Origin of the sequence: Rahnella inusitata, from assembly GCF_003263515.1 — a bacterium.
Classification (GTDB): domain Bacteria; phylum Pseudomonadota; class Gammaproteobacteria; order Enterobacterales; family Enterobacteriaceae; genus Rahnella; species Rahnella inusitata.
The window spans coordinates 115,343-230,685 of sequence record NZ_JYDE01000019.1 but is presented as its reverse complement, the minus strand read 5'-3'; the positions used below and the strand labels follow the sequence as shown (position 1 = coordinate 230,685).

Sequence of the window (115,343 nt, the reverse complement as noted above, 5' to 3'; positions counted from 1 at the left end):
AAGCTACCACCCTCTGCATCGCGCCTTCTCATAGAGCCATGGGCGCATTATTCATCATTCCAGGGTCGTTACTGTATCAAAACTACAGAAAAAACGGCCTTGCGAGTTTACGGATCTGTGACGTTATGCCCGACGGACAAAAGCGTCAAGTAATCATCATAGAGTAACCGCAGTAAAAAGAGGGGCTGATGGCGATAAAAGTCACTGGCGAAAAAAAACCGCCGCGTTATGCGACGGTTCTGTACACCTGCTGAACGCGAGCTTAATTAGCTTTTGGCGCGGCTTCAGCTTCGGCAGGTTTTTCAGCTGACTTTGGATCAGCTTTAGGCGCTGCTTTCACATCCAGCAGTTCTACGTCGAACACCAGAGTGGAGTTAGCAGGGATCCCCGGCACGCCGGTTTTGCCGTAGGCCAGTTCTGGTGGAATGACCAGCTTGATTTTGCCGCCTTTCTTAATGTGTTTCAGGCCTTCGGTCCAGCCAGGGATCACACCATCAAGACGGAAAGACAGTGGCTCACCACGGGTATAAGAGTTATCGAACTCCGTACCGTCGGTCAGGGTGCCTTTGTAGTTCACGACAACGGTATCGCTGTCTTTAGGCGCTGCGCCAGTACCTGGTTTTTCTACCTGATACAGCAGGCCAGACTCTGCTTTCTTCACGCCTTTTTCTTTGGCGAAGTCAGCGCGGAATTTATCACCTTTATCGGAGTTCGCTTTAGCGTCCTGTTCCATCTTCGCCTGAGCAGCAGCTTTCACACGGCCTTCGAAGGTTTGCAGGGTTTTCTCGATTTCCTGATCGGACAGTTTGCTTTTATTTGCAAACGCATCCTGAACACCGGCGATCAACTGGTCTTTATCCAGTTTGATGCCCAGTTTTTCTTGTTCTTTCAGGGAGTTTTCCATATAACGGCCCAGTGAAGCGCCCAGTGCGTACGCAGCCTGCTCGTCATCACTTTTAAACTTAGAGGCTTCTGCCGCTGCTGGTGCAGCTGCAGCTGGCGCGGTGGCAGCAGGGGTTGCCGCTGCGGCCGGTGCAGTTTCAGCTGCCATAACCTGCGTCGCGTTCAGAGCGATTGCCATGGTCGTTGCCAGCAGGGTGACTTTAAACAGTGATTTCATCCATTTCTCCAGGACCAGAAGTTTCTGTCTTCTGGTAATCATTACGAAAGTTCGGCGGTTACTATAACTGTCCGTCTCACGACAAAACAATCTCTATACACGCCATTAGCGTCTATTTCAGACCTTTTGTGCATCAATAAGTTTCGCAAAACCGTTGAAAAGCGATGGTTGAGCGCCATAGAGGTCAGGTAATTGGCCGTATTTGCAGGTAGAATCGCTTCCCTAAATACAGGATGAAGTTCCGGTCAGTGCTCAATCTGATCAACTTGAGCCACACGATGAGGTAATGAAGATGAACTCAAATACCGTTGAACAGCGTCTGGAAATGCTGGAAAACAAGCTGGCTTTTCAGGAAGTGACCATTGAAGAGCTGAACATGATCGTCACGCAACACCAGCTTGAAATGAGCCGTTTGCACGATCATCTGCGCCTGCTGACCGACAAGCTCCGCGCCAGCCAGCCGTCGATGATTGCCGATCAGTCAGAAGAGACTCCGCCACCGCATTACTGATAGCGTAGCGGACGCAGGTAAAAAGAAAGGCGCCAATCAGGCGCCTTTCTTATATGCAGCTAAACGCGCAGAACGATTAGTGACAACCGCAACCGCCGTTGCCGCCGCAGCCGCCTTTCTTCGGTTCGTCATGACCGTGATCGTGATCATGGCTGTGACCGTGGCCGCCGCAGCAACCGTCGCCATGTTCGTGATCGTGACCATGGTCGTGGCCGTGTTCGCCATGAACGTGGCCATGAGCCAGTTCTTCTTCCGTCGCTTCACGGATAGCAACCACTTCTACGTGGAAGTTCAGATCCTGACCCGCCAGCATGTGGTTGCCGTCAACAACGACGTGGTCGCCGTCAACTTCAGTGATTTCGACAGGAACCGGGCCCTGATCGGTGTCAGCCAGGAAGCGCATACCGACTTCCAGTTCTTCAACACCCATGAACACGTCTTTAGGCACGCGCTGTACCAGGTTTTCGTCGTAGTTGCCGTAGGCGTCGTTTGCGCCAACATGCACGTCGAACACGTCACCAATCGCATGACCTTCCAGCGCTGTTTCCAGACCGGAGATCAGTGAACCATGGCCATGCAGGTAATCCAACGGTGCGCTCACCGGAGATTCATCAACCAACACACCGTCTTCTGTACGTACCTGATATGCCACGCTGATGACCAGGTCTTTTGATACTTTCATGATAACTCCTACCGTTGGAAACTTAATTTGTTGTCTGCGGACGTCTCAACAACGTACGCAACGTCGGTCAAGACTAATTCAGTGACGGCCACTTTTCGATGAGATCATCCCGAAAAGCGATACCGGATAAATTTGGCGAAGAGTGTAGCGGAAATCCGCGCCGCTGTACCCCACAGCATAAAAAATCGCGGACAATAACGCTACTTCGGATCAAAAATACCGATCACCTGCTCTTCCGGGCGCAGCTTCTTGCTGACCTGCGCATCGGTCTGCCGCTGATGGTGTCCGCACTTCATGCATTCCACCACTTCGACCTGATCTTCCTGCCATAACGCCAGCGTATCCAGCGCCTTACATTTCGGGCAAACCGCACCGGCGATGAAACGTTTACGGGTACTAGCCATGTTACTTCTCCTGAATTTTCCGACATTGCGTCCGGTCAGTTTTCGATCAAATGGCGAAATTATTTTTCGTCTGCCGGCTATTCATCGTCGTCCCAGCCATCAAGCTGGCGACGTTCGTTATGCATTTCGCTCTGAAAGATGTCTTCCAGCTCGCGCCGCGCTTCTTTAACACGGGAGATCTGCGCCACATCGCCGCGGTTTTGCGGCACCAGTTCACGCAGCATCCGCATATCGAGACGGCGAAAATGCTGCTGCGCACGGTAAGCACTGTGAGGATGCATCCCCAGGGTGACCAGCGCTTTCTTGCCCAACTCCAGCGCACTGGAAAACGTCTCGCGAGAGAAGTTCGCTACACCGGCCTGCAACAACTCATGCGCCTCTACACGGCCACGGGCACGCGCCAGAATATTCAAATGCGGGAAGTGCTGCTGACACAAATGGACAATCGTCATGGTGTCTTCCGGTTCATCACAAGTGATGACAATCGACTTCGCCTTCTCCGCGCCGGACGCTCTGAGCAGTTCGAGTTCGGTGGCATCGCCGTAATACACTTTATAACCGTAAGTGCGCATCAGGCCGACGGCGCTGATATCACGCTCCAGCACGGTGATCCGCATCTTGTTGGCCATCAGCAAACGCCCGATCACCTGCCCGAAACGGCCAAAGCCGACGATAATCACCTGCGGCTCATCATCCTGTACAAAATGCTGCTCGTCACTCTCTTCGCCATCGTTGTAACGGCGCACCAGAATGCGATCGACCCACTGCATCAGCAGCGGCGTGGTCATCATCGACAGCGTGACCACAACCAGCAACAGCGAAAGCTGCGAGGAGGAAATGACTTTCTGCGCGCCCGCCGCCGAGAACAATACGAAGGCGAATTCACCGCCCTGACTAAGCACCGCAGAAAACTGCAACCGTACCGAGGTGCGCAAGCCAAATACCCGTGACAGGCCGTATAGCACCGCGCCCTTCACCGTGACCAGAATAATCACGCCGGCCAGCACCAGCAGAATATGGGTATACAACACCCCGAGATTCAGCGCCATACCGACGGAAATAAAGAACAACCCCAGCAGTAAACCTTTAAACGGCTCGATCGCGATTTCCAGTTCGTGCTGATATTCGCTTTCAGCCAGTAAAATCCCGGCGATAAATGTCCCGAGGGCCATCGAGAAGCCCAGCGTATCCATAAACAGCGCCGAGCCCAGCACCACCAAAAGCGCGGCGGCGGTAAACACTTCACGCACGCCAGAGGCCACGATTAGCCTGAAAATCGGCCGCAGCAGATAGCGCCCGCCGATTAGCATCCCGCCGAACGCCAGCACTTTCATGCCGATCATTTCCCAGTTATTACCGCCCTCGCTGCCACCCGCCAGAATCGGGATCAGCGCCAGCGCCGGGATCACAGCGATATCCTGGAACAGCAGCACGGCAAACCCCAGTTGCCCGCCTTCGTTGCGGGTCATGCCTTTGTCGCGCATCAGTTGCAACGCCATCGCCGTCGAAGACATTGCCAGCCCGATACCGCCGATCACTGCCGCCTGCCACGAGAATTTCGTCAGATACAACAATCCGCCGAGTACCAGTGCCGTGAGGATCACCTGTCCGGCACCGACACCAAAAATTTGCCGCCGCAGTGCCCACAATTTTCCGGGATTCAGCTCCAGCCCGATGATAAACATCAGGAAGACCACGCCCAGCTCGGAGAAATGCAGAATTTCATCCACGTCGCGGATAAAACCCAAACCCCACGGGCCGATGGCGATCCCGGCCAGCAAATAGCCCAGCACTGCGCCGATACCTAAACGTTGCGCGAGAGGGACCGCGACCACCGCAGCGAATAAAAACAGCAAGATCGCTGCGGGCAGATTCGAACCATCCATTATGCGATCCCTCCGTGAGGCAGCGGCGATTTAAGCCATTCGCCGTAGGCTTCAGCATGGCTTTGCAACACATCAGGTTTCTGACGTCGCGCCCAGTAAATGATGATGGGTGTCATCCAGTGCATGTGGCACATCGCCGAGGTCAGCTCGAAAGGCCGCATAATGTCGGACATCGGATAGCGGTTATACCCGCCCGCCTTGTATGCACCTTCCGGCTCGCCGGTGGTTATTACCGAACGCCAGTATTTGCCACGCAGCTCGTTGCCGCCTGCCCCGCTGGCGAATCCACGCGCCAGCACGCGATCCATCCACTCCTTGAGCAACGCCGGGCAGCTGTAGGTATAAAGCGGATGCTGGAAGACGATCACCTTATGTTCGCGCAGCAACTGTTGCTCGCGGTGGATATCAATAAAGAAATCGGGATAGTGGGCGTACAAATCGTGCACGGTGACATGGCCGAGTTGCTGTGCTTGCTGCAGTAAAACGCGGTTGGCGACCGAATCGGGTGATTCCGGATGGGCGTACAGCAGCAAAACCTTTGGTGGCTGCGACATCAATACCTCCAAAGCGTCGTCAGGGTGCGGTTTTTCCGTTACCATGCTTCGCAAAGACAAAATAGGACGCGATACGTCTTGTTTAACCTAATATCGTGACAATTTAACATACTCTCAACACGGCGCTTTATGATTGTTTTCTCCTCCTTACAAATCCGACGCGGCACAAACGTGCTGCTGGACAACGCGTCTGCGACCATCAATCCCGGCCAAAAAGTCGGACTGGTGGGCAAAAATGGCTGCGGTAAATCCACCCTTATTTCTCTGTTAAAAGGTGAAATGAGCGCCGATGCAGGCAACCTGACATTTCCGACCAACTGGGCGCTGGCCTGGGTAAATCAGGAAACACCGGCCCTGGACGTGCCAGCGATAGAGTATGTTATCGACGGCGACCGCGAATTTCGTCAGTTAGAAGCCGAATTACAGCTCGCGAACGATCGTGATGATGGCCACGCCATTGCCACGCTGCACGGCAAACTGGATGCCATTAACGCCTGGACCATTCCGGCGCGTGCGTCCAGCCTGCTCAGCGGTTTAGGTTTTAGTCAGAGTCAGCTCCAGCAGCCGGTGAAATCCTTCTCCGGTGGCTGGCGTATGCGCCTCAATCTGGCGCAGGCGCTGATCTGCCGCTCTGATTTACTGTTGCTTGACGAACCGACCAACCACCTTGATTTGGACGCAGTAATCTGGCTGGAAAAGTGGCTGAAAAGCTACACCGGCACGCTGGTGCTGATTTCCCATGACCGCGATTTCCTCGATCCTATTGTCGATAAAATTTTGCACATCGAGCAGCAAACGCTGAACGAATACACCGGCAACTACTCGTCTTTTGAACGTCAGCGTGCGACCAAACTGTCACAGCAGCAGGCATTGTTTGAAAGTCAGCAGGAAAAAGTGGCGCATCTGCAAAGCTATATCGATCGCTTCCGCGCACAGGCGACCAAAGCCAAACAGGCGCAGAGCCGTATCAAGATGCTGGAACGTATGGAGCTGATTGCCCCGGCGCACGTCGACAATCCTTTTCATTTTAGCTTCCGTTCGCCGGAAAGTTTACCCGATCCGCTGCTGCGCATGGAAAAAGTCAGCGCCGGTTACGGCGACACCACCATTCTGGATTCGATCAAACTAAATTTGGTGCCAGGCTCGCGTATCGGCCTGCTGGGTCGCAACGGCGCTGGTAAATCGACGCTGATTAAACTGCTCGCCGGAACCATGGCGCCGCTGCAGGGCGATATCGGCCTGTCGAAAGGGGTCAAACTCGGTTACTTCGCGCAGCATCAGCTTGAGTTTCTGCGTGCGGAAGATTCTCCGCTACAGCATCTGGTGCGGCTGGCGGCGAAAGAAACCGAACAGCAACTGCGTGATTACCTCGGCGGTTTTGGCTTCCACGGCGATAAAGTGACAGATCCGACCGGGCGTTTCTCCGGTGGTGAAAAAGCGCGTCTGGTGCTGGCGCTGATCGTCTGGCAGCGCCCGAACCTGTTGCTGCTCGATGAACCGACCAACCATCTGGATCTCGATATGCGTCAGGCGCTGACCGAAGCGCTGATGGACTTCGAAGGCGCGATGGTCGTGGTCTCGCATGACCGCCACTTACTGCGTTCCACCACCGACGATCTGTATCTGGTTCACGGCGGTAAAGTCGAACAGTTCGATGGTGATCTGGAAGATTATCAGCAATGGCTGGTGGATATTTCGCGTCAGGAAAATCAGCAGGATGCGCCTTCGAAAGACGGCAGCGTTAACAGTGCGCAGTCGCGTAAAGATCAGAAACGTCGCGAAGCCGATTTCCGCAACCAGACTCAGCCGCTGCGCAAACAGATCACGAAGCTCGAAACGCAGATGGAAAAACTGACCGCTGAACTGGCCACGCTCGAAGAACGTCTGGCCGACTCGGCGATTTACGACATCAGTCGTAAAGCCGAACTGACGGAATGCCTGCAACAGCAGACAAAAGTCAAAGGCGCGCTCGATGACACCGAAATGACCTGGCTCGACGCTCAGGAACAGCTGGAATCGCTGGCGAAGGCGTTTGATTTAGAAAGTTGAGCCTTTCTTTTCCCGCACAATCCCCCTTTCCTGGCGTGATTGTGCGGGAGCAAGACGCAGCAACAACGTCGCCGCCAACCCCGTCAGGCTTTGTAAAAAGGCTTATCTCCCAGAATCGTTGCCCTGTGCATAATCCGCCGCTGCGGCAAATAATCCGCGTTGGCGTAATGCTGAGTCACCCGGTTATCCCAGATCGCGATGTCATTTTCCTGCCAGCGCCAGCGCACCTGAAACTCCGGTTTGGTGATGTGGCTGAACAGGAACGTCAGGATCGCCGTACTCTCCTTTTCACTCAGCCCGACAATCCGCGTCGTAAAACCTTCATTGACGAATAACGCCTGTTTACCGCTCACCGGATGCGTGCGGATCACCGGATGCAGCAACGGAGGGTTTTTCTCTTTGGCCTTTAACCACTGCGCGTGTTCTTCCACCGTTTTGCGGTACTTAAACTCCTGGAAGGATTTGGTAAAATCGTGTTCGGCCTGCAAGCCGGTCAGCAACTGGCGAAAAGGCTCAGAAAGCGCGTTAAACGCCGCAATCCCGCTGGCCCACAGCGTGTCGCCACCGGATGAGGGCAGCTTTTTCGCGGCTAAAATCGCACCGGCAGGCGGCGTTTCGATAAAGGTCACGTCGGTGTGCCAGTTATCATTATCGGGCGGATTGTCATCGTGAGTATCCAGCACAATGATCTCTTCCACATCCGGCGCATGCGGATAAACCGGATGAATGTGCAGATCGCCGAAACGGGCGGCCAGCGCGCGTTGTTCAAGCGGTGTCACCGGCTGATTGCGCAGGAATAAGACCTGATGCTTCAACAATGCGTGATAGAGCTGCTCGAACTGCGCATCAGACAGCGGTTTGCTCAGAATGACATTCTCAACCTGCGCGCCGATATACGGGCCTAATGGCGTGATCGCCAGACGTTCGTTCATTGCTGTTCTCCATGCCACGGGGTCAGTTTGCGCTGCAAGGCGCGCAACCCGAGTTCAAGACTAAAAGCGATCAGTGCGATGACGCTGATCCCGGCAATCACCACATCGGTTGCCAGAAACTCACCGGCCGACTGCACCATAAATCCGAGGCCGCGCGTGGCGGCTATCAGCTCAGCCGCAACCAGCGTTGACCAGCCGACGCCCAGCCCGATGCGGATACCCGTCAGGATTTCCGGCAACGCACTTGGCAATATCACATAACGCAAAACCTGTATTTTGCTGGCGCCCAACGCCTGCGCGGCGCGAACCCGCACCTGCGAAACACTGCGCACACCGGCCAGTGCTGAAAGCGCCACCGGGGCAAAAATCGCCAGATAAATCAGTAAAATCTTTGAGGTTTCGCCGATACCAAACCAGATGACCATCAGCGGCAAATACGCCAGCGGAGGCACCGGGCGGTACAGTTCGATAAGCGGATCAAGAATGCCACGCACGGTGTCATTCAATCCCATGGCGATCCCGACCGGTACGCCGAGAATCACCGCGGCCAGCAGCGCAATCACGATCCGCGTCAGGCTGGCGGCCAGATGCTGCCACAGCGTGGCATCCATAAAACCCTGCGGACTGGCGATCACATACAGCTGATGCAAGACCTGCTGCGGCGCGGGTAAAAATAACGGGCTGATGAGATGCAACGCAGTGATTGCCCACCATACCAGCAATAACACCAGCAGCGTGGCAATGCTCAGGCGAACATTGCGCGGCAGGCGAAATCGGCGACCCGAAACGGCAGTCGGTGTGGCGGTTTTCAACGCGGAGTGGAGGCTCATATCAGCACCTCGCGCTGCTGGAAGACCTTACCCAGCACGTATTCGCGTTGAGCAATAAATTCGGGATCAGATTTGATCGCCCGGCAGTTTTCACCACTGGCATAGCGCTGGCCAAAATTGAGCTTCAGCCGTTCTACCACCTGCCCCGGCCCCGGCGACAGCAGTAAGAGCTCGCTGGCCAGAAACACCGCTTCTTCAATATCGTGGGTGATAAGCAAAATCTGTTTGCCGGTATCGCGCCAGATAGTGAGCAGTAATTCCTGCATCTGTTCGCGGGTGAAAGCATCGAGTGCGCCGAAAGGTTCATCGAGCAACAGCAGCTGCGGATCCGCTGCCAGCGCGCGGGCAATCCCCACCCGCTGGCGCATTCCGCCGGAAAGCTGCCAGATGAAATGCTTTTCATATCCCGCCAGACCGACCTTACTTAACATGCGCTGCGCGATATCACGCCGCTGTGTTTTTTTCACGCCAGCCAGTTCCAGCCCAAATTCGACATTGCTTTGCACGTCCCGCCAAGGCAATAAACCTTCATGCTGGAAGACCACACCGCGATCGGCTCCCGGCCCGTTCACCGGCTGTCCGTCCAGCGTAATGCTCCCGGAAGACGCGGGCTGGAAACCGGCGATCAGATTGAGCAGCGTGGTTTTTCCGCAGCCGGAAGGCCCGAGTACCACCACCAGTTCACCGCTGGAAATCTGCAAGGAAATGTCTTTCAGCGCAGGTTTCCCCTGATATTCAGCCGACAAATGCGAGACGTTTAACATAGCCAATTCCTCAGGATTTCGGGCCAGACTGGACCGCTTTCACAAACTCGCTGGTCACATAGTCGCTGTAATCATCGTCCGTCTGCTGAATTTTGCCCTGCTCCTTGAGGAACGCCGCCGTGTCTTTAATCGCTTTATTTACCGGCTCACCGAGCTGGGTTATCTGCTCGCTCACCGGCAGATAACGGTTACCTTTCACCAGACCGGGGATCTGGTCATCCGGCACGCCGCTCAGGCGCGATAATGTGTCGAGATTCTTTTTATCCTGTAACCATTTTTCCGGCTGTTGCAGATAATCGCCCTGTGCTTTCAGGGCGCTACGGGCAAAAGCAGTCACGATTTCAGGATGGGCTTTGGCGAAGTCTTTGCGCACAACCCAGACGTCCAGCGTTGGCGAACCCCATTTACCGACCTGGGCAGAATCGGTCAGCACTTTGCCGGTTTTTTCCAGTTCATTCACCGCCGGTGCCCAGACATACGCGCCGTCGATATCGCCTCGCGCCCATGCTGCTGCGATAGCCGGAGGCTGTAAATTCACGATGGTGACCTGCTTAGGATCAATCCCCCAATGCTTCAGCGCTGCCAACAGGCTGTAATGCGTGGTGGAAATAAAAGGTACCGCGATGCGTTTGCCGATCAGGTCTTTCGGATCATTAATACTTTTCTTCACTACCAGCGCCTCGGAGCTGCCCAGTTCAGACGCCAGTAAAAACACTTCGATCGGCAGCTTCTGACTGGCGGCGACCGCCAGCGGGCTGGAGCCGATATTGCCAATCTGCACGTCGCCGGAGGCCAGCGCGCGCAGTACGCTCGATCCGCTGTCAAACTTGCGCCAGTCGACTTGCGCGCCGGATTCTTTAGCAAAGGTATTTTCCGCCTGCGCGACCTTGGCCGGTTCGGCTGAGGTCTGATAAGCCACGGTGACATCCGCCGCCTGCGCGCAGAATGCCGCTATGCTAAGCGCGAGGGCCAGCCCACTTTTTTTTACAGCAGAGAAAGGAAAGGCATTGAGAGAGGTCATGTTGGTCAGCTCCGCGCAGGGCGTCATATTATGTGTTTCACATTTGTAGCGGAGGCGTAAAAATAGATAAAGTAATTAGAAATTATCTTTAATGCCTTTATGGAATATAAGAAGTCAGTAAAAAGGCCTCACTGCGGAGGCCTCAGAAAATGAAGAAGATAATCAGTGCCAGATCAGCAACACGCAGGCCGCCGTCAGAATACCCATCGCGATATTAAACGTGTACCACGCGCGGCGGCTGCGTAACAGGCGGCCAATCACCGTGCCGAATCCAAGCCAGATAATCCCGGAAACCAGATTCACCATGAACATGCCGAGGCTGATAGCCGCGATCGAATGATTGTAGTACGCGCCTGCCAGACTGAAACTCGCCACTGCGCCTAACCCCATGAGCCAGGCTTTTGGATTCAGGAACTGCAACAACCAACCCTGATACAACCGGATCGGCTTCGGCGGCGGTGCGCCAGTTTCCAATTTTTCATACGCGGAGGTGGCAATCTTCCACGCCAGCCACAGCAGATACAAACTACCGGCGATTTTCAGGAACAAGTGTAACGCCGGATAAACCGTGATCAGTCCGCCGACGCCAAACGCCACCAGCAGCAAAATACTTTGCATGCCGAGCATAATGCCGACCATCAGCCAGAGTGAGCGGAAGAAACCGAAATTAGCGCCGGAGGTGGTTAACAACATATTATTCGGGCCCGGTGTGATGGCTGCGACCCATAAAAAACCGAGCATTGATAAAAATAAACTAAGTTCCATTTAATTGGGTGCTCCTCACCCGGTGACGTGCGATTCAGTTGTGCGATAGCATTGAAGCTAACAGCGTGATATTGATCGCACAAGAGACTCTAAAGAGAAATTTATTCATCTTATGTATGAATCCTTTCGCCCCCTGCGCGGGGCCAGTAATCCGCATATCCAGACGCTGTTACCCCGGCTGGTCCGGCGACATGCCAAACTCAAACCGCACTGGCAAAGGCTGGACACGCCCGACGGAGATTTTCTGGATTTAGCCTGGAGCGAAGATCCGCAACTGGCGCGCCATAAACCGCGCATGGTGCTGTTCCACGGGCTGGAAGGCAGCTTCTACAGCCCGTATGCGCATGGCTTATTGCAGGCGTGGAAGGACCGTGGCTGGCTGGGCGTGGTCATGCATTTTCGCGGATGCAGCGGCGAACCCAACAAACTCCAGCGGATTTATCATTCCGGCGAAACCGAAGACGCCCGATTTTTCATTCGCTGGCTCAATGAGACGCTTGGCGACGTGCCCACCGGCGCGGTAGGCGTTTCTCTCGGCGGTAATATGCTGGCCTGTTATCTCGGTCAGGAAGGCGAAAATTGTACGCTCAGCGCTGCCGTCGTGGTTTCGGCGCCGCTGATGCTTGAACCCTGTGCGTACCGCCTTGAGCAAGGCTCGTCGCGGATTTATCAGCGCTATCTGCTCGATCAGCTCAAACTGAACGCCTCGCGTAAACTGGCGAAATATCCGGGCACGCTGCCGGTGACGCTGGCGCAGTTGAAATCCATGCGTCGCCTGCGCGAATTTGACGACGCGATCACTTCCAAAGCCCACGGTTTTGCCGACGCGCTGGATTATTACCGCCGGTGCAGCGGCCTGCCGCTGCTGTCGCAGGTTCGGACGCCGCTGCTGATTATCCATGCGAAAGACGATCCGTTTATGACGGCGGACGTCATTCCGAAAGCAGAGGATTTACCCGACTGCGTTGAGTATCAGCTGACCGAACACGGCGGACATGTCGGGTTTGTTTCCGGCAGTTTGCGTAATCCGCAGATGTGGCTGGAGCAGCGCATCCCGGCGTGGATCGCCCCGTATTTAGAGCAAGAAGCCCCAACAAAGGAAGCAAAGTTGTGATTATTCCCTGGCAAGAACTGGACGCAGAAATCCTCACCAGCGTGGTGGAATCTTTTGTCCTGCGCGAAGGCACCGATTACGGCGAGCAGGAACGCTCCCTCGAACAGAAAGTGGACGACGTAAAACGTCAGCTAAAAAGCGGCGAAATTGTACTGGTATGGTCGGAACTTCACGAAACCCTGAACATCATGCCGCGCGGCCAGTTTCGCGCCGGACAGGAAGAAGTGCCGCAGGACTGGTAATGACATTTACAGTGCAAAAAAATCCCCGACCATTGGCCGGGGATGACTTTCAACATCTCAATCAAAACGCCTCTACAATTTCACCGGCTTGATGTTCCAAATCTCATCGGCGTACTCCTGAATGGTACGGTCTGACGAGAAATAGCCCATGTTGGCGATGTTATGCAGCGTGCAGCGCGTCCACTCTTCCGGCTTCGTATACAGTTCGTCGACTTTATCTTGCGTATCGACATAGCTGCGGTAATCCGCCAGTACCTGATAATGGTCGCCGAGGTTTACCAGCGTATCGAACACATTGCTGTAACGCTTGGGTTCGCCGGGGCTGAACACGCCGGTGGCGATTTGTGTCAGCACCTGATGCAGCTCAGCGTCCTGCTCATAGTAAATGTGGGAGTTGTAGCCTTTACGGCGCAATTCCTCGACCTGCTCGGTGGTATTGCCGAAGATAAAGATATTTTCCTCGCCAACGTGTTCAAGCATTTCGACGTTCGCGCCGTCCAGTGTGCCAATGGTCAGCGCACCGTTCAGGGCAAACTTCATGTTACTGGTGCCCGACGCCTCCGTCCCCGCCAGCGAGATCTGCTCGGAAAGATCGGCCGCTGGAATAATCACCTGCGCCAGACTGACGCTGTAGTTGGGGATGAAGACGACCTTCAGCTTGTTACCGATGCGCGGATCGCTGTTGACCACCGTCGCAACGTCGTTAATCAGGCGAATAATTTGCTTGGCTGCGTAATAGGCCGAGGCCGCTTTACCGGCGAAAATCACCGTGCGTGGTACCCAGTTCGCATCAGGCTCTTGCAGAATGCGGTTGTAGCGGGTAATGACGTGCAACACGTTCATCAGCTGGCGTTTGTATTCGTGAATGCGTTTGATCTGCACGTCGAACAGGCTTTTAGGATCCACCACGATATTCAGTTTCTGCCCAATATAAATCGCCAGGCGTTTTTTGTTATCCAGCTTGGCATTACGCAGAGACTGGATGAAGCTCGGATAATCCAGTTTCTGCTTCAGTTCGGATAGCTGGCTGAGATCGGAACGCCAGGTATGGCCGATGGCGTCATCAATCACCGCCGACAGCGGCTTGTTAGCCAGCGCCAGCCAGCGGCGCGGCGTCACGCCGTTGGTTTTATTGCAGAAGCGATCCGGATAAATACGCGCGAAATCGGCGAACAGCGACTGCACCATCAGATCAGAATGCAACGCGGAGACACCGTTGACTTTATGACTGGCGATCACCGCCAGCCAGGCCATTCGCACCTTACGGCCATTGCCTTCGTCGATAATCGACACCCGCGACAGCAGGCCGTCGTCGCCAGGGATCTGCACCGCCACTTCTTTCAGGAAGTGATCGTTGATCTGGAAAATAATCTCCAGATGACGCGGCAGGATCTTGCCTATCATGTCCACCGGCCAGGTTTCCAGCGCTTCAGTCATCAGCGTGTGGTTGGTGTAGGAGAACACACGTGTAACGGTTTCCCACGCGGCCAGCCATTCAAATTTATGCTCGTCGATCAGTAACCGCATCAGCTCAGGAATTGACAGCACCGGGTGCGTATCGTTGAGGTGAATAGCGATTTTGTCGGCCAGATTGTCGTACGTGTGGTGTGTGGTGTAGTGGCGGTTGAGAATATCCTGCACCGTCGCCGAGACCAGGAAATATTCCTGACGCAGACGCAGTTCGCGGCCCGAGTAAGTAGAATCGTCCGGGTACAGTACGCGCGACACGTTCTCGGAATGGTTTTTATCTTCCACCGCCGCGAAGTAATCGCCCTGGTTGAATTTACCCAGATTGATTTCGTTACTGGCCTGTGCGCCCCACAGCCGCAGCGTGTTGGTGGCGTCGGTGTCGTAACCAGGAATCACCTGATCGTAGGCGCAGGCGATGACTTCTTCAGTCTCCAGCCAGCGGGTTTTCACGCCCTCATGCTGGACGCGTCCGCCAAAACGTACTTTGTAACGGGTGTTGTACCGCTGAAACTCCCACGGATTGCCGTATTCCAGCCAGTAATCCGGCGATTCTTTCTGCTCACCGTTGACGATGTTCTGCGCGAACATGCCATATTCGTAGCGGATGCCGTAACCGCGCCCCGGCAGCGCCAGCGTCGCTAAAGAATCGAGGAAACATGCCGCCAGACGTCCAAGACCGCCGTTGCCTAAACCGGGGTCATTCTCTTCGCCGATCAGTTCTTCGAGATTGAAACCCATTTCATCGAGCGCGGTGTTCAGATCGTCGTAAATGCCCATCGCCAGCAGCGCATTGGAAAGGGTGCGTCCAATCAGAAACTCCATCGACAGGTAATAAACCTGCCGCACATCCTGAGAGGTTTGCGCGCGGTTGGAGCGCAGCCAGCGTTCGACCATGCGGTCGCGCACTGCAAATAACGTGGCATTCAGCCAGTCATGTTGTGTCGCGATGGACGGGTCTTTGCCGATAATAAACATCAGCTTATAGGCTATAGAATGCTTTAGCGCTTCGACACTGACTGTCGGTGAGTTGTAATTAAACGGTGAAGTCATAACGTTACATTCCCGATCAAATTAGCTGCGTTCAGGGTTCAGGACATAAGACGGTTATACAGCGTGAGATATTCCTGCGCCGCAACCTTCCAGCCAAAATCAATACCCATGGCATGTTGTTGTACATGTCGCCAGTGTTTAGGACGGCTCCACAGAACAAACGCCCGGCGGATCGCACTTGCCAGCGATTGTCCCGTGGGCTCTTCAAAAACAAAACCGCTGGCAGTTCCGTCAGCCAGATTTTCCAGCGCACAATCGACAACCGTATCAGCCAGCCCGCCGGTTCGGCGCACCAGCGGCAGGGTGCCGTATTTCAAACCGTACAACTGCGTCAGGCCGCAAGGCTCAAAGCGGCTCGGCACCATAATGACGTCTGCCCCGCCGATAATACGGTGGGAAAACGCTTCGTGATAACCCAGCTGCACGCCGACCTGCCCCGGATTATCTGCCGCAGCAGCCAGGAATGCCTGTTGCAGCACCGCATCGCCCGCGCCTAACAGCGCCAGCTGTCCGCCGCGCTCGAGCAAATCCGGCAACGCCTCAAGCACCAGATCCAGCCCTTTCTGGCTGGTCAGACGGCTGACAACCGCAAACACCAGCCGCGAATCGTCCACGTCCAGCCCCATCGCCCGTTGCAAATAAGCTTTGTTGATCGCTTTGGATCGCAAATCTTCAGCGTCGTAACGCGCAGAAAGCAGCACGTCATCACGCGGCTGCCAGATAGCGTCATCGACACCGTTGAGGATCCCGGTCAGCCGCCCTTCCCTCTCTCTCAGTTGCAACAAAGATTCCATGCCGTAACCGTATTCGGGGCGGGTAATCTCTTTGGCGTAGGTCGGGCTGACGGTAGTGACGTGATCGGAGTAATACAAACCGGCTTTCAGATAGGAAATCTGGCCGTAGAACTCCAGCCCGTGCATCTGGAAGAACTCGCGCGGGATGTACAACTCATCAATATGGTGCCCGCCAAACAATCCCTGAAACGCCAGGTTGTGCACGGTAAACACCGTTTTCACCGGCGCATGGCGCGCGCGGATATAGGCCGACGCCAGCCCCGCATGCCAGTCGTGGGAATGCACAATGTTCGGTTGCCAGTGGTGATCAAACCCCAGCGCCAGCTCGCATGCCATCCAGCTTAATAGTGCAAAGCGCAGATGATTATCGGCGTAGGCAAAAGATGACTGATCGTGATACGGGCTGCCGGGACGATCGTACAAGCCGGGGACATCAATCAGATAAATACCGACGCCGTCAAAGTAGCCCAGCGAAAGCGTGACATAACCGGCGAACGTGTCCAGCGTACCGATCACCTGCGTTTCTCCGAGGCCTTTTTTGACATCAGGGAAAGCCGGAATGAGTACGCGAACATCCGCGCCCTCGGCGATCTGTGCGGCGGGCAACGCCCCGGCGACGTCGGCCAGGCCACCCGTTTTCAACAGGGGGAACAGCTCGGAACAAACATGTAAAACCTGCATTCGCGCTCCTGATTATCCCGGTCATCCCGGCCTTCACCGGGATGACGAAAAATACTGCATAACTCAATCTGTTCTAAAAAGTCCGTTTAGGCTTTGGCCAACATCACAGCTTCGCCAGCATCGCGCGCGTTACCAGCACCACACCGCCTTCGGAACGGTAAAAGCGGCGGCTGTCTTCATCGGCGTTCTCACCAATCACCATGCCTTCGGGGATCTGACACGCACGGTCGATCACACATTTACGCAAACGGCAGGAACGCCCGACGTTCACATCCGGCAAAATAATCGTTGAATCAATATTGCAGAAAGAATTGATTCTCACACGGGGGAACAGCACTGAATGCACCACCACCGAGCCAGACACGATGCAACCTCCGGCCACCAGCGAGTTCATGGTCATGCCGTGGCTGCCCGAACGATCCTGCACAAATTTGGCCGGCGGCAGCGGTTCCATGTGCGTGCGGATCGGCCAGTTGCGGTCATACATGTCCAGTTCAGGCGTGACCGACGCCAGATCCAGATTGGCGCGCCAGTAAGCGTCCAGCGTGCCGACATCGCGCCAGTACGGCGGTAATTCTTCGTTCTGCGTCACGCACGAGAGGCTGAACGGATGCGCCCGCGCCACGCCCTGCGCCGTCAGTTTCGGGATCAGGTCCTTACCGAAATCGTGGCTGGAGCCTTCGTCCGCCATATCTTCTTCGAGGATCTGAAACAGATAGTCCGCATTAAAAATGTAGATGCCCATACTCGCCAGCGCCATGTCGGGATGACCCGGCATCGGCGGCGGATTTTGCGGTTTCTCGACAAAACTTTTGATGTGATAGTCATCACTGACGTCCATCACGCCAAACTCGCTGCCCTCAGCAATCGGCACCGCAAGGCAGGCGACGGTACATTCACCGCCCTTCTGCACGTGGTCGATCAGCATCCGCGAGTAATCCATTTTGTAGATATGATCACCGGCCAGGATCACCACGAATTCGGCGTCATAGCGGCGGATAATATCCAGATTCTGATACACCGCATCGGCAGTGCCTTTGTACCAGTGCTCGGTGCTGTGGCGCTGCTGCGCCGGAAGCAGATCCACAAACTCGTTCATTTCCTCATTGAGGAAAGACCAGCCGCGCTGAATGTGCTGCACCAGCGTGTGAGACTGATATTGCGTGATAACGCCGATGCGCCGGATGCCCGAGTTCAGGCAATTCGACAGGGCAAAATCAATGATGCGGAATTTCCCGCCAAAGTGAACGGCAGGTTTGGCCCGGGTTGCAGTTAAATCTTTCAATCGTGAACCACGTCCCCCGGCAAGGATCAACGCCACGGATTTCAGCGGCAATTGTCGCGCCAGCATGACCGGATCCCGGTTATCTAATGTCGCCATATCTGACTCCTTCATTTTTATAGTTACCGGCTCTGTGGAGTGACATCTTGTAGGACACAGAGGGTTTTCGCTGCTGCCCGCCATTGCGAGCCTTCCATGACGCGTCGGGGTTCCTCGTCAAAAAGCACGCTGTTGAAGGGCGCAACCGGCTGCCAGTTTCCCGGTGGCAGTTGCAAGTCAACATCGTGCAGAGAAGCATTCACGATAAGCAGCCAGCGCTGTGACAGGCGAATTTGCAGCCATTGCTGCGGCCCATGCTCCCAGTCGCCAATGCTCATCGATTGCCCCTCTTGGTTGAGCCATTGCACGTCGCCGCTGTCGTCCTGCCACCAGCGGTTTTGCGTTAACGCAGGAATTTTCCGGCGCAGCGCAATCAGCGCACAAACGTAGGCCGTCAGGCTTTCATCCGCATTTTCCCAGTTGAGCCAGGTGAGCGGATTGTCCTGACAGTAAGCGTTGTTGTTACCCAGCTGGCTGTTGCCGTGCTCGTCACCGGCCAGCAACATCGGCGTGCCCTGTGACAAAAACAGCGTCGCCAGCAGCGCACGCTGGCTGAGCCGGCGCTGCTGCAAAACATCTGCAGAAGCTTCCAGCCCTTCCTCGCCGTGGTTTTGGCTGAAGTTCTCGTTATGGCCATCACGATTTTCTTCGCCGTTGGCCTGGTTATGTTTATCGTTAAAACTCACGACATCACGCAATGTGAAGCCGTCGTGCGCGGTGAGCATGTTGATGCTGGCGTAAGGCGCGCGCTGTGTTGGGTCGAACTTATCCGCTGACGCCGCAACGCGACCGGCAAACTTTCCGATCGAGATATCGCCGTGCAACCAGAACTGACGCATCTCATCGCGCCATACGTCATTCCATTCGGCAAACGGGGCCGGAAAATTCCCCAGCTGATAACCGCCTGTGCCGATATCCCAGGGTTCTGCAATAAGCTTCACCTGCGAGAGCACCGGGTCCTGCTTAATGGCCTCGAACAGCGGCGACTGGGCGGTGAACTCCGGCGTTCTGCCGAGCAACGTCGCCAAATCGAACCGAAAGCCGTCTACGTGACATTCGCGCACCCAGTAGCGCAGGCAGTCAAGCGTCCAGGCGATCACTTCTTCGTCCACCAGCCGCAGTGAATTGCCGCAGCCGGTCATGTTGTTGTCGGAACCGTCTTCGTTCAGCCAGTACCAGCTGGCGTTGTCGATACCGCGAAACGAGATAAAGGGCCCGTCGATAGCCAGTTCAGCGCTGTGGTTAAACACAACGTCGAGGATCACTTCGATCCCCGCCTGATGCAGCGCTTTCACCGCCGATTTAAATTCGCTCAGCGCCGAAACACCGCCCAGACCGCTGGCATAGCGCGGGTCGACGGCGCAGGGAGCCAGCACGTTATAGCCCCAGTAATTCGTCAGGCCAAGGCGTTGCAGGCGCGGTTCGTCTGCGTGATGTTGCACCGGTAAAAGCTCGATGGCGGTTACGCCCAGATGCTGTAAATACTCGAGCATGACCGGATGCGCCAGTCCGGCGTAAGTGCCGCGCAATGCCGCCGGAATATGCGGATGCTGACGGGTCAGGCCGCGCACGTGCGCTTCGTAAATCACGGTATTGCCCCACGGCGTGGCGGGTGGTTTGTCTTCTTCCCAGTCAAATTTACCGGCAACGACCACTGATTTCGGCGCGACTACCGCGCTGTCGCGGTCATCCGGCGCATCGACGCCGCCGGTGAAGCGCGCGTTGTCGAGCAGTACACCGTCAATCGCCCGCGCGCTGGGGTCGATCAGCACTTTTTTCGGGTTAAAGCGGTGGCCTTTTTTCGGATCGAACGGCCCGTAAACCCGGTACCCGTAACGCTGTCCGGCTTTGGCACCGGGTAAAAAACCGTGCCAGAGATTGCCCGTGCGTGCGTTAAGCGGCAGATGCTGCTCGCTCCCGGTCTCATCAAACAGACATAACTCCACTTTTTCCGCATGTGCGGAATACAGGCAAAAATTAACGCCGTTATCTCTGAGATGCGCACCAAAGGGCGCGGGCTGACCGGGCTCAAGCTGCTTCATTACGGCTCCCTTCGCAAATAGACCGTCGCCAGTGGCGGAATGGTCACGCTTATCGAATGTTCACGCTGATGCTGGCTGATATTTTCACTGTGGACTGCGCCGGCGTTGCCGACGTTGCTGCCGTGGTAGAAATGCGAATCGGTGTTAAGAATTTCGCGATACACCCCCGGTCGGCTGATGCCAATGCGGTAGTCGGAGCGCGGAACCGGCGTGAAATTACTGATGACAATCACCTCACCGGCGTTTTCATCGCGGCGGGCAAAGGCAAAAATCGAGTTGGCGTGATCGTCGACCACCAACCATTCAAAACCGCGCGGATTGAAATCCAGCTCATACAACGGCGCGTTGTCGCGATACGTATGGTTGAGATCGCGCACCAAATGCTGAACACCGGCGTGCCAGCCATTCGGATCGTCAAGCAGATGCCAGTCAAGGCTGGCGTTGAAATTCCACTCGCGCCCCTGCGCAAACTCGCAGCCCATAAACAGAAGTTTTTTACCCGGATGCGCCCACATAAAGCCATAATAAGCACGCAGGTTGGCGAACTTCTGCCAGGCATCGCCGGGCATTTTGTCGATCAGGGATTTTTTACCGTGCACCACTTCATCGTGCGACAGCGGCAGAATGAAGTTTTCGCTGTAGGCGTAAAGTACGCCGAACGTCATGAGATTGTGATGGTATTTGCGGTGAACAGGATCAAGCTGCATGTATTTCAGCGAGTCGTTCATCCAGCCCATATTCCACTTGTAGTGAAAGCCCAGCCCGTTGGCATCCGGCGGCATGGTGACGCCCGGATAATCGGTGGATTCCTCGGCCAGCGTCACAGCGCCACCGAGCTCGCGACCGATGGTCTGGTTGGTGTATTTCAGGAAGGCGATGGCTTCGAGATTTTCGCGGCCGCCGTAATAATTAGGGATCCACTCACCGGCTTTGCGGCTGTAATCGCGGTAAATCATTGAGGCGACGGCATCGACGCGCAGGCCATCAATGCCGAAACGCTCGATCCAGTAAAAACCATTCCCCGCCAGATAGTTGCGTACTTCGTGACGGCCATAGTTATAAATCAGCGTGTTCCAGTCCTGATGGTAACCCTCGCGCGGATCGGCATATTCGTACAGCGCGGTGCCGTCGAATTCGGCCAGACCGTGGGAATCACTGGGGAAATGCCCAGGCACCCAGTCGAGGATCACGTTCAGACCGGCGTTATGCGCGGCATCCACCAGCGCTTTAAAATCTTGCGGCGTGCCGAAGCGGCGGGTCGGCGCATACATCCCGAGCGGCTGATAGCCCCAGCTGCCATCGAACGGGTGCTCATTCACTGGCATCAGTTCGATGTGGGTAAAGCCCATCCACCTGGCGTAGGACACCAGCTGTTCCGCCAGCTCACCGTAGCTCAGCCAGAAGTTGTCGTCGGTATGACGACGCCAGGATCCCAGATGCACTTCGTATACTGACACTGGCTGGTTCAGCGCATTGGCCTCCTTGCGCGTTTGTGAAAACGGCACGATGTCCGGCAGTTTTCGAACGCAGGAGGCGGTTTCCGGGCGCATCTGCGCTTCAAACGCGTAGGGGTCAGCGCGCAGGCTGACATTGCCGTGACAGTCGATAATTTCGAATTTATACAGCTGACCTTCGCTCACCGCCGGGATGAACAATTCCCAGATGCCGTTTTCGCGACGCTGACGCATCGGGTGGCGGCGGCCATCCCAGAAGTTGAATTCACCGACCACCGAAATGCGTTGGGCGTTCGGTGCCCAGACCGCAAAGCTGACGCCCGCGACGTTATCGAGCGTTTGCAGATGCGCGCCCAGTTTTTCGTAAGGCCGTAGGTGCGTACCTTCGGACAGGAGCCAGATATCCAGCTCCTGCAACAGCGTGCCGAAACGGTAGGCATCGTCAATCACATGGACGTTTTCGCCCCAGTGCACTTCCAGCTGATAGCGAAAGAAATTCTTACGGCGCGGTATCAGGCCGACAAAAAAACCGCGATCGTCAATGCGACGCAGTTCGACAACTTTTTTACCTTTCTCTGCATCAATCACCCAGACCTGATCGGCATCCGGCAGCAGTGCGCGCACTTCCAGCCCGGCGGCGACGGCGTGCATCCCCAGCAGAGAAAAAGGATCAGCGTAGTGACCCGATATAATTTGATTAATGACGTGCTGATCGGGAAGTACAGACATGAATTTCGTCCTATGATTAATTAAATCAATAAATCCAATAAAATCATTCAGGTACTCAATGCGAAACGTGATCCCAGTGTGCTCCCCTTTTTATCGTTGCTTTGTGATCTCGTCCGGTTTCAGTTTTGCCAAAAGGTGCGCGATTGCGCCTGTGCTCACACTTTCTAAATAAGTGTCTGTTTCAGCTTCTCAAAGAGGCTTAGCTCTTCTACTAAGCATAGACAAAGGTTGAAGAATTCAGCGGGAAGAAACCGAGGAATTTATCTCAAAATGAAATACAGAGAGATGCGCTGGCAAAATGCGGATAAACGGTGAAGTGATTGATGACTGAAACAAAAACGGGACACCGTGCTGGTGTCCCGTTGAGTTGAAAACGGCGCCGCTGGCCGTAAACGGGCGGCTTACAAAAGAATGCGTAACATACGGCGTAAAGGCTCTGCCGCGCCCCACAGCAGCTGGTCACCGACGGTGAACGCAGACAGATATTGTGGGCCCATATTTAGCTTACGCAGACGGCCGACCGGCGTGTTCATCGTGCCTGTCACCGCGGCCGGAGTCAGTTCGCGCATCGACAGTTCACGGTCGTTCGGGATCACGCGAACCCAGTCGTTGTGCGTCGCCAGCATTTGCTCTATTTCAGGGATCGACACGTCTTTTTTCAGTTTCAGGGTGAACGCCTGGCTATGGCAGCGCAGTGCGCCGATACGGACACACAGACCGTCTACCGGAATGATGCTCGAGGTACCGAGAATTTTGTTGGTTTCCGCCTGACCTTTCCACTCTTCTTTGGTCTGGCCGTTATCGAGCTGCTTGTCGATCCACGGGATCAGACCACCGGCCAGCGGAACGCCGAAGTTATCGGTCGGCAACGTGCCACTGCGGGTCAGCGCGGTGACTTTACGTTCGATATCCAGGATGGCAGATGCCGGGTTTTCCAGCTCCTTCGCCACGCTGTTGTGCAGCATACCCATTTGGGTCAGCAGCTCGCGCATGTGACGCGCGCCGCCGCCGGAAGCCGCCTGATAGGTCGCAACCGACGCCCACTCAATCAGGTCGTTAGCGAACAGGCCGCCAAGGGACATCAGCATCAGGCTGACGGTACAGTTACCGCCAACAAAGGTTTTAATGCCTTTATCGATGCCCTGATGGATCACTGCGCTGTTAACCGGGTCGAGGATGATTATCGCGTCATCCTTCATTCTCAGAGAGGATGCTGCGTCGATCCAGTAGCCTGACCAACCGATTTCACGCAGCTTCGGATAGATTTCATTGGTATAATCGCCGCCCTGACAGGTGATGATAATGTCCAGCGCACTCAGTGCGTCCAGATCATAAGCATCCTGCAAGGTGCCAGTCTGACCCGTAAAGTCCGGAGCGGCCTGACCGTGCTGAGAGGTGGAGAAGAATACCGGACGGATAGCGTCGAAATCGCGTTCTTCAATCATGCGTTGCATGAGTACAGAACCGACCATCCCGCGCCAACCAACGAAACCTACATTTTTCATAATGACTGTCCTGCCCTGAGGGTGATAGCTGTGTAAAACTGCTTGAACACGCGTTTGCACTAAGTTGGCGCTTTTTTGTGATGCGCCATGCTCTGTTTCCGCGCTGGTCTACCACCTTACAAAATGTACTAGAAGTGGCAAGTGAATTTAATCAATAGTGCAGCGTTTAATAGCAGCACAACTTATAACAGGCGTTTTATCATTCTGAGGTAGTCATGACCGAAATGATTTCAGCAACCATCTTGCTGTTTTTAATTATGGATCCGCTGGGCAATTTACCGATTTTCATGTCAGTGTTAAAACATCTCGACCCGAAACGCCGTCGCGTGGTGCTGATCCGCGAAATGCTGATTGCCCTGCTGCTGATGCTGATTTTCCTGTTCGCCGGGGAAAAAATCCTGTCGTTCCTGAATCTGCGCACTGAAACCGTCTCGATTTCCGGCGGCATCATTCTGTTTCTGATCGCCATCAAAATGATTTTCCCGTCCGAAGAGAAGAGCAGTACCGGTCTATCCGCGGGGGAAGAACCTTTCCTCGTGCCGATGGCCATCCCGCTGGTCGCCGGTCCGTCGATTCTCGCCACGCTGATGCTGCTCTCGCACCAATATCCGAACCAGATGAGCCACCTGACGCTGGCATTGTTTATCGCCTGGGGCCTGTCGATGGCAATCTTGCTGCTGTCGAACCTGTTCCTGCGCCTGCTCGGCGACAAGGGCGTCAGCGCTCTCGAACGCCTGATGGGCCTGATTCTGGTTATGCTTTCGACCCAGATGTTCCTCGATGGGATCAGGGCGTATTTGAAGATTTAGCCGATGTCAGAAACGAAAAAGGCGAGCCGGTTGGCTCGCCTTTTTTATTACTGTCGTTTTCCTGTCACACCACCATCGACAGCAACAAACATCCGCCGAGGCCGCACAGGGAAATAATGGTTTCCAGGACGGACCAGGATTTAAAGGTTTCGACGATGCTCAGGTTGAAATATTCCTTGAACAGCCAGAAGCCCGGATCGTTCACGTGTGAGAAAATCACGCTGCCGGAACCGACGGCGATCACCATCAGCTCAGGGCTGACGCCGGTAGTGGCGATAAGTGGCGCAGCAATACCGCCTGCCGTAATCGCTGCTACCGTGGCAGAACCCAGCGCAATACGCAGCACCGCAGCGATCGACCACGCCAGCAGGATTGGCGACAACGTACTGCCGTCCATCATTGCGGCGATATATTTCTCGATACCGCTGTCGACCAGCACCTGTTTGAACGCACCGCCACCGCCAATGATCAACAGCATCATGGCAATAATTTTGATGGAATCACTGACCGTCGCCATCACGTCTTCCATCTTACGGCCACGGTTCAGGCCGAAGGTGAAGATAGCGATGAGCACTGCAATCAGCGTTGCCATCACCGGGTCGCCGAAGAATTCAGCGTACGCCAGCACGGGATGGCCCTTCGGCAGGATCATTTCGCAGACGGCGCGGAACGCCATCAGAATGACCGGCACCAGAGACGTCGCAACGCTGACGCCAAAACTTGGCATCTCTTGTTCCGTAAAGGTTTTTGGATTGAACAGACCTTCTGGCACCGGTTTATCGATCCCTTTCAGGAAGCGCGCATACACCGGCCCGGCCAGAATCACCGTTGGTACCGCCAGCAGTGAACCGTATAACAGCGTTTTGCCCATATCGGCGTGGAAGATAGTGGCAATTGCCGTCGGCCCCGGATGCGGAGGCAGGAAACCGTGGGTGACGGATAACGCCGCCGCCATCGGCACGCCGACATACAGCAGCGGCAGACGCGCAGCTGCGGCGACGGTAAACACCAGCGGCAACATAAGAACGAAGCCCACTTCATAGAACAGCGCAAAACCGACGATAAAACCGGTCAGCACGATCGCCCACTGAATGTGTTCACGACCAAATTTCTCGATAAGCGTGGTGGCAATCCGTTGTGCACCCCCGCAGTCGGCCAGCATTTTACCGAGCATGGCACCAAAGCCCATGATCAGCGCCAGACTGCCCAGCGTACCGCCGACCCCATTTTTAATGGAGGTAATGACTTTATCGACCGGCATGCCTTGCATGATGCCCACCGCCAGCGCGACCAGAATCAGTGCGATGAAGCCGTTGAGCTTGAACCGAATCATCAGTAATAAGAGCAGTGCGACGCCCACCGCTACAATAATTAGTGGCATATTCTTCCCCTCATGCTGTCGCTCTGGTGCAGTAATCCAATGAGCGACGCATTGTTTTTAATTTTCAACATGTTGTAGGAATTAACAGTGCAACGGGTACAGACCGCGACCGCTAAAACAGCAGTGCATTCCTTTGTGATATTAGTCACATCTCCATTTGTTACCGGTATCATGATACCGGTAACATGCTAATATTAGGACTCACTACGCAGTCAAAATTTTCATTTTGGGATAGAGATCATACTTATGGCAGGACAAAGCATCATTCTGATGGGCGTGTCAGGCAGCGGTAAATCCACCGTCGGCGCGGCACTGGCCCGAGAAATCAACGCGAAATTCATCGACGGTGATGATCTTCATCCCCGCGCCAATATTCAAAAGATGGCCAGCGGCACACCACTGAACGACGACGATCGTGCACCCTGGTTGTTACGCTTAAACGATGCGGCCTACAGCCTGCGCCATAAAAACGAAACCGGCGTCATTGTCTGTTCTGCCCTGAAACGCCGCTATCGCGATGCGCTGCGTAAAGACAATGAAGGCATGGTATTCATCTACATGAAAGGCAGTTTTGACGTGATCGCCGATCGCCTGAAAGCGCGCGCCGGGCACTTCATGCCGACCGAACTACTGAGAAGCCAGTTCGATGCGCTCGAAGAGCCAGGCGAAGACGAACCAGATGTCCTGCGCGTCAATATCGATCATAAGTTCGACGGCGTGGTCGATCGCTGCGTGGCCGCGCTGAAGACGGTGAAGAAGTAGTTTTTTGCCTCCCACAACGGTCTTTATGAAAATCCGTAATACGTTGATGCGATTACGGATTTTTTTATGCATTAAAAATCACCTCCCGCCTTGCTCTGCCGATATTTAATTCCTTTCATCAGATTTAGCTTTCCATGATTTTGTTTATCGCATTGATTTTATTTTATTTATGTTAGTCGTCGGTCAACAGACCCAACCCGCAATCCAGGTCGCTGAAATAACCGGCGGTCGCCTGTCACTTCTCGAATAAATATGGTAACAATAGGCGTAATTATGCGCAGCGTGGACGCCAGGTCTTCGACCACAGAAAAGACCGCGACACGCCTGCCAGCATCACCTTTATGGAGAAAAGCGCATTATGTCAGCCAAACATCCTGTTATTGCAGTCACCGGTTCGAGCGGTGCAGGCACCACCACCACCAGCCTGGCTTTTCGTAAGATATTCCAACAGCTTGGCCTGCGCGCGGCCGAGCTGGAAGGCGACAGTTTTCATCATTTCACCCGCCCTGAGATGGATGCGGCGATCCGTAAGGCGCGCGATCTGGGGCGTCATATCAGCTATTTCGGGCCGGAAGCCAATGACTTCGGTCTGCTGGAAAAAAGCTTTATAGAATACGGCCAGACCGGTACCGGGCGTTCGCGCAAATATTTGCATACTTATGACGAAGCCGTTCCTTACAATCAGGTGCCGGGGACCTTTACGCCGTGGCAGGCACTGCCTGAGCCAACCGACATTTTATTCTACGAGGGGCTGCACGGCGGTGTGGTCGCGGACAAAATTGACGTCGCCGCGCAGGTTGATTTACTGGTGGGTGTGGTCCCAATCGTTAACCTTGAGTGGATCCAGAAACTGGTGCGCGATACCGGCGAACGCGGCCATTCCCGCGAGGCGGTGATGGATTCAGTGGTGCGGTCGATGGACGATTATATCAGCTACATCACCCCGCAGTTTTCCCGCACGCACATCAACTTCCAGCGTGTGCCGACCATCGATACCTCAAACCCGTTTGCCGCCAAAGCCATTCCGTCACTGGATGAAAGCTTCGTGGTGATCCACTTTCAGGGTCTCGACGACATTGATTTCCCGTATCTGCTGGCGATGTTGCAGGGCTCATTTATTTCACATATCAAAACGCTGGTAGTACCGGGCGGCAAAATGGGGCTGGCGATGGAGCTGATTATGGCGCCGCTGGTGCAGCGCCTGATGGAAGGGAAGAAAATCGAGTAAGCGGGATCAGGCGTCATTCATCAGCAACTGCTGAATGAAACCGACGTGCAGTTTCACGCCGATTTGCAATGCCTCTTCGTCGAGGCGGAAACGCGGGTTATGCACGCCATAAGTCGCGCCGATTTTCTCGTTACCGCTGCCGATAAACAGGAAGCAGCCCGGCACTTTTTGCTGATAAGACGAGAAATCTTCACCGCCAAACAGCGGTTCTGACACTTCACGCAGCGCCCCCGCACCCAGCGTTTTAACAATCACCTGACGCGCAATCGCACAGGCGTCGGGATGGTTATCGCCATTGACGTAGCCGCGCGTCCAGTGAATCTCATACTGCGCCCCGTGCGCCGCGGTAATCCCCGCAATAATCTGCTCCATCAGCTGCGGTACCTGCTCGCGCACGCCACTGTGATGAGTGCGCAGCGTCCCGGCCAGCTTCACGCGCTCAGGAATGACGTTATAGCTTTCGCCAGTCTGGAAGGTCGCGATAGTCAACACCGGCACCTGAAGCGGATCAATGCGGCGCGCCACCACGTTTTGCAACGCCGTCACCACTTCCGCACCAATCACGACCGGATCGATGCACAGATGCGGCATTGAACCATGGCCGCCTTTGCCGGTAATGGTGATGTCGAAATTATCGGTGGAGGCGCAGAAAACGCCCTCTTTCAGACCGACTTCGCCCGTCGGAGAATTAGGCATTACGTGCAGGCCAAAGATTTTCTCCACGCCGTCGAGCACACCTAACTCCACCAGCTCCTGCGCGCCGCCCGGTGGCAGCTCCTCGGCGTGCTGAAAGATGAATCGCACCGAACCGTGCAGCGCGGACTGACACTGCGTCAGCACTTTCGCCGCGCCCAGCAGCATCGCGGTGTGCGCATCATGGCCGCAGGCGTGCATGACGCCCGGCACTGTCGAACAGAACGGCTCGTCGTTTTCTTCCTGAATCGGTAAGGCGTCGATATCCGCCCGCAGGGCATATCTCGGCCCCGGATGTGCGCCCTGTAAATCCGCCACCACGCTGTTGGGCGTCAGGCGTGTCAGAACCAGACCGCCGAAGCTTTCCAGCTGTTGAGCGATATAATCTGCGGTTTTATGCTCCTGAAATGACAGCTCAGGATGAGCATGAATATGTCTGCGCCAGCGCAACACGTCTGTTTTGACCTCAGCCAGCATCGCATCGAAATTAATAGTCATCACACTTCTCCTCAGTTAAGCCGCATCACGCAGCGTTGCGCGCGGTTTCATCGCCAGCGGCAGGATCGCCAGACCGGCCACCACCATCGCCAGCGCCAGAAAAACAAATGTTGAGAGATATCCGTGACTAACGGTGATCAAATATCCCATCGCAATCGGCGCCACAAATCCGCCGAGCGTACCGCCGGTATTAATTATCCCCATTGCAGCGCCCATGACTTCTGAAGGCAGGCGTTTCATCGGCAGCGTGAAAACAGTGACGAACGCCGCCATCAGGAAAATGTAGCCGAGGAAAAGGAAGAGACCGGCGGTCACCGCAGACGTTGAGGTATACACCAGCCAGATGCACAGGGCGCTGAGCAGCGCGCAGCAGAAAATAACCTTCGGTTCATTGCCTTGCATGTAGCGCCCCACCAGCCAGCCGGTCGCCAGCGACGAAATCCAGATGCCGAGCCCGCCGGTGGCCACCACCATGCCGGAGACGTCGAGCGACATACCGCGCTGCTGCACCAGATATTTCGGCAACCACGCCATCAGGCCGTAGGAAGGAATGTTGATGCAGAAAATGGAGACGAACAGCAGCAGGACGATCGGGTTTTTCAGCAGATCGCGGTAGCCGGTCACCGCGCCGGAGCGGGGTTGTGCTGCAGGTGGATTCGGCACGAAGACAATAATCGCGGCGGCAATCACGAACGCCATCAGCCCGAGAATCGAAAATGAGCCACGCCAGCCGACGCTGTCCAACGCAAAGACCGCAATCAGCGGCCCGGCAGTCATCGCCAGCCCGGCGGAGGAGAGCAAAATGGACTGTGCAAACGTACGTTTTTCCACGGCGAAATTCGACACCACCGCTTTGGCGCACGACGAGGGATAACCCGAATGGCCAATACCCGACAGAAAGCGGAATGTCACCAGCAGGCCGAGGCTGAATCCTAACACGCCGAAACATAACGCAAATCCACCGAGCAGGCACAGCGACAGTGCCAGCACTTTTTTATAACCGAAGCGGTCGTTCAGCCAGCCCGCAGGGATTTGAAACAGCGAATACGCCAGGAAGAAAATCCCGGTGATATATCCCAGTTGCTCTGGTTGCAGATTAAATTCGCGCTCGATTGGCAGCAGCGCGAAGCCCATCACCGTTTTGTCGATATACACCACCACATAGCCGACAAACAGCAGGAAAATCATCAGGGAACGACTTTTCATAGCGGATATCCCTTTTTGTTATCACCGTGTCAGAGGTTCTCACTGTCGGGCGAAAGATAAAATGCGACATGCGTCACGTAATCAACTGAATAACAACGCATTATTTATAACAAGACTGACGCTATCAGCTTTACAGCCACGCCATAAGATGCAATTTTTAGGCAGGTGATGCTTTTTACTGATAGGGCGTTTTGAATGATTAACGAGAGGACGTCATGCGCTATTTACCGAAACTTCAGCAACTAAAGGTTTTCCAGCAGGTTATCCGCAGCGGCAGTATTCGCGGCGCGGCGCGGGCGATGAATCAGTCGCAGCCAGCGGTCAGCAGAACGCTGCGCGAGCTGGAGCAAACGCTCGATACGCAGCTTATCGTGCGCGGCAATCAGGGGATGGCGCTGACCGAAACTGGCCGCGCTTTCGCCCAGCGGATGCAGTTCATCCTCGAAGAACTGGAGCGCGCCGCTGAAGAAATCCAGCAGATTAATCAGTATTCGCAAGGCTCGGTGGCGATCGGGTTTTCGTCGCTGCTGGCGCTGACGGTATTTCCGGCGCTGAACGGGGAATTCAAAACCCAGTTTCCGCAGTCAAAGTTGTTGATCAAAGAAGGTCAGCTGTCGGTGCTGCTGCCCGCGCTGCGCGAAGGAAAACTGGATTTCGCCATCGGTACCGCCGGACCGGGATTTCCGCTGGAGGATCTGGTGCGTGAACCGCTGTTCACCGCCCCGTTCGGAATTATCGCCAGACGCGGGCATCCGCTGGCCAACGCCACACGGCTCGAAGAATTACAGGATGCGCGCTGGGTGTTGCCGGAAACGGATATGGGGTACTACCAGCAGCTACAACTGGCGGACGGGTTTTATCAGGCGGGAAGTGAAACGCCGGTGCGCACCGACTCGGTGGTGTGCGGGCTGAATATGGTGTTGCAGTCGGACTATCTGACCATCGTGGCGCGGGCGATGCGTGCGCCGTTCGGTTTGCAGGAGCAACTGTGTCTGCTCAATATCGACACCCTGCCACAGGCAGAATATTGCGTGCTCTATTCGCAAAAATCGCCGCTGACGTTTGCCGCGCGGCGATTTTTGGATTTACTGCGCAATCAGTGCCAGTCATATGACTGGTCATGACTTATTCCGCTTCGATCACTTCAAAACTATGGGTAATCGTGGCCGCTTTGCCGAGCATCAGAGAAACAGAACAATATTTCTCGGCGGAGAGGCTGACGGCGCGCTCTACAATCTTATCGGTCAATGCTTTGCCGGTGACGATAAAATGCAGATTGATGTGCGTGAACAGACGCGGCGCTTCTTCGCGACGTTCTGACGTCAGCTTTACTTCACAATCGCGAACATCGTTACGGCCTTTTTGCAAAATCGACACCACGTCGATCGCGCTGCAGCCACCCGCTGACATCAGCAGCATTTCCATTGGGCTCGGGGCTTTATCGCCCGCATTGCCGTCCATCAAAACCTGATGCCCTGACGCTGATTCACCTAAAAACGTCAGACCTTCCACCCATTTTACGCGTGCGTGCATTTGCTTATCTCCCGGCGCTCTTAAGAATCAAATTTCCACCCCAGACTACCCTTTCACCTAAAAACTGGCAACGTAACCCGATCGCCATCATGCTGAAGCGAGACAACACAAGACAGCATTGCAAACCTGTGTTACAAACAAAGCCGAAACATACTTTCCAGCAAATTGCGGTGACGGTTTTCGCGGTTTAAGAACAGAACCCAAGGTGATAACGGCAATATACAGCCGGTTTCACTCCGACATCCGCTTGCAGCATTTCTGGAGAGCTATATGCTGAAAGGGCGCATTAATATTCAGACGCCGTACAGGGAACTCTGAGCCCTGTAATTTGGGCAGCGATAATAACAGAGGATAATAGCAAATGGTTCTCGGCAAGCCACAAACAGACCCGACTCTTGAATGGTTCCTGTCTCACTGTCATATACATAAGTATCCTTCTAAAAGTACGCTGATTCACCAAGGTGAAAAAGCCGAAACGCTTTACTACATCGTGAAAGGGTCGGTTGCCGTCCTGATTAAAGATGAAGAAGGCAAAGAGATGATACTTTCCTACCTTAACCAAGGTGACTTCATCGGCGAGCTGGGACTCTTCGAAGAAGGTCAGGAACGCAGTGCCTGGGTACGTGCTAAAACTGCCTGTGAAGTGGCTGAAATTTCTTATAAAAAATTCCGCCAGCTGATTCAGGTTAACCCGGACATTCTGATGCGCCTCTCCGCGCAGATGGCAAACCGTCTGCAAATGACGTCTGAGAAAGTCGGTAACCTTGCTTTCCTCGACGTAACGGGCCGTATCGCTCAGACCTTGCTGAATCTGGCCAAACAGCCAGATGCAATGACCCACCCGGACGGGATGCAGATTAAAATCACCCGCCAGGAAATCGGTCAGATCGTCGGTTGCTCTCGTGAAACCGTCGGCCGCATTCTTAAAATGCTGGAAGATCAGAGCCTGATCTCCGCACACGGTAAAACGATTGTCGTCTACGGCACACGTTAATCCCTCAAAAATTGGCGCGGCAGCTTACTGTCGCGCCTTTTTTATGGGCTAAGCTTCCGCTATGACGCTGTGGAGAAGGCTGTTTTATCACCCCGAAGTGAATTACGCACTGCGCCAGACGCTGGTGTTATGTTTGCCGGTCGGCCTGTGCTGGCTGTTCGGGAATCTGCAAATGGGCTTGCTGTTCTCCCTCTGCCCTGCCTGCTGTAACGTCGCCGGTCTTGATACGCCGCACAAACGCTTCTTCAAACGTCTCTTCATTGGTGGTTCGCTGTTTGCGATCAGCAGTATCTTGCTGCAACTGATGATGGAAAACTGGCACATCCCGCTGCCGCTCATCATGCTCTCGCTGGCTTTGCTGCTCGGCGTCACCGGTGAAATCAGCCCGCTGCATGCGCGACTGTTGCCCGGCGCACTGGTGGCGACCATCTTTACCCTGAGCATGGTCGGCGTCAGGCCGATGTGGCAGGCTCCCGCGCTGTTCGCTGCAGGCACTGCCTGGTATGGCCTGTTCAACTGGGCGTGGTTTCGCATCTCCAAAGAGCAGCCGATGCGCGAAACTCTCAGCCAGCTCTATCTGCAACTGGCTGATTATTTCGAAGCCAAATACAGCCTGCTGACGCAGCATATCGATCCGGAAACCGCCTTACCGCCGCTGCTTAAGCGTCAGCAGCAGGTCATCGATCTTATTGCTCTGCTCTATCAGCAGTTGCACATGCTGCCGCAGCATGGCCATCATCATCACCACAAGCGACTGTTCCAGCGTTTTCAGGTGGCGCTGGATTTGCAGGAGCACATCACGGTCAGCCTGCATCAACCGGAAGAAGTACAAAAACTGGTGGAAGAAAGCCATGCCGAAGCGGTGATCCGCCGCAATGCGCAGGTGATTTCCGCCCGGCTGCGCGTCATTGCCGACGACATTCTTTATCACCGGCTGTCAGCGCGTTTCACGATGGCCAACGAATTGGCGGCGCTGGAAAAAATCGCCGCACGCAATCCGGAAAATCCGGTCGGCCAGTTCTGCTATTACCATTTCAGCCGCATTGCACGCCTGCTGCGCACCCAGCGCCCGCTGTACCGCCGTGATCTGATGAACTCTCAGCCGCGTCTGCCTTTCTGGCTGGCGCTGAAAAGTTATCTGTCTTTCAAATCTATCGCCCTGCGCAACGCAGCGCGGCTTGGCATTATTCTGGCGATCGGCAGCAGTCTTGGTTTGTTCTTCAATCTGCCGAAACCCTACTGGATTTTGCTGACCATCATGCTGGTAAGCCAGAACGGCTACAACGCCACCCGCGTGCGGATCCAGCACCGTGCGCTCGGCACGCTGGCCGGATTACTGATCGCCGCCGGATTGCTGAAACTTGAGCTGCCTGAGGGCATTACCTTGTTCTGCATGCTGGTGGTGACGCTGGTGTCGTACACGGTGCTGCGTAAAAACTACGGGCTGGCGATGGTCGGGATGACGGTCACGGCGGTCTACACGCTGCAACTGCTGGCGATGAACGGCGTACACTTTCTGGTGCCAAGGCTTATCGATACGCTTATCGGCTGCGCACTGGCCTTCGGCGGGACTATCTGGCTATGGCCGCAGTGGCAAAGCGGATTGTTGCGTCAAAATGCCCATCAGGCGCTGGCAACCTACCAGGATGCGATCCGCTTACTCCTGCAAGATAATCCAGACGCTGTAAAACTGGCCTATGCCCGTATGCAGGTCAATCAGGCGCATAACAAGCTGTTCACCTCGCTGAATCAGGCAATGCAGGAACCGGGATTTAACTCGCATTATCTTGCAGATATGCGTCTGTGGGTAACGCACAGTCAGTTTGTGGTCGAGCACATCAACGCCATGACCATTCTGGCCCGCGAGCATTACATGCTGCCGGAGGCTCTGGCGACGGAGTATTTGCAGAGTTGTGAAATCGCACTGCAAAGCTGCCAGCAGCGGCTGATCTACGACGGTCCGAGCAGCGAGAACACCCTCATCAACGCTCCGGAGTTACACCCGGATATGCCGCTGACCGAGATGGAGCGCCATCTGCGGCGCGTGATATCACATCTGAGCGTCATGCATACAATTTCATCACTGGCGTGGAAGCAGAGACCGCATCATGGGATCTGGTTGACGCGCAAGGCGTGAAAGGGGTTGGAGGCAGACCGAGTAGTGCTTTGCTCCTCCCCTGCGAAGGGGGAGGAACACAGCGGAGGGCACCGAGCAGAAAATCATGTGATCACTGCGAGTGAGAAACCGAAATTTTCTCGGTTGCGTATTTAAAATGGGATGTAGGGTTTATCCCCCGACAACTTTATCTACGGCTTTCTCAAACCGCCCCATCCCCTCTTCAATATCCGCGAAGTCGATAACCAGTGAAGGGGCAAACCGCATCACATTTGGTCCCGCGATCAGCATCATCAGCCCGAATTCGGCAGCCGCCGCATGAAACTCTCCGGCGCGGTTTTTGAAGCCGTCTGAGAGTTCAGCACCAATCAGTAACCCCTGACCACGGAATTCTTTAAAGATGTGATATTTCTGGTTAATGCCTTCCAGGGCACTGATGAATTTTTCGCGACGCTCGTCGATGCCGGCCAGTACTTCCGGCGTGTTGATAATGTCCAGTGCTGCTTCGGCGACGGCGCAGGCCAGCGGGTTACCGCCGTAGGTGGTGCCATGTTTACCCGGTTCCATGACGGATGCCACGTCTTCTGTTGCCAGCATGGCGCTAACCGGGAAGCCGCCGCCCAGCGCTTTCGCAGTGGTCAGGATGTCCGGCGTCACGCCGTAGTGCATGTAGCTAAACAGCTTACCGCTGCGGCCCATGCCGCTCTGTACTTCGTCCAGCACCAGCAACGCCTGATGTTTGTCACACAGCTCGCGCAGGCCTTGCAGGAACGCCTGAGTGGCAGGCGTCACGCCGCCCTCGCCCTGCACCGGTTCGACCACAATCGCACAGGTATGATCGTCGATAACCGCTTTGACCGCGTCAAGGTCGTTAAACGGCACGTGGACGATGTCAGCGGGTTTCGGGCCGAAGCCGTCAGAGTATTTCGGCTGGCCGCCGACGGACACGGTGAACAGCGTTCGGCCATGGAAGCCGTTGTGGAAGGCGATGATTTTGCTTTTGTACGGGCTGTGGCGATGCGACGCGTAATAACGCGCCAGCTTGAATGCGGCTTCGTTGGCTTCCGCGCCGGAGTTGGCGAAAAATACGCGGTCAGCAAAAGTGGCGTCGATCAGCTTCTGTGCCAGTCGCAGAGCGGGTTCGTTGGTAAATACGTTGCTCACATGCCACAGGGTTTCACCCTGTTCGTGCAAAGCTTTCACCAGCGCAGGATGACAATGTCCCAGCGCGGTCACCGCGATACCCCCGGCGAAATCAACGTACTCTTTACCCTGCTGATCCCACACGCGGCTGCCTTTGCCTTTCACCGGAATAAACTTCGCTGGTGAATAAACCGGCAAAATAACTTTGTCGAACGTGCTCCGGTCTACCGCTGATTTTTCTGCCATAACCCTGCTCCCTTACCTGTTTGCGTCGGTGAGTGGTAACGCTACTCTGAAAATCACACCCTAGTAGATGTGAAAATATAATCACAAAATATGCATAATAAATCACTCACAGGCAAACAGAAATCGCACCTGTCAGGTAAGTAATTTTCTCGATGAATGTAAGCGGTTAGATCTTAAGGAAATTATCCAGAAGCTGATGCCCCTGTTCGCTGAGAATACTTTCAGGATGGAACTGAACGCCATGCAGCGGCAAAGTCTTGTGCATGATGCCCATAATTTCGTCGCGCGTGCCTTCCCGCTCAGTCCACGCGGTGACGTCAAAACAGTCCGGCAGCGTGTCGGGCGCAATTACCAGAGAATGGTAGCGCGTTACGGTCAGCGGATTGTTTAGCCCGGCGAAAACGCTGCTGCCGGTGTGGCGGATCGGTGACGTTTTGCCGTGAATAGCCTGACGGGCACGGACAATTTTCGCGCCAAATGCCTGCGCCATCGCCTGATGCCCGAGGCATACGCCGAGTACTGGCAAACGGCCAGAAAAATGAGTGATGGCCTGCAAGGAAATCCCGGCCTGATCGGGCGTACAGGGGCCGGGAGAAATCACCAGATGCGAGGGTGAAAGGTTTTCGATATCCGCCAGCGTCAGCCGATCGTTACGCATCACTTTGACCTCTGCGCCCAGCTCGCAAAAATACTGATAGAGGTTGTAGGTGAAGGAGTCGTAGTTGTCGATCAGCAGCAGCATAGTGTTCCCGGTAAAGACGAAAATTTACCGGGCAATTCTACGCATATTGTCGATCAATGTTCATCAGCAATTTCGCTGATGACGTCTTTGAAGATCGCCACCAGTTCAGATTCATCACCAAACACCGCCGTTTTGTTGGCATCCAGCCAGCGTTCGCGATCGACGCTTGCCCACTGAATGTCATAACCGGCATGAATAACCAGCTGCTCGGTGAAAATTCTCAGTGCGCGGCCGTTGCCTTCACGAAACGGATGCAGCAGATTCAGGCCGGTGTAGTAATGCGCCAGCCGTTCTGCGAACGCATCCAGCGGCAAACCGACCAGAAACTCTTCATCCTCCAGCTCCTGCATCAGCGCATTGCCTTCCTTTTCGATGTAACCGAAATGGCAAAACTGCGTGTCGTCTTTATAGATGTCGATTTCGCGGAACTCGCCCGCCCACGGATAGATATCCTGAAACAGCGCCAGATGAATAGCGCACAGATGCGGCAACCCCATCACCGACCGGCCAAGTGGCATTGTCGCTGCACGTAACGCAGTGAAGGCCAGTTCGGCTTCGCGCAGACGATGCGCTTCACGGATTTCCAGCCGGTTTTTCAATACGTTGATGCCACGATAGTAGTAAGGATCGGCACCGGCCACGAGTTTATCGTTCATAGTGCCCCCTCAGTTCAGCCAGCCGCTGTGCGATTTGCTCGTTGTCTAACGTCACTACCTCAACCTGCAAACCATCCAGTGCGCTGCTGGCCTGAAAGTTTTGCCGTTGCCGTTCACGAAAAAGTTTTTCCTGCTGTCTGAGCGTCGTTTTCTTCGCCATCATTTTCTCCCTGGCACAGCCATTAGGGCGCATACCTTGTGGAGTTAAGTATAGACAGAGAAAAAAGGGCGCCACGTCCGGCGCCCTAAACTCAGATTATTCAACGGCGATAGGTTGACTGCTGACCTCAGTTTTGTGCTCGCCCTGCAAGGTTTTCACCCTTTGCTCAAGCTGTTGCACTGCTTTGGCATCCGGCAGCAGCGAGTATTTCAGTTCAAATACCGTGCTCTGGCCCGGCTGCAACTGTTTCACGCGGCCCTGCTTACGTTCGATAGTCACCGGATACGCGTAGTTAGTCCCCGGTTCGATACCGGTCACGTAACCTTGTTTCAGCGTGTCGGTATTTTTCCACAGCGTCAGCAAAGGAAGCTGATGGGTATCAAACTCAATCGACGCGCCCTTGTCCCCCGCTTTGTTCACCACTCCCGCCACCGTTTTACCCTGCGCATCGGCCAGTGGCACCATGTTGAAGACCATTTCGTCGAAGCCTTTGGTTGGTCCGGCGTAGGTCTGCCAGTCAGTCAGGCCTTTTTTAGCGTAATCGTTGAACGGAGAAATGGATTTGAGCGGAGCGATAAAGCGTGCGCCCTGTTCAAGGATTGGCTGACCAAAGTTGCTGTGATAGATAATCTGGTAGTCGTGCGGATAATCAGACGCATTGGTCAGGGTATCGTGAATTGTCCAGGACTGGCTGCCCGGCACGTAGCGCAGTTCCGTCCAGGTCTGGAGTTTCGCTTTCTTGAAGGTGTCTTCTTTCAGCAGGCCGCGCACGGTGATTTCAAACGGGGCTTTGTCGGCAATCTCTATTTCTACTTTGGAAGCTGGGGTGTTGCCCGCGCGGCCATGCAGGGTGTAAATCATCCCGTCAGCGGTGACCGGATGGCCGGTCCATTCGAAGCCGCAGCGCACCATCATTTCGTTGAAACCTTCCAGCCAACCCACGCCGTTGCGGCTTTCCAGATTAATATACGCCGGATTTACCACTTCCTGAACCGGTGAATCCCAACCCAGACGGATGTTATCACCGGTCACGTGCAGTAAATCCATACCGCGTGTCGGGCTGAGCGCGATAGTCAGCCCTTTGCTGGTGATAGTAATCACTTTAGAGCCTTCCTGTTTGCCCCCGTGCAGAACTTTTTGCTCAATGCTGAAATCCGCGCTGGCGAGATTCAGCTTTTTGCTATCAGTCTTCCAGTTTCCCAGTTCGGTACCGGCTTCAGCATCCGTCAGCACGATAGTTTGTGCGGCAGCCTGCCACGAAAAAAGCCCCATCACGATCCCGGTTACGAGTAATTTTTTCACATCCACTCCTTTTTGCTGAATTGATTTAGCCCAAAAGCAATTCAGCCTACAAACCCTGCCGGGTGAAAAACGTGACAGCCTTCACTTAGCGGAGTTTTGTATCAAAAACAGCCGTTGTAACGTGCTTCGGATAGCAATCTCAGATGTAGATGAGGGGTTTTTGCAACAAAGAGTGCGAAGTCATGCAGGAATTTACCGGGAATAGCTGACGCGGTTCAGCCACTCCCGGTGAGCAGAGTGGATTACTTTTTGCGGCCGCCCATAATGGAGCCCAACACGCCGCGCAGGATCTGGCGCCCCAGATCGCGCGCGATACTTTTGGTGACGGACTGCACCATGCCGTCGCGTTTACCGCCGCGCGGACCGGTGCTGCCGAACAGGAGGTCATTCAGCCCGCCCATCAGTCCGCCACCGGCAGAGGCTTCCCCCGCGGGCTTCGCCGCGCCCGCAGACTGCGGCGTGGCAACCGTACCAAATCCCTGCGCGGTGATTTTTTCGTAGGCGGATTCGCGATCAATACTGTCTTCGTAACGGCCATACAGCGGTGACTGATTAATCGCTTTATTACGGTCATCATCGCCCAGCATGCCCATTTTGGATTCCGGCGCAATGACCATTGCCCGCTGAACCACTTCCGGACGCCCCTTTTCATCGAGGAAAGAAACCAGCGCCTCGCCCACGCCCAGTTCGGTTATCGCCGTTTCTGCATCGAACGCCGGATTGGCGCGCAGCGTTTGCGCCGCCGCTTTCACCGCTTTCTGATCACGCGGCGTAAAAGCACGCAGTGCATGCTGGACGCGGTTACCGAGCTGCCCCAACACGCTGTCGGGAATGTCCAGCGGGTTCTGAGTGACAAAGTAAATCCCGACACCTTTCGAGCGGATAAGGCGGACTACCTGCTCGATTTTAGTCAGCAGCGCCTGCGGGGCGTCAGTGAACAGCAGATGCGCTTCGTCGAAGAAGAACACCAGCTTAGGCTGTTGCGGATCGCCGACTTCCGGCAAACGCTCAAACAGCTCCGCCAGCAGCCACAGCAGGAACACGGAGTAGAGTTGCGGTTGATTGATAAGCTTATCCGCCGCCAGCAGATTGATGATGCCGTGACCGTTCTTATCGGTCTTCATCAGGTCATTGATATCAAGCATCGGCTCGCCAAAGAACTGATTCGCACCCTGGCTTTCCAGCGTTAACAGGCCGCGCTGGATAGCGCCGATCGAGGCCGGAGAAATATTGCCGTACTGCATCTGAAACTGTTTGGCGTTATCGCCGGTGAACTGCACCATCGCACGCAAATCTTTCATGTCGAGCAGCAGCAGGCCGTTGTCGTCAGCAATTTTAAATACCAGCTGTAACACACCGCTTTGTACATCGTTGAGACTGAGCAATCGCGCCAGCAGCAGCGGTCCAAGGTCAGAAATCGTCGCACGGATCGGATGGCCTTTCTCGCCGAAAATATCCCAAGGAATAATACTGCACGCCTGTGGTTGCCAGTCGGTCACGCCGATATTATTCAGTCGCGCGCTGAGTTTCTCCGAAGGCACGCCTGCTGCGCCAATCCCTGATAAATCCCCTTTCACGTCCGCCAGAAACACCGGGATCCCGATGCGGGAAAACTGTTCGGCCATACGTTGCAGCGTGACGGTTTTACCGGTACCGGTCGCGCCGGTTATCAGGCCATGCCGGTTCGCCAGCGCGGGAAGGATCACCAGATCCTGTATCGGCTTACCTTCACTCATGGCTTTCGCAATCAGACGGGCTTCACTCATTTCATTTTCCTTGAAAGTAGGACGCGAGGGCGTTTATTAAAACCTATTCGTCAGCGGGATGGGCGTCAAGAAACGAAATTGAAAAAGCCCCCGGGATCGGAGGCTTTGAGAAAGGAACGAACAGGCATTTAAAATTATTAAGGCAGCACTTTCGCAGACAGGATCACAATCGGCGTAGTCGGAACGTTCTGGTATGGCCCGACGTTGTCGGTTTTAACCGCAGACATTTTGTCTACCACATCCATCCCTTTGACGACTTTGCCGAAGACGGCGTAACCGAAATCACGCTGGCCGTGATCAAGGAAGGCGTTGTCTGCAACGTTGATGAAGAACTGGCTGGTCGCGCTGTCTTTATCGGCAGTACGTGCCATGGCCACGGTGCCGCGCAGGTTACGCAGGCCGTTGTCGGCTTCGTTCTTGATTGGCGCTTTGGTGGCTTTCTGCTGCATATCAGCTGAGAAACCGCCGCCCTGCACCATAAAACCTGGGATCACGCGATGGAATACGGTGTTGTTGTAGTAACCGCTCTGGGCGTAATCGATGAAATTTTTCACAGAAACCGGTGCCTTCGCACTGTCGAGCTCCAATTCGATATTCCCTGCTGAAGTGGTCAGCATTACGTGAGTTTCACCGGCAGCAAAAACCGGCGACATTGCAGTCAGGGATAGCAGCGCAGTGAAGGCCACTAAAGTACGTTTAAACATGACGGTTCCTTTCTCGTGAATACAAACAGCAGATCTGACTGATTCTAAAGAGCCTTTACGCTCAGCGCCAGACCTTTACCTATATTTACGCTTTCAAAAGATTTATCCAGATATTTCAAAATATTACATCAGATTTCTCAGGCATTTAGCTGTTGAAATCTACCGGATAATCTTTATCGAGATGAATGACAGTTTGTGCTGGCCGGGTTTGTGCAATCACCACGCCCTGACGAACAGAAAAACGCACCGGCGCCTGACGGCGAACCGCATCGAAACCGCTTTCCGCCGCCAGAATCACCAGACTTGCGGCGTTGCCCGTGTCCAGGCCGTAGCCTTGCAAATTCATGGTACGGGCGCTGTACGACGTGATGAGTTTCAGGCCGTGGTCAATTTGCTGATACCCCATCAGCTGGCAAACGTGCAGCCCCATGTGCAGCACTTGTAACATATTGGCGGTGCCAAGCGGATACCAGGGATCGAAAACGTCATCGTGGCCAAAGCAAACGTTAATCCCGGCGTCGAGCATCTCTTTCACCCGCGTGATGCCGCGACGTTTCGGATAGGTATCGAAGCGCCCCTGCAAATGAATATTCACCAGTGGATTAGCAACGAAGTTAATGCCCGACATTTTCAGCAGACGGAACAGCCGCGAGGTATACGCGCCATTGTAGGAATGCATCGCGGTGGTATGGCTGGCGGTCACACGCTCGCCCATGTTTTCGCGCAGGGCCAGCGCGGCGACGGTTTCGACAAAGCGCGACTGCTCGTCATCAATCTCATCGCAATGCACGTCGATCAGCTTGTTGTATTTCTTCGCCAGCGCGAAAGTTTTATGCAGCGATTCCACACCGTATTCGCGGGTAAATTCAAAATGCGGGATCGCCCCCACCACGTCGGCCCCCAGCTTCAGGGCTTCTTCGAGCAGGGCTTCGCCGTCGGGGTACGACATAATCCCCTCCTGCGGAAACGCCACGATTTGCAGCGTTACCCACGGCGCGACTTCCGCTTTCACTTCCAGCATCGCTTTCAGCGCTGTGAGCGTCGGGTCAGACACATCGACATGCGTGCGCACATGCTGAATACCGTTGGCGATTTGCCATTTCAGCGTCTGCCAGGCGCGCTGCTTAACGTCCTCGTGGGACAGCAGCGCCTTGCGTTCCGCCCATCGCTCGATGCCTTCGAACAACGTACCGGACTGATTCCACGCTGGCTGACCGGCGGTTTGAGTGGTGTCGAGATGGATATGCGGTTCGATAAAGGGCGGGATAGCCAGCCCGCCTTCGCCATCCAGAATGTGATCGCCCTGCTCATCATTGTGCGGTTGGGAAAGGATCTGGCGGACAACGCCGTCTTCGATATCTATTTGCCACAGCCCCTCACGGTCAGGCATCCGGACATTTTTAATGGTACGCAAAAGGGTTTTTGGCACGCGCGACCTCATGGATTCAGAAAGACGGTGGAAAGAATGCAATAACAGAACAATAGCCTGAAACTGTTTATAAATCGAAAGGTTACATAAAAACCCAATAAAATCAGTCGAGTACCACCTAGGGAGTATATTGGGAGCGGCTTGATTTGCATCAATACCCCCTGTTACGCGCGCGTTATGTTTAGCCTCAGAAAATCAAAATTGAGGCAATTATGAGCAAAGTCAGACTCGCGATTATTGGTAACGGCATGGTCGGCCATCGCTTTATCGAAGACTTACTGGATAAAGCCGAGCCGGGTCAGTTCGATATCACGGTACTGTGTGAAGAGCCGCGCGTCGCCTATGACCGCGTCCATCTTTCCTCCTATTTTTCCCACCACACCGCCGAAGAGCTTTCGCTGGTGCGCGAAGGGTTCTACGAGAAGCACAACGTCAACGTGCTGATCGGTGAACGCGCCATCACACTGAACCGCAAAGAGAAAGTGATCCACTCCAGCAGCGGCCGCACGGTGGTGTACGACAAACTGATCATCGCCACCGGTTCCTACCCGTGGGTACCGCCGATCCTCGGTTCCGACGGTCAGGACTGCTTTGTTTACCGCACTATCGAAGATTTGCATGCCATCGAAGCCTGTGCCCGTCGCAGTAAACGCGGTGCGGTAGTCGGCGGTGGCCTGCTTGGTCTGGAAGCCGCTGGCGCGCTGAAAAACCTCGGCGTGGAAACGCACGTCGTGGAATTTGCGCCCGGCCTGATGTCTGAACAGCTCGACGTGATGGGCGGCAGTCAGCTGCGCCAGAAAATCGAAAGCATGGGCGTGCAGGTTCATACGGCAAAAAATACCAAAGAGATCGTTCAGGGCGGCAGTACGGCGCGTAAAACCATGGAATTCGCCGACGGCAGCTCGCTTGAAGTCGATTTCATAGTCTTCTCCACCGGTATCCGTCCGCAGGATAAGCTGGCGCGTCAGTGCGATCTGGACATCGCACCACGCGGCGGCATCGTTATCAACGATCAGTGTCAGACCAGCGATCCGGACGTGTATGCCATCGGCGAATGTGCATCGTGGAATCAGCGCACATTTGGCCTGGTCGCGCCGGGCTACAAAATGGCACAAGTCACCGCCGATCACCTCCTTGGCCGTGATAACAGCTTCACCGGCGCGGATATGAGCGCCAAGCTGAAGCTGCTGGGCGTTGATGTCGCGGGGATCGGCGACGCTCACGCCCGCACACCGGGCGCACGCAGTTACGTGTATCTCGATGAGAATAAAGCGCTCTATAAGCGTCTGGTGGTCAGCGAAGACAACAAAACGCTGCTCGGCGCGGTACTGGTTGGCGATACCAGCGATTACGGCAATCTGCTCCAGTTAGTGCTGAACAGTATTCAACTGCCCGAAAATCCGGACGCGCTGATCCTGCCAGCTCATGCGGGCAGCGGCGGTGCGGTGATTGGTACTGACGCCCTGCCGGAAAGCGCGCAAATATGCTCGTGTTTCGACGTCACCAAAGGCGACATTATCAAAGCGGTGCAAGGCGGCTGCCATACAGTAGCGGCGCTGAAATCCGCCACAAAAGCCGGTACCGGCTGTGGCGGCTGTATTCCGCTGGTCACGCAGGTAATGAATGCTGAGCTGAGTAAGCAAGGCATCGAAGTAAATCATCATCTGTGCGAGCACTTCGCCTATTCCCGTCAGGAGCTGTATCACCTGATCCGCGTTGAAGGTATCCGCTCGTTCGACGATCTGCTGAACAAATACGGCAAAGGCTACGGCTGTGAAGTCTGTAAACCGACCGTCGGCTCACTGCTGGCCTCCTGCTGGAATGACTACGTGCTGAAGGCGCAGCACACGCCGTTGCAGGACACCAACGACGTCTTCCTTGCCAACATGCAAAAAGACGGCACCTATTCGGTGATCCCACGCTCACCGGGCGGCGAAATCACCCCGCAAGGGTTGGTGGCGATTGGCGCGATTGCCGCCGAATATAATCTCTACACCAAGATCACCGGCTCCCAGCGTATCGGCATGTTCGGCGCGCAGAAAGATGATTTACCGGCGATCTGGCAAAAACTGATTAATGCCGGATTCGAAACCGGTCAGGCCTATGCCAAGGCACTGCGTATGGCCAAAACCTGCGTTGGCAGCACCTGGTGTCGCTACGGCGTCGGCGACAGCCTCGGTTTCGGCATCAGTCTGGAAAACCGTTACAAAGGGATCCGCACGCCGCACAAAATGAAATTCGGCGTATCGGGCTGTACCCGCGAGTGCTCCGAAGCGCAGGGTAAAGACGTCGGGATTATCGCGACTGAAAACGGCTGGAACCTGTACGTCTGTGGCAACGGAGGCATGAAACCGCGCCACGGCGATTTGCTGGCAGCCGATCTGGACAATGAAACGCTGCTGCGCTATCTCGACCGCTTTATGATGTTCTACATCCGCACCGCCGATAAGTTGCAACGCACCTCGGTCTGGATGGACAACCTCGAAGGCGGCATCGACTATCTGCGTAAAGTGATCATCGATAACAAACTGGGTCTGAACGATCAGCTGGAAGCCGAGCTGGCGCGCCTGCGTGAATCCGCCGTTTGTGAATGGCAGGAAACGCTGAATGATCCGGCTGCGCAAACCCGCTTCACGCACTTTATCAACAGCGCGCAGCGCGACCCGAACGTACAGTTCGTTTCTGAACGCCAACAGCATCGTCCGGCGCGCCCTGACGAACGCATTCCGGTGACGGTGATCGCCGACGGGGAGGAAGTATGATGAGCCAGTGGTTAACACTTTGTTCTGTTGAAGACATTTTGCCGGGCTGCGGCGTCTGTGCGCTGGCCGGTGAAGAGCAGGTCGCGCTATTCCGCCCGTATGCCGATGAGCAGATTTTTGCCCTTTCCAATATCGATCCTTTTGCGCAGGCCAGCGTGTTATCGCGCGGTCTGATCGGCGAGCATCAGGGCGAGTTATGGGTCGCCAGCCCGCTGAAAAAACAGCATTTCCGCCTGACCGACGGCTTCTGCATGGAAGACGATCAGCATTCGATTCCGGCCTATGACGTCCGCGTGCGCGACGGCCATGTCGAAATTTCTACCGCCAGTCTTCAGGCTGAAATCGGCTAATTTTCGTGCCTTTCACGCCGCCTTCGGGCGGCGTTTTCATCTGCTTATGAGATCATCGCTCATGGATTATTTGCCCCTATTTTGTCAGTTAAAAAACAGAGCCTGTCTGCTGGTCGGTGCCGGTGACGTTGCTGAACGTAAAGCGCGTTTGCTGCTCGACGCAGGCGCAGCACTGACGGTCAACGCCCTCACCTTCACGCCGCAGTTTCAGGTATGGGCAGAGGAAGGCAAAGTCCGCCTGCTGAAAGGCGAATTCTCTCCGCTGCTGGTGGATGAGAAATGGCTGGTGGTCGCCGCGACCGATTCCGATTTAGTCAATCAGGAAGTCAGCGAAGCTGCTGAACATCGCCGCGTATTCTGTAACGTGGTGGATGCGCCGGAAAGCGCCAGCGTGATCATGCCATCGATCATCGACCGTTCACCGCTGATGATCGCCGTCTCCTCCGGCGGCAATGCGCCGGTGCTGGCGCGTCTGCTCCGCGAGCGTCTGGAATCCATTTTGCCGCAGCATCTGGGCAAGCTGGCGCAGGTGGCGGGCGGATTGCGGGCGCGGGTCAAAACGCATTTCAGCGACATGTCCGAACGTCGCCGCTGGTGGGAAAAACTGTTCAATCATCATCGTCTGGCGCAGTCACTGGCAAATAATGACGATGCTCAGAGTGAGCAGTATCTGGAGGAACTGTTCAGCGAGCCGGTGGATAAACACGGCGAAGTGATACTGGTCGGCGCCGGGCCAGGTGATGCCGGTTTGCTGACGCTGAAAGGTTTGCAGCAGATGCAGCTGGCGGACGTAGTGGTGTATGACCGGCTGGTATCCGATGCCGTGCTGAATCTGGTACGTCGCGACGCCGAACGGATTTTCGTCGGCAAACGCGCCGGACACCATTGCGTTGCGCAGGAACGTATTAACGAAATCCTGCTGGAACAGGCGCAGATGGGTAAACGGGTGGTCAGGCTGAAAGGCGGCGATCCATTTATTTTTGGCCGTGGCGGCGAAGAGCTGGAAGCGCTGAAAGCAGCTGGCATCGCGTTTTCCGTCGTGCCGGGTATTACGGCAGCGTCGGGCTGTTCCGCCTACAGCGGCATTCCGCTGACCCATCGCGACCACGCGCAGAGTGTGCGGCTGATCACCGGTCATGCTAAGCAGGACGGCGCACTTGACTGGGCGTGTCTGGCGCAAGGCCAGCAGACACTGGTGTTTTATATGGGGCTGACACAGGCGGGAGAAATCCAGCGCCGCTTGCTGGAAAACGGTCTGCCAGCAGAAACGCCGGTCGCGCTGGTAGAGAACGGCACCAGCCAGCAACAGCGGGTCGTCACCGGCGTGCTGACGGAGCTGAGCCATCTGGCAACACAGGTGCAAAGCCCGAGCCTGATCATCGTCGGCAGCGTGGTCAGTCTGCGGGAAAAACTGAACTGGTTTGCCAGTAAAACGCCGCAGTAATCCCCCGATATTTCTGCAAAACTCAAGTCATTTCTCTAATCAATTCATAGAAGTGAAATCCATTTCACTTCTATGCCTGCCTTTATCAGACAATTCCTATAACAGAATATAATTCCTTATTTTGCAAACACTACATTCTGTTTGCAAAATAATCACCCCACACAAATGGAATATTAAGAATCTTCGTCTTAAGCTTAATTTACGCCAACTGTGGCGTATTCCCCCGTGGAGGGTCAAATCATGCGCCATACCATTCATGTTGGTCATGTTAACAAGGTTGCACTCGCAATCTTGGTCGCCCTGTCTCTGGCTGCCTGTAGTGGCAGCGGTGGCGGCGGTTCTTCTCATACGGCAAAAACATCCACCACCGGCTCTGCGACGTCCGGCGATGGAACCACTTCAGGCAGTGACGGAACGACGACGGCGGGCAACGGAACGACCGGAGCAGGAACAGGAACAACCACAACCGGCGGTGACACTACCGCCGGAAATGGAACCGGCAGTGGCACAGGGACGGGAAATGGAACAGGAACAGGGACGGGCAGCGGAACGGGTGGAACGCCATCCACCACGCTCGCCACTGGCACCATCCTGAGTAACGCGGGCGGCGCGGTCAGCGGCCTTGGCACCCAGGTCAGCAGCATCGCCAGCCAGACGCCGATCGGTAATATTCCGGTCGCGGGCACCGGCGTTGTCACCATTATCGATAGTACCGGCAAAGCTGTCACTGACGTCGGCAGTGGCGTACAAAACGGCATCGGCCAGTTAGGTACCAATCCTAACGCTATCGGCACCACCGTGGCGGGCGTACCGAAAGCCGTGGCTGATTTAGGCACCGGCGTGTCTGGCCTTGGCACGTCACTGGCGACGAATACTGCCGGAACCCCGCTCAGCGGCGTGACCGGCGCAACCGGTGGCCTGGTGAATAATGTCGGTACGCTGGTGACCAACACCGGTAACGGGCTGGCGCAGAACGTGCAAAGTGGTGCGCTTTCGGGCGTAACGACAGGGGCGACGGGGATCGTCACGCCTGTTGTCGCGCAGGTACAGAACACCACCCAAACTGTCGGAGGCGCAACGGGGCTGGGCGCGCCAGTTAACGGCCTGCTGAATCAGGTCGGTGGCACCGTCAGTTCAGCCGGCACACAACTGTCTGCCAGCACGCCGGCGCTCGCCGGATTAGGAACGGCGGTCACCGATACCGGACAGGCCGTGTCTAAAACCGGCACGATTCTGGTTCCGGCCAGCAGCACGACGACAACCACCGCCAGCAATTCCGGCGGTATCGCGGCCGGTGCGGGCGCATCTGTCTCTCAGTCAGGCGGTCTCGTCGCCGGTGTCGGCACCACCGTTGGCGGGCTGACCAGCGGACTGGGGCTGAAGCTGAACAAACCGCAGTAACTATTTATCGTTAAAAGACGCAGTAAAAGCCCGCTTCCGGCGTATTCGGGAGCGGGTCAACGATCGCTGAATTCCCACATTTGCCTGTGCGCTCAAAGGAATATTTATGAGAATAAAATCCTGCATAGTGGCTTTATTGGGTTCTGCCATTGGTTACAGTTCGGCAGACATGTTCCCCACTTTAATCGACCCGAATAATCCGGCCAAACTGGCTACGCCGATTTCCCAGCCCCCGGCCAAATCGCAAAAAATCAATTTACCGGCGCAAAAATCGGTGCCTGACCTGACGCCGCAGACGCTTATCGACGTGAAGCATATTCAGTTTGTCGGCGGTACCGCATATCCGCTGGATTCACTGGCCGCGCCTTTTAGCCAATACGTCGGCAAGAAAGTGCCCTTATCTTCCCTCTTGGCCGCGACCGATTCGATCACCCAGCGCTATCACCGCGACGGGTTTGTGCTCTCTTACGCCTACTTACCGGCGGAAAATTTTCAGGACGGCGTGGTGAAAATCGGGCTGGTAGAAGGGTATATTTCCGCCACCCAGATCCACAGTGACAACCAGCAGGTCGGCCGCTGGCTGAGTAAATTATCGAAGCACATCATGGAAGAAAAGCCGCTGACGCAGGATACCTTCGAGCGCTATACGATTCTCATGAGCCGCACGCCGGACACTAAAGTCACCGCGTCGGCCAACAATCCCAACAATATTTACGGTGCAACAACGCTGAATGTACAGGCGCTGCGGCCGCGTAACTGGAACATCGCCACCGCTGTCGATACCCGTAAAGGCGACAGCTCCGCGGTGGTCAACGCGACACTGAGCGGCCTGAGCACCTACGGCGAACAGCTCGGCATCGCGACGCTCATCCCGCTGGAAAGCGACACCCGCAAAACCTACGCCGGGCTGAACTATCAGCAATATCTCGGCGACGACGGCCTGCTTATGCAGCTCAAAGGCAGCTATTACAAACAGAAAGATAAGGATTACAACACCATACTTTCGTTGCCCGATGGCATTACTGTCGGGTCGCAGAACACCCAGACGCAGTACAACGGCGGCGTGGTGTTCAGCTATCCGCTTAAACTGACGCGCAAACAACAATGGACCGTCAGCGGCGAACTGGATTATCTCGATAAAAAGTATGATTACGATTTAGTGGCGCGCCGTGGCGAGCGCCAGGTGCAACTGCCGGGCATCAGTCAGCGGATACGCTATCCGGCAGCGGAAATCTCACTGACCGGTTACCGCGAATACGATCAGGCTTACTGGAATACCAAATTCAATGTGCGCCAGGGGATGGATGGACTCGGTGCGACCAACAGCACGCCCAATGCCGATCTGACGTTTACCCGCTGGAAATTTAACGGCGATGCGGCCTACCTGTTCGACAAGAAATGGCGACTCAGTACATCCGTGGAAGGTGACTGGTCGGATAATGATTTACCGGAGCCTGAACGGGTGAATTTTGGCGCGCTGCATTATGGCCGGGGGTATCCGGACAGCGATGCCCAGGGCGATTACGGCGTTGGCGGGCAGGTCGAAATGCGCTACATACACAACCTGGATCAGGGCGAATGGCTAAAAACCATTCAGCCTTATACGGTGGTTGATGCGGCACATACCGAATTTAATCAGCAGGGATTGCCTAAGCAAAATCTGTCGTCGTATGCCATTGGCGTGATGTTTGGCGATAACCGTCACTATACGTTGTCGGTAGAGGCGGCGCGGCCAATCGGCGATCTGCCGATCGACAGCAACTCACGCGACTGGCGCTATAACGCCACGTTTACCTATAACTTCAGCGCCGGTTCGTAATCCGGCGCTTGCAGGCCAGAAAGCAAAAAACCACGTCCAAAGACGTGGTTTTCAGATTTACTACAAAATCACAGATTACGGCAGCGTGACAAAACCAATGGCTTCATAGGCTTTTTTCAGCGTGACGCTGGCACGTGCGCGGGCTTTTTCTGCGCCCTCTTGCATGATCTGTTGCAGCAAAGCTTCGTCGCTGCGGAAACGGTTATAACGTTCCTGCACGTCAGTCAGCATGCCGGATACGGCTTCGGCAACCGCCCCTTTCAAATGACCATACATCTGGCCTTCGAACTGCGCTTCCAGTTCGGCGATAGTCTGCCCAGTCACGCCGGACAGGATATCCAGCAGGTTCGACACACCCGGTTTATTTTTCACATCGTAACGAATGACTGGCGGCTCTTCGGAATCGGTCATCGCGCTTTTGATTTTTTTGGTCACCGCTTTCGGATCTTCCAGCAGGCCTATCACGTTTTTGCGGTTGTCATCCGACTTAGACATTTTCTTGGTCGGTTCCTGCAACGACATCACGCGCGCACCGGATTTCGGAATGAACGGTTCAGGCACGGTGAACACATCGCCATACAGCGCATTGAAACGGCTGGCGATATCGCGGCTCAGCTCCAGATGCTGTTTCTGGTCTTCACCGACGGGCACCTGATTAGTTTGGTAAAGCAGGATATCCGCCGCCATCAGCACCGGATAATCAAACAGACCCGCAGTAATGCTTTCGCTGTTTGAGGTTTCGTAGCGCGCTGATTTGTCTTTGAACTGCGTCATGCGACCCAGCTCACCAAAATAGGTGTAGCAGTTTAGCGCCCAGCTTAGCTGTGTATGTTCAGGAACATGAGACTGCACGAAGATAGTACTTTTCTTCGGATCGATGCCGATAGCCAGATACAGCGCCAGCGTGTCGAGCGTTGCTTTGCGCAGCTTCACCGGATCCTGACGCACGGTGATCGCGTGCAAATCGACGATGCAGTAAATGCATTCGTAATCGTCTTGCATTTTGACCCACTGACGCAGCGCACCCATGTAGTTGCCAATGGTCAGTTCGCCGGAGGGCTGTGCGCCACTAAATACGATGGGTTTACTCATTTTATGCTTCCTGATCTTTTAAAGATGACAGCCCCAAAGCGGGCAAAAGGTCGGCAAAATTTTCCAGCACGCGATCGGGTTTGCTCAGCGCGATGGTTTCACCGTAGTTATATCCGTAAGTCATACCAACACAAGGGCAACCCGCCTCCTGTGCCGCCTGAATGTCGTTGCGGGAATCGCCAACAAACACCAGTTCACTGGCGCGTAAGCCCAGCGTGCCCAGCATCAGATACAGTGGTGCCGGGTGCGGTTTCTTCGCCACGACGTCATCCCCGCCCAACACCAGCGTGAAATAGTTGCCGATGCCCAGTGATTCCAACAGAGGCGCGATAAACGGCGTCGGTTTGTTGGTCACCAGACCCAAAGGTAAGCCCTGCGCGGCAAGGGCGGCCAGCGTTTCTTTTACCTGCGGATAGAGACGGCTGCCGGAAGCGGCGGTACCGGCGTAGTAGTGATCGAACTTGTCACGGATTTTTTGCAAAAACGCAGGCGACATATCGCCTTCGGCCCAGCGTACGGCACGTTCGACCATAATGTCTGCGCCGTTGCCAATCCAGGTGCTGATGCGTTCAACGCCCGCAGGAGGTAAATCAAAATCACGCAACGCCATGTCCACGGCTTCCGCCAGACCCGGCGCGCTGTCGACCAGCGTGCCGTCTAAATCAAATGCCACACCACGCGCGGTCAGGGTCTCAGTCATGTGACACCTGCGCCAGTTCGCTGCGCATGTGGTCGATCACGGTACGGTAATCCGGCTGGTTGAAGATGGCAGAACCGGCGACAAACATGTCTGCGCCTGCGGCTGCAATCTCGCGGATGTTTTCAGCTTTCACGCCGCCGTCGACTTCCAGACGAATATCATAGCCGCTGTCGTCGATCAGTTTACGCACCTGACGCAGTTTGTCGTACGTGCCTGGAATAAACGATTGTCCGCCAAAGCCGGGGTTCACCGACATCAACAGGATCACATCCAGCTTATCCATCACATAATCAAGATAGCTCAGCGACGTGGCCGGATTGAAAACCAGACCGGCTTTACAACCGTGGCTTTTAATCAGTTGCAGCGTGCGGTCAACGTGTTCGGAGGCTTCAGGATGGAAAGAAATATAGGTCGCGCCCGCCTCGGCAAAATCAGGTATCAGCCGATCCACCGGTTTGGCCATCAGATGAACGTCGATCGGCGCGGTAATGCCGTAGTCGCGCAGCGCTTTGAGGATGGCAGGCCCCATCGTTAAATTCGGGACGTAGTGGTTATCCATCACATCGTAATGAACCACGTCGCCGCCAGCGGCCAGTGCTTTCGCCGTATCTTCACCCAGACGGGCAAAGTCAGCCGACAGAATGGACGGGGCAATCAAAAACTGTTTCATCCGCTTCTCCAAACGATAAGGTTACCTGTTGACTGCGGCGCAAACCGGCAATCAGCGATAGAGCGCTAAAAGTTCATTCACCTTGCTGCGCAGGGCAATATTGCTGCTGATAGTACGTCGGGCAGATACGCGATGCAGTTCCGCCTCTGCGTACCATTCCAGCGTCAGGGGTGTTTCATGATTGGAGATCAGCACCGGCACCGCATTCTCACTCGAGAGCTGGTGCGCCAGACGCGCCAGTTTGCGCTGATCGTCCATGCTAAAGCTGTTGGTGTGGTACGCCGTAAAATTCGCGGTTGCAGAGAGGGGCGCATAAGGTGGGTCACAATACACCACCGAACCGGCCTTCGCTTTCAGCAACGTTTCCTCATAATGCTCACAAACAAACAGAGCATTTTTGGCTTTTTCAGCAAACCAGTAGAGTTCTTCTTCCGGGAAATACGGTTTTTTATAACGGCCAAAAGGCACGTTAAACGCCCCACTGAGATTATAACGACACAGGCCGTTGTAACAATGGCGGTTCAGATAGAGGAAAAGTACCGAACGACGATAAGGATCGCTGCTGGCATTAAACTCAGCCCTCAGGACGTAAAAACGATCTGCATCATTAAACTCTGGCGTGAAAAGCACACGGGCATCACGCACAAATTCGTCGGTGCGTGTTTTCACGATATCGTAGAGATTAATCAGGTCGTTGTTGATATCCGCCAGAATGTAAGCGTCATACTCAGTATTTAAAAACACTGAGCCCGCGCCAACAAAAGGCTCGATCAAACAATCTCCCGCCGGAAGATGACGTTTAATGTCATCAATCAGCGGGTATTTGCCGCCAGCCCACTTCAAAAACGCGCGGTTCTTCTTCATGCCGTCAGTTAGCTACTTATACAATTCACAGCCGCGGATTGTATCCTGTTTTTAGACAGCAAATCGCGTTGAGATCAGATTCATTTTTTCAGGTCTTGCTGTACCTGATGTACAGGTTTAACCCACGGTTTTTTCGCCTGAACTTCCGCAGGCAGGCTGGCAATAGCACGTTTGGCTTCGGCAGAAGACGCATAGTTACCACTCACCAGCACATACCACGGCTTCCCGTCGCGTGCAGTCTGATAAACCAGATAGTTTTTCAGGCCGGACTGTTTGGCAAATGCGTTCAGTGTGTTGGACTGCGAAGCACCGCTTAATTGCAGGGTGAAGTGTGAGCCAGGCGCAGACTTAATGGCTGACGCGCTACCCGAGGCTACCGGCGCAGAAACGGCGGGTACTGAGGCGGCCTGAGATTTGGTCGCCTGAGGTTTCGCCGTGTGCGAGGCGGTCGCCGCAGGTTTGTGCTCAACCGGTTTCGCCGTATGAGCAGACTGCTGATTACGTGGCGTTTGCGCCGGACGGGTATGCGGGGTTTGCGGCTGGGAAACGCCAGGCGTCTGCGTGCGCGCTGAACCGTTGACGGTCGCCGCAGCGGTCGGTAACGACGTCAGAGATTGTGCAGCACCACTGGTTGCGGCACCCTGATCCATGCTGCCCTGCGCAACGCCATCCACCTGATTCTGTTGGGAAGATAAAGCATCACTCATGTCACCAGGCAGATCCACACGTTCTTTCTGGCCATTGTCCGGCAAAGGTTGCGCTTCGGTTGGGGTTGATGACACGGGCGGTAAACCAATGCTTTGTGGCTGCTGTCCGTTGACGGCCTGTGCGGTATTGGCCTGCGCTTGTGCAGAAGGCTGAGCCGGTGCAGCAGCGTCATTGCCCGCAAGATTAATATCTTTTGGACCGTTGTTTTGCTGAGTGGCCTGATTCGATGTCGGGGACTTCATGGCGGAACCTATGCCGACAATCAGCAGGACCAATACCACAATCCCGATGCCAATCATCACGTACTGACGGTTAACAGGAACCTTGGGTAGGGAAGGAGACGGTTTGCGCGCGCGCGGTGGGCGGCGATCGCTGGTATCTGGCTTGAGATCGTCTTCCGGTGTTAAATCATCCATCTAAAACCTCCAACCCGGCTAAAAGCCCGTAACAGGCCTCACGCGGAGCAACTATCCTGACTAAAAAATATAACGCTTTGCTGGCATGGGTGAAATCGGTCGTTATCTGGCCAAAAAAGTGGCCACAGTTTTAACGGCAATCTTCAATCGAAGCCAGCACCATTTCATGCGATACGCCGGAGCGTACTTCGGACTGTCCAATTGCTTTGGGTAAAACCAGACGCAGTTCGCCAGCCAGTACTTTCTTATCACGCATCATGTGCGGCAAATAGGCTTCGGCTTTCATAACCTGCGGCCCCGTCACCGGTAACCCCGCGCGGGTGAGTAAAGTTTTCACCCGGGCGATATCGCCCAGACTGAACTGACCAAGACGATGAGCGGTATAACACGCCATCATCATCCCGGCGGACACGGCTTCACCGTGCAGCCAGTTGCCATAACCCATTTCTGCTTCAATAGCATGGCCATAAGTATGGCCCAGATTCAGTAAGGCGCGCATGCCGTTTTCACGTTCATCGGCTGCCACAACCTCAGCTTTCAGCTCGCAGCAACGACGGATGCAATAAGCCAGCGCGTTCATATCCAGCGCCAACAGGGCATCCATGTTGTCTTCAAGCCATACAAAGAAGTCGGCATCCAAAATAATGCCGTATTTGATCACTTCTGCCAGTCCCGATGACATTTCACGGGCAGGTAAAGTGCGCAGACAGTCGAGATCAACCACCACCGACGCAGGCTGATAGAACGCGCCGATCATGTTTTTTCCGAGGGGATGGTTCACCGCCGTTTTACCGCCAACGGAGGAATCGACCTGAGAGAGCAACGTGGTAGGCACCTGTACAAAGCGCACACCGCGTTGATAACTGGCCGCAGCGAAGCCGGTTAAATCACCGACGACGCCGCCGCCAAGGGCGACAAGCGTGGTATCACGTCCGTGCGGCTTTTCGAGCAGCGCGGAGAACACGTCATTTAGAACAGTCAGGGATTTGTATTGTTCACCATCAGGCAGAATCACCTGATCAACACGAACGCCTGCCTGCTCCAGCACTGAACGTATAGCGTCCAGATAGAGAGGAGCGAGGGTTTCGTTGGTCACTATCATGACCTGATCGCCTGCCTTTACCGGCATAAAAGAAGCCGGATCGTGGAACAATCCGGCAGCAATCGTAATGGGGTAGCTACGTTCCCCTAACGTTACGGTAATCCTCTCCATGTCGTGCTCTGTGACCTTCTTTAACTGACACCCTCAGGCAATGATAGAAACCAATAATCAGTTACTTTCCAGCATGTTGATAATCTGGTTGGCAACGACTTTGGCACTTTGATCATCGGTACGAATAGTGACGTCGGCAATCTCTTCATACAAAGGATTGCGTTCTCTCGCCAGTGCTTCAAGCACTTCACGCGGCGGAGCACTCACTTGTAATAATGGACGTTTTTTGTCGCGTTGTGTACGCGCCAGTTGTTTTTCGATGGTAGTTTCAAGATAGACGACAACGCCACGCGCTGACAAACGGTTACGGGTTTCACGTGATTTAACGGAACCCCCGCCAGTTGCCAGAACGATGCCTTGTTTTTCGGTCAGTTCGTTGATCACTTTTTCTTCGCGGTCGCGGAATCCGTCTTCGCCTTCTAAATCAAATACCCAGCCCACATCAGCTCCGGTACGTCGCTCAATTTCGTGATCGGAGTCGAAAAACTCCATATTGAGTTGCTGAGCTAACTGTCGACCAATAGTGCTTTTGCCGGCACCCATAGGCCCAACCAGAAAGATATTGCGTTTCTCTGCCATGTTTTTCGGTATTACTAAGACTATTTCGTTGATGATAACCCGCCCCGCCAATCAAATTAGCGGCGGGACCTAAACTGAAACCTCATGAGCGATAGTGCGAGATCAGAAAAAAATTATCTCAACACTCTTGGTAGTTTGGCAACCGAATAAATCGCATTGCACGCCGCAGGAGGGAAAACGTACGTTTTTATCGGCGTGTCTGCAGTAAAAAAAGATCACGGTGCTCAATTCGGTAACCCTTGTAAGCTAAATCGACCGCAGCGTCAAACTCAGAAGCCTCTCACGACACAAAAAGTTGCATGTGCTCAACGTGATTGTGCGATTTAGGTTAGCACTAAATACCCGTTTATTGGGCGCGGATTAAGGTTGGAGTGATGAAAATCACCAACTCGCGTCGCTGTTCATTCATATACTGGTGTTTAAACAAGGAACCGACCACCGGAATATCGCCGATTACCGGGACTTTGGTGTCGGTCTTCTGGTTTTTGCGCTGGAAAATGCCGCCCAGCACGATGGTTTCGCCATCTTTCACCGTGACCTGCGTTTTGATTTCCTGCTTGTCGATTGCCAACGCTTCTCCCTCGGACTGCTTGATACTGCGCCCCGGCATATTCTGGCTTATCTGCAAAGCCATCTGAATGCGCCCGTCACGCTGAATCTTAGGCGTCACTTCCATACCGAGTACCGCTTCTTTAAATTCGATGGACGTACTGCCGCTCGCCCCGCTGGACACCTGATACGGAATCTCCGTGCCCTGCTTGATACTGGCGGTTTGCATGTGCGCCGTTAGCAGGCGCGGGCTGGCGATAATATCGACTTTGTCTTCCTGCTCCAGCGCGGTCAGCTCCAGATCCAAAATCCGTCCGCTGATGTGTGCCAGATTGAACCCGGCGGTAAATATCGGGTTTTCCACCGGCATTCCCATACTGAAATTGTTCATTCGCACGGCTTTAGTGATCGGTTCATCGCCGGTGAAACCCCAGCGAACGCCTAACTCCCGCAGGCTTTCGCTGTTCATTGTCACGATGTGTGCAGCCAGTTGTACCTGTTGCAGCGGCAGATCTAACTCTTTAATCCACGGCGTGACGATATCCAGCGCCTCCTGCGTATCGCGCAATAAAAGAGTATTGGTGCGGCTGTCCGCAGACGCATTGCCCTTAACAGATAACAGCGTGCCTTTTTGTGCATTCAGGCTCAGCGCCGTTTCTTTGGCATCGGCATATTGAAGCGGAAAGGTCAGGCTGACGATCGGCCGCTGGTCAGCCTGCTGTTCTTCAGCCTCTTTGACCTGTTGCTGGCGCGCAAGCGGGTCAATTGCCGGTGAAATCAGCAGAACATTTCCTTCAAGCTGACTGGTGAGATGATTCATGCGCAGGATAATGTCGAGCGCCTGCTGCCACGGTACTTCTTTGAGCTTTACGCTGATCTGCCCTTCCACACCCGGCGCGGTGATCAGATTAAGCTGCCGCGTATCGGAAAGTGCCTGCAAGACCATTTCAATCGGCGCGGTTTGAAATTCCAAAGATACCGACGAAGGCTCGTCCGCCTTGATGACGCTGAAATATAAGAAAAACGGCAGCCACAGAGCGGCCCGATAAACGTGTTTCATTTTTTTCCTTTCCCTGGAAACGTACCCGAGTGACCAAACCGGAGAGTCTGGCGTTGTTCGCCGCAGCGGGCATCGCTGATGCTGAGTTCTACCTGTGAGGCATCCAGCATTTCGACCGTCCACAGCGGCGTGCCGATCTGCGTGCCCGTTTCGACTTTGTTCCAACTGCCATCTGGCGACAGTAACCAGCCAAACTGCTGGCCTTCTGCCTGCGTGATGCCACCCAGACTCCACGTGGGAGCCAGGGTTTCACCGGCGCAGGATTGGGATGGCAGGGGAGCAAAAGGATCATGCTCCGGGACCGTGACTTCATCGCCGTCAGCAGCTTCGTTTGTTTGGGTCAGCAAAAGAGAAACGGCGAGGCCGCTTTCCGTGGCATGAAGATTGAGTTCGCTGAACGCCGGATGCCACGGGCGCTGCTGCAATACCTGAAGAAAATGCATCAGTGCACCAAACGAACCGTGCAGCTGAAGTTCGCCTTGCTGATCAGGTGCGGGCGACCAGCGAACCAGCGCGGCTTGCGAGGCCTTCAACGGCGGCGCAAATTGCTGGTCCAGCGGCAGGATGTCGTTTTCGGCCCCTGCATTTTCTTTCAGCATATTCTGCAAACGCGACAGTGGCGCTCCGCGCAGCAAGGCCACCTGCGCATGAGTCACTACCTGGCGGATCTCATTTATCTGCTGCTCCAGTTCTGTCTGTTGCAGCCAGATACTCCGGAAAAGACATTGATATATCACCAGCGCGATAAGCGTCATCGCACCCGCCAGCATGGTAGCCAACTGCCAGCCCGGTTTTCGCATCAGCGGCTCAAGACGCTGCAAAAGTGGGTTATTCATGGCAACGTTCCCTGCTCAGGTGGCTGACGCAGCTGCATCTTCAGCACAAAGCTCAGCATCACACCGGATTGCTGCCGTACATCGCTCAGAGTGACATCCCGGAGTAAGTCACCTGTCGCCAGCGTGTCGCGAAAAGCCAGAATGTCGTGATAAAACCGCCCTTCGCCGGTGAGCGTCAGCTGGTTCTGAAGTTCAACCAGGTCGTTCAGCCGAACCTCCTCTGGTATTTTTTCTGCCAACAAGATCAGCATTTGCAGGGAGTCCCTGCTCCGCTGCGCCCGCTGCTGGCTAACCAAACGCTGCGCGAGCAGTATTTTTACCTGTGCCGACGCCGTCTCCACACTCCTTTGCTGCAGAGAAAGCGCCTGAGAAGCGTGTTTCAGGGCAGCAAGATGTTGTTGTAAAAGGGTCCGTTGCTGAGCCAAAAAAACAGCACTACCCAGCAAGCTCACCAGCAGCAACGCTGGAAAACACACCGAAACGGTTAGCCAGAAACGCACCCGTTGCTGTCGATGTACCTTCCGCCATGGCAATAAGTTGACCTGTAGCATCAGCAATCCACAGGTCTTAGCGCCAGCCCAACAGCGGGAGCAAAGTCGCCCGGGTTGGCAGGTAAAGGGGCGGATAACTGACTTATCGCGCTGAGCGGCGACCAGCATTGCATTCCGGAAGGAGGATTTTCGCCGCTGTAATAAGCTTCTGTGGCACACAGCGCACCGGCACGATATTGCGACCGGATGAGATCGGAAAGCGCTGCATCCGCCCGTGCTTGCGTGCTGTCGAACAAACCAAACTGGAACGGCAGGCTGTGCGGCGAAGCCCAAAGAAGGGCGTCGTCCAGCGGATGAATCAGCAGCGCATCACCGGGAAGCCGGGCCGCATGAGCAGCAACCTGAAGTGCGCAGGGTGTCAGTTCGATAACCTCAGGGAAAAGCTGCGCCTGCGCAAGACACTCCATCCACTGCATGATCTCCTGTTGCCGTGCGGCGGTGACGACGATCTGATTATCTCCGCACGGGTCAGCACGGTAATCCATCACCAGATGTTCAACGCCCAGAGGAAATTGTTTCGCCGCGTGACTGAAGATGAAGGCGCTGCGGGCGGGATCCTGCATCCGCGCATCAGGTGCCACCATGCGTTGCTGCATGATGCGCTGTGCCGGCAGGCTGATTCTCAGTGACAACCTGGCAGGTAAGGTTTTGCGCCAGAATGATAAAATGGCGATCAGCGGCGCGGTCTCATGTAATATCCCCTCCCGCAACGTGAAGTCAGGCAGCGGATGCTGCCACCAGTGACGTAATTGCCAGCCATGACGCCGCCTTTGTACGGCGATCGCGCGGGCAAAACCGGCTTGAATATCCAGACCTACCTGCCATGCTTGTAGTCGCATTTTCGCCCAATCTCCATATCGTCAAGTAAATAAAAGTACGTATCCATGTTGCAGGCTTGCCTTTATACTACCGCGCGGTTGTTTATAAACTGCCCAATTGACACTAAATGGGAAATCTCAGGTGAAGTTCGTAAAGTATTTATTGATTCTTGCAGTGTGTTGCATTTTGCTGGGAGCGGCCTCGATCTTCGGTTTGTATAAATATATCGAGCCACAGCTACCCGATGTTGCCACGCTCAAAGACGTGCGCTTGCAAACACCCATGCAGGTCTTCAGTGCCGAAGGCGACCTTATCGCCCAGTACGGTGAGAAGCGCCGTATCCCGCTGAAACTCGGCCAGATCCCCCCGGAAATGGTGCATGCGTTTATCGCGACAGAAGACAGCCGTTTTTACGAGCATCACGGTGTGGATCCGATCGGTATCTTCCGTGCGGCATCCGTTGCGCTGATGTCCGGCCACGCCTCACAGGGTGCGAGCACCATCACTCAGCAGCTGGCACGTAACTTCTTCTTAAGCCCTGAGCGCACGCTGACCCGTAAAATCAAGGAAGCGTTTTTGGCCATCCGCATTGAGCAGATGATGACCAAAGATGAAATTCTTGAGCTTTACCTGAACAAAATCTATCTCGGTTATCGTGCCTATGGCGTGGGTGCTGCAGCGCAGGTTTACTTCGGGAAAGACGTGAGTCAGCTGACACTCAGCGAAATGGCGGTCATTGCCGGTCTGCCTAAGGCACCGTCAACGTTCAACCCGCTCTATTCCCACGATCGCTCTGTTGCCCGTCGCAATACCGTGCTGGCCCGTATGCTGGATGAGAAATACATCACGCAGGAGCAGTACGATCAGGCGCGTGCTGAACCGGTCGTCGCGAATTATCACGCCCCACATATTGAGTTTTCCGCGCCGTACCTGACAGAAATGGTGCGTCAGGAAATGGTGAAACGTTATGGCGATAACGCCTATAACGACGGCTATATGGTTCACACTACCATCACGAAGAAAACCCAGCTGGCCGCACAGGAAGCGCTGCGGACCAACGTGCTGAATTACGATATGCGCCACGGTTACCGCGGCCCGTCGAATCAGATGTGGAAAGTGGGCGAACCGGCGTGGGATGAGAATAAAATCGTCCAGTCGCTGAAAACGCTGCCGGTCTACGGGCCACTGTTCCCGGCGGTCATTACCTCGATTGACGACGCGCAGGCCACGGCGACGATGTCTAACCGCGCCGTAATCAGCCTGCCGTTCAGCGGTATGCGTTGGGCACGTCCTTACCGTAATGACAACGCACAAGGCCCGACACCGAAGAAAGTCTCTGACGTGGTTCAGCCAGGTCAGCAGGTGTGGGTGCGTAAAGTGGGCGATGTCTGGTGGTTGGCACAGGTTCCTGATGTGAACTCCGCCATCGTCTCCCTGAATCAAAACGACGGCGCGATTGAAGCGCTGGTCGGTGGTTTTGATTTCAATCAGAGCAAATTTAACCGTGCGAATCAGGCTGTGCGTCAACTCGGTTCGAACATCAAACCGTTCCTGTATACCGCGGCGATGGATAAAGGGCTGACCCTGGCCACTATCCTCAATGACATGCCGATCACCCGCTGGGATCCGGGTGCCGGTCAGGACTGGCGACCGAAAAACTCACCACCGACCTATGCGGGTCCAATCCGCCTGCGTCAGGGGCTGGGTGAGTCGAAGAACGTGGTGATGGTGCGTGCGATGCGTGCGATGGGTGTGGATTACGCGGCAGAATATCTGCAGCGCTTCGGCTTCCCGGCTGCCAACATTGTTCATTCCGAGTCACTGGCGCTGGGTTCGGCATCGTTCACCCCGTTACAGGTAGTGCGGGGTTATGCGACGCTGACCAACGGCGGTTATCTGGTTGACCCGTATTTCATCACCAAAATTGTGGCGGAATCCGGCGAAGTTCTGTTTGAAGCCAAACCGAAAATCGCCTGCCGCACCTGTAATATTCCGGTGATTTATGGCGATACGCAGAAGTCGGCGGTGTTGTCTGATGACAACGTGGAAAACGTTGCCACCTCGGTGAATAACAATAACAACGCCGTACCAACGCCGCAGCTGGAACAGGTTCCGGCCAATTCTCCGCAGGTGGATGCAGAGCAACAGTACGCGCCGCACGTTATCAGCACGCCGCTGTCGTTCCTGATCAGTGACGCGCTGAACTCCAACATCTTCGGCGAGCCTGGCTGGATGGGAACAGGCTGGCGCGCGGGTCGTGATCTGAAGCGCCACGACATCGGCGGCAAAACCGGGACAACCAACAGTTCGAAAGACGCCTGGTTCTCCGGTTATGGCCCGAACGTGGTCACCTCCGTCTGGATTGGTTTTGACGATCACCGCCGTGACCTTGGCCGTTCGACGGCTTCCGGTGTGATCCCAGATCAAATCTCGGGCGCAGAAGGCGGCGCGAAGAGCGCACAACCGGCGTGGGATGACTACATGAAAGCCGTGCTGGAAGGCGTGCCTGAAGAGAAGCAGACGCCGCCTCCGGGCATCGTGACGGTGACTATCGATAAGAGTACCGGGAAGTTATCCGACGGGGGCGGTGGCAGTCGTGCGGAATACTTCATTGACGGAACTCAGCCGACGGAACATGCGGTGCATGAAGTCGGAACGACTATCATGGACAACGGTCAGGAACATGAGTTGTTCTGATGAGAGTGAGTCAGGCGTTTAACGCCTGATTAAATCCGATAGAAAAAAGCCGGTCTGCATGATGTATGACCGGCTTTTTTATTGACGATTTTTCAGGAAAACGGACGGTTCAGCGGGCGTTGCGCGTCAGGAAATCATGAGCCAGGAATAAAGCGCTGACGTTACGGGCTTCGCAAAAATCGGGCTGTTGCAGCAATTCCATCATCCGCGCAATAGGCCAGCGGGTTTGTGGTAAAGGCTCGGGCTCATCGCCTTCCAGGCTCTTTGGGTACAACCCTTTCGCAATCACAATGTTCATGCGGCTGGAGAAGTAGGAAGGCGCCATCGTCAGCTTTGCCAGCACGTCAAAATGCCCTGCGCCGTAGCCGACTTCCTCCATCAACTCGCGGTTAGCGGCTTCCAGCACGCTCTCGCCTGCGTCGATCAGCCCCTTCGGAAAACCCAGCTCATAGCTTTCGATCCCCACCGCGTATTCGTGGATCAGCAGCAGATCTTCACCAATGACTGGCACGATCATCACCGCTTCGCGATCGGACGGACGCATGCGTTCGTAGACGCGTTCCGCGCCGTTGCTGAACGCCAAATCTACAGACTCGATGGTGAACAAACGCGAACGCGCTACGGTTTCCACCTTCAGGATTTTTGGTTTTTGCAGGTGTTGTGTCATTTCATCCCCAACTTTTATTCACCTGACTGCGGGTGTCGTAATGGGTTCATATGGATTATTGAACATTGCTATCAGAAAACATTGTGCGTTAAGGCAAGCCTGAACCGCAATCTTTACTGCGTATAAGTTCCGCTGAAAACGGCATATTCAGCGCGAACCGCCGGATTTTTGTCCCTGACATCGTGCAAAAAGAACGCGTTGCCATGTTCGCGTCACAATTTTGCTGTAACAAAAACCAGACCGATTCAAAATAGGATTATACCGATACCCATTAAAGTACAATTACGGATACTCTCTAGCGTGGTGTTTTTATCATTAAAACACTTGTGCATAAATATCAGTCAAATAATGAAAACCCTGTAGAAAATAGGGTGACGTGCAAATCATGCATGAGGTTTATGTCTTTTCAATTTATGTATAATACTTTCACAGAGTTGACGTAAGTCGCCCACGTCAGAACGGGGATCGGATGAGCACAGTAGTCGTGACACTGGTGTTGTTGTGTATCGCAATCATTGCCACTGGAAGTTTCTTTTGGTTTGCCTTGCGACGCCGCCAACGCGACGAGTCCGTGGTACATTTCCCCACCCCCAGCCAGCGAAAACTGTCGCAACAAGAGCGCGACGCCGTAGAACGGTATCTGCGACAAAGTGAAGGGCTGGGACAAACGCCGATCACTCACCGCAATAATCTGATTATCCTGCGCGATAAACTCATCCTGACCACCAAAAGTGAACACGTTTACAGCCTTAAGCGCGCCATCACTCGCTACGGTGTAGCCAGCGAAGACACCAACAGCGGACGCTATTTTCTTGATGCGACTGAAATCCACCTGCCCCCCTTTTGGGAGCAATACATAGCGCAGGAAAATCAGGTAGAGCTGATTAAAACGCAATCGATGCCTCTGGTCATCTCTCTCAATGGTCATACGCTGGCGGACCACGTTTACGAAGGTCCGGCGCCGGTTTCAACGGTTCTTCCCTCCCAGCCGCAAAATGCCTCGATTCGTCATGAAGAAAGCGAACATATCGAGATGGTGAAGGTGCGCCGTGAAACGCGCGAAGAGCACGCGCTGACCCGCTCGAGCGGTGTAAAAGAGGCGCTGGCGGTTTCCGGTATTTTGCTTTTGCTGTTTATTACGTTGCTCAGCCCTGTCGTATTTTTGCCGTGGCTGCTTACCCTTGCCGCCGTGCTCGCAGGATGGGTCGGCTGGCGGGTGATTTCCGAACGTTTAGGTAAAAACCGCAAAGAAATCCATTGCCTGCGGGGCTTACCTAAACGCTGGGGACTGTTTGGCGAATCTAAGCAGGGGGATATCAGCAATATTTCGCTCGGCACCGTCGACCTGATTTATCCGCCGCACTGGCAACCTTTTATCGGCCGCGACCTCGGCCAGCCAACGGATATCGAGCTGTACATGAACAGCCACGTCGTCCGTCAGGGCAGCTATCTGTCGTTGCACGATGAAGTCAAAAAATTCCCGCTGCAGCTCTGGGGCAAGAATCTGGTGCTGGCGACCAGCGCCTTTCTGTTATTGCTTATGCTGCTGGTGTATGTGCCTCTCGGTTTACCGCTGAAACTCAGCATAGCGTGGCTACAGGGCGCGCAAAGTGCGCAGGTCAACAGTGTGCAGGATCTGGAAAAAACAGCACTGCGCGTCGGCGATACGTTGAAAGTTCAGGGTACAGGCATGTGCTACGTGCCACCTGCGACCAACCGCAGCGCATCGGGTTTCCTGCCGTTCGACTGTTCGGGGATTTACTGGAACAACGCCGCACCGCTGCCGGTGCCGCAGTCTGAAATTATTGATGCCGCCACCGCGCTGCAAACTACCGTGAACAATCAGATGCATCCGGGTGAAAATCTCGAGCAAAACATCAACCCGCAGCTGGCGACCGCGATCGAGAAATCCGGCATGATTTTGCTCGATGATTTCGCCGATATTGTGCTGAAAACCGACACGCTGTGCGGCAGCAAAACCAATGAATGCGTACGCCTGAAAAATGCGCTGGTGAATCTGGGGAACTCGAATAACTGGAGTACGCTGGTGAAACGCGCGAAAGCGGGCTCGTTACAGGGGATCAACGTCCTGCTGCGACCGGTCAGCGCGCAATCGCTGAGTGAGCTGGTCAATAACGCGACGTCCTCCTTCTTCATTCAGGAAACCCGCCGCGCCGCAGAAAGCCTGAACAGCCCTCCTCCGGGTGGGTTCCTTATCAGCAATGACGAAGGTCGTCAGCTGGTGGAACAGCCTGTGCCGCCGGTCGGATTGTACGGTAATCCGCCGCAGGATCAGTGGAAGCAGTTACAACACTTGTCAACGCAGCTGCTGCATACCCCGTTCAGCGCTCAGGGCGTGATCACCAGTATCAGCATCGATGCCAACGGTACACGCCATATCTCGCTGCACAGTGAACCGGATATTTCGACGCTGTGGCGCTATCTGGGCACCAGCATGCTGCTGTTCTTGTTGCTTGGCGTTCTGCTGGTCAATACCGTTCTCTTTATCCGCCGCTTTATTAAAGATAAGCGCCGTATTGACGACATTGAGCAGCATTATAACGCCTGCTTTCACCCCACGATGATGCCCGTACCAGCGCATACCCTGAGCTGAAACTCAGGGTGGCTCTGCGCCACCCTGAGAGTTTATGTTATTCTGACGCCCTTCCCTGCTTACGTTTTTTCTCTCCTGCCATGCTCATGCCCGCAGGATATGGAGTTTCCATGCCCCTTGATCTCGACTGGAACAATATCGATACCGTTTTGCTGGATATGGACGGCACGCTGCTTGATCTGGCCTTCGATAGCCAGTTCTGGTTGCAGGACGTGCCTAAGGCGCTGAGCCTGCAACGCGCTATCCCGCTGGAAAATGCCCGCCAGATAATTCATGACGAATATCTGGCCGTCCAGCACACCATGAACTGGTATTGCTTTGACTACTGGAGCGAGCGGCTGGATCTGGACATCTACCAGATGACCACCAACATCGGTAAAAATGCCAAACTTCGTGACGATACCAGGCCGTTCTTGCAGCATCTGCGGGAAAGTGGCCGCGAAACCATTTTGCTGACTAATGCGCATCCTCACAGCCTGTCAGTGAAGATTGAACACACCGGTTTGGATAAGCACCTTGATTTATTACTTTCCACCCACACATTTGGTTATCCAAAGGAAGATCAACGTTTGTGGGCTGCCGTGCAGCAGCAAACGGGCTTTAACCCCGAGAGAACGCTGTTTGTCGATGACGGGGAGCCGATTCTGAATGCGGCAAAAACCTTTGGTATCCGCTATTGTCTGGGTATAGAGAATCCGGATTCAACCGGTGCGAATAAGTCATTTCAGGGACATCCTTCGATCAATGACTACCGCGACCTGTTGCCTTCGATTCACCCGATAACAGGCCCGGCTCAGTAGTTCCGGCACGTTTCAGGGGGAAAGATGAAAGGTAAAAAGGAAGAAGACGACAACGCAGTACGTCTCGATAAATGGCTGTGGGCGGCTCGTTTTTATAAGACCCGTGCGCTGGCGCGCGAGATGATTGATGGCGGCAAAGTGCATTACAACGGCCAGCGCGGAAAACCGAGCAAGCTGATGGAACTGAATGCCGAAATTACCCTGCGTCAGGGAACCGATGCAAAAACGATCATTGTTTTAGGGCTGACAACTCAGCGCCGCAGTGCGGAAGAAGCACAAACGCTTTATCAGGAAACCGAGGCCAGCATTGCCAGCCGGGAGAAAATCTCTCAGGCACGGAAAATGAATGCGATGCCCCATCCGGACCGACGTCCGGATAAAAAGGAACGCCGCACCCTGATCAAATTTAAATATGGCGACGCAGAATAAACGCCGCCAAACAGAGAGAACGTTATGTCTAATCACGACCAGTTACACCGTTACCTGTTCAACCATCACGCTGTGCGCGGCGAACTGGTTTCGCTCCACGAAACTTTCCAGCAGATCGTTGCCGGGCATGACTATCCGGCAGACGTCCGTAATTTGCTGGGCGAAATGCTGGTCGCAACCAGCCTGCTGACCGCCACGCTCAAATTTGACGGTGACATCACCGTGCAATTGCAGGGCGATGGCCCGCTGAAACTGGCGGTGATTAATGGCAACAATCTTCAGGAACTGCGTGGCCTCGCGCGTCTGCAAGGCGAAATCAAAGAAGGCAGTTCGCTGAAAGAGATGATTGGTAACGGCTACATGGTGATCACCATTTCCCCGACTGCTGGCGAACGTTATCAGGGCGTTGTCGGTCTGGAAGGCGAGAACCTGGCTGAGTGTCTGGAAAACTATTTCATGCAGTCTGAGCAGCTCCCGACCCGTATTTTCATCCGCAGCGGTGAAGTGGAAGGCAAGCCAGCGACCGGCGGTATGCTGTTACAGGTTCTGCCTGCTGAAGAGACCGATCCAGAAGAATTCAGCCATCTTGCGCAGCTTACCGCGACCATCAAAGCCGAAGAGCTGCTGAATCTGCCCGCCAATGAAGTGCTTTATCGCCTATATCATCAGGAAGAAGTCACTCTGTACGAACCGCAGGATGTGTGTTTCCGCTGTACCTGTTCGCGTGAACGCTGCGCCGGTGCACTGCTGACGCTGCCGGATGACGAAATTCTCGAAATGCTGGAAGAAGATGGCAAAATCGAGATGCACTGTGACTACTGCGGTTCAGATTATGCATTTGACGCGATGGATATGGCGACACTGAAAGCCAGCGGCGGCAACGTTGTCTCCGGAAATGATAACGTTCACTGATCGTTAACTCACTAAATCAAAAGGGACTTTCTGCTGAAAGTCCCTTTTTTGTTGCTTGTTTATAACGTCCTTGCATAATTTGTTGGTATTCCATCACATTTCCAGAAAAAAATTCACATCTCCCGTTAATCTTTGATAGCTATCGCTGTTCGTGCGCGATAAATACCTACAATTACAACTAATTTATCCCTAAAGGCCTACGCCCTTTGGGGTTCTATGTGCAGGAAAGGAGCAGGGAAATGCCAACCACTCTCGGGATCACCGCCGAAACACTCGCCCGTTACGGGATTCATCAAAGCAGTCAAATCGTCTATAACCCTGATTACGATACTCTTTTCAAAGAGGAAACCGCACCGGGTCTGGAAGGCTTTGAGCGCGGACAGGTGACAGAACTGGGCGCAGTGAACGTTGATACCGGCATTTTCACCGGCCGTTCGCCAAAAGATAAGTACATTGTCCGCGACGACGTTACCCGCGACACCGTCTGGTGGGCCGATCAGGGCAAAGGCAAAAATGACAACAAACCGTTGTCGCAGGAAGTCTGGTCATCGCTGAAGGCGCTGGTCGGTAAGCAGCTTTCGGGCAAACGGCTGTTTATCATTGATGCATTCTGCGGTGCTAACGCAGACTCCCGCCTGAAAGTCCGTTTTATCACTGAAGTGGCCTGGCAGGCGCACTTCGTCAAAAACATGTTTATCCGCCCGACCAGCGAGGAACTGGAGAACTTCGAGCCTGACTTTATCGTAATGAACGGCGCGAAATGCACTAACCCCGACTGGCAGAAGCAGGGGCTGAACTCCGAAAACTTCATTGCCTTCAACCTGACCGAGCGCATCCAGCTGATTGGCGGCTCATGGTACGGCGGCGAAATGAAGAAAGGCATGTTCGCCGTGATGAACTACCTGTTGCCGTTACAGGGCATCGCCTCGATGCACTGCTCGGCCAACGTCGGTGAAAAAGGGGATGTGGCGGTCTTCTTCGGCCTCTCCGGCACCGGTAAAACCACGCTCTCAACCGATCCAAAGCGTCAGCTGATCGGTGATGATGAGCATGGCTGGGACGATGACGGCGTCTTCAACTTTGAAGGCGGCTGCTACGCCAAAACCATCAAGCTCAGCAAAGAAGCTGAGCCGGAAATCTTCGGCGCGATTAAGCGGGATGCATTACTTGAAAACGTCGTGGTCAGCGCAGACGGCAAAATCGATTTTGATGACAACAGCAAAACCGAAAACACCCGCGTGTCGTACCCGATTTATCACATTCAGAATATCGTGAAGCCAGTCTCCAAAGCGGGCCACGCCAGCAAAGTGATCTTCCTGACTGCCGACGCCTTTGGCGTTCTGCCACCGGTTTCCCGCCTGACGGCTTCCCAGACGCAGTATCATTTCCTGTCAGGCTTTACCGCTAAACTGGCCGGCACCGAGCGCGGTGTCAACGAACCCACCCCGACCTTCTCCGCCTGTTTCGGCGCAGCGTTCCTGATGCTGCACCCAACACAATACTCCGAAGTGCTGGTCAGGCGCATGGAAGCGGTCGGCGCGCAGGCATATCTGGTGAATACCGGCTGGAACGGCACCGGCAAACGCATTTCACTCAAAAATACCCGCGCTATTATTGACGCTATTCTCAACGACACGATTGATGACGCAGAGACTTTCACCTTGCCGCTGTTTAATCTCGCGGTGCCGACCGCGTTACCGGGCGTGGATCCGCACATCCTCGATCCGCGCAATACCTACGCCAGCCGCGAACAGTGGCAGGAAAAAGCGCAGCATCTGGCACAGCTGTTTATTGATAATTTCGATAAATATACGGATACGCCTGCCGGCGAGGCGCTGGTTGGCGCAGGCCCTCAGCGTTAATCTTACGCACATTGCTCAGGCGCGGATCCCGCGCCTTTTTTATTGCAAAAATTTCTGCAGGTCGCACTATGACAGCACTGCTTGCATTGATTTCACAGGAGCTGATTATGGCCACCATCACGATTCGCAATCTGGATGACGAGATTAAAGATCTGCTGCGCATCGCCGCCGCTAAAAAAGGGCATTCGATGGAAGAAGAGGCGCGTTTAATTCTGAAACAGGCGTTGACCAGCACCCCGGCCAATTTCGGCCTCGGCAGCCAGCTTCGCCAGCGTTTCTCCACGCTGGGCCTCAATCCTCTGGAACTTCCGCCAAAATGATCATCCTCAATACGTCCATCATCCTTGAGATGATCAATCCCAAACCGCATAAAACCGTTCTGCAGTGGCTCGACGCGCAGGATGCCAGCCAGCTGTATCTTACCAGCCTCGGCGTCGCCGAACTTTTCGCCTGGGTCGACGGCCTGCCAGATGAACAGCCCAGGACTCCGCTCAATGAAGCCTTACTGGAGATGCTGAATCACGATTTCGCAGGACGCCTGCTGCCCTTCGACGCCGCCAGCGCCCTGCACTATCCGCGCGTGATGGCCTTATCAAAGCAGGCTGGTGTGACGATGAAAGAGCGCGATACGCAGCTTGTCGCGATATGCCTGAACCATCAGGCGTCGCTGGTGACAGATAACGCCGGGGTCTTTGCGCACACGGGTGTGGTCGTAGTGAATCCATGGGATGTGGTGGAGGCGCCGAGGTGGCGCGAGGAAGCAGCGGAATATTATGTTATGAGTCGGAAGACTTAACGTTTGGTGGCAGAAAGCCGCTGCAATGGCGGCCTTAAAGCAGACGGGGAAGCGTCGGTTTCACACTTGCAGTGATCGCTGCGAGTGTGAAACCGAAATATTCCCATGCAGAATCTGTCGGGGATTATTAAGGCCCCCCTTAATTCACACCGGTTTCTGCTGTACCGCCACCGCCTTGAGCATTTCTACCGGTAACGGTAAATAAGCTCTTATCCTTAACCCACCCCGGTCACTTTTCCCGATATCCAAGGTCCCCGAGTGCGCATCGATAATACGCTGGACGATAGCCAGTCCAAGTCCAGTGCCGCTGGTGGTTCGGGCACTTTCACCGCGCACAAACGGCTGGAAAAGATGCTTGAGTTGATCCGGTGCAATACCCGGACCATCGTCTTCGACCTGGAACCACGCACGCTGGAGTTCGCGCCCGCTGCTGACTTTTATCCAGCCGTCGCCGTAGCGGGCGGCATTCACCACCATATTCACTACAGCACGCTTTATGGACAGCGGGTGCGCATTCACCAGCAATTCACCCTCTGCCAGACCGGAATCAATTTCACGCTCATAGCCGCTTTCCGTCGCAATCACTTCACCCAAAATACCGTTAAGATCGGTGATTTCGGTGGGCATCTCCTGACCGGTGCGCAGATAATCGATAAACTGCTCGATGATGGCATTGCACTCTTCGATGTCTTTATTAATTGACTCCGCAAGATATCCATCGCCGTCGCTCATCATTTCTGTGGCTAAACGGATACGCGTCAGCGGGGTGCGTAAATCATGGCTTACGCCCGCCATCAGTAAGGTACGGTCATCGGCCAGCAGTTTTACACCGGCTGCCATCTGGTTGAAGGCTCGCGTTACCGAACGGACTTCAGACGCACCGTATTCACGCAGCGGAGGAGGGATAATCCCTTTACCCACCTGCAACGCAGCGTGCTCAAGTTCCACAAGGGGTCGATTTTGAATGCGTATAAACAGCCATGCGCCGCCGATCGCCAGCAACATAATCGCGAGCGTATAGCGGAACAGCGGGGAAAAATCACCCTGATGGATTTCAGTAAGAGGAACGCGCACCCAGATGTCAGGCGAGAGCCAGGTTTTTAGCCATACCACCGGCGTGTTTTTGTTTACTTCCACACGGACGTCGGTCGGTCCACCGAGCTGCTGGGCCATCTGCTGACTCAGGAATTCGTAGTGCTGCGCCCAGCGCAGACCACTCTCCTCAGCCGCAGAGTTGGTATAAAGCGAGATGCCCAGTTCGCGATAAATCTCGCGACGAAATGCCGGGGGAACTGCCAACAACGTGCCATCTTCCAGCTGCAAACGATCGGTCATTAGCATACGTACTTCGTATGCCAGCACCTTATTAAACTGTTGCAGGCTAGGTAAGATGGCGAAGTTCAGCACCACCAGATAGGTCGTCACCAGGCTGACGAACAGCAAGGTGACGATTAATAATAGTGTTCGGGCAAACGAGCTACGCGGTGAAAAGCGTATTCGTCTCATGCCTTACTGCCGTCCGGGACGAACACATAGCCCAGACCCCATACGGTCTGGATATAACGCGGATGCGCCGGATCTTCTTCTACCATGCGGCGCAGACGGGAAATCTGCACGTCGATAGAACGCTCCATCGCACTGTATTCACGGCCACGCGCCAGATTCATCAGCTTGTCACGGGACAGCGGTTCACGCGGATGGCTCACCAGCGCTTTCAGGACGGCGAACTCACCGCTGGTCAGCGGCATAGGCTCGTCTTCACGGAACATTTCGCGGGTACCGAGGTTGAGTTTGAACTTACCGAACGAAATCACCGCTTCTTCCTGAGAAGGTGCGCCCGGCAACTCGTTGGCCTGACGGCGCAAAACGGCACGTATACGCGCCAGCAGTTCACGCGGGTTGAATGGTTTAGGAATGTAGTCGTCGGCGCCAATTTCCAGACCGACGATACGGTCAACTTCTTCACCTTTCGCCGTCACCATAATAATCGGCATCGGATTGCTCTGGCTGCGCAGACGGCGGCAGATAGACAAACCGTCTTCGCCCGGCAACATCAAATCCAGCACCATCAGATGGAAGGATTCACGGGTCAGCAGGCGATCCATCTGCTCGGCATTCGCGACGCTGCGTACCTGGAAGCCCTGCTCTGTCAGATAACGTTCTAAAAGTGCGCGCAGACGCATGTCGTCATCGACAACCAGAATCTTGTGATTTTCTTGCATGTAACTCTCCCAAAGGCGTGAATGCCTGAAGCTTCTATTGTTAGAAATATGAGCCAAAACAGACAGCGTTTAATGGTATATATTCTAGTCGAAATTGTAACAATGAATACGGATTTCCTAATTTATCAACAATATCAGAGGAATCTCCCACCATCTACGGTTGGTTTGTTACGGTTTGTCGCGATGCCTGAAGGAAGCGAGTTACCCATCCCCCCGGACGTAACCGCTCGAAAATCATCCATTACATTTCAATAGTTCCTAATAAAAGAACTTTCAGAAATACGATTAATTTAAAATAAACGAATAAATTTAACACTTCGCTGCAGTAGCTTATTTTTAAGGCCCCCCCTTACCTTAACCATTAAGTTAAAATGTTTAATAAAAGGAAACCCATCCTATAATAACTCTCTCTTGTTAAATTATTTAATCAAACCGAAACGATCAGCCGGATGAATTAATAAGAGCTCAACGATCAGATAAATGAATATAATCGCGCTGATCTTATTAGCCTTATGTGATAATGATCTACACCCTCTATTCAATGCCTAAAATAGTTGATAGAATCCGCATTTGCAGGCATTTAATTAGTATCGCTAATATATTAATCAAGTGTATCTGTGACTAAGCTCTTAATTTTTTATTTCAGAATGGATGCGAAAATGAAAACGACATACAAGCTCATTGTAAGTGGGTTACTGCTGGCATTAGCCGGTAACGGTTATGCAATAGATGGAAGAATAAATTTTCACGGTGAAATTATTAAAACTGCCTGTGTCATTAATGGAGGTAATGATATTGAAGTTGAATTAGGGACCTATTCAGCAGCGCAATTCCGAGAGATTAATGATACCTCACCCAATATTCCTTTTACTCTGCCACTGGCTAACTGCCCTTTCACTACGGTGCAAAATGACCCTATCCAGCATTTTCGCGTGTGGCTGGAAGCTGAAGCGGTAGACGCAACACATCCAAATTTAGTGAAATTGGGAAATAGCTTTGGCGATACTATGGCCGACGGCGTAGGGATCCAGATTCTGGATGCCACAACAAAAGACGTGATGCTTCTCAATACATTACCCACTGTGACTTACGACATCACCAGCGCGACGATGAACATCAATCTGCTGGCGAATTATCAGTCCTACAAAACCCCTGATCTGATCACTGCGGGTCCGGCTGATGCCAGCGTCAATGTGACTCTCGATTACCGTTAAGCCACTCCTCACAGACAGGCCCAGTAAACTGGGCCATTTTTCATTACCCGGGTAACGGAATATTTATCATTCATTACTGGATACAATCATCTAAATGCGTAATCTCATCAATTCAATCATTACATTTACTCTTCTGTTTTTTCTACCGATTCAGCTGAGCTATGGTGGCGGAATTCTTGTGGGTCGCACACGAGTAATTTATGAAGAAAATAAAAAGGAAGCTTCATTACCCCTCAGTAATAAATCTGACAGTAAACCGTTTTTGATCCAATCGTGGGTCGATAATGGTGATGGTAAAACGCGCGGGCCTTTTGTGGTCACTCCACCGCTATTTAGGTTAAACGCTAATGAGGAGAATAATCTACGCATATCGTACACCGGTGGTGAACTACGCAAGGACAAAGAATCGATATTTTACATTAATATCCGGGCTATTCCTTCTACACCGAAAAATGATTCAAACGAGTTACGTCTCGTCATTAAGACAAGGATAAAACTTTTTTATCGTCCTGATAAATTAGAAGGGAAAGCATTTGACGCTTACAAATTGCTGACTTTTTCACGCGTCAACGGCCATCTTATTATCAATAATCCCACTCCTTATTACGTGGTATTCAGCTACCTGATCGCCGGTAACAGCATCCTTAAGGATACCGACATGATTGCACCAGGCAGCCAGCTCAATGTGACATTACCTGCGAACAATACCGGGAATACTATTGAGTGGAGAGCAATCAACGACTACGGCGGAGAGACCCAGCCGGAAAAGCGAGCGCTTTAGTTTGATCACGCGTTGATTCGCCATTAGGAAGTTCAGGGAAGATGACTATGGGTTACGATACGAATGCACAAAGACCGGAAAAAGGAATGTATTCTCCCCATCAGCAAGGTAAAACCTTAGCGCCTGGGGTAAGTTGTATTTTTTTGGTTATCACATGTCTTGTTCATTCGGTCCACGCTGAGGAAGTCTATTTCGATCCGAGATTGTTGGAAAACAATGGTCAGGCAACCAACAATGTGGATCTCTCAGTCTTCGCGCTAAGTGACAAGGCTCAAGTTGCCGGTGTGTATAACACGTCAATTTACGTGAATCAGGAAAAAGCATTACAGCAAAACATCCGCTATGACCAAAAGTCTGACGGGTCGTTGATCCCGCAAATCACCCCTGATTTACTTCGTGCATTGAATGTTCGCGTGGATGCTTTTCCGTCCCTGACGCAACACCCGCATGACGCACCACTCGACAACCTGACCTTGTATATTCCGGCAGCGAATGCAAAGTTTGACTTCAACAGAATGCGTCTTGATTTGAGCATTCCACAAGCCGCGATGGAACGAAAAGCCAGTGGCTATGTTGATCCTAAAAAATGGGACGATGGCGTACCTGTCCTGTTTTCTAACTACACGTTTTCGGGCTCACAGCGGAACAATAAAAATGGCAGTGATGATTCCAGCCAGTATTTGAATCTGCAAAATGGCTTAAATCTTGGCGCATGGCGCCTTCGCAACTACAGCACGTATAGCAATAGCGATGGCCAGCAAAGCTGGGATGCCATCTCGACTTATGTGCAACGGGATATCAAAGCCCTCAAATCTCAGTTGCTAATAGGTGAAAGCTCCACACCGGGCGATCTCTTTCCCAGTCTGCAATTTACCGGTGTTCAATTGTCTTCCGACGACAATATGCTGCCCAACAGCCAGCGTGGCTTCGCACCCACCATTCGCGGCATTGCCAACTCCAATGCCGAAGTGACCATCAGACAAGACGGCTACATCATTTATCAAAGTTACGTCGCGCCGGGGGCGTTCGAAATTAATGACCTTTACCCTTCGTCTTACAGTGGTGATCTGGAAGTGACGGTTAAAGAAGCCGACGGCACTGAACGCAAATTTAACCAGCCCTTTTCTGCCGTGCCGGTTATGCAGCGACCTGGTCGTTTGAAGTACAGCAGTACCGTTGGCCGCTACCGCTCGAACGATAGCGGCGATAAAGAACCGGAATTTGCACAGGGCACGGTGATTTACGGGGTTTCAAATGAAATAACTACTTATGGTGGCTTCTTACTGTCGCCTGATTATATGGCCGGTCAGGCAGGGATGGGTTTTAGCCTGTTCGCCCTCGGTTCACTATCTGCCGATGTCACTCAGGCACAGACCCGTCTGGACAACGACCAAAATAGCAGCGGTCAGTCTTATCGCATTCAATACTCGAAAAATGTCGAAACAACGGACACTAACTTTTCCGTGGCCAGCTATCGCTATTCAACCAGCGGTTTCTACGATTTTGACGAAGCTAATCAGTCTCAGGACAATGCATCTCAGGACGGACATAAACGCAGCAAGTTCCAGGTCAGTATTAATCAGGCACTCTGGGAAGGGGCGAGTCTTTACCTATCGGCTTATCAGCAAGACTACTGGCGCCGCACCAACAAAGAGAAAAATATCTCTCTCGGCATGAATACCAGCGTGTCCGGGATCAGCTACAACTTTTCTTACTCTTACAGCCAGATGGAAAATCAGGAAAACGATCAGCAGTTTGCACTGAATATTCGTGTTCCTTTAAGCCGTTGGCTACCACAGAGCTGGGCGACATATAACGTCACGCATCAAAAAAATGGCGACACGCGCCAACAGGTTGGCCTCAGCGGGACTGCGCTGGATGATTACCGCCTCAGTTATTCCCTTCAGCAAAGCCATGCGGACCAGGGAGGGGGCGACAGCAGTAACCTGAATGCATCCTATCGTTCATCCTACGGCACATTGAATGCCGGTTATTACTACGACGATCATTCACAGCAAACCAGCTATGGCCTCGCAGGCGGCATTGTTGCCCATGAAAAAGGGGTGACCCTTTCTCAGTCGCTCGGCGACTCTTTTGCGCTGATTGATACTAATGGCGCCAGCGGTGCACGGGTGCAAAATATTCCCGGCCTTAAAACAGACTGGCGCGGCTACGCCGTGGTGCCTTATCTCACGTCTTACACTGAAAATCGCATCGTGATTGATACCACCACATTGCCGGCAGATGTGGATGTGACAAACACTTCTGAACTGGTTATCCCTAATAAAGGCGCCATGGTCGTTGCCCATTTCGACGCCCGTATTGGCGTTCGCGTATTGATTAAACTCACCCGGTCTGACGGATCTGTTGTGCCTTTCGGCGCTGTGGCGGTCAGCGAAGACCAGACATTAGAGAATATCGTCGATGATGGCGGGGTTCTGTATCTGTCCGGCGTCAAAGTGGAGGAGCCCATCAAGTTACACGTGAAATGGGGCACCAGCGCAAACCAGCAATGCAAAGCCAGTCTCAACCTCAGGCAATCAGCAGCCTCTGTTCAATCCGTCACGACCCCCTGTGTTTAAGGACAAGAATAATGAAGAATAATGCCGGAAAAATATTTGGGATGGTGCTGATGTTCACAGTCGCCTGAACTGCCCGGTGTTATGCGGCCACGGCTATTTGTGAACCCGCTAACGGCGGTGCAACCTCTTATGAAAGCATGATTTTGCGCGATTTACGCAGCAGCGAAAATTCGAGGGGCAATAATTTCGAGGAGACACTCAACAGCAGTCAGCAAAATTATCAGATCACCTGCAACTGCTCAGATACCGATGCGGCGAGTAATAATGGAGTATTAATTATGTACAGTCTGCAAACGTCGTTACCCCTTGGGCACACCGTTAATTACTATAAAATTAATGATCACCTGGATGTCATGACCCAAATTGCTATTCCGAAAAATGACTATGTTACCGTGCCTACCTCCAAAGCAGTCAGTGATGGAACACACCACTGGGATAAGGAAAATACCGGCATCTGTGAGCAGCAAGCTACGCACGATAACCTGAACACAGGCTCACAGGGGAGAGTGACATTTTACATCACTACGCCTTTCGTCGGCGAAATCGACATCCCGCGCACAGAAATTGCTCGTATTTACGCCACTTCTGCGCCGGTAACAACCACCGCACCACCGCTGGGCTCACCCGTCGCGATTGTTTATCTCAGTGGTACTCTGACAGTACCGCAAAGTTGTGAAATCAATCAGGGGGAAACCATCTCAGTGAATTTTGGCACCATTCAGGTAGGTAAATTCACTAAAAAAAATAACCCTCCGAATGACTACCGGCGCGTGACTTTCAACATCCTTTATGACTGTACGGAAAGTGGTCTGCCTGTCATTCCTGCCAATAATAAACTGCTGATGATCCTCGATGGCCAGGACGTTGAAAATCAGTACACTCTGGTCGCCCGGCGTCGTCCGGCCGATAATAAAGCAGATATCGGGATCGTCGTACAAGATGCCGGTGGGACTTACATGCCATTTGCACAAGGTATATTACCGATGAATCAGAACGGGCTGGGGAAAATTACGCTGACGGCTTTTCCTGTGAATTTGGTCGGCGGTGAACTGGATACCGGTCCTTTTGACGCCACTGCCACGCTTAAAGTCGACATTCGCTGATGCACGAATGATACAAAGGCCGCGCAATCATTTCCCGCCGCGCGGCCTCATCCTAATTCACAATCTCAATACTGATTAACCGGCTGTCCGCCCGTCCGCGATCGTCCACGGCACGGATGCGGTACTGCCCGTTGTTGATCGGTCGCCAGTCGATGGCCGATTTACTGGCGGAGCTGCCGAGGTAGATATCATCGACAAACCAGTACACCGTTTTGCTATCGGCATCGGTAACCGCGTTGAAGGCGATGCGGTCACGCCCCTGCTGGGATTGTCGCAGCGTATAAGTGGTATTTTTCAGCGGCGAGGTAATCCGCGGTGGATTGCCGCCGACATCAACGCCGTTATCTTTGCATCTGTTCACCGGCGGTTTCCGCTTCGGTAGTCCGGCCTGCGCGAACACGTTCGCCAAATCCGATGGCCAGAACTCGAACACTTCGACGCGGGTTTCGTCTTGATCAAAAGGCGGGCACGCCACGTCGCCGGTCAGTTTATCCAGCCGCACAGGGCGATAAACAGTGTCGACTTTGATGGGCGACTTGCCGGGAATGAACCAGGTTTTACCTTTTTGCTGACACCACGGCGTTGGCAAATCACCGCTGGCGAGGCAGATATCCACCCGTTTTAGCTGTTTCGGGAACGGGCGTTTGGGTTCCTGCAAATCCGGATAGCTGGCACTGATGCTGTCAATAATGTTGAAAAACAGCGGCGCGGCGGCCTCAACACCGACAAACACGTTATTGCCCTTACTGTCGAAATTCCCTTCCCACACCACCAGCACGTAAGGGCCAAAAATTCCGACGCTCCACGCATCGCGAAAACCCCATGACGTCCCGGTTTTCCAATAGACCGGCAGCGAAGACGGCTGTTGCGCCAACGTATCGCCGGGGCGGCGGTGCTGACGCAACATGTCCAGCGTCATAAAGCTGGCTTCTTCGCTCAGCAGCCGGACCGGCGTAGTCGGACGGGGATCACTTTGCTGCATACGCAATGGTTGCAATACGCCACGATTAGCCAGCAGCGCGTACAATTTTCCCAGCTCCTGCATCGTCACTTCGCCACCGCCAAGTACCAGCGACAAGCCATAGTGATTCTCACTGGACATATTGGCGACTCCGGACAGCCGCAGGAACTGATAGAACGATGGCTGGCGAAGCTGGGACGCAACGTACACCGCCGGAATGTTGCGGCTGAAATTGAGGGCATCGGTTGCGGTCACCGGCCCGAGAAAGCGCCGGTCGAAGTTTTCAGGCGCGTAAGCGCCAAACGCCGATGGCACATCTTTCAGGATGGTCATCGGGTGCAACACGCCTTGCTCCATTCCGAGTGCGTAGATGAATGGCTTGAGCGCAGAACCTGGTGAGCGTTTGGCGTTGGTGCCGTTGACCTGCCCCTGAATACTGCGATTGTAATAATCCGCCGATCCCATCAGCGCCCGCACGCCCATATCCCTTGTATCGACCAGTAACACCGCGGCGTTTCGGATCCCACGACTTTGATTGCGGGTAATAAACGCGTTCACCTGCCGTTCGACCAGCCGCTGCAAACCGGCGTCCAGCGTGGTATCGACGCGGTTATTCGTCTGGATTAATTGCTGATTTTGCTGGCGCAGTTGCTCGATAAAGTGCGGCGCGATATACGGCATCCGCTCGGGCTGACGCAGCGCCAGCGGCAGTTTAAACAGTGAAAGCTGGCTGCTATCGGTGGTGTACTGCGCCAGCCAGCGGACGAACAGCCGGTTACGCGCCTGCGTCAGCGCCGTACCGAGCACGCCGGTTTTAGCATCAATACGAAAGCTCGGCGACTGTGGCAGCACCGCCAGCGTCAGCGCTTCCGGCAGCGTCAGGTCTTTCGGCACTTTGTCGAAATAGATCAGGCTGGCCGCGCCGATGCTCTCGATATTGCGACCGTACGGCGCGTAGTTCAGATAGGCTTCGAGAATGTCGTGTTTTGAATAACTCAGTTCCAGCTGCACCGCGCGCAAAACCTGCATGATTTTGCCCGACGGCGTGCGGGTATTGAGATGCCAGTGCATACGCGCCAACTGCATGGTGATGGTGGATCCGCCCTGCATTTTTCCGCCCGCGACGTAGCTGCGCCAGAAACCGCGCATCAGGCTGAACGGATTGAAACCAGGATTAACGTAAAACCAGCGGTCTTCGTGCAGCAGCAAACCGTTGACCGCCAGTGGAGAAACCTGCTCCAGCGGCGTCCATAAACGGTAGCGATCGTCGTTGGCCAGCGTGATACGCATCAGCGTGCCCTGACGGTCATAATAGACTGAAGAGAAAGGTTGCCCCTGCGAAAGCGGCGGATGCGGCCACAAACGGCAGGCCAGCACAATCAGCGCCAGTAAAAAGACACCCATGGCAATGTTTTGCAGCTGGCGTTTCGCTGTTTTGAAAAATGCGGGAAAGGTCATCATCTGGCTACTCTGGAAAAGTTGCGCCCCGCGATCAATGGCGGGGCGCAGTCTTCAGTGAGTGTGTTGCACCCGCTGTTATTTATTGTCAGCCGCAGGCACGACAACCAGTTTTTTATCACTGACGGACAATGCCTGAACTTCGCGGTCGTACATCGCCTCGCCATACGCTGGTGGGATCACAAAGCTACCGGTGTTGGTGGCTTTGATCTGATACACAAACTCCTGCACATCGGTACTGGCGCTGCCGTAAATGACCACGCGATCTTCGCGAATATCGCTGTAGTCCGGTGCCCACGTCGATCCCGATGCGGCCAGCGGCGACTGCCAGGACGCCGACGCATCGGCCTCACTGCTTTCATCACTGCTGTCAGCTTCCGGTTCCGGTGACGTCTGTTGTACCACTTCAAATCCGCCCGGCAGCAAATCGACAATCGCCAGATTGCTCTGCCCTTCTTTCGAATTGGCGCGGATTTTCAGATGCACATTGATCTTCTGCCCCAGCGTCACCTGCGTGACCGGATTGCCTTTTTCGTCGGTGTAATCACGGGTAATTTCCAGACCGCGCGAGATGGCTTTTTTCGGTGCCGCCAGATCGTAACCGGCTTGCGTGACCACATACCAGGCGGGCGCATCGTTACCGTTTTCCACCCGAATTGCTTGGGCATCGGCGGTAAAATTGGCTTTGGCAAACAGCCCCTGAACGCTGGAAATCAGCTGCGGTTCAACATTTTTGGTTTTGCTGATCTGCGTGATTTTCAGCGCATCCGGTGCCGTCGCTTGCGCCGCGACCTGGGCGGAATAACTCTCCAGCGCCAGAATACTCATCGCGGAGGAATACGTGGTGTAACGCTCTTCTTTCAGCGATTTGACCATATTTTCCAGCACCTGCGGCGGAATAGCCGACACTTTTTCCGGGAAATGACGGGTGATCAGATACAGCCGCGTCGCGTCCTGCACCAGCGGGTCAAAGTAACTTTGCGTCCACCAGCCTTTGTCGTACGCCTTGCTCAGCTGTTTCCACGTCGGCTGTAACAATGTATTGGCTTCATCATCCATTTTCAGCATGCGGTAGGACGAGGCCAGATACAGCGCGCTGAGATCGGTTTTCCACGTGTCCGGGTAGCGTTGTTGCAGCGTATCCTGCACCGAAGCCAGCGAACTGGTGGTGATTTCACCCTGACGCGTCAGCAAATACACCGCCCACGCGCGCAGTCGCAGATTGTACAAATCGTCATTCTGATTCGCCGCCAGCACGCGCAGTGCCGCGTTGGCTTCCTCCAGCATGCCGGCCGGTAACGCCACGCCCGCAGCTTTGGCTTCCAGCAGATATTGCACCACGTAAGGCGTAACGAACGGATCGGTTTCTGGCGACGAACGCCACAGGCCAATTGCGCCGCTGTCGTTCTGACGCGAGCGCAAGATAGCCAGCATGTCTTTCAGCTTTTTGCTGGTCTCGGCCTGACTCAGATTACCTTTCATTTCCGGATGCAGGCCTTCGAGGATCATCGGAATCGAACGGCTGACAATCTGCTCCGAACAGTAGTACGGATAATCCGCCAGATACTGCGATAGCCCGCTGGTCAGCACCAGTGGCGAATTCGACACCGCCGCCTTGCGCACCGCATAGGCATCAAACATCTGACGCAGATTATCGACGTTCTGGCTGCTGCCGCTCATGCGGCCCATGACGGACTGCGTACGGAACGGCATAGCCGGACGCACCGACGTACTGATGGTGCGACGGCTGGTTTTATCGGCATAGGTCGCTTCAAACACCAGCGGCGCATCGCCCGGAACGGCGTTGGCACGCAGACGGAAGTTAATCACGCCCTCGCGTTTTTCCGCCAGCGACAGGCTCTGATCCGCTTTGCCGACCACTTCCAGCTGCGGCGGCACGTTAAGATGCACGGCGATCGCTACGCTCTTGCCGTTCAGCCCTTCAAGGTTATTGCTTACGCCCACGCTGACGTCAAACTCATCACCCGGCGCCACCATCGATGGCACGTTTGGCGTCATGATGAAGTTGTCACGCACGGTGGCAGAAGTCTGCGCTTTACCGATTTTGTCCGGCGTGACGGAGATTGCCATTACGCGGATTTTGCCATTGAAGTAATCCGGCACCTGATAATCGAACTGCTTCTGGCCGTTAACTTCAGTGATGCCAGACCAATAAGCCACCGGCTTGTCACGTTTGCGTTTGAACGGATTGACGTTCAGATCCAGCCCTTCGCCGCCGTCACCGCCCGGTGCTGCCGCAAGCTGCATCAGTTTGCTGAACTCCGGCAGGATAAGGTCGAGGATTTGCGAGCTTTCCACGCCCAGCTCGCGCTTGCGGAAGAAGTACTCCAGGGGATCTTTCAGACGATAACGCGCCACCTGCAAAATGCCTTCATCCACGGCAAACAACGCCACCTGCTGCGGGCCGTCGGTGGTGACCGTCATCGCCAGGTTTTCACCCGGTTTGATCACGTCCGGCGCATGGATTTCCAGAGAGTTTTGACGCGCCTTAGTGCTGATTTTGAAAGGCATTACGCCATAACTCAGCGGGCTCATGAAGATTTCATCGGAATTCACATCACGCACGAACTGCACGTTGATGTAGCCGTTGCCTTCCATGCCCGCCGGTACGCGGATTTTCTGTACGGAACTGGTGGTATCGGTGTAGAACCACTGCCAGCTGTAGACTTTGTCTTTCTCGATGGTGATGAGACCGCTGCCGGTATATGGCGCGTTGATTGACACTTCGATTTCATCGCCCGGCAGATATTCGCCCTGATTGAGTTTCAGCTTCAGCTCGGCATTTCTGTCCAGCGAACGGCTGAGGTTGGCATTACCGGCGACGGTATAACCGATGCGGTTTAGAACGTTGCCCTGCGCATCTTCAACCACCAGCACGAAATCACCCGGCTTGTCGGTTGCCAGCGTCAGGTCATTGCCCTGCGCGGTCAGCGAGAGCGGCTGCTCTGAAAGCTGAACTTCTTTCATTTTCGACTGGTATTTGTAAACGCCGGAATCCTGTTTGGTCAGTACAGAAATGTATTTCTGTTCGATCAGCGCCACTTTCAGCGCAGGCAGGGCGATTTGTTTAAGCGTCGGGTCAACGGCAATCACGTTCAGATGACGCACCGCGCCGTGATTGATGTAACCCAGATCGCCGTCCGGTTTCACACCGACCAGATAATCATACGGCGACACCAGCACCCGCGCGGTAGCCGACACGGAGCGTCCGCCACCGGCTACAAAGGCTTCCGACAGCAGTTGCAGCTGATAGGTCGCATCGGCGTACGATTTCAGATCCAGCGGGATCGTTGCAGCACCTTTTTCATCGGTAGTGCGGTCTTCCAATTCTGTTTCGAAACCGTCGCTGTTCTGGCGATTCTCGTAGAACGCGTAGTCCGGGAACTGATCGAAGCTCGGATACATCGGGCGCAGCGTCAGTTTCGAGGTCACGCGACGATCCTGCGCAGGCGTACCGAACAGATTCTGCACGTCGATATTGGCTTGTAATTCAGAAGGTTTGACCCAGCCCTGCTTACGTTCCGGCGTCAGCTGGAGTTTAACTTTCAACTGATCCGGCTCGAATTCCTTGACGTTCACCGAGGTGTGACCGAGGAACGTAGAAGATTCATTGTCTTTGCCGATGAGATACAGATAAACGTTCCATTCACCGGTAGGCGAATTCTCTTCGGTGGTGTAGCTCAGTTCGTTGAAACCACTGGCACCGAGCGTCAGCGGAATGGTGCTCATCAGTTTGTCGCGCGGATCGTGAATTTCTGCACGTACCGGCACGCCCGCCAGACCATTGCTCCACTCGGCGGCTCGGGTGATAAGACCGATATTGAACGTATCGCCCGGACGGTAAACGCCGCGATCGGAGAACAGATAACTGCTCAGCGTGCGCGGGTCATTCGGCGTGATTTCGCCGTCGACGTCAAAACGTGAGAAATCGAGGCCGCGATCGTTATCGCGATCGGCTGGCAGGAAGGAAACATCGCCCTCTTTTTCCACCAGGAACATGACCGGTTGGCGCTCGCTGGTATAAACATCCAGCGCAGGGAAGCGCACGTGGCCGTCGGCACCGGTGTTTTGGGAAAGCAGCGTGACACCGTTTTTCGCAATCACCGACACTTTGGCGTTACTGACAGGCGTACCGCTGTGAATCGACTGCACAAACACATCGCGGGTTTTATCCTGCGAACGCTTGGCAATAATTCCCAAATCGGTGACCACCACAAAGCGCGAATCCCCGACCGGCGCTTCGTCTCCGCTCTGGTCTTCTTCCTGATACTGATTACCATCGTCATCGGTAGCCGGTTTTTCTTCTTTCTTCTTCGGATCCCATTCTGACAGCGTCAGCAGGAACACGCCGCGATGCGAAGCCGGATCGGTCGAAAGATAGCGGGAAAGATCGACGCCCTGATAATTCACCTCACCCGGCTTATCGTTATTGACCGCCGTCTGATATTTAAAGTGCTCGGTGAAATACTCGTCATTCAGGCGGTTAAATTCTGCCGATGAGTACTGACGACTTTTGAAGGAAACAATGTGCTGCAACTGGCTCGGGATGACGCGTTTGATGTCCAGACGCATGCCCGGCACGTTGCGTGCCGCGACGCTGATTTGTTTATCACCGTTAACAGACAGCAGCGAACCCTGCGACATAAACTGCAGCGATTTCGGATAATCCGGCACCTGCACGATGCGGTAGACTTTTTCCGGCATTTTGTAGCCGCCGGACGAGGTCAGCACGTTGTCGATTTCCACCAGCATGGAACGGTGCGCGGGCGCATCGAAGCGGAAACTGAACTGCGGCTGATAATCGCTTTCGGCCTCATTAAGCTGAATGTTTAACGGCGTGGACTGTGCGAGCACGTTGTTTTCAACGCTCTGCACATCCCAGCTGGCGTAATCATCCGGCCCGGTCGCGGATTCTGAATCATTGGGATCATGCTGCGGCAGCAGCCAGACTTTCACCGCGCGGCGGATATCTTTGTCTTTCACCGCATCGCTGAAGCCGACGATCAGCGCACGCTGACCTTTCGAACCTTCGGCATCAACGACCTGCGCGCTGGCTTCGTTGACGGTCAGGCTGTAAAGCGTCGGTACTGAAACCCAGCCGTTACGCGCCTGTGTGGTGGCATTGGACGCTACCGAGGCTTTCACGCCCTCGCCTATCGTCACATGCACTGCACCGCCGTGATCGAGGGATTTCAGCGGTTCGGAATGCACCCAGGCGTTGAGTTTTTTCTGGTCGTAGACCACGGAGTAATTCAGCTTAGACTCGGTTTTAGCTTTGCCTTCGGTCAGGCCGAGAGAAACCTGTTTCTCAAAGCTGGCAACGTCCACCGGCGCATTGAATTTGACGTTAAAAATTGCGCTGCGTTTCTGTGGATCCTGCGGGTCCTGATAATATTCGGTCTCGCCCAGCTGATAATCAAACGCAGGCGCGGTGAATTCATATTTCGTCACCGCCAGCTTAATCTGCGGCGCGAGCAGCACGTCAGGGGTGAAATTGACTTCATATTTGGTGCCCATCGGCAGCGGATTTTTCGGCACGAAAGCTAACGTATAGCCGCTCAGCCATTTCCATTCGCCTTCGGCGGCAGGTTTCAGGGAAATCCCTTTTTCCACCACTTTGCCGACGTCAGTCAGCGGCGCAGCAGAATTTTTAAAGTAAAACGTCACTTGCTGCGGTGCCGGCTTTTGCGCGGCGTAGTTCACCGCTTCCGGGCCGCTGACCCGTACGCTGGTTTCCTGATACACCATCGGTGCCGGTTCGATCGGCTGCGGACGGTTTAACCACCAGTGATAGCCATAAACGCCCGCCCCCGCGACGCACAGTAATACCAGAATTATCAGGCTGATGGCTTTCGGGTATTTATCTACCCCGCCTTCCATACGCGCAAAACCGCGTTTCAGTCCGCCGGACATTGCCGTCCACCAGACCGGCGCACGCCAGTCGATATTGCCGACAACAGGTTTAATGACGCGACCGAGCAGCCCGAAAATAAAGGCCAATGCGCGGAAGACGCCTTTTATCAATGTAAAAGGCAAACGAAGTAAAAATTTGAGTAAATCCATTTGTAGCTGTACCCCTAATCCCTGTGACCCGTAACCAGAAGTGATTTTTTAGTAAAACTTTTATGTATTCAGAATATTGCGAAATTTCTTAAATGTTAACAAAACCGTAATAGCGCGGCGAAGGATAATAATTATTCGACTAAAAAGCCATCAGATAAAGCGTAGCATCCCGTTGGATTTTTCGGCCAATTTCTGCGCTGTCAGCCATGCGATTGTGTGAAACAATGCTGCAGGAATTTTGGAATACACACGTGTGGAAGGCGACAGGTAGCATGAAGACCAAACTCATTACCCGCGAAGGCTACGACAAACTCAAAACTGAACTGGATTTCCTGTGGCGCGAAGAACGTCCGGAAGTCACCAAAAAGGTCACCTGGGCCGCCAGTCTGGGCGATCGCAGCGAAAATGCCGATTACCAGTACAACAAAAAGCGCCTGCGTGAGATCGACCGCCGCGTGCGCTATCTGACCAAATGTCTGGAGCAGCTGCGGATCGTCGATTACTCGCCGCAGCAGGACGGCAAAGTGTTCTTCGGCGCGTGGGTGGAAGTGGAAAACGACGATGGCGACATCAAACGTTTTCGCATTGTCGGCTACGATGAAATCTTTGGCCGCCGCGACTATATTTCTATCGACTCCCCGATGGCGCGTGCGCTGCTGAAAAAGGAAGTCGGTGACAGTCTGGTGGTCACCACGCCGGTCGGTGACGCGACCTGGTACGTCAATGACATCGAATACGTCAAATGATCAGCTAACTCTCAAAACGTGAGGCACATCGTCCTGACGGCTGGCATTTTCAGCCTTCAAACCGTATAACTGTGCCCCTGCTTTTTACGTCACTCACTAACGAAAAAACTGATACCAGACTTATGAATGATCAACTGAGCCGCATTATCGCAAGTGAATTGCAGGTTCGCCCGGAGCAGGTTGCTTCCGTGGTGCGTCTGCTGGATGAAGGTAATACCGTGCCGTTTATTGCGCGGTATCGTAAGGAAGTCACCGGTGGGTTGGATGATACCCAGCTGCGTCAGTTGGACACCCGTCTGGGTTATCTGCGTGAGCTGGAAGACCGCCGCCAGACCATCCTCAAATCCATCGAGGAACAGGGCAAACTGAGCGACGATCTGGCTAAAGCGATCAACACTACGTTGAGCAAAACCGAGCTGGAAGACCTTTATCTGCCGTTCAAACCGAAGCGCCGCACGCGCGGGCAAATCGCTATCGAAGCCGGACTGGAACCGCTGGCAGAATTACTGTGGAACGATCCGCATAAAGAGCCTGACGCAACGGCTGCAAAATTTGTCGATGCCGATAAAGGCGTCGCCGACACGAAAGCCGCGCTGGACGGCGCGCGCTACATCCTGATGGAACGTTTCGCCGAAGATGCTTCGCTGCTGGCGAAAGTCCGCGACTACCTGTGGAAAAATGCACATCTGACTTCGCGCCTGGCCGAAGGCAAAGCGCAGGAAGGCGCGAAATTCAGCGACTATTTCGATCATCACGAACCGATCGCCAAAGTCCCGTCGCACCGTGCGCTGGCGATGTTCCGTGGCCGCAACGAAGGCGTCTTACAGCTGGCGCTGAATGCCGATCCACAGCACGACGAACCGCCAAAAGAGAGCTACGCCGAACAACTGATCATCGATCATCTTGGCCTGCGCCTCAATAACGCACCGGCTGATGTCTGGCGCCGTGCGGTGGTTAACTGGACCTGGCGCATCAAAGTGCTGCTGCACCTCGAAACCGAGCTGATGAGCACCGTGCGTGAACGCGCCGAAGACGAGGCGATTAACGTTTTCGCCCGCAACATGCACGATCTGCTGATGGCCGCCCCGGCCGGTATGCGCGCCACGATGGGTCTCGATCCGGGCCTGCGTACCGGTGTGAAAGTCGCGGTTGTGGATAACACCGGCAAACTTGTGGGTATCGATACTGTTTATCCACATACCGGTCAGGCTACAAAAGCCGCACAACAGGTCGCGGCGCTGTGCATTAAACATAACGTCGAACTGGTGGCGATCGGCAACGGGACGGCTTCCCGCGAAACCGAACGCTTCTTCATCGAGCTGCAAAAACAGTTCCCGGCGGTGAAAGCGCAGAAAGTTATCGTCAGCGAAGCCGGGGCATCGGTCTATTCCGCCTCCGAACTGGCGGCGCTGGAATTCCCGGATCTCGACGTGTCCATTCGCGGTGCGGTATCTATCGCCCGTCGTTTGCAGGATCCGCTGGCCGAACTGGTGAAAATCGACCCGAAATCCATCGGTGTCGGCCAGTATCAGCACGACGTCAGCCAGTCACAGCTGGCGAAAAAGCTCGATACCGTGGTGGAAGACTGCGTGAACGCCGTGGGTGTGGATCTCAACACCGCGTCCGTGCCGCTGCTGACCCGCGTGGCCGGTCTGACCCGCATGATGGCGCAGAATATCGTCAACTGGCGCGATGAGAACGGTCAGTTCCGCAACCGTGAACAGCTGCTGAAAGTCAGCCGTCTGGGGCCGAAAGCCTTCGAGCAGTGCGCGGGCTTCCTGCGTATCAACCATGGTGACAACCCGCTCGACGCCTCTACGGTTCACCCGGAAACCTATCCGGTGGTGGAGCGCATTCTGGCGGCGACACAGCTGGCGCTAAAAGATCTGATGGGCGATTCGAACGCGCTGCGCGGCCTGAAAGCCAGTGAATTCACCGACGACAAGTTTGGTATGCCGACCGTTACCGACATCATCAAAGAGCTGGAAAAACCGGGGCACGATCCGCGCCCTGAGTTTAAAACTGCAACCTTTGCCGATGGCGTGGAAACCATGAATGACCTGATGCCAGGCATGATCCTTGAAGGTTCGGTCACCAACGTGACTAACTTCGGCGCATTTGTGGACATCGGCGTTCATCAGGACGGGCTGGTGCACATTTCGTCTCTGGCAAACAAATTCGTCGAAGATCCGCATACTGTGGTGAAAGCCGGCGATATCGTTAAAGTCAAAGTGTTGGAAGTCGATCTGCAACGCAAACGTATCGCGCTGACCATGCGTCTGGATGAGCAACCGGGCGAAGCGCCGGGGCGTCGTTCTTCCGCGCCAGCCGCAGGTGACAATCGCGATGGGCAGAAACGTCCGACGCAAAACAAGCCAGCGGGTCGCAATGCGGCTCCGGCGGGCAATAATGCAATGGCGGATGCACTGGCCGCCGCAATGGGTAAAAAACGTTAACTTTTACGTTTTAAGCCATTAAACGAAAGCCGCTGAATTTTAGCGGCTTTTTTTATGTACTTTTTTTCGACACTTTTTAAAGTCTCTCCTAATGAATCAATCACTGCGGTAAATCAATAAATCAGAGATTGCACAGGCATAGGATAGCGACGCGGTAGGGACATCCGTGAAGAGGCACGCCTCTTTTCTTTTTGTCTCGCCATGCGTAGTAATTATGATAACTATTTTCGTTTGTACTACTTTGCGTATTCAGTACGCCGTCAGCAATACGCTGGCATTTGCACACCAGGGACAATTTCTGAGCAGTTTTTTTTGCAACATAATTCGCACTTAAGTGGAATAACCGGGCACGGAAGCGCGGCGTAGCTTTGGCAACGCGGCCCCCACAAACCCGATCGCTTCGCGAGGAACTCATGCAACTTCAGTCACAACGTGCTTACAAAATCACCGGCTTTTCTCATGAAATCAGCCCGGCGTACCGCCAGAAACTGCTGTCACTCGGCATGCTGCCTGGGTCGTTCTTCAACATTATCCGCGTCGCACCGATGGGCGATCCGGTGCAAATCGAGACACGCCGCACCAGTCTGGTTGTGCGCAGAAAAGATCTCGATCTGCTCAAGCTCGAAATACTGGCCTGACTTTTTGCGCGGGTCACACTGATCCCCTGCGCGTTTCTCCTTTCTCACACGTAGATCTGAACGTATGAAAGCACTGACCATTGGCCTGATTGGTAATCCCAACTCAGGTAAAACCACCCTTTTTAATCAGCTGACCGGTTCACGCCAGCGCGTGGGTAACTGGGCGGGCGTGACTGTCGAACGCAAAGAAGGCCAGTTCGCCACCGAAGATCATAAAATCACGCTGGTGGATTTACCGGGCACCTACTCCCTGACCACCATCTCCGAACAAACCTCGCTCGACGAACAGATTGCCTGCCACTACATTCTCAGCGGCGATGCCGACCTGATGATTAACGTCGTGGATGCCTCCAACCTTGAGCGCAATCTTTACCTCACACTGCAACTGCTCGAGCTCGGCATTCCGTGCATCGTCGCGCTGAACATGCTCGACATCGCCAAAATCCAGAACATCAATATCGATATCCCGGCGCTGTCTGTGCGTCTGGGCTGCCCGGTGATCGCACTGGTATCTACCCGCGCCTCCGGCATTAAAGAACTGAAAACGGCCATCGACTCGTTGCCTCCGGCCACGACGCTTGCGCGCGTGACCTACCCTCCGCTGCTGCAACAGGAAGTGGACGTGCTGGCCGCCGCCATGCCGTCAGAGATGGCGCTGCAACAACGCCGCTGGCTGGCTTTGCAAATTCTTGAAGGCGATATCTACAGCCAGACCCACGCCGGTAACGCGCAACAGCTGCTGCCGGAAGTGAAAGCGCGGCTGGCAGCACAGGAACTGGACGATCCGGCGCTGCTGATCGCCGATGCGCGCTATCAGTCCATTGCCCAGCTGAGTGCTGAAATCAGCAACTCGCACCTCACCGCGCCGAATAAACTGACGCAGGTGCTGGACCGCGTGATCCTCAACCGTTTCCTCGGCGTACCGATTTTCCTGCTGGTGATGTACCTGATGTTCGTTCTGGCGATCAACATCGGCGGTGCGCTGCAACCGATTTTCGATATTGGTTCCGCGGCGATTTTCATTCAGGGCATGCAGTGGATTGGTTTTACCCTGCACTTCCCGCAATGGCTGACCATTTTCCTCGCGCAGGGCGTGGGCGGCGGGATCAACACCGTTCTGCCGCTGGTGCCGCAAATCGGCATGATGTATCTGTTCCTCTCCTTCCTTGAAGATTCCGGTTACATGGCGCGCGCCGCGTTCGTGATGGACAGGCTGATGCAGGCGCTTGGCCTGCCCGGCAAATCCTTCGTGCCGCTCATTGTCGGGTTCGGCTGTAACGTTCCGTCGATTATGGGTGCGCGTACGCTGGACGCCCCGCGCGAACGCCTGATCACCGTCATGATGGCGCCGTTTATGTCCTGCGGCGCACGTCTGGCTATCTTCGCCGTTTTCTCCGCAGCGTTCTTCGGGCAGGACGGCGCCTCCATCGTCTTCTCACTGTATTTGTTGGGCATTGTGGTCGCCATCCTCACCGGCCTGCTGCTCAAATACACCATCATGCGCGGCGAAGCGTCACCGTTCGTGATGGAACTGCCGGTGTATCACGTTCCGCATCTGAAAAGCCTGCTGTTGCAAACCTGGCAGCGTCTGAAAGGTTTCGTGCTGCGCGCCGGTAAAGTCATCGTCATCGCCAGTATTTTCATCGGCGCACTGAACAGCTTCTCGTTCAGCGGCAACGCGGTGAATAACATCAATGATTCGGCGCTGGCCTCGGTCAGTAAAGTGCTGACGCCGGTGCTCGCGCCGATGGGTGTGCACAATGACAACTGGCAGGCAACCGTCGGTCTGGTAACCGGTGCGATGGCGAAAGAAGTGGTGGTCGGTACGCTGAACACCCTTTACACCGCCGAACACATCACCAATGAAGAATTTGATGCGGCGAATTTTAACCTGGTGGATGAACTGGGCGGCGCGGTGAAAGAGACCTGGCAGGGGCTGAAGGACACGTTTAGCATCAGCGTGCTGTCTAACCCGATCGAAGCCAGTAAAGGCGACGGCGAAATGGGCGTCAGCTCGATGGGCGTCATGAGCAACAAATTTGGCTCAGCGATTTCGGCCTACAGCTATCTGATCTTCGTGCTGCTCTACGTACCTTGCGTGTCCGTGATGGGGGCGATTGCCCGTGAAACCAGCCGCAGCTGGATGACCTTCTCGATCTTCTGGGGGCTGAACGTCGCCTATTCTCTGGCAACGTTGTTCTATCAGGCAGCCACCTTCCGCGATCATCCGGGACACAGTATGACCATCATTCTAATCGTGCTGGCCTTTAACGCGTTGGTGCTTATCGCCCTGCGCAACGCCCGCAGCCGCGTTAGCCTGCATCTGCAACCGCGTAAAGCGGCGGCCTGCTGTGCACCCGCGACCGGCAGCGATTGCCACTAGGAGATATGATGGCCACTCTGATTGAGGTACGCGACAGTCTCGCACTGGCTGGCCGGGCGGATGCCCGCCAGCTTAGTCTGCAACTCAATACCCCGCAGCCACTGGTGCAGGCGATGCTTGAAAGGCTGGTCGCCATGCGCAAAGCCGAAGCCATCGACGCCGACGACAGCTGCCTCTCCGGCGGCTGCAAAAGCTGCGCCGAAGGCAAAAAATGCCTGACGGTCAGCTATCAGCTCATCCCGCATTGATTCGAATCCTTTCTCAATAGCCGCACTGCGGCTATTATCCTCAGGCCGCAACTGCGCCGCAGGAACCCGTATGATCGACAGTGAAATCACTTTCCGCAAACTCGAAATTTTCCTCGCCTACATGGAAAAGCAGAACATCAGCCGCGCCGCCGAACAGCTCGGACTGAGCAGCGTCAGCGTGCATCGTGCGCTACATTCTCTGGAAGAAGGGTTGCGCTGTCCGCTGTTCATCCACAAAGGCCGCAACCTGTTACCACTGCCCGCCGCCGAAGCGTTGCTGGAACACGCCACGCAGGTCATCGAACAGATGGAACACGGCATTCAGGCCACCCAGCGCGCCGCCGGATTTGGCGACAAAAGCCTGAAGCTCGGCACGCTGTATTCCCTGACGCTGGAAACCATTCCGCGCCTCATCATGGGGCTGAAACTGCGCCGTCCGGAACTTGAGCTGGAACTGGTGATGGGCTCGAACAATGATTTGCTGCACAAGCTGGAAGACGGCCAGCTCGATGCCATCCTGATTTCCACCAGCGACTCCAGTATCGACGCCCAACGTTACGATCAGCTGCCGCTTTTTCAGGATGATATTTTCCTCGCCGCGCCTGCCAGTTCAGAAATGGCAACCGAGGGCACGGCGGATTTGCGGGATTTTAAACAGGAAAAATTCGTCTCACTGGCCGAAGGATTCGCGACTTACCACGGGTTTCAGGAAGCATTTCAGATTGCCGGATTTGAGCCGGATATTGTGACGCGGGTAAATGACATTTTCTCAATGCTGAGTCTGGTGCAGGCGGGCGTCGGCTATACGCTGATCCCTGGCCGGATGAAAGGAGTGTATGAAAATACGGTACGTTTACTGCCGCTGGCCGAAGCCTATCAGATGCGCCAGACCATCGCGCTGGTGTTCCCGCACAGCCGCGAGCACGACCCGAACCTGCTCGCCCTCGCAGCCGAAAGCCGGATGTATGCGCTGGCGAGCCGCAAGCGCTGACCCTTTTACCGCTCATTTTCCCGTAACCGCGCTGCGAGACGTCCCGCCACCTGCATCCCGGACTGGCATAACGATAGCGCTTCGCCCTGTTCCATCGCGCGTCGGGTGAGCCCGCTAAGCACCGCGCCGGGGGGCATTTCGAGTGCCAGGCGCACGTCGCGCTCATACGCCGCAACCATCGCGTCACGCCAGTTCACGGTACGTGCCATATTCATTGCCAAATCGTCGGCGATTTTCTCCGGCTGCCAGTAAACGCGCCCGGTGGTGCCACTGAGATAACCACAGGTCGGGCGGGAAATCGTCACATCTTTGAACGCTTCCACCAGTTTTGCGGCGGGTTCATCGAGCAACGCACAATGCGACGGCACGCTGACCGCCAGCCGGTGGGTTTTCTGCGCGCCCTGCGCTTTGGCAAGCGCCATCACTTCCTGCATCGCGGCGTCACTGCCAGCGATCACCAGCTGATCTTCGGCATTGATATTGGCCAGATAGACCGGTGATCCCGCCGTGTTGACCTGCGCCACTAATGCTTCGACTTGATTCTGACGCAGGCCGGTGATCGCCGAGAGGCCAAACCCCTGCGGATACGCCTGCTGCATCAGTTCGCCGCGCAACGCGACCAGTTTTATTGCCTGTGAGAAATCCAGCGCACCGGCGATCACCGCGGCGGGAAACGCACCGATCGACAGGCCGCTGCAAAAATCAGGCTCGATGCCTTCGGCCTGACATTGTTTTGCCCAGATAACACCGGCGGTCAGCAAGCAGAGCTGAACCGCGCGGGTATCGCGCAATGCGTCGGCGGTGTCGAGGAGCAGGACGTCTTCGCCGAGCGCGCGGCTGGCCTGCTCAATAAGGGAGTGCGTCAGGGCATTGTCCGGTAAACGGTGCAGCATCTGCGGTACCTGCGGCCCCTGACCAGGGAAAGTAAAGAGGATTTTCATCGTGCTCCTTGGTGGCAGGCCTCAGCCTGCCAGCGATTGCCACGGGTCACGCACCCGCAACGGGCCGGTGTCAGTTTTCAGCATCACGTCACCGCCACGCAGCCATTCGCTGAGAGCAAATCCGCCTTGTGGTGTATTGATCTGGACATCGGCACGGCACACCAGTCGCTGAAGCCGTTCATAAAATTCGGTGAACTGTGCGCGGCTGACCGGTGCGTCGCAGCGCACCAGCAAATCCAGATCGCTGTCGGCGTGCATCACCGGAAGGTCACTGGCCAGCGCATAGGCGCAGCTGCCCGTCACGCCCCACATGAAAGGCAGCTGCATTCTGCACAACGTAATCAGCGCCTGCACCGGTTGCTGTGAAACAAACGGTGAGTGCAGAAGCACATTGACGTCGCTGACCAGTGATTCCGGCGTCACGACCCGCACGATCGCCGCCGGGCTAACCCAGGCGGCGGCACGCTGAATGCGGGTCAGCCCGCGAATGCCCACCGGGACAGCGCCATCAGCACGTACATCGCGGCGCACCACCAGCGGCAGCGCGGTGCGCCAGCTGCTGTTTACCCACGCGGGTAAGGCGTCGTCGCTGTCGAGCGCGGAGCGGTCAGCGATCCAGATAAAATCATGGGCACGCGGTTGAGACATCGTTCTGCATCCTTTCTTATCAGTGAAGTGAAGCGGTCAGCGTGATAAACAGCGGCAGCGTCACAATGCACAGCACGGAGCTAATCAGCAGAGACGCTTCAGCATCCGGCGACTGCACCCCAAAACGGTTACCGAATACGATACCGAAGAAACCGGCGGACAGCGCAATCATCAGAATTGCCGTCACCGCCACCTGACCGCTCAGGCCAAACGCCAGCACCAGACCCCAGGCGATAAACGGCTGGATCAGGTTTTTCGCGATACAGGATAACAGCACCGGGCCGTTAATTTTCAGCTTACGGGCGGAGAGGATCACACCGGTCAGGAACAGCGCAGAAGCGGTCGCTGACAGACCCAAAGGCTTGATCGACGCCAGGAAAATTTCCGGCATTTTAATGCCAATCGCCGCCAGAATCACGCCCAGCAGCGGTGCCCAGACGATGGGTTTTTTCACCGAACGCCACATCAGTACCGGCAGCAGCGCCAGCGATGAGCCCTGATTTTCGCCGCTTAAACGCGCTTTTTCACGTTCCAGAATCAGCAGACAGAACGGCGTCATCAGCACGGAACCGCAGGCGATGGAAACTGCCACAGACAGCGACGTTGAAGGCGCATCACCCATTACGCTGCTCAGAATAGGCAGGCCGAGCGCGGCATAATTTGGCAGCGCGACGGTCAGCGTCAGCACGGCGGCGTCCTGTGCGGACTTCTTAAATACTTTGGTGCAAATAAAATAGATCGCCGCGTAGGTTATCCACATCGCCAGCACCAGTACCAGAATCAGCGGTGACTGTTCGACAATGCCCGACCACGGTGCTTGTACGGTCGCTGCAAACAGCGCAGCGGGTAAAGCGAAATCCATCACGAAAATATTCAGTAAAGAGACATTCTGGTTATCCACCATTTTCGCTTTCCCGGCATAAAAACCGAGGATCATGATGACGAAAATAGGGGCAAGTGCGTGCAAAATTACGTAAGTCATAGCGAGTTTCCTGAGACAAAAATGAATGCTCAGTCAGCGCCGGTGCGATGGTTTTTTTAGTATGACAGTCCAGTTGCAGACAACAGCAGGCTCGCGCCCTGACGAATCATCAGGGCGGAACCCGCAATGCGGCTGCGTCACGCTGTTTGCAGGTGCGTTACCGGTTGAGACTGAAAGTAGTTAACGAATTACCATTCCTGGCGCATCTGCTGGCGAACGCGCTGCGAACTGGCGCGATTTTCGGCACCCAGACGGTTGCTGAGGCTTACGCCTTCTTTGCGTGCGTCCAGAATGTTTTGCCAGACCGTGTTTTCGACACGGGCGATATCGTCAGGCGTTGCGCTGTCGGGATCAGCGATGTCGAGCAGTTGTGACAGCATTCCCAGCGTGGCGTAGTTTTCGATGTCGTAGGCCATCGGCGGAATGGTCGCCGCCAGTTTTTCCAGCGCGTCCACCGAGCGCAGGGTGATACGTGCGGCGGATTCTTTCCCCATCGCGTGGATCATCACGCCGTTATTCTTGAAAGCGATCAGCTTGTTGGCCTGATAGCCATGCGCCAGAAACGCCCCGGACATCGCCTTACCGACAATCAGCCCGACAACCGGATGCCCGGCCAGACGCGCGCGGGCATAAGCGCCTGCGGCACCGGCCAGCGCCTGATGAATGCCGAACGCTTCTTCGCGACGGCCATACGCCTGACTTGGCACATCAATCACCGCCACGATGGCGCGTTTGGTAGCTGCATTGGCATCGGCGGCAATCACATCGTTGACGACTTTCGCCAGCGTCCAGCCCTCCAGCAGACCGACTTCACCGCCCGCGGCGCGCGGATAATGATTGTTTTTATCGGGCACCACGGCGATAAAACGCACGGCCTGATCGTTAATTTTGCCGTCTGCCGCTTTCACGGAGGAGCACAGCCCGGCCACCGGCGTGGCGTCTTTGGTCAGTTCGGCAAACCAGTAATCACCCCGGCTGACGGTGTTGCTATTAAAAGTGCTCATGCGCGATCCTCCCGGTTAAACAAGGCTTCCGTCACGTCACGGCTGGCCTGCTGCGCGGTGTCAAAACCGGTCAGTTTTGGCAGGTAATACTCATAATTATCAGAACGGTGTGTCACAGGGACGCCTTTTTTGATGAAGGCCAGCACGTTGTCTTTCACTTCAACAAGGGAATCTTTTACCAGCGCATCAACAAAACCGCTGTGATAGCGCACTTCGCCGCCGGTCATACTCCAGATAAACGGGCGGTCGCGGGAATCGTATTCATCGATGCCAGCTTCCTGTTCGATCACCTGCGGGCCGTTCAGGCCGAGGCGTGCTTCACGGGTGACAATCAGATAGCTGCACAACGCGGCGGCAATCGACATCCCGCCGAAGCAGCCGACGGTTCCGGCCACGACGCCAATCACCGGCGTATAGCGGCGTAAATCTACGATCGCGGCGTGAATGTCGGCGATTGCCGCCAGCCCCAGATTGGCTTCCTGCAAACGTACACCACCGGTTTCCAGCAGCAGAACCGCCTGCGTCGGGATACCGTTGCGGTTATCTTCCGCTGCCATTTCCAAGGCAGCGGCCATTTTGGCTCCGGACACTTCACCCATGCTGCCGCCCTGGAAGCTGCCTTCAATCGCAACAACCACGGCGGGCTGGCCGTTGATCTGGCCTTTGGCGACCACCATGCCGTCATCGGCCTGCGGGACAATGCCCTGCGGTTCCAGCCACGGCGACATGATGCGGTCGAACGGCCCCAGCAGTTCGCGGAAAGTCCCGGCGTCCAGCAATTTGCGGGCGCGCTGACGGGCACTCAGCTCGATAAAGCTCTGATCGGCATCAGTTTGCATGCTCAGCCTCCTCAAAGACTTGTTCGATACGCAGACGGGCAACCCCTGGTGTGGCGCCAAAATCATGGATGTCGAGGCGACCTGCCGGTAGTTCGCGCAGGGTGCTCAGACGGTCGAAAAAGTGCTGCCACAGGCTGTGGCTGCCATCGACGGAAGTGGTCACTGAAATTTTCAGCGCCTGTGTGGCGTGGGGTTCATACAGCGCTTCTAAGTCGCCGGAACCCACCACGCCCGCCTGGGCGTGATCTGCCAGCGGCTTGGCCGCCGGGTAACTAAATTCAAAACGTTCCATAACACCTCTTTTTACTGATGTTAGTTAATTCGTATCGTGTGCGGTTCGCTGACGCTGTCGAGAAACAGGGTCGCGGCCAGTAAGTCGGCTGCACCACCGGGCGAGACGTTATCGGCCAGCATCCGGCGTTCCAGACGCCGTAATTGCTGTCTGCCTGCAACCGAGTGCATTCCACCGGCTGCGAGCACCGCCTGCGCGCCCTGATGCATCGCGTGCAGCGCCGGTAAACCACCGCGCGACAGCACGCAGGTATCGGTAAGCCGGGTCATCACCGCCAGTAATGCATCGACCTGCGCTTCGCTTTCACTGGCGCCGCGCGAACGGCTGCGATGCAGCTGCGGCAGCGCGCAGTCGATAATGTGCGGGAATCCGCCCTGCGCCTCTTCGCGCGCGCCGGGCACCTGATAACGCTGCACGGCGTGCGATCCTTTACTGAATTTTTTCGGGCTGAATACGTCGGGCAATGCCGCGATTTTTGCGGCGCGCTGCGCAATGTGCTGCGGCAGCAGGCTTTCCGGCTGCATGGCAACGGCGCTGACCAGCAACCCCATCGCCCAGATAGCGCCGCGGTGCGTATTGACGCCGCCGGTTTCCACCATCATCTGCGCCTCACCTGCACGGCCTAAACGTCCGATGTCCTGACGCAGGGCGATATCCGCCGGGCGCTGCCAGCTGTGTAACGCCAGCGCATAGAACGTCGGGGTCAGGCTGTGCGCCGAACGCACCATCAGATCCAGATTCAAATCCTGATGTGCGCCAGAACTCCGGCTGTCCACCAGCCCCGGTTTCGGGCTAAGCCGCGCTTCGTCGATCAGCGCCTGCGTCGCCGTGTCTGCCAGCCTTTCGGCCAGTTCTTCCGCTGTCAGCACAGCGCCAATCGGTAAAGTCTGCGGCATCAGGATCACCAGCTGCGGAATTTGGCAGGCGGGTTATACAAGCCGCCGGACCAGTCAACCAGATCGCTCACGCTGCCAGCCGCGAGTAAAGAACGGGTGGCGTCGGTGCGGCGAATACCCATGTCTTCCGGGAAGACCACCAGTTCCTGACGGCGCAGGTCGGCAACGCGTTTGGCGTCAACGCCCAGGCCGATATCGGTGATCCCGGCGACCGCCGCAACCATCGCACGGCGTTCTTCCAGAGAGCGGGCGCGATGCAGATAGGCGATCCCTTCTTCGGTCAGGACGTGGGTGACGTCATCGCCATAAATCATCACCGGTGCCAGCGGCATACCGGATTCTTTACCCACATCCACCGCTTCGAGTTTTTCCACGAACGTCGGTTTGCCACCGGCCTGGAAGGTTTCAACCATCTGCACCACCAGCTTTTTACCGCGCGCCAGCGGGTCCGGCTCTTCGATCATATCGAGCCAGGCAGGCGTGGCGTGGCGGCGACCGTGCGGGTCATGTCCCATGTTTGGCGCACCACCGAAACCGGCGAGACGCCCGCGGGTCACGGTGGAGGAGTTAGCGAGGCCATCAACCTGCAAGGTGGAACCGATGAACATGTCCACCGCGTACTGACCGGCCATTTGGCAGAACGCGCGGTTAGATCGCATCGAGCCGTCCCGGCCAGTGAAGAACACGTCAGGACGGGCGCGGATGTACTCTTCCATTCCCAGTTCGCCGCCGAAGCAGTGAACGGTATCCACCCAGCCACTTTCGATAGCGGGGATCAGCGTCGGGTGCGGGTTGAGCGTCCAGTGTTTACAGATTTTGCCGCGCAGGCCGAGCTGTTCGCCGTAGGTCGGCAGCAGCAATTCGATAGCCGCGGTGTTAAAGCCGATGCCGTGGTTTAGCGACTGCACGTTGTGTTTGGCGTAGATGCCTTTGATAGCCATCATCGCCATCAGGACGTGAACCGGTTTAATCAGGCGCGGATCGCGGGTGAACAGCGGTTCGATGAAGAACGGCTTATCGGCCACCACCACGAAATCAATCCAGTCGCCGGGAATGTCCACGCGCGGCAGGTCGGCGTCGTCTTCGACCAGTTCGTTGACCTGCGCAATCACGATGCCGTTTTTAAAGGCCGCCGCTTCGACCAGCGCAGGCGTATCTTCGGTGCTCGCGCCGGTGTAGAGATTCCCTTTGCGATCCGCTTTGAAACCGGCGATCAGCGCAATGTTCGGCACCAGATCGACGTACAGGCGGGAATAGAGTTCGATGTAAGTGTGAATAGCCCCGATTTCCATCTGACCGTCTTCCAGCAACTGCGCAATGCGCAGACTTTGCGGGCCGGAGAAGGCGAAATCGAGTTTGCGGGCAATGCCGCGTTCGAAGAGATCCAGATGTTCGGCGCGGCTGACGCTCGGCATGATCATATGCAAATCATGCAGCTTTTCAGGATTCACTTTGGCCAGTGAGCGGGACAGAAAATCGGCTTGTTTCTGGTTATTCCCTTCCATCACCACGCGGTCGCCGGAGGCAATCAGCGCTTCCAGAACAGGAATAATTTTATCGGTGGGTAACACTTTACCCTCGGCCACGGAGCGGACACTGTCGATACGCCGTTGTTTTTCATTGCGGCGGGTGTCCCACGCTTTCGTGGTCTGCGGATGTTGCGGCATGCCAAACCTCCCTGGGTTGAGCTTGCTGAAGCCTTCCCGACGTAACGAAAAAGAAAGAACGGGGGAAGTTCAGGCAAGTGGCGGTTGCATCACATTTGACCTGTTTAGGTAACGGGTTAAGTGTAGGAATCCACAGGGAACCCATCAATTAAGCGGTCTGACACTTCGTTACTCTAAGAGTAACGATTAAAATTAAATTCGGTAAATCAGGAGGATGTGGAATTCAGAAAGGGAGATGGCGCACAAAATGAGTGGAAATAAAAAGGGATGCGCAGTGGCATCCCTCAGTCAGGTTCAGTTCAACTGTTTTATTTGAAGACTTCAGCCGTTGCAGTGATTTTCTTTTTCTCTTGAGCCGCAATCACAACGTAGTATTTGCCGCCTTTCTCATCAGCCAGTTTGGACAGCTCTTCTTTAGCATCCATTGGTGCGGTGTATTCATTGCTGGTCGTGACCACGCCCAGGCTGGTGTAACCTTTTTCTTTGGCTTCTTCTTTGGAGATCATATCCGCCGCCATGGCGTTGATTGAGAATAACCCGGTCAGCATTGCCGCAACGATAATTTTATTAGTTTTCATGACATTACCTTTAAATTGGATGAATAGTTTTCAAAAAAGCCGTCAGGATATGAACGTAAAGTGTCGTTGCGCTGGCATGACCCTCATGGTTAAACACCAGTAAACTCCCCAGAGACGCAAACAGGCAGGCATAACAACTTACGCTTGCCAGTCACTCCGCCATATCGGCTTAAGTATTGGTCACCTTTGGAAATTATCCAGAAATTTGAAAAAAATATTTACATTACCTTTCATTTTGCAATCAGGAAGGACTCAACAATCGAACAGAAGGCATCCGGATGCGAGATAAACGGCGCGTGTGAGGCCTTGCCCATAATTTCCGAACGCGACTGCGGCCACAGTTCATCCAGCAACGGCACCACTTTGCGCGGCACCAGACCGTCCAGCGCGCCATAAACTCGCAGCAACGGCATGGTCAGCGCGGTCATCGGCTGGCGCAGATCGACGCTGCGTAAAATCTCCAGGCCACCGTTGAGCACCTCTACGCCCGGCATCGGCAAGCCGAGCACGATAGATTTCAGCAGACGCGCATCCTGCCGCGCGCTGTCGCTGCCCAGCGTTTGCAGCGCCAGAAAACGCTCGACGGTGCGCTGGAAATCCTCACTCAGCTGATGCTGGAACCCGTGCAATACGTCGGGGCGGATACCCGGCCAGTCGTCCTGTGCAGCGAAACAGGGCGAGGAGGCGACAGTAATGAGTTTTTCCACCCGCTGCGGCGCTGTCAGCGCAATCTGACTGGCGACCAGTCCGCCCAGTGACCAGCCCAGCCATGCGGCTTTTTCAGGGGCAGCGGCCAGCACGATTTCCGCCATCTCTTCGAGCGTCATCGCGCCAAATCCTTCGCTGCGGCCATAGCCCGGCAGGTCGATCAGATGCAGACAGAAATGCGGCGCAAGCCGCTCGGCGGTGTAACGCCACACTTGTGCATTCAGTCCCCATCCGTGAAGCAGCACAAGATGGCGATCTCCCTCGCCGATTGTCTCCCGGTAAAGCGTGTTCATAGCGTATTGTCCGTGTCTGTCTGAATGGCAAAAGGAATCCGCCACTATGCTAACAATTGCCAGCCGCTGTTGGCTATGCCAGTGTCCGCTGCATCTTGCAGTTCAGGGGATTTGCAGTCTGTGCATGAAAAATCTGCCCGCCATACCGCCCTGCTGCCCGCGCTGCGGATTGCCATGTGCCGCAGCACATTTGGAGTGTGGTCGCTGCCTGCAAAAACCGCCGCCGTGGGATGCGATGATCTTCGCCTGTCCCTATGAAATGCCGGTCAGCGGACTGGTGCTGCGCCTGAAATTCTCGAAACAGCCGGAGCTGGATACCGCCCTCGCCCGCCTGTTGTTACTGCGCTGGCAGGCGCGCTGGCGCGAAAGGTCGTTGCCAAGGCCGGACGTTATATTAAGCGTTCCGCTACACCAGAAGCGCTATTTCTCACGCGGCTATAATCAAAGTGAACTGCTCGCCCGTCCTCTGGCGCGATGGCTGCACTGCGATTTTCTGCCCTATGCCCTGCGCCGCAACCGACGTACACCGCCGCAGCAAAGCCTGACCGAGCGGGAAAGAAAGTGGAATTTGCGCAAGGCGTTTACCTGTCATGAAAATCTGTACAATAAGCATGTGATGCTGGTAGACGATGTGGTCACCACCGGCAGTACCGTGCGGGAAATCAGTAAAATCCTGCGTAAACAGGGAGTTGCTTCGCTGCAAATTGGCTGTATTTGCCGGACGCTGTAAGCTTAAGCACGTGCTGCTAACACTGCGGCAACACGAGGGATGACGGGTAAATGCAAAGGGCGTATTATAACCAACTGGAATAGTCAACTATTGAGCTAATGTTATGATCCTTGTTACCGATGCTGCCCAAGAGCACTTTGCCAAACTGCTGGCAAACCAGGAAGAAGGCACCCAAATCCGCGTATTCGTGATCAATCCGGGTACGCCAACCGCAGAGTGCGGTGTCTCCTATTGCCCACCCGACGCGGTTGAAGCGACGGATACCGAACTGAAGTTCGAGAAGCTGTCTGCTTTCGTCGATGAACTCAGCGCGCCTTATCTGCAAGACGCGGTGATCGATTTCGTGACCGATCAGCTCGGTTCCCAGCTGACGCTGAAAGCGCCGAACGCGAAAATGCGTAAAGTGTCTGACGATGCGCCGCTGATGGAACGTGTTGAATACCAGCTGCAGTCGCAGATTAACCCGCAGTTAGCCAGCCACGGTGGCCGTGTTTCCCTGATGGAAATCACCGATGATGGTATCGCCATTCTGCAATTCGGCGGCGGCTGTAACGGCTGTTCAATGATTGATGTCACCCTGAAAGATGGCATCGAGAAAGAACTGCTGCAAAACTTCCCAGAGCTGAAAGGCGTTCGCGATCTGACCGAACACCAGCGCGGCGAACACTCATTCTACTGATCAACCGTTGATCGGCCAAAATGCAAAAAGCACCCTGTGAATTGGGTGCTTTTTTTATGGCTCCGGTTTAGAAATGCCCTCAATACCCCACCCAAAGCGGTAAGGAAGGCAAGCGTGTTTTAGCGCCTCTCCGTGCGAAGCGGGAGGCTGGGAGAGGGTTTAGCAGACGGCGCTGAAACCACCTGCCTGCGCTGGTTCAAATCACTGAGCAGCGCATCAATATGCTTATCGCCAAACATGTCCTCCAGCGTTCGCGTCAGTTTTCGCCGCCAGTTGGGATATTCGGTATTGGTGCCGGGCACATTGACCGGCAAATCCATATCCAGCCAGTCTTCCGGTTGCAGGCCGAGCAGTGCGCTGGCGCTGTCTGCCAGATAACACTGTAAACCCCGGTTAAGCTCCGGCGTCATCGGCATGTTTCCGGTATGGCGCGATGTCCCTTTCGGCACGCAGTGTTGCAGATGCAGCGCGTTTAGCAGCCCCTGTTTACTGCGCTCCCGCTCGCCGCGCAGTTTCTCCAGCACCTGCGGATCCGGGTACACGCCCAGCGACTCACCGAGCGTTAAATCACCGCCCTCCCAGTACCCACGCAGCGTGGGTAAATCATGCGTAGTGACCGTGGCCATTGCCTGCGCCACGTAATCCTGCGGCGGGCGATAAGTGAAGGTTTTATCGTGCTCGAAATACAGCACTTTATAGGAATAGACGCCGCTGTCGCGCAGGCTGGCAACAATCTCTTTGGGCACAGTGCCAAGATCTTCGCCAATCACCATGCACTGATGCCGCTGACTTTCCAGCGCCAGCACGCCGAGCAAATCTTCCAGCGGATAACGCACATACGCACCGTTCCCCGCTTCCTGATCGGCCGGTATCCACCATAGCCGCAGCAATCCCATCACGTGATCGATACGCAGCGCGCCGCACTCCGCCATATTAGCGCGCAGTAAGTCAATAAATGGCTGATAGGCACGGGCTTTCATTTCATGCGGATCGATGGGCGGCAGCCCCCAGTTTTGCCCCTGCGGCCCGAGGATGTCCGGCGGTGCGCCGATGGTGGCGTTCAGGCAATATAAAGCCGGATCCGACCAGGTTTCTGCTCCGCCTTCGGCGACACCGACCGCTAAATCCCGATACAACCCGATGGGCATCTCCAGTTCAACGCTGCGCTGATAACACGCGGAAAACTGCATGTGTGCCAGCCACTGCTGCCACATGAAGAACTCAATTTCACTGGCGTAACGCTCGCTGAATTCAGCCACGTCTGCGCCTTTCGCATCACGATACGCATCGGGCCAGACCGGCCAGCCCCACTGGCCCAAATCCAGATCCCGCAGGTGGGTATGCAGCGCGTCGAACAGCGCCTGCTGGCGTAAACTGTCGCCGCCGTTTTGCACAAAACGTCGGAAATCACGCTTACGCAAGCTGGCTTCTGGCAGCTCGCCAAACAGCGGCCACGCCAGTTTCAGCGCGGCGGATTTGAGCTTCATCACCAGCGGATAATCGACGTAATCCGTACTGCGCGCCTGTAACAGCGCATCGTGCGTTTCGACAGAATGCCACCAGCTTTGCGCCAGTGAGCTCGCGGCAAACTCTTCCACGGCATTCACGTCGATATACGTCAGATTCAGCCAGCGGCGGGACGACGGGCTGTACGGGCTGGCGCTTAGCGGATTCGCCGGATAAAGCGCATGAATCGGATTCAGCCCGACAAATGCACCGCCGCGTTTTCCGACTTCTTCGACCATTCTTTTAAGATCGCCAAAATCACCCACGCCCCAGTTATTTTCCGAACGAAGCGTATACAGCTGTAGGGTCGCACCCCACAATTTTTGTCCTTCCCGCAAAGCCTGAGGCTCGAAACAGCGCGGGGGCACCACAATAATCCGGCACGCCCAGGCCTGACCATTTTGCGATAAGGTCAGCTGGTGATAGCCGGTGGGCAGACTGACGGTGAGATTGATCAGGTTGCCGCTGTGAGTTTCTCCCTGCGTCTGGTCACCGTTTTCCAGCGTCAGTTGCCACGTAAATTCGCCGCTGCCTGCGGGCGTTATCAGCACTTTTTTGCCTGCGGTAAACACTTTCACTGGCGGAACCGGTGTAACGTCTTCGACGTCCTGCGGGTCACGTCCCATCGCCGCCAGCAGCGCGATACGGGTGTCATCGGAGACCGTTTCGACCTCATCGGCCATGTTAATAAAGCTGTCTAAAATCCCCGCCCGGCGGGCAGCTTCAATAAGTTGCTTGTCCTCCATGCCTGCTCCTAACGTTTGGCCTGCCAGATGCGCTGCTGGTAATCGCGAATGGAACGGTCGGCGCTGAACATCCCGACGCGCGCGGTATTGAGCAGCGCGCGGCGCGTCCATTCATCGGCGTTGCGGTACAGCACATCCACCTGTTTTTGCGCTTCGCAGTACTGGGCGAAATCGGCCAGCACCAGATACGGATCACCGCCGTCGAGCAGGCTGTTGAGCATCAGATCGAAGGCTTTTTTGTCGCCGTTCGCGTAAAAACCGCTGGCCAGTTCGTCGAGGATCGCTTTCAGGTGTTTGTCTTTTTTCACCACCGCTTTTGGCTTGTAGCCTTTTTTCAGCTGCGCTTTCACTTCATCCACTGTCAGGCCAAAGATAAAGATATTGTCCTCACCGACCTGCTCGGCGATCTCGACGTTCGCGCCATCGAGCGTGCCGACGGTCAGCGCACCGTTGAGCGCCAGCTTCATGTTGCCGGTACCGGAGGCTTCTTTGCCCGCCGTTGAAATCTGCTCAGACACGTCCGCCGCCGGGATCATCAGTTCGGCCACCGACACGCAATAATCCGGGATAAACACCACTTTGATGCGATCCGCGACGATCGGATCATTATTGATCTTCTCGGCGACCTGATTGATCGCATAGATAATATTTTTAGCGAGGTAATAACCGGGCGCGGCTTTGGCACCGAACAAGAAAACACGCGGCACGATATCGAGTTTCGGGTTATCGCGGATCTGGCGGTACAGCGAGAGGATATGCAGCAGGTTGAGATGCTGACGTTTGTACTCGTGCAGGCGTTTGATCTGCACATCGAAAATCGCATCCGGATTGAGCCGGATACCCAGGCGATGCCAGACGTACTCCGCCAGCCGCACTTTGTTGTCATGCTTGATTTTACGGTACTGCTTGCAGAACTTTTTGTCTTTGACGCCGCTTTCCAGTTCTTTGAGCAGATCAAGATTAGTCACCCAGCTGTCGGTTTTCAGACGGTCATCAATCAGTGCTGACAGCGCAGGGTTGCACTGTTTCAGCCAGCGACGCGGTGTGATGCCGTTGGTGACGTTGTGGAATTTTTCCGGCCACAGACGGTGATATTCCGGGAAGAGATCTTTGACCACCAGATCCGAATGCAGCGCCGCGACGCCGTTCACCGCAAAACCGGCGACCACGCACAGATTCGCCATGCGCACCTGTTTGTCGTGATGTACCGCCAGTTTCGCCCAGACCGCTTCATCACCCGGCCACTCTTTGCTGACCAGTTTCTTAAAGTTGGTGTTGATTTGCTTAATGATCTGGAAATGACGCGGCAGGAGGCTGCGCACCAGACTTTCGTCCCAGGTTTCCAGCGCTTCCGGCATTAAAGTGTGGTTGGTATAAGCAAACGTGCGGCTGGTGATGTGCCACGCGTCGTTCCAGCTCATCTGATGTTCGTCGATAAGCACACGCAACATTTCAGGAATGGCGATGGTCGGGTGGGTATCGTTGAGCTGGATAACTTCGTAATCCGGTAGCTCGCTGATTTTACGGCCAAGAAAATGATGACGCCGCAAGATATCTGCCACCGAACAGGCGCACTGGAAATATTGCTGCATCAGGCGAAGGCGTTTACCGGCCTGATGATTATCATTGGGATAGAGCACTTTGGTGAGTTTGGCGGCGTCGATGCCCTGTTGTTCCGCTTTCAGAAACTCGCCGTCGTTAAACAAATCGAGATCAAATGGATGCGGATGAGTGGCCTCCCAAAGGCGCAGCGGCTGGGTAACGCCGTTGCGATAGCCCATCACCGGCAGATCCCAGGCTTCACCGCGCAGGGTAAACTCCGGTTCCCAGCGCGCAACACCCTGCTCATTTTTGACGATTTTCCCGCCGATACCGACGTTCACCGCCAGCGAGCTGTTATGGCGGAACCACGGGTAGTCGTTGCGGTGCCAGTCATCAGGCGACTCTTTTTGCTTACCATCGACAAACCGCTGGCGGAACAGGCCGTACTGATAATTCAGGCCATAGCCGATGCCCGGTTGCCCGACTGACGCCATCGCATCGAGATAACAGGCGGCCAGGCGACCCAGCCCGCCGTTACCGAGTGCCGGATCGATTTCTTCTTCCAGCAGGTCGGTCAGATTGATATCGAACTGTTCCAGCGCGCTGGCAATTTTCTCATACCAGCCGAGGTTGATCAGGTTGTTGCCGGTCAGCCTTCCGACCAGAAACTCCATCGAAATGTAGTTAACGTGGCGGGTGACTTTTTTGCTTTTGCTGGTGACGGTATCGCTTTGCGGCGGCAGCTGTTCGGCGACGGCGGCGCTGACCGCATGCCACCACTGATGCCGGGTCATATCCTTCGCACTGGTGAGTCCGAACGCTTGCCACTGGCGGGTTAACGCCGCCAAAAAAACATCCTGCTTGAGCGTGATCTTCGACATAGGGCAGTCTCTTTTCTGTCAGAGGGGACGGAATATTTCCGTGAGAAAAAGCCTGATTGCGGTAAAAAGTGTGATCCCAATACACTTATGTATAAACCCTATGTCGAAAAAATGCTCACCAGAGGTCAGAGGAAAAATGCATGAAATCATGTCGAAGGGATAATTTGGTTTAGCGCAAGATGGCACCAATACCCCTCCCCAACTCTTCTCTTCGCAGGAGAGGGAGCTGATCGAGTTTTGCTTGTCCCTCTGCGAAAGGAGAGGCTGGGAGGGGTTTTTCTGGTCTCTCAGCGTCGGCTATTTCTGCCCGTAATACGCATCCGGCCCATGTTTTCTGCTGAAATGTTTATGCAACAGATAATCGTCCATCGGCGGTTGCGCGCGTTGCAGGGTGCCGGTGATCCACGCCATTTTTGCGACTTCTTCCAGCACCACCGCGTTGTGCACCGCCTGCTCCGGCGTGATTCCCCAACAGAAAGGCCCGTGCTGTGCCACCAGAATGCCCGGCATGTGCAACGGCTGAATGCCTGCAAGCGTTTCAGCAATCACTTTGCCGGTTTCCAGCTCGTACTGCCCGGCGACTTCTTCGCGCGTTAAGGGGCGCGTACAGGGGATCGCACCGGCAAAATAATCCGCGTGCGTGGTGCCTAGCGCCGGAATCGCGACGCCCGCCTGCGCCCATGACGTCGCGTGGGTGGAATGCGTATGAACGATGCCGCCGAGTTCAGGGAAGCGGGCGTACAGTGTCAGATGCGTCGCGGTGTCGGAAGAGGGTTTGTAATGCCCTTCAACGACGTCTCCTTGCAAGTTCACCACCACCATGTCGCTGGCCTGCATTTTTTCGTATTCAACGCCGCTCGGTTTGATCACCACCAGCCCGCGCTGACGGTCGATGCCGCTGACGTTGCCCCAGGTGAACGTCACCAGACCGTACGCCGGCAGCGCCATATTGGCTTCAAACACGCGCTGTTTCAGTGACTCCGTCATGCTATTTCCTCCATGTTCAGCCCGGCTTTCTGCATTTTATCCACCACCCAGGCGCGCGCGTTGCGGACTTCCTGCATCGGGTCGGCGGCGGTTTCGCTCCACATTTCGATAAGATAGGGTCCGCGATAGCCGCTTTTTTGCAGCGTTTCGAAGCAGCGCTCAAACTCCACCACGCCGCTGCCGAACGGTACGTTTTTGAACACGCCAGGCTGCGTATCTTTTATATGCACGGCAACAATGTGCCCCGCGCCGCTTGCCAGCTCCATCTGTACGTCGTTATCCCACGCGGACAAATTGCCGATATCCGGATAAAGCTGGAACCACGGATTGTTCAGGTAATGGGTATAACCGAGCGCCTTGCTGATCGAATTCATCAGCGGGTAATCCATAATTTCCATCGCCAGCGTCACCTGCGCGCGGCTGGCCATTTCGACCGATTCCTGCAAGCCCTCGCGAAAACGTTCGCGGGTGTGATCGTTGGCCTGCTGGTAATAGACATCGTAACCGGCAAGCTGGATCACGCGGATACCTAAATCCTGCGCCAGCACAATGGCTTTGCGCATGATTTCCAGCCCCTGATTGCGGGTTTTATCGTCTTCAGAGCCGAGCGGAAAACGGCGGTGCGCGCTCAGGCACATTGAAGGAATACGAATACCGGTGCGTGAAATCGCATCGACCACCCGCAGACGCTGCTCACTTGACCAGTCAAGCCGTGCCAGCCGGTGATCGGTTTCATCTACCGACATTTCAACGAAATCGAAACCCAGCTCTTTCGCCAGCGTCAGGCGCTTCAGCCAGTCTTCGCCCGCAGGCAGGGCTTTTTCATAGATACCGAGCGGAACGGCTTTGTGCATCATGCGAGATTCCTTAGCCCCAGAGCTGGCTGATGGATTTTTTGAACTGACGCGCCGCGTCTACCGGATCTTTGGCATCGCGGATACTGCGACCGGCGATAAAGACGTGGATCGGAATACCTTTAAACAGCGGCAAATCTTCCAGCGCCAGGCCGCCAGTGACGGTGACTTTGAAGCCCATGTCGGACAGACGTTTGATGGCGGTAATATCGGCCTCGCTCCACGCCACGCCTGCGGCCTGCGCATCACGGCTGCGGTGATACACCACTTGCCCGATACCCGCTTCGCGCCATTCCTGCGCCTGTTCCCATGTCCAGTAGCCGGTCAGTTCAATTTGAACGTCACCGTTAAACTCTTTCGCCACCTCCAGCGCGCCTTTGGTGGTGTTGATGTCGGCGCAGCAAATCACCGTCACCCAGTCCGCATTAGCTTCAAAACACATCCGCGAGAGGATTTTTCCGGCATCCGCGATTTTGGCATCGGCCAGCACGATTTTTTCCGGATACAGCGCTTTCAAATCACGCACCGCACGCACGCCTTCGGCGACGCACAAAATGGTGCCGACTTCGATGATGTCCACTTCGTGAGCAATCAGACGCGTGGTTTTGTAGGCGTCGTCCATCGACTGGTTATCGAGTGCTACCTGCAACATCGGTAATGAATGAGACATATTGAATTCCTTCTCTGAGAGCAAAAATGTGAATTAGTGCGCCGCGGCGGCGGAGGTTTGGTCGATCAAATCAAGAACCTGCTGCGCTGAAGTACAGGCACGCAGGCGATCAAAATTGGCGTCATCCTCGAACAGGTTCACCACCTGCATGATGCCAACTTCCTGATGCGCGTTGGCATCCACGGCGGCCAGCGTGATGAGAATATCCACCGGATCGTTATCTTCATGATTGAACACCAGCGGCGTTTTCAGCGTCACCAGCGCGAAACCTGTCTTAAGCACGCCCTCTTCCGGGCGGCCATGCGGCATCGCCAGACCGGGCGCTATCACAAAGTACGGGCCGAAACGTTCGACGCCATCCAGAATCGCCTGGTAATAGCGCGGCTCCACCACGCCAGCCTTCACCAGCATATCGACGCCAATTTTTACCGCGTCCTGCCAGGTTTGTGCTTGCGCGTTCAGGCAGATCGAATCGTTCTGAGCCAGCGAATCTCGCAGTTTCATCTTTCTCCCCCCTACTTTTTCAGCGACGTGGGGAAGTGTGCATTAACCACTTCCATCACTTTCGGGCCGAAGTCCGCAGCTGAAAGCATGTTGCGCACGCCAACGACGTATTTGTTGCCGCTGACCGTGATTTCATCCGCGACGTGCGTGGAGGCGACAATAATGTCCGCGCCGCTCAACTCTGATTTGTACTCGCCCACCGCGCAGCTGTTCATGGTGTGAGCCACACCTTCCTGCGTCAGGAACTGGCCGATTTTCATCTTCATGATCATTGAACTGCCTTGCCCGCAACCGCATACCGCCAGAATTCGTACTGTCATGGGAACCTCGTTGATTAGTGAGAAGTGGATTGATTCAGCGCTTGTTTTTCAGCGTCTTCTTCGGCGCGCAACGTGCGGCCCGCAAAGAACATGTACATCAATGCAATCACCGCGATGACGCCCATAAAGGCCATGCCGAGGCTGAAGAAGCCCTGCATCATTGGCGGTGCGAGAATCGACCAGTCGGCCATCCCCATCCAGGCGCTGAGGCCGGTGAGTTTGATAGCCCAGACGCAGCCAAAGATTTCGATCATCCCCATCACCAGACAGATTTTCAGCGCAGCGCGCCAGCCGCCGAAGTGGTTGGCAAACACGCCGATGGTGGCGTTAGAGAAGAACATCGGGATAAAGCCGGGGATGATCATGATGGAAGAACCGAGACCGAACAGGATGGCCACGGCAATCAGCTGGCCGATGGTGCCCCACATAAAGCCCCAGACCACGGCGTTTGGCGCGAAGCTGTATATCGCTGCGCAGTCGATCGCCAGAACGGCACCGGGAATTAAGCGTTGAGAGATGCCGTTAAAGGCTTCGGTCAGTTCGGCGACAAACATGCGCACACCCTGAATGATGATGAAAATCGCCACGGCAAACATCAGACCGGTTTGCAGGATGTAGATTGTCCAGTGGGTTTTACCGGCCATATGTTGCAGCGTATCCAGGCCAAACGAGCAGAGAATGATGCCGAAAAACACGGTCATCACAATGGCGGTGGAGACGATGTTGTCGTGGAAAATATTCAGCCAGCCCGGCAGTTTGAGGTCTTCGACGCTGTCTTCTTTCTTGCCGAGATACGGTGCGATTTTATAGGCGATCCAGGAGGCAAACTGCTGCTGGTGGCCGATGGAAAAACCGCTGTTTTCGGTCACCGACTGCGTCGGTTTGTACATCATGTTGGACGTGATGCCCCAGTACAGCGACACCAGGATCGCCGTGCACCAGATGGTGGTCCACATCGGGTAGCCCATGATGAAGAAGAAGACCGCAATCAGCCCGGCCTGTTGGAACATGATATGGCCGGTGAGCATGATGGTGCGAATGCCGGTAATGCGGCGGAAAACCACCATCAGAATGTTCAGTCCGAGGGCAATCAGCACCGCGTAACCCACCCAACTGTAGGCATCGCCCATGCGTTCGACCGTCGCCATCATGGAGGCGTAGGTGTCAGAAATCGCCCCGTTGATGCCGTAAACCTCCGACAGCTTGGCCACCACCGGTTTAAACGTGCCGGTCAGAATGCCGGACCCGGCC

Annotated in this window: 97 protein-coding genes (1 of these 97 cut by a window edge); 35 read left to right on the top strand and 62 right to left on the bottom strand. The window is 54.8% G+C overall.

Annotation, left to right across the window (positions count from 1 at the left end; all coding sequences use genetic code 11):
- Positions 1 to 262 precede the first annotated feature (262 nt).
- Entirely contained in the window at positions 263 to 1,120 is an 858-nt protein-coding gene (fkpA, locus tag TU92_RS12830; RefSeq protein ID WP_112167609.1) for an FKBP-type peptidyl-prolyl cis-trans isomerase, read from the bottom strand.
- 292 nt (positions 1,121 to 1,412) lie between these two features.
- Here fkpA and TU92_RS12825 point away from each other — a divergent pair, with 292 nt between their 5' ends.
- On the top strand, positions 1,413 to 1,631 hold the full coding sequence (locus TU92_RS12825) for a protein SlyX (RefSeq protein WP_056775197.1): 219 nt from the start codon (positions 1,413 to 1,415) through the stop codon (positions 1,629 to 1,631).
- A 76-nt stretch (positions 1,632 to 1,707) separates the two neighbouring features.
- Here the strand turns inward: TU92_RS12825 and slyD are convergent, their stop codons facing one another.
- The 4 genes from slyD to kefG form a co-directional block, all read right to left on the bottom strand.
- Positions 1,708 to 2,313, bottom strand: a complete 606-nt coding sequence (slyD, locus tag TU92_RS12820) for a peptidylprolyl isomerase (protein ID WP_112167608.1) — start codon at positions 2,311 to 2,313, stop codon at positions 1,708 to 1,710.
- Positions 2,314 to 2,513: 200 nt separating this feature from the next.
- Complete coding sequence (locus TU92_RS12815; protein WP_112167607.1) at positions 2,514 to 2,717, bottom strand: YheV family putative zinc ribbon protein; 204 nt, start codon at positions 2,715 to 2,717, stop codon at positions 2,514 to 2,516.
- 77 nt (positions 2,718 to 2,794) lie between these two features.
- Positions 2,795 to 4,603 carry a glutathione-regulated potassium-efflux system protein KefB gene (gene kefB / locus TU92_RS12810; RefSeq protein ID WP_112167606.1) on the bottom strand — a complete coding sequence of 603 codons (1,809 nt, stop codon included), beginning with the start codon at positions 4,601 to 4,603 and terminating at the stop codon, positions 2,795 to 2,797.
- Positions 4,603 to 5,157, bottom strand: coding sequence for a glutathione-regulated potassium-efflux system ancillary protein KefG (kefG, locus tag TU92_RS12805; RefSeq protein ID WP_112167605.1), 555 nt, complete (start codon positions 5,155 to 5,157; stop codon positions 4,603 to 4,605). The genes kefB and kefG overlap by 1 nt, the downstream gene beginning before the upstream one ends.
- 129 nt (positions 5,158 to 5,286) lie before the next feature.
- On the opposite strand from kefG, the gene TU92_RS12800 reads away from it, so the two are divergent.
- The gene (locus TU92_RS12800) at positions 5,287 to 7,206 is read left to right on the top strand and encodes an ABC transporter ATP-binding protein (RefSeq protein ID WP_112167604.1); all 1,920 of its coding nucleotides are present in this window, start codon (positions 5,287 to 5,289) and stop codon (positions 7,204 to 7,206) included.
- A gap of 83 nt (positions 7,207 to 7,289) precedes the next feature.
- On the opposite strand, the gene tauD is transcribed toward TU92_RS12800, so the two are convergent.
- From tauD to TU92_RS12775, 5 genes are all read right to left on the bottom strand, one after another.
- Positions 7,290 to 8,138 (bottom strand): taurine dioxygenase, encoded by an 849-nt coding sequence (gene tauD, locus TU92_RS12795; protein WP_112167603.1) that lies wholly within the window; start codon positions 8,136 to 8,138, stop codon positions 7,290 to 7,292.
- The gene (gene tauC / locus TU92_RS12790) at positions 8,135 to 8,968 is read right to left on the bottom strand and encodes a taurine ABC transporter permease TauC (protein ID WP_112167602.1); all 834 of its coding nucleotides are present in this window, start codon (positions 8,966 to 8,968) and stop codon (positions 8,135 to 8,137) included. The genes tauD and tauC overlap by 4 nt, the downstream gene beginning before the upstream one ends.
- Positions 8,965 to 9,732 carry a taurine ABC transporter ATP-binding subunit gene (gene tauB / locus TU92_RS12785; protein WP_112167601.1) on the bottom strand — a complete coding sequence of 256 codons (768 nt, stop codon included), beginning with the start codon at positions 9,730 to 9,732 and terminating at the stop codon, positions 8,965 to 8,967. The genes tauC and tauB overlap by 4 nt, the downstream gene beginning before the upstream one ends.
- A 10-nt stretch (positions 9,733 to 9,742) precedes the next feature.
- The gene (gene tauA, locus TU92_RS12780) at positions 9,743 to 10,753 is read right to left on the bottom strand and encodes a taurine ABC transporter substrate-binding protein (protein ID WP_112167620.1); all 1,011 of its coding nucleotides are present in this window, start codon (positions 10,751 to 10,753) and stop codon (positions 9,743 to 9,745) included.
- Positions 10,754 to 10,915: 162 nt separating this feature from the next.
- The gene (locus tag TU92_RS12775; protein ID WP_112167600.1) at positions 10,916 to 11,518 is read right to left on the bottom strand and encodes a LysE family translocator; all 603 of its coding nucleotides are present in this window, start codon (positions 11,516 to 11,518) and stop codon (positions 10,916 to 10,918) included.
- A gap of 112 nt (positions 11,519 to 11,630) precedes the next feature.
- Between TU92_RS12775 and TU92_RS12770 the strand changes: the two genes are divergently transcribed.
- Together TU92_RS12770 and TU92_RS12765 are read left to right on the top strand one after the other, a co-directional pair.
- On the top strand, positions 11,631 to 12,632 hold the full coding sequence (locus TU92_RS12770; protein WP_112167599.1) for a hydrolase: 1,002 nt from the start codon (positions 11,631 to 11,633) through the stop codon (positions 12,630 to 12,632).
- Positions 12,629 to 12,874, top strand: coding sequence for a YheU family protein (locus tag TU92_RS12765; protein WP_112167598.1), 246 nt, complete (start codon positions 12,629 to 12,631; stop codon positions 12,872 to 12,874). The genes TU92_RS12770 and TU92_RS12765 overlap by 4 nt, the downstream gene beginning before the upstream one ends.
- 72 nt (positions 12,875 to 12,946) lie before the next feature.
- On the opposite strand, the gene glgP is transcribed toward TU92_RS12765, so the two are convergent.
- From glgP to asd, 6 genes are all read right to left on the bottom strand, one after another.
- Positions 12,947 to 15,394 (bottom strand): glycogen phosphorylase, encoded by a 2,448-nt coding sequence (gene glgP, locus TU92_RS12760; RefSeq protein WP_112167597.1) that lies wholly within the window; start codon positions 15,392 to 15,394, stop codon positions 12,947 to 12,949.
- Between the two features lie 38 nt (positions 15,395 to 15,432).
- Positions 15,433 to 16,869: a glycogen synthase GlgA gene (glgA, locus tag TU92_RS12755; protein WP_112167596.1), complete on the bottom strand. Its 1,437-nt coding sequence runs from the start codon at positions 16,867 to 16,869 to the stop codon at positions 15,433 to 15,435.
- A 103-nt stretch (positions 16,870 to 16,972) separates the two neighbouring features.
- Positions 16,973 to 18,250: a glucose-1-phosphate adenylyltransferase gene (glgC, locus tag TU92_RS12750; protein ID WP_112167595.1), complete on the bottom strand. Its 1,278-nt coding sequence runs from the start codon at positions 18,248 to 18,250 to the stop codon at positions 16,973 to 16,975.
- Between the two features lie 23 nt (positions 18,251 to 18,273).
- Positions 18,274 to 20,292 carry a glycogen debranching protein GlgX gene (glgX, locus tag TU92_RS12745; RefSeq protein WP_112167594.1) on the bottom strand — a complete coding sequence of 673 codons (2,019 nt, stop codon included), beginning with the start codon at positions 20,290 to 20,292 and terminating at the stop codon, positions 18,274 to 18,276.
- Positions 20,292 to 22,475 (bottom strand): 1,4-alpha-glucan branching enzyme, encoded by a 2,184-nt coding sequence (gene glgB / locus TU92_RS12740; protein WP_112167593.1) that lies wholly within the window; start codon positions 22,473 to 22,475, stop codon positions 20,292 to 20,294. Before glgB ends, glgX begins: the two co-directional genes overlap by 1 nt.
- Positions 22,476 to 22,876: 401 nt before the next feature.
- Entirely contained in the window at positions 22,877 to 23,980 is a 1,104-nt protein-coding gene (gene asd, locus TU92_RS12735) for an aspartate-semialdehyde dehydrogenase (RefSeq protein WP_112167592.1), read from the bottom strand.
- A 215-nt stretch (positions 23,981 to 24,195) separates the two neighbouring features.
- Between asd and TU92_RS12730 the strand changes: the two genes are divergently transcribed.
- Positions 24,196 to 24,789: a YhgN family NAAT transporter gene (locus tag TU92_RS12730; RefSeq protein ID WP_056775258.1), complete on the top strand. Its 594-nt coding sequence runs from the start codon at positions 24,196 to 24,198 to the stop codon at positions 24,787 to 24,789.
- Between the two features lie 64 nt (positions 24,790 to 24,853).
- Here TU92_RS12730 and gntT read toward each other — a convergent pair whose 3' ends face one another.
- On the bottom strand, positions 24,854 to 26,170 hold the full coding sequence (gntT, locus tag TU92_RS12725) for a gluconate transporter (RefSeq protein WP_112167591.1): 1,317 nt from the start codon (positions 26,168 to 26,170) through the stop codon (positions 24,854 to 24,856).
- 246 nt (positions 26,171 to 26,416) lie between these two features.
- Between gntT and TU92_RS12720 the strand changes: the two genes are divergently transcribed.
- Together TU92_RS12720 and TU92_RS12715 are read left to right on the top strand one after the other, a co-directional pair.
- On the top strand, positions 26,417 to 26,932 hold the full coding sequence (locus TU92_RS12720) for a gluconokinase (RefSeq protein WP_112167590.1): 516 nt from the start codon (positions 26,417 to 26,419) through the stop codon (positions 26,930 to 26,932).
- Between the two features lie 358 nt (positions 26,933 to 27,290).
- Positions 27,291 to 28,160 carry a phosphoribulokinase gene (locus tag TU92_RS12715; protein WP_112167589.1) on the top strand — a complete coding sequence of 290 codons (870 nt, stop codon included), beginning with the start codon at positions 27,291 to 27,293 and terminating at the stop codon, positions 28,158 to 28,160.
- 6 nt (positions 28,161 to 28,166) lie between these two features.
- Here TU92_RS12715 and TU92_RS12710 read toward each other — a convergent pair whose 3' ends face one another.
- Both TU92_RS12710 and TU92_RS12705 read right to left on the bottom strand, forming a co-directional pair.
- Complete coding sequence (locus tag TU92_RS12710; RefSeq protein ID WP_112167588.1) at positions 28,167 to 29,351, bottom strand: amidohydrolase; 1,185 nt, start codon at positions 29,349 to 29,351, stop codon at positions 28,167 to 28,169.
- A gap of 15 nt (positions 29,352 to 29,366) precedes the next feature.
- Positions 29,367 to 30,557, bottom strand: a complete 1,191-nt coding sequence (locus TU92_RS12705) for an MFS transporter (RefSeq protein WP_112167587.1) — start codon at positions 30,555 to 30,557, stop codon at positions 29,367 to 29,369.
- Between the two features lie 215 nt (positions 30,558 to 30,772).
- Between TU92_RS12705 and TU92_RS12700 the strand changes: the two genes are divergently transcribed.
- Positions 30,773 to 31,681 (top strand): LysR substrate-binding domain-containing protein, encoded by a 909-nt coding sequence (locus tag TU92_RS12700; protein ID WP_112167586.1) that lies wholly within the window; start codon positions 30,773 to 30,775, stop codon positions 31,679 to 31,681.
- Between the two features lies 1 nt (position 31,682).
- Here TU92_RS12700 and TU92_RS12695 read toward each other — a convergent pair whose 3' ends face one another.
- Positions 31,683 to 32,090 carry an OsmC family protein gene (locus TU92_RS12695; RefSeq protein WP_112167585.1) on the bottom strand — a complete coding sequence of 136 codons (408 nt, stop codon included), beginning with the start codon at positions 32,088 to 32,090 and terminating at the stop codon, positions 31,683 to 31,685.
- 361 nt (positions 32,091 to 32,451) lie between these two features.
- On the opposite strand from TU92_RS12695, the gene crp reads away from it, so the two are divergent.
- Positions 32,452 to 33,084, top strand: coding sequence for a cAMP-activated global transcriptional regulator CRP (crp, locus tag TU92_RS12690; RefSeq protein WP_056775291.1), 633 nt, complete (start codon positions 32,452 to 32,454; stop codon positions 33,082 to 33,084).
- A gap of 67 nt (positions 33,085 to 33,151) precedes the next feature.
- Entirely contained in the window at positions 33,152 to 35,221 is a 2,070-nt protein-coding gene (locus tag TU92_RS12685; RefSeq protein WP_208640457.1) for a YccS/YhfK family putative transporter, read from the top strand.
- Positions 35,222 to 35,371: 150 nt separating this feature from the next.
- Here the strand turns inward: TU92_RS12685 and argD are convergent, their stop codons facing one another.
- From argD to TU92_RS12645, 8 genes are all read right to left on the bottom strand, one after another.
- Positions 35,372 to 36,589, bottom strand: a complete 1,218-nt coding sequence (gene argD, locus TU92_RS12680; RefSeq protein ID WP_112167583.1) for a bifunctional acetylornithine/succinyldiaminopimelate transaminase — start codon at positions 36,587 to 36,589, stop codon at positions 35,372 to 35,374.
- Positions 36,590 to 36,755: 166 nt separating this feature from the next.
- A complete protein-coding gene (locus TU92_RS12675; protein WP_112167582.1) occupies positions 36,756 to 37,331 on the bottom strand; it encodes an aminodeoxychorismate synthase component II in 576 nt (191 codons plus the stop codon).
- Positions 37,332 to 37,384: 53 nt separating this feature from the next.
- Positions 37,385 to 37,987, bottom strand: coding sequence for a putative adenosine monophosphate-protein transferase Fic (locus TU92_RS12670; protein ID WP_112167581.1), 603 nt, complete (start codon positions 37,985 to 37,987; stop codon positions 37,385 to 37,387).
- Positions 37,977 to 38,147 carry a YhfG family protein gene (locus tag TU92_RS12665; RefSeq protein WP_112167580.1) on the bottom strand — a complete coding sequence of 57 codons (171 nt, stop codon included), beginning with the start codon at positions 38,145 to 38,147 and terminating at the stop codon, positions 37,977 to 37,979. Before TU92_RS12665 ends, TU92_RS12670 begins: the two co-directional genes overlap by 11 nt.
- 96 nt (positions 38,148 to 38,243) lie before the next feature.
- Entirely contained in the window at positions 38,244 to 39,449 is a 1,206-nt protein-coding gene (locus tag TU92_RS12660; RefSeq protein ID WP_112167579.1) for an aldose 1-epimerase family protein, read from the bottom strand.
- A gap of 242 nt (positions 39,450 to 39,691) precedes the next feature.
- A complete protein-coding gene (locus TU92_RS12655) occupies positions 39,692 to 41,215 on the bottom strand; it encodes a helicase HerA-like C-terminal domain-containing protein (protein WP_112167578.1) in 1,524 nt (507 codons plus the stop codon).
- A gap of 137 nt (positions 41,216 to 41,352) precedes the next feature.
- The gene (gene ppiA / locus TU92_RS12650) at positions 41,353 to 41,919 is read right to left on the bottom strand and encodes a peptidylprolyl isomerase A (RefSeq protein ID WP_112167577.1); all 567 of its coding nucleotides are present in this window, start codon (positions 41,917 to 41,919) and stop codon (positions 41,353 to 41,355) included.
- A 145-nt stretch (positions 41,920 to 42,064) separates the two neighbouring features.
- A complete protein-coding gene (locus tag TU92_RS12645; protein WP_112167576.1) occupies positions 42,065 to 43,360 on the bottom strand; it encodes a cytosine deaminase in 1,296 nt (431 codons plus the stop codon).
- 200 nt (positions 43,361 to 43,560) lie between these two features.
- On the opposite strand from TU92_RS12645, the gene nirB reads away from it, so the two are divergent.
- From nirB to TU92_RS12620, 5 genes are all read left to right on the top strand, one after another.
- The gene (nirB, locus tag TU92_RS12640) at positions 43,561 to 46,110 is read left to right on the top strand and encodes a nitrite reductase large subunit NirB (protein ID WP_112167575.1); all 2,550 of its coding nucleotides are present in this window, start codon (positions 43,561 to 43,563) and stop codon (positions 46,108 to 46,110) included.
- A complete protein-coding gene (gene nirD, locus TU92_RS12635) occupies positions 46,110 to 46,460 on the top strand; it encodes a nitrite reductase small subunit NirD (RefSeq protein ID WP_112167574.1) in 351 nt (116 codons plus the stop codon). Before nirB ends, nirD begins: the two co-directional genes overlap by 1 nt.
- Positions 46,461 to 46,521: 61 nt before the next feature.
- Positions 46,522 to 47,904 carry a siroheme synthase CysG gene (cysG, locus tag TU92_RS12630; protein WP_112167573.1) on the top strand — a complete coding sequence of 461 codons (1,383 nt, stop codon included), beginning with the start codon at positions 46,522 to 46,524 and terminating at the stop codon, positions 47,902 to 47,904.
- 240 nt (positions 47,905 to 48,144) lie between these two features.
- A complete protein-coding gene (locus TU92_RS12625; RefSeq protein WP_112167572.1) occupies positions 48,145 to 49,305 on the top strand; it encodes a collagen-like triple helix repeat-containing protein in 1,161 nt (386 codons plus the stop codon).
- Between the two features lie 106 nt (positions 49,306 to 49,411).
- Positions 49,412 to 51,124, top strand: coding sequence for a ShlB/FhaC/HecB family hemolysin secretion/activation protein (locus tag TU92_RS12620; protein WP_112167571.1), 1,713 nt, complete (start codon positions 49,412 to 49,414; stop codon positions 51,122 to 51,124).
- A 75-nt stretch (positions 51,125 to 51,199) separates the two neighbouring features.
- Here the strand turns inward: TU92_RS12620 and trpS are convergent, their stop codons facing one another.
- The 11 genes from trpS to pilM all read right to left on the bottom strand — a co-directional run bounded on the left by trpS (position 51,200) and on the right by pilM (position 61,201).
- Positions 51,200 to 52,216 carry a tryptophan--tRNA ligase gene (gene trpS / locus TU92_RS12615; protein WP_112167570.1) on the bottom strand — a complete coding sequence of 339 codons (1,017 nt, stop codon included), beginning with the start codon at positions 52,214 to 52,216 and terminating at the stop codon, positions 51,200 to 51,202.
- Position 52,217: 1 nt separating this feature from the next.
- Positions 52,218 to 52,916, bottom strand: coding sequence for a phosphoglycolate phosphatase (locus tag TU92_RS12610; RefSeq protein ID WP_112167569.1), 699 nt, complete (start codon positions 52,914 to 52,916; stop codon positions 52,218 to 52,220).
- A complete protein-coding gene (gene rpe / locus TU92_RS12605) occupies positions 52,909 to 53,586 on the bottom strand; it encodes a ribulose-phosphate 3-epimerase (RefSeq protein WP_112167568.1) in 678 nt (225 codons plus the stop codon). The genes TU92_RS12610 and rpe overlap by 8 nt, the downstream gene beginning before the upstream one ends.
- A gap of 51 nt (positions 53,587 to 53,637) precedes the next feature.
- Positions 53,638 to 54,450: an adenine-specific DNA-methyltransferase gene (gene dam / locus TU92_RS12600; RefSeq protein WP_112167567.1), complete on the bottom strand. Its 813-nt coding sequence runs from the start codon at positions 54,448 to 54,450 to the stop codon at positions 53,638 to 53,640.
- A gap of 80 nt (positions 54,451 to 54,530) precedes the next feature.
- Positions 54,531 to 55,574, bottom strand: coding sequence for an SPOR domain-containing protein (locus tag TU92_RS12595; RefSeq protein WP_112167566.1), 1,044 nt, complete (start codon positions 55,572 to 55,574; stop codon positions 54,531 to 54,533).
- A 130-nt stretch (positions 55,575 to 55,704) separates the two neighbouring features.
- On the bottom strand, positions 55,705 to 56,787 hold the full coding sequence (gene aroB / locus TU92_RS12590) for a 3-dehydroquinate synthase (protein WP_112167565.1): 1,083 nt from the start codon (positions 56,785 to 56,787) through the stop codon (positions 55,705 to 55,707).
- Between the two features lie 57 nt (positions 56,788 to 56,844).
- On the bottom strand, positions 56,845 to 57,366 hold the full coding sequence (aroK, locus tag TU92_RS12585; protein ID WP_014333540.1) for a shikimate kinase AroK: 522 nt from the start codon (positions 57,364 to 57,366) through the stop codon (positions 56,845 to 56,847).
- 346 nt (positions 57,367 to 57,712) lie between these two features.
- Positions 57,713 to 58,975 (bottom strand): DNA uptake porin HofQ, encoded by a 1,263-nt coding sequence (gene hofQ, locus TU92_RS12580; protein ID WP_112167564.1) that lies wholly within the window; start codon positions 58,973 to 58,975, stop codon positions 57,713 to 57,715.
- The gene (locus TU92_RS12575; RefSeq protein WP_112167563.1) at positions 58,972 to 59,811 is read right to left on the bottom strand and encodes a pilus assembly protein PilO; all 840 of its coding nucleotides are present in this window, start codon (positions 59,809 to 59,811) and stop codon (positions 58,972 to 58,974) included. Before TU92_RS12575 ends, hofQ begins: the two co-directional genes overlap by 4 nt.
- A complete protein-coding gene (locus tag TU92_RS12570) occupies positions 59,808 to 60,362 on the bottom strand; it encodes a PilN domain-containing protein (RefSeq protein WP_112167562.1) in 555 nt (184 codons plus the stop codon). The genes TU92_RS12575 and TU92_RS12570 overlap by 4 nt, the downstream gene beginning before the upstream one ends.
- Positions 60,362 to 61,201: a pilus assembly protein PilM gene (gene pilM, locus TU92_RS12565; protein WP_112167561.1), complete on the bottom strand. Its 840-nt coding sequence runs from the start codon at positions 61,199 to 61,201 to the stop codon at positions 60,362 to 60,364. Before pilM ends, TU92_RS12570 begins: the two co-directional genes overlap by 1 nt.
- Before the next feature lie 121 nt (positions 61,202 to 61,322).
- On the opposite strand from pilM, the gene mrcA reads away from it, so the two are divergent.
- A complete protein-coding gene (mrcA, locus tag TU92_RS12560; RefSeq protein ID WP_112167560.1) occupies positions 61,323 to 63,878 on the top strand; it encodes a peptidoglycan glycosyltransferase/peptidoglycan DD-transpeptidase MrcA in 2,556 nt (851 codons plus the stop codon).
- Between the two features lie 109 nt (positions 63,879 to 63,987).
- On the opposite strand, the gene nudE is transcribed toward mrcA, so the two are convergent.
- Complete coding sequence (gene nudE, locus TU92_RS12555) at positions 63,988 to 64,545, bottom strand: ADP compounds hydrolase NudE (protein WP_112167559.1); 558 nt, start codon at positions 64,543 to 64,545, stop codon at positions 63,988 to 63,990.
- Between the two features lie 469 nt (positions 64,546 to 65,014).
- On the opposite strand from nudE, the gene TU92_RS12550 reads away from it, so the two are divergent.
- The 7 genes from TU92_RS12550 to TU92_RS12520 all read left to right on the top strand — a co-directional run bounded on the left by TU92_RS12550 (position 65,015) and on the right by TU92_RS12520 (position 71,958).
- Entirely contained in the window at positions 65,015 to 67,159 is a 2,145-nt protein-coding gene (locus TU92_RS12550) for an intracellular growth attenuator family protein (protein ID WP_208640455.1), read from the top strand.
- A 110-nt stretch (positions 67,160 to 67,269) separates the two neighbouring features.
- A complete protein-coding gene (gene yrfG / locus TU92_RS12545) occupies positions 67,270 to 67,959 on the top strand; it encodes a GMP/IMP nucleotidase (protein WP_112167558.1) in 690 nt (229 codons plus the stop codon).
- 24 nt (positions 67,960 to 67,983) lie between these two features.
- Entirely contained in the window at positions 67,984 to 68,388 is a 405-nt protein-coding gene (gene hslR, locus TU92_RS12540; RefSeq protein WP_112167557.1) for a ribosome-associated heat shock protein Hsp15, read from the top strand.
- Positions 68,389 to 68,412: 24 nt separating this feature from the next.
- Positions 68,413 to 69,300, top strand: coding sequence for an Hsp33 family molecular chaperone HslO (hslO, locus tag TU92_RS12535; RefSeq protein WP_112167556.1), 888 nt, complete (start codon positions 68,413 to 68,415; stop codon positions 69,298 to 69,300).
- A gap of 239 nt (positions 69,301 to 69,539) precedes the next feature.
- The gene (gene pckA, locus TU92_RS12530) at positions 69,540 to 71,162 is read left to right on the top strand and encodes a phosphoenolpyruvate carboxykinase (ATP) (protein ID WP_112167555.1); all 1,623 of its coding nucleotides are present in this window, start codon (positions 69,540 to 69,542) and stop codon (positions 71,160 to 71,162) included.
- A gap of 107 nt (positions 71,163 to 71,269) precedes the next feature.
- Positions 71,270 to 71,482 carry a FitA-like ribbon-helix-helix domain-containing protein gene (locus TU92_RS12525; RefSeq protein WP_112167617.1) on the top strand — a complete coding sequence of 71 codons (213 nt, stop codon included), beginning with the start codon at positions 71,270 to 71,272 and terminating at the stop codon, positions 71,480 to 71,482.
- A complete protein-coding gene (locus TU92_RS12520) occupies positions 71,479 to 71,958 on the top strand; it encodes a PIN domain-containing protein (RefSeq protein ID WP_112167554.1) in 480 nt (159 codons plus the stop codon). The genes TU92_RS12525 and TU92_RS12520 overlap by 4 nt, the downstream gene beginning before the upstream one ends.
- 144 nt (positions 71,959 to 72,102) lie before the next feature.
- On the opposite strand, the gene envZ is transcribed toward TU92_RS12520, so the two are convergent.
- Together envZ and ompR are read right to left on the bottom strand one after the other, a co-directional pair.
- Positions 72,103 to 73,464 carry a two-component system sensor histidine kinase EnvZ gene (envZ, locus tag TU92_RS12515; protein ID WP_112167553.1) on the bottom strand — a complete coding sequence of 454 codons (1,362 nt, stop codon included), beginning with the start codon at positions 73,462 to 73,464 and terminating at the stop codon, positions 72,103 to 72,105.
- Positions 73,461 to 74,180, bottom strand: a complete 720-nt coding sequence (ompR, locus tag TU92_RS12510; RefSeq protein WP_009635740.1) for an osmolarity response regulator transcription factor OmpR — start codon at positions 74,178 to 74,180, stop codon at positions 73,461 to 73,463. The genes envZ and ompR overlap by 4 nt, the downstream gene beginning before the upstream one ends.
- A 659-nt stretch (positions 74,181 to 74,839) precedes the next feature.
- On the opposite strand from ompR, the gene TU92_RS12505 reads away from it, so the two are divergent.
- From TU92_RS12505 to TU92_RS12490, 4 genes are all read left to right on the top strand, one after another.
- Complete coding sequence (locus TU92_RS12505; RefSeq protein WP_112167552.1) at positions 74,840 to 75,394, top strand: fimbrial protein; 555 nt, start codon at positions 74,840 to 74,842, stop codon at positions 75,392 to 75,394.
- A 94-nt stretch (positions 75,395 to 75,488) separates the two neighbouring features.
- Entirely contained in the window at positions 75,489 to 76,175 is a 687-nt protein-coding gene (locus tag TU92_RS12500) for a fimbrial biogenesis chaperone (RefSeq protein ID WP_112167551.1), read from the top strand.
- 86 nt (positions 76,176 to 76,261) lie between these two features.
- Positions 76,262 to 78,757 (top strand): fimbria/pilus outer membrane usher protein, encoded by a 2,496-nt coding sequence (locus TU92_RS12495; RefSeq protein ID WP_425272540.1) that lies wholly within the window; start codon positions 76,262 to 76,264, stop codon positions 78,755 to 78,757.
- Between the two features lie 278 nt (positions 78,758 to 79,035).
- On the top strand, positions 79,036 to 79,860 hold the full coding sequence (locus TU92_RS12490; protein ID WP_244207771.1) for a fimbrial protein: 825 nt from the start codon (positions 79,036 to 79,038) through the stop codon (positions 79,858 to 79,860).
- Between the two features lie 52 nt (positions 79,861 to 79,912).
- Here the strand turns inward: TU92_RS12490 and pbpC are convergent, their stop codons facing one another.
- Positions 79,913 to 82,282 (bottom strand): penicillin-binding protein 1C, encoded by a 2,370-nt coding sequence (pbpC, locus tag TU92_RS12485; RefSeq protein ID WP_112167548.1) that lies wholly within the window; start codon positions 82,280 to 82,282, stop codon positions 79,913 to 79,915.
- 75 nt (positions 82,283 to 82,357) lie between these two features.
- Positions 82,358 to 88,363 (bottom strand): alpha-2-macroglobulin family protein, encoded by a 6,006-nt coding sequence (locus tag TU92_RS12480; protein ID WP_112167547.1) that lies wholly within the window; start codon positions 88,361 to 88,363, stop codon positions 82,358 to 82,360.
- A gap of 272 nt (positions 88,364 to 88,635) precedes the next feature.
- Here TU92_RS12480 and greB point away from each other — a divergent pair, with 272 nt between their 5' ends.
- The 6 genes from greB (at position 88,636) to TU92_RS12450 (ending at position 95,825) form a co-directional block, all read left to right on the top strand.
- Positions 88,636 to 89,109 (top strand): transcription elongation factor GreB, encoded by a 474-nt coding sequence (gene greB, locus TU92_RS12475; RefSeq protein WP_120078239.1) that lies wholly within the window; start codon positions 88,636 to 88,638, stop codon positions 89,107 to 89,109.
- A gap of 122 nt (positions 89,110 to 89,231) precedes the next feature.
- Positions 89,232 to 91,565: a Tex family protein gene (locus TU92_RS12470; RefSeq protein ID WP_112167545.1), complete on the top strand. Its 2,334-nt coding sequence runs from the start codon at positions 89,232 to 89,234 to the stop codon at positions 91,563 to 91,565.
- Positions 91,566 to 91,978: 413 nt separating this feature from the next.
- The gene (gene feoA, locus TU92_RS12465; RefSeq protein ID WP_112167544.1) at positions 91,979 to 92,203 is read left to right on the top strand and encodes a ferrous iron transporter A; all 225 of its coding nucleotides are present in this window, start codon (positions 91,979 to 91,981) and stop codon (positions 92,201 to 92,203) included.
- 64 nt (positions 92,204 to 92,267) lie between these two features.
- Complete coding sequence (gene feoB, locus TU92_RS12460; protein WP_112167543.1) at positions 92,268 to 94,586, top strand: Fe(2+) transporter permease subunit FeoB; 2,319 nt, start codon at positions 92,268 to 92,270, stop codon at positions 94,584 to 94,586.
- A gap of 8 nt (positions 94,587 to 94,594) precedes the next feature.
- Entirely contained in the window at positions 94,595 to 94,834 is a 240-nt protein-coding gene (locus TU92_RS12455) for a FeoC-like transcriptional regulator (RefSeq protein ID WP_112167542.1), read from the top strand.
- Positions 94,835 to 94,904: 70 nt separating this feature from the next.
- Positions 94,905 to 95,825, top strand: coding sequence for a LysR family transcriptional regulator (locus tag TU92_RS12450; RefSeq protein WP_112167541.1), 921 nt, complete (start codon positions 94,905 to 94,907; stop codon positions 95,823 to 95,825).
- Between the two features lie 5 nt (positions 95,826 to 95,830).
- On the opposite strand, the gene mdcH is transcribed toward TU92_RS12450, so the two are convergent.
- The 10 genes from mdcH to bioH all read right to left on the bottom strand — a co-directional run bounded on the left by mdcH (position 95,831) and on the right by bioH (position 104,673).
- Positions 95,831 to 96,766: a malonate decarboxylase subunit epsilon gene (mdcH, locus tag TU92_RS12445; protein ID WP_112167540.1), complete on the bottom strand. Its 936-nt coding sequence runs from the start codon at positions 96,764 to 96,766 to the stop codon at positions 95,831 to 95,833.
- A 21-nt stretch (positions 96,767 to 96,787) separates the two neighbouring features.
- Complete coding sequence (locus TU92_RS12440; RefSeq protein WP_112167539.1) at positions 96,788 to 97,414, bottom strand: malonate decarboxylase holo-ACP synthase; 627 nt, start codon at positions 97,412 to 97,414, stop codon at positions 96,788 to 96,790.
- Positions 97,415 to 97,433: 19 nt separating this feature from the next.
- Positions 97,434 to 98,396, bottom strand: coding sequence for an AEC family transporter (locus TU92_RS12435; RefSeq protein WP_112167538.1), 963 nt, complete (start codon positions 98,394 to 98,396; stop codon positions 97,434 to 97,436).
- A gap of 188 nt (positions 98,397 to 98,584) precedes the next feature.
- On the bottom strand, positions 98,585 to 99,400 hold the full coding sequence (mdcE, locus tag TU92_RS12430; protein WP_112167537.1) for a biotin-independent malonate decarboxylase subunit gamma: 816 nt from the start codon (positions 99,398 to 99,400) through the stop codon (positions 98,585 to 98,587).
- Entirely contained in the window at positions 99,397 to 100,239 is an 843-nt protein-coding gene (locus TU92_RS12425) for a biotin-independent malonate decarboxylase subunit beta (protein ID WP_112167536.1), read from the bottom strand. Before TU92_RS12425 ends, mdcE begins: the two co-directional genes overlap by 4 nt.
- Entirely contained in the window at positions 100,229 to 100,531 is a 303-nt protein-coding gene (locus TU92_RS12420; protein WP_112167535.1) for a malonate decarboxylase subunit delta, read from the bottom strand. Before TU92_RS12420 ends, TU92_RS12425 begins: the two co-directional genes overlap by 11 nt.
- A gap of 20 nt (positions 100,532 to 100,551) precedes the next feature.
- Positions 100,552 to 101,427, bottom strand: coding sequence for a triphosphoribosyl-dephospho-CoA synthase (locus TU92_RS12415; RefSeq protein ID WP_112167534.1), 876 nt, complete (start codon positions 101,425 to 101,427; stop codon positions 100,552 to 100,554).
- A 5-nt stretch (positions 101,428 to 101,432) separates the two neighbouring features.
- Positions 101,433 to 103,094 carry a malonate decarboxylase subunit alpha gene (gene mdcA / locus TU92_RS12410; protein ID WP_112167533.1) on the bottom strand — a complete coding sequence of 554 codons (1,662 nt, stop codon included), beginning with the start codon at positions 103,092 to 103,094 and terminating at the stop codon, positions 101,433 to 101,435.
- A gap of 308 nt (positions 103,095 to 103,402) precedes the next feature.
- Positions 103,403 to 103,672, bottom strand: a complete 270-nt coding sequence (locus tag TU92_RS12405) for a YdgH/BhsA/McbA-like domain containing protein (protein ID WP_112167532.1) — start codon at positions 103,670 to 103,672, stop codon at positions 103,403 to 103,405.
- Between the two features lie 230 nt (positions 103,673 to 103,902).
- Complete coding sequence (gene bioH, locus TU92_RS12400; RefSeq protein WP_112167531.1) at positions 103,903 to 104,673, bottom strand: pimeloyl-ACP methyl ester esterase BioH; 771 nt, start codon at positions 104,671 to 104,673, stop codon at positions 103,903 to 103,905.
- Positions 104,674 to 104,719: 46 nt separating this feature from the next.
- On the opposite strand from bioH, the gene gntX reads away from it, so the two are divergent.
- Positions 104,720 to 105,403, top strand: a complete 684-nt coding sequence (gene gntX, locus TU92_RS12395; RefSeq protein ID WP_112167530.1) for a DNA utilization protein GntX — start codon at positions 104,720 to 104,722, stop codon at positions 105,401 to 105,403.
- A gap of 103 nt (positions 105,404 to 105,506) precedes the next feature.
- On the top strand, positions 105,507 to 106,082 hold the full coding sequence (nfuA, locus tag TU92_RS12390) for a Fe-S biogenesis protein NfuA (RefSeq protein ID WP_112167529.1): 576 nt from the start codon (positions 105,507 to 105,509) through the stop codon (positions 106,080 to 106,082).
- Between the two features lie 119 nt (positions 106,083 to 106,201).
- Here the strand turns inward: nfuA and malQ are convergent, their stop codons facing one another.
- The 8 genes from malQ to ulaA all read right to left on the bottom strand — a co-directional run.
- The gene (gene malQ / locus TU92_RS12385; RefSeq protein ID WP_112167528.1) at positions 106,202 to 108,334 is read right to left on the bottom strand and encodes a 4-alpha-glucanotransferase; all 2,133 of its coding nucleotides are present in this window, start codon (positions 108,332 to 108,334) and stop codon (positions 106,202 to 106,204) included.
- Positions 108,335 to 108,342: 8 nt separating this feature from the next.
- Positions 108,343 to 110,757 carry a maltodextrin phosphorylase gene (gene malP / locus TU92_RS12380; RefSeq protein WP_112167527.1) on the bottom strand — a complete coding sequence of 805 codons (2,415 nt, stop codon included), beginning with the start codon at positions 110,755 to 110,757 and terminating at the stop codon, positions 108,343 to 108,345.
- A 297-nt stretch (positions 110,758 to 111,054) separates the two neighbouring features.
- Positions 111,055 to 111,744 carry an L-ribulose-5-phosphate 4-epimerase gene (locus TU92_RS12375; protein ID WP_112167526.1) on the bottom strand — a complete coding sequence of 230 codons (690 nt, stop codon included), beginning with the start codon at positions 111,742 to 111,744 and terminating at the stop codon, positions 111,055 to 111,057.
- A complete protein-coding gene (locus tag TU92_RS12370) occupies positions 111,741 to 112,601 on the bottom strand; it encodes an L-ribulose-5-phosphate 3-epimerase (RefSeq protein ID WP_112167525.1) in 861 nt (286 codons plus the stop codon). Before TU92_RS12370 ends, TU92_RS12375 begins: the two co-directional genes overlap by 4 nt.
- 10 nt (positions 112,602 to 112,611) lie before the next feature.
- Positions 112,612 to 113,268 (bottom strand): 3-keto-L-gulonate-6-phosphate decarboxylase UlaD, encoded by a 657-nt coding sequence (locus TU92_RS12365; RefSeq protein WP_112167524.1) that lies wholly within the window; start codon positions 113,266 to 113,268, stop codon positions 112,612 to 112,614.
- Between the two features lie 33 nt (positions 113,269 to 113,301).
- Positions 113,302 to 113,772, bottom strand: coding sequence for a PTS ascorbate transporter subunit IIA (gene ulaC, locus TU92_RS12360; RefSeq protein ID WP_112167523.1), 471 nt, complete (start codon positions 113,770 to 113,772; stop codon positions 113,302 to 113,304).
- Positions 113,773 to 113,783: 11 nt separating this feature from the next.
- Complete coding sequence (gene ulaB, locus TU92_RS12355) at positions 113,784 to 114,092, bottom strand: PTS ascorbate transporter subunit IIB (protein ID WP_112167522.1); 309 nt, start codon at positions 114,090 to 114,092, stop codon at positions 113,784 to 113,786.
- 14 nt (positions 114,093 to 114,106) lie between these two features.
- On the bottom strand, positions 114,107 to 115,343 hold the 3' portion of the coding sequence (ulaA, locus tag TU92_RS12350; RefSeq protein WP_112167521.1) for a PTS ascorbate transporter subunit IIC. Its footprint extends 167 nt past the window's final position; only the last 1,237 of its 1,404 coding nucleotides appear in the window; the start codon falls outside the window, past its right edge — the gene reads right to left on this strand; it ends in the stop codon at positions 114,107 to 114,109.

What these genes read in the sequence shown, in the direction of transcription:
- TU92_RS12700 (WP_112167586.1), top strand. Translation starts at nt 30,773, where the DNA reads ATGCGCTATTTACCGAAACTTCAGCAACTAAAGGTTTTCCAGCAGGTT.
- TU92_RS12730 (WP_056775258.1), top strand. Translation starts at nt 24,196, where the DNA reads ATGACCGAAATGATTTCAGCAACCATCTTGCTGTTTTTAATTATGGAT.
- TU92_RS12775 (WP_112167600.1), bottom strand. Translation starts at nt 11,518, where the DNA reads ATGGAACTTAGTTTATTTTTATCAATGCTCGGTTTTTTATGGGTCGCA.
- tauB (WP_112167601.1), bottom strand. Translation starts at nt 9,732, where the DNA reads ATGTTAAACGTCTCGCATTTGTCGGCTGAATATCAGGGGAAACCTGCG.
- ulaC (WP_112167523.1), bottom strand. Translation starts at nt 113,772, where the DNA reads ATGAAACTGCGAGATTCGCTGGCTCAGAACGATTCGATCTGCCTGAAC.
- hslR (WP_112167557.1), top strand. Translation starts at nt 67,984, where the DNA reads ATGAAAGGTAAAAAGGAAGAAGACGACAACGCAGTACGTCTCGATAAA.
- TU92_RS12655 (WP_112167578.1), bottom strand. Translation starts at nt 41,215, where the DNA reads ATGAGTGAAGCCCGTCTGATTGCGAAAGCCATGAGTGAAGGTAAGCCG.
- argD (WP_112167583.1), bottom strand. Translation starts at nt 36,589, where the DNA reads ATGGCAGAAAAATCAGCGGTAGACCGGAGCACGTTCGACAAAGTTATT.
- TU92_RS12415 (WP_112167534.1), bottom strand. Translation starts at nt 101,427, where the DNA reads ATGCCGCAGACTTTACCGATTGGCGCTGTGCTGACAGCGGAAGAACTG.
- TU92_RS12455 (WP_112167542.1), top strand. Translation starts at nt 94,595, where the DNA reads ATGGCCACTCTGATTGAGGTACGCGACAGTCTCGCACTGGCTGGCCGG.
- TU92_RS12670 (WP_112167581.1), bottom strand. Translation starts at nt 37,987, where the DNA reads ATGAACGATAAACTCGTGGCCGGTGCCGATCCTTACTACTATCGTGGC.
- TU92_RS12620 (WP_112167571.1), top strand. Translation starts at nt 49,412, where the DNA reads ATGAGAATAAAATCCTGCATAGTGGCTTTATTGGGTTCTGCCATTGGT.
- asd (WP_112167592.1), bottom strand. Translation starts at nt 23,980, where the DNA reads ATGAAAAATGTAGGTTTCGTTGGTTGGCGCGGGATGGTCGGTTCTGTA.
- dam (WP_112167567.1), bottom strand. Translation starts at nt 54,450, where the DNA reads ATGAAGAAGAACCGCGCGTTTTTGAAGTGGGCTGGCGGCAAATACCCG.
- nfuA (WP_112167529.1), top strand. Translation starts at nt 105,507, where the DNA reads ATGATCCTTGTTACCGATGCTGCCCAAGAGCACTTTGCCAAACTGCTG.
- glgC (WP_112167595.1), bottom strand. Translation starts at nt 18,250, where the DNA reads ATGGCGACATTAGATAACCGGGATCCGGTCATGCTGGCGCGACAATTG.
- TU92_RS12715 (WP_112167589.1), top strand. Translation starts at nt 27,291, where the DNA reads ATGTCAGCCAAACATCCTGTTATTGCAGTCACCGGTTCGAGCGGTGCA.
- pilM (WP_112167561.1), bottom strand. Translation starts at nt 61,201, where the DNA reads ATGCGACTACAAGCATGGCAGGTAGGTCTGGATATTCAAGCCGGTTTT.
- rpe (WP_112167568.1), bottom strand. Translation starts at nt 53,586, where the DNA reads ATGAAACAGTTTTTGATTGCCCCGTCCATTCTGTCGGCTGACTTTGCC.
- TU92_RS12375 (WP_112167526.1), bottom strand. Translation starts at nt 111,744, where the DNA reads ATGACGGAGTCACTGAAACAGCGCGTGTTTGAAGCCAATATGGCGCTG.
- TU92_RS12365 (WP_112167524.1), bottom strand. Translation starts at nt 113,268, where the DNA reads ATGTCTCATTCATTACCGATGTTGCAGGTAGCACTCGATAACCAGTCG.
- TU92_RS12480 (WP_112167547.1), bottom strand. Translation starts at nt 88,363, where the DNA reads ATGGATTTACTCAAATTTTTACTTCGTTTGCCTTTTACATTGATAAAA.
- fkpA (WP_112167609.1), bottom strand. Translation starts at nt 1,120, where the DNA reads ATGAAATCACTGTTTAAAGTCACCCTGCTGGCAACGACCATGGCAATC.
- TU92_RS12435 (WP_112167538.1), bottom strand. Translation starts at nt 98,396, where the DNA reads ATGACTTACGTAATTTTGCACGCACTTGCCCCTATTTTCGTCATCATG.
- TU92_RS12370 (WP_112167525.1), bottom strand. Translation starts at nt 112,601, where the DNA reads ATGATGCACAAAGCCGTTCCGCTCGGTATCTATGAAAAAGCCCTGCCT.
- TU92_RS12610 (WP_112167569.1), bottom strand. Translation starts at nt 52,916, where the DNA reads ATGACTGAGACCCTGACCGCGCGTGGTGTGGCATTTGATTTAGACGGC.
- TU92_RS12520 (WP_112167554.1), top strand. Translation starts at nt 71,479, where the DNA reads ATGATCATCCTCAATACGTCCATCATCCTTGAGATGATCAATCCCAAA.
- TU92_RS12495 (WP_425272540.1), top strand. Translation starts at nt 76,262, where the DNA reads ATGTATTCTCCCCATCAGCAAGGTAAAACCTTAGCGCCTGGGGTAAGT.
- glgA (WP_112167596.1), bottom strand. Translation starts at nt 16,869, where the DNA reads ATGCAGGTTTTACATGTTTGTTCCGAGCTGTTCCCCCTGTTGAAAACG.
- TU92_RS12525 (WP_112167617.1), top strand. Translation starts at nt 71,270, where the DNA reads ATGGCCACCATCACGATTCGCAATCTGGATGACGAGATTAAAGATCTG.
- TU92_RS12825 (WP_056775197.1), top strand. Translation starts at nt 1,413, where the DNA reads ATGAACTCAAATACCGTTGAACAGCGTCTGGAAATGCTGGAAAACAAG.
- TU92_RS12625 (WP_112167572.1), top strand. Translation starts at nt 48,145, where the DNA reads ATGCGCCATACCATTCATGTTGGTCATGTTAACAAGGTTGCACTCGCA.
- TU92_RS12665 (WP_112167580.1), bottom strand. Translation starts at nt 38,147, where the DNA reads ATGGCGAAGAAAACGACGCTCAGACAGCAGGAAAAACTTTTTCGTGAA.
- gntX (WP_112167530.1), top strand. Translation starts at nt 104,720, where the DNA reads ATGCTAACAATTGCCAGCCGCTGTTGGCTATGCCAGTGTCCGCTGCAT.
- TU92_RS12720 (WP_112167590.1), top strand. Translation starts at nt 26,417, where the DNA reads ATGGCAGGACAAAGCATCATTCTGATGGGCGTGTCAGGCAGCGGTAAA.
- TU92_RS12440 (WP_112167539.1), bottom strand. Translation starts at nt 97,414, where the DNA reads ATGTCTCAACCGCGTGCCCATGATTTTATCTGGATCGCTGACCGCTCC.
- TU92_RS12505 (WP_112167552.1), top strand. Translation starts at nt 74,840, where the DNA reads ATGAAAACGACATACAAGCTCATTGTAAGTGGGTTACTGCTGGCATTA.
- aroB (WP_112167565.1), bottom strand. Translation starts at nt 56,787, where the DNA reads ATGGAGAGGATTACCGTAACGTTAGGGGAACGTAGCTACCCCATTACG.
- TU92_RS12675 (WP_112167582.1), bottom strand. Translation starts at nt 37,331, where the DNA reads ATGCTGCTGCTGATCGACAACTACGACTCCTTCACCTACAACCTCTAT.
- nudE (WP_112167559.1), bottom strand. Translation starts at nt 64,545, where the DNA reads ATGACACAACACCTGCAAAAACCAAAAATCCTGAAGGTGGAAACCGTA.
- mdcH (WP_112167540.1), bottom strand. Translation starts at nt 96,766, where the DNA reads ATGAAAATCCTCTTTACTTTCCCTGGTCAGGGGCCGCAGGTACCGCAG.
- greB (WP_120078239.1), top strand. Translation starts at nt 88,636, where the DNA reads ATGAAGACCAAACTCATTACCCGCGAAGGCTACGACAAACTCAAAACT.
- TU92_RS12705 (WP_112167587.1), bottom strand. Translation starts at nt 30,557, where the DNA reads ATGAAAAGTCGTTCCCTGATGATTTTCCTGCTGTTTGTCGGCTATGTG.
- TU92_RS12595 (WP_112167566.1), bottom strand. Translation starts at nt 55,574, where the DNA reads ATGGATGATTTAACACCGGAAGACGATCTCAAGCCAGATACCAGCGAT.
- TU92_RS12770 (WP_112167599.1), top strand. Translation starts at nt 11,631, where the DNA reads ATGTATGAATCCTTTCGCCCCCTGCGCGGGGCCAGTAATCCGCATATC.
- aroK (WP_014333540.1), bottom strand. Translation starts at nt 57,366, where the DNA reads ATGGCAGAGAAACGCAATATCTTTCTGGTTGGGCCTATGGGTGCCGGC.
- pbpC (WP_112167548.1), bottom strand. Translation starts at nt 82,282, where the DNA reads ATGATGACCTTTCCCGCATTTTTCAAAACAGCGAAACGCCAGCTGCAA.
- TU92_RS12695 (WP_112167585.1), bottom strand. Translation starts at nt 32,090, where the DNA reads ATGCACGCACGCGTAAAATGGGTGGAAGGTCTGACGTTTTTAGGTGAA.
- TU92_RS12645 (WP_112167576.1), bottom strand. Translation starts at nt 43,360, where the DNA reads ATGAGGTCGCGCGTGCCAAAAACCCTTTTGCGTACCATTAAAAATGTC.
- cysG (WP_112167573.1), top strand. Translation starts at nt 46,522, where the DNA reads ATGGATTATTTGCCCCTATTTTGTCAGTTAAAAAACAGAGCCTGTCTG.
- TU92_RS12815 (WP_112167607.1), bottom strand. Translation starts at nt 2,717, where the DNA reads ATGGCTAGTACCCGTAAACGTTTCATCGCCGGTGCGGTTTGCCCGAAA.
- glgB (WP_112167593.1), bottom strand. Translation starts at nt 22,475, where the DNA reads ATGTCTGTACTTCCCGATCAGCACGTCATTAATCAAATTATATCGGGT.
- feoA (WP_112167544.1), top strand. Translation starts at nt 91,979, where the DNA reads ATGCAACTTCAGTCACAACGTGCTTACAAAATCACCGGCTTTTCTCAT.
- ompR (WP_009635740.1), bottom strand. Translation starts at nt 74,180, where the DNA reads ATGCAAGAAAATCACAAGATTCTGGTTGTCGATGACGACATGCGTCTG.
- TU92_RS12425 (WP_112167536.1), bottom strand. Translation starts at nt 100,239, where the DNA reads ATGCAAACTGATGCCGATCAGAGCTTTATCGAGCTGAGTGCCCGTCAG.
- bioH (WP_112167531.1), bottom strand. Translation starts at nt 104,673, where the DNA reads ATGAACACGCTTTACCGGGAGACAATCGGCGAGGGAGATCGCCATCTT.
- pckA (WP_112167555.1), top strand. Translation starts at nt 69,540, where the DNA reads ATGCCAACCACTCTCGGGATCACCGCCGAAACACTCGCCCGTTACGGG.
- hofQ (WP_112167564.1), bottom strand. Translation starts at nt 58,975, where the DNA reads ATGAAACACGTTTATCGGGCCGCTCTGTGGCTGCCGTTTTTCTTATAT.
- TU92_RS12450 (WP_112167541.1), top strand. Translation starts at nt 94,905, where the DNA reads ATGATCGACAGTGAAATCACTTTCCGCAAACTCGAAATTTTCCTCGCC.
- malP (WP_112167527.1), bottom strand. Translation starts at nt 110,757, where the DNA reads ATGTCGAAGATCACGCTCAAGCAGGATGTTTTTTTGGCGGCGTTAACC.
- TU92_RS12470 (WP_112167545.1), top strand. Translation starts at nt 89,232, where the DNA reads ATGAATGATCAACTGAGCCGCATTATCGCAAGTGAATTGCAGGTTCGC.
- feoB (WP_112167543.1), top strand. Translation starts at nt 92,268, where the DNA reads ATGAAAGCACTGACCATTGGCCTGATTGGTAATCCCAACTCAGGTAAA.
- tauC (WP_112167602.1), bottom strand. Translation starts at nt 8,968, where the DNA reads ATGAGCCTCCACTCCGCGTTGAAAACCGCCACACCGACTGCCGTTTCG.
- crp (WP_056775291.1), top strand. Translation starts at nt 32,452, where the DNA reads ATGGTTCTCGGCAAGCCACAAACAGACCCGACTCTTGAATGGTTCCTG.
- envZ (WP_112167553.1), bottom strand. Translation starts at nt 73,464, where the DNA reads ATGAGACGAATACGCTTTTCACCGCGTAGCTCGTTTGCCCGAACACTA.
- TU92_RS12710 (WP_112167588.1), bottom strand. Translation starts at nt 29,351, where the DNA reads ATGACTATTAATTTCGATGCGATGCTGGCTGAGGTCAAAACAGACGTG.
- nirB (WP_112167575.1), top strand. Translation starts at nt 43,561, where the DNA reads ATGAGCAAAGTCAGACTCGCGATTATTGGTAACGGCATGGTCGGCCAT.
- kefG (WP_112167605.1), bottom strand. Translation starts at nt 5,157, where the DNA reads ATGTCGCAGCCACCAAAGGTTTTGCTGCTGTACGCCCATCCGGAATCA.
- glgP (WP_112167597.1), bottom strand. Translation starts at nt 15,394, where the DNA reads ATGACTTCACCGTTTAATTACAACTCACCGACAGTCAGTGTCGAAGCG.
- TU92_RS12800 (WP_112167604.1), top strand. Translation starts at nt 5,287, where the DNA reads ATGATTGTTTTCTCCTCCTTACAAATCCGACGCGGCACAAACGTGCTG.
- kefB (WP_112167606.1), bottom strand. Translation starts at nt 4,603, where the DNA reads ATGGATGGTTCGAATCTGCCCGCAGCGATCTTGCTGTTTTTATTCGCT.
- mdcA (WP_112167533.1), bottom strand. Translation starts at nt 103,094, where the DNA reads ATGCCGCAACATCCGCAGACCACGAAAGCGTGGGACACCCGCCGCAAT.
- tauA (WP_112167620.1), bottom strand. Translation starts at nt 10,753, where the DNA reads ATGACCTCTCTCAATGCCTTTCCTTTCTCTGCTGTAAAAAAAAGTGGG.
- gntT (WP_112167591.1), bottom strand. Translation starts at nt 26,170, where the DNA reads ATGCCACTAATTATTGTAGCGGTGGGCGTCGCACTGCTCTTATTACTG.
- TU92_RS12500 (WP_112167551.1), top strand. Translation starts at nt 75,489, where the DNA reads ATGCGTAATCTCATCAATTCAATCATTACATTTACTCTTCTGTTTTTT.
- slyD (WP_112167608.1), bottom strand. Translation starts at nt 2,313, where the DNA reads ATGAAAGTATCAAAAGACCTGGTCATCAGCGTGGCATATCAGGTACGT.
- ulaB (WP_112167522.1), bottom strand. Translation starts at nt 114,092, where the DNA reads ATGACAGTACGAATTCTGGCGGTATGCGGTTGCGGGCAAGGCAGTTCA.
- tauD (WP_112167603.1), bottom strand. Translation starts at nt 8,138, where the DNA reads ATGAACGAACGTCTGGCGATCACGCCATTAGGCCCGTATATCGGCGCG.
- TU92_RS12570 (WP_112167562.1), bottom strand. Translation starts at nt 60,362, where the DNA reads ATGCTACAGGTCAACTTATTGCCATGGCGGAAGGTACATCGACAGCAA.
- trpS (WP_112167570.1), bottom strand. Translation starts at nt 52,216, where the DNA reads ATGAGTAAACCCATCGTATTTAGTGGCGCACAGCCCTCCGGCGAACTG.
- nirD (WP_112167574.1), top strand. Translation starts at nt 46,110, where the DNA reads ATGAGCCAGTGGTTAACACTTTGTTCTGTTGAAGACATTTTGCCGGGC.
- TU92_RS12550 (WP_208640455.1), top strand. Translation starts at nt 65,015, where the DNA reads ATGAGCACAGTAGTCGTGACACTGGTGTTGTTGTGTATCGCAATCATT.
- hslO (WP_112167556.1), top strand. Translation starts at nt 68,413, where the DNA reads ATGTCTAATCACGACCAGTTACACCGTTACCTGTTCAACCATCACGCT.
- yrfG (WP_112167558.1), top strand. Translation starts at nt 67,270, where the DNA reads ATGCCCCTTGATCTCGACTGGAACAATATCGATACCGTTTTGCTGGAT.
- ppiA (WP_112167577.1), bottom strand. Translation starts at nt 41,919, where the DNA reads ATGTTTAAACGTACTTTAGTGGCCTTCACTGCGCTGCTATCCCTGACT.
- TU92_RS12490 (WP_244207771.1), top strand. Translation starts at nt 79,036, where the DNA reads ATGTACAGTCTGCAAACGTCGTTACCCCTTGGGCACACCGTTAATTAC.
- malQ (WP_112167528.1), bottom strand. Translation starts at nt 108,334, where the DNA reads ATGGAGGACAAGCAACTTATTGAAGCTGCCCGCCGGGCGGGGATTTTA.
- TU92_RS12575 (WP_112167563.1), bottom strand. Translation starts at nt 59,811, where the DNA reads ATGAATAACCCACTTTTGCAGCGTCTTGAGCCGCTGATGCGAAAACCG.
- TU92_RS12420 (WP_112167535.1), bottom strand. Translation starts at nt 100,531, where the DNA reads ATGGAACGTTTTGAATTTAGTTACCCGGCGGCCAAGCCGCTGGCAGAT.
- mdcE (WP_112167537.1), bottom strand. Translation starts at nt 99,400, where the DNA reads ATGAGCACTTTTAATAGCAACACCGTCAGCCGGGGTGATTACTGGTTT.
- TU92_RS12405 (WP_112167532.1), bottom strand. Translation starts at nt 103,672, where the DNA reads ATGAAAACTAATAAAATTATCGTTGCGGCAATGCTGACCGGGTTATTC.
- glgX (WP_112167594.1), bottom strand. Translation starts at nt 20,292, where the DNA reads ATGAAGCAGCTTGAGCCCGGTCAGCCCGCGCCCTTTGGTGCGCATCTC.